This is a genomic window from Microvirga arsenatis (assembly GCF_009910705.1).
In the GTDB taxonomy this organism is placed as follows: domain Bacteria; phylum Pseudomonadota; class Alphaproteobacteria; order Rhizobiales; family Beijerinckiaceae; genus Microvirga; species Microvirga arsenatis.
Genome location: NZ_JAAAXJ010000009.1, coordinates 1 through 112,443 on the forward strand (window position 1 = coordinate 1; position 112,443 = coordinate 112,443).

The 112,443-nt window shown below is 66.1% G+C and carries 108 protein-coding genes and 4 tRNA genes (1 of these 112 only partly in view); 42 read left to right on the forward strand and 70 right to left on the reverse strand.

The features are described 5' to 3' along the window. Positions 1–49 precede the first annotated feature (49 nt). From GR303_RS16205 to rimO, 3 genes are all read left to right on the forward strand, one after another. Positions 50–126: transfer RNA gene (locus GR303_RS16205), tRNA-Met, on the forward strand. Between the two features lie 231 nt (positions 127–357). After that, a complete protein-coding gene (locus GR303_RS16210) occupies positions 358–624 on the forward strand; it encodes a hypothetical protein (protein ID WP_161723868.1) in 267 nt (88 codons plus the stop codon). Positions 625–945: 321 nt separating this feature from the next. Beyond that, on the forward strand, positions 946–2,262 hold the full coding sequence (gene rimO / locus GR303_RS16215; protein ID WP_161723866.1) for a 30S ribosomal protein S12 methylthiotransferase RimO: 1,317 nt from the start codon (positions 946–948) through the stop codon (positions 2,260–2,262). Between the two features lie 130 nt (positions 2,263–2,392). Here the strand turns inward: rimO and GR303_RS16220 are convergent, their stop codons facing one another. The 5 genes from GR303_RS16220 to GR303_RS16240 form a co-directional block, all read right to left on the reverse strand. Further along, entirely contained in the window at positions 2,393–3,043 is a 651-nt protein-coding gene (locus tag GR303_RS16220; protein WP_161723864.1) for a nicotinamidase, read from the reverse strand. A 95-nt stretch (positions 3,044–3,138) separates the two neighbouring features. Further along, positions 3,139–4,221 (reverse strand): BMP family ABC transporter substrate-binding protein, encoded by a 1,083-nt coding sequence (locus GR303_RS16225; protein WP_161723862.1) that lies wholly within the window; start codon positions 4,219–4,221, stop codon positions 3,139–3,141. A gap of 103 nt (positions 4,222–4,324) precedes the next feature. Further along, positions 4,325–5,242: an ABC transporter permease gene (locus GR303_RS16230; protein ID WP_161723860.1), complete on the reverse strand. Its 918-nt coding sequence runs from the start codon at positions 5,240–5,242 to the stop codon at positions 4,325–4,327. Continuing rightward, positions 5,239–6,315: an ABC transporter permease gene (locus GR303_RS16235; protein ID WP_161723858.1), complete on the reverse strand. Its 1,077-nt coding sequence runs from the start codon at positions 6,313–6,315 to the stop codon at positions 5,239–5,241. Before GR303_RS16235 ends, GR303_RS16230 begins: the two co-directional genes overlap by 4 nt. Beyond that, a complete protein-coding gene (locus GR303_RS16240) occupies positions 6,305–7,852 on the reverse strand; it encodes an ATP-binding cassette domain-containing protein (protein ID WP_161723856.1) in 1,548 nt (515 codons plus the stop codon). Before GR303_RS16240 ends, GR303_RS16235 begins: the two co-directional genes overlap by 11 nt. A gap of 203 nt (positions 7,853–8,055) precedes the next feature. Between GR303_RS16240 and GR303_RS16245 the strand changes: the two genes are divergently transcribed. Beyond that, on the forward strand, positions 8,056–9,264 hold the full coding sequence (locus GR303_RS16245; protein WP_161723854.1) for a UbiH/UbiF family hydroxylase: 1,209 nt from the start codon (positions 8,056–8,058) through the stop codon (positions 9,262–9,264). On the opposite strand, the gene GR303_RS16250 is transcribed toward GR303_RS16245, so the two are convergent. Then, the gene (locus tag GR303_RS16250) at positions 9,261–10,232 is read right to left on the reverse strand and encodes an AEC family transporter (protein ID WP_161723852.1); all 972 of its coding nucleotides are present in this window, start codon (positions 10,230–10,232) and stop codon (positions 9,261–9,263) included. The genes GR303_RS16245 and GR303_RS16250 overlap by 4 nt on opposite strands. 207 nt (positions 10,233–10,439) lie before the next feature. On the opposite strand from GR303_RS16250, the gene hspQ reads away from it, so the two are divergent. Then, positions 10,440–10,769 (forward strand): heat shock protein HspQ, encoded by a 330-nt coding sequence (hspQ, locus tag GR303_RS16255; RefSeq protein WP_161723850.1) that lies wholly within the window; start codon positions 10,440–10,442, stop codon positions 10,767–10,769. 93 nt (positions 10,770–10,862) lie between these two features. On the opposite strand, the gene GR303_RS16260 is transcribed toward hspQ, so the two are convergent. Beyond that, positions 10,863–11,675, reverse strand: coding sequence for an invasion associated locus B family protein (locus tag GR303_RS16260; RefSeq protein WP_161723848.1), 813 nt, complete (start codon positions 11,673–11,675; stop codon positions 10,863–10,865). Positions 11,676–11,998: 323 nt separating this feature from the next. On the opposite strand from GR303_RS16260, the gene GR303_RS16265 reads away from it, so the two are divergent. Further along, entirely contained in the window at positions 11,999–13,705 is a 1,707-nt protein-coding gene (locus tag GR303_RS16265; protein WP_246205652.1) for an extracellular solute-binding protein, read from the forward strand. 128 nt (positions 13,706–13,833) lie between these two features. Continuing rightward, the gene (locus tag GR303_RS16270; protein WP_161723844.1) at positions 13,834–14,178 is read left to right on the forward strand and encodes a hypothetical protein; all 345 of its coding nucleotides are present in this window, start codon (positions 13,834–13,836) and stop codon (positions 14,176–14,178) included. Here the strand turns inward: GR303_RS16270 and GR303_RS16275 are convergent. The 3 genes from GR303_RS16275 to GR303_RS16285 form a co-directional block, all read right to left on the reverse strand. Further along, positions 14,175–15,044, reverse strand: a complete 870-nt coding sequence (locus tag GR303_RS16275) for a serine hydrolase domain-containing protein (RefSeq protein WP_161723842.1) — start codon at positions 15,042–15,044, stop codon at positions 14,175–14,177. The two genes, GR303_RS16270 and GR303_RS16275, sit on opposite strands and share 4 nt — an antisense overlap. Then, entirely contained in the window at positions 15,044–18,565 is a 3,522-nt protein-coding gene (gene mfd / locus GR303_RS16280) for a transcription-repair coupling factor (protein WP_161723840.1), read from the reverse strand. Before mfd ends, GR303_RS16275 begins: the two co-directional genes overlap by 1 nt. Positions 18,566–18,681: 116 nt before the next feature. Then, on the reverse strand, positions 18,682–18,978 hold the full coding sequence (locus GR303_RS16285; RefSeq protein WP_161723838.1) for an FAD assembly factor SdhE: 297 nt from the start codon (positions 18,976–18,978) through the stop codon (positions 18,682–18,684). Positions 18,979–19,066: 88 nt separating this feature from the next. Between GR303_RS16285 and recG the strand changes: the two genes are divergently transcribed. After that, positions 19,067–21,184, forward strand: coding sequence for an ATP-dependent DNA helicase RecG (gene recG, locus GR303_RS16290; RefSeq protein WP_161723837.1), 2,118 nt, complete (start codon positions 19,067–19,069; stop codon positions 21,182–21,184). A 52-nt stretch (positions 21,185–21,236) separates the two neighbouring features. Here recG and GR303_RS16295 read toward each other — a convergent pair whose 3' ends face one another. From GR303_RS16295 to glmU, 3 genes are all read right to left on the reverse strand, one after another. Then, complete coding sequence (locus tag GR303_RS16295) at positions 21,237–21,662, reverse strand: GNAT family N-acetyltransferase (protein WP_161723835.1); 426 nt, start codon at positions 21,660–21,662, stop codon at positions 21,237–21,239. A 252-nt stretch (positions 21,663–21,914) separates the two neighbouring features. After that, entirely contained in the window at positions 21,915–23,741 is a 1,827-nt protein-coding gene (glmS, locus tag GR303_RS16300) for a glutamine--fructose-6-phosphate transaminase (isomerizing) (protein ID WP_161723833.1), read from the reverse strand. 109 nt (positions 23,742–23,850) lie between these two features. After that, positions 23,851–25,224: a bifunctional UDP-N-acetylglucosamine diphosphorylase/glucosamine-1-phosphate N-acetyltransferase GlmU gene (gene glmU / locus GR303_RS16305; RefSeq protein ID WP_161723830.1), complete on the reverse strand. Its 1,374-nt coding sequence runs from the start codon at positions 25,222–25,224 to the stop codon at positions 23,851–23,853. A gap of 234 nt (positions 25,225–25,458) precedes the next feature. Between glmU and GR303_RS16310 the strand changes: the two genes are divergently transcribed. Beyond that, entirely contained in the window at positions 25,459–26,979 is a 1,521-nt protein-coding gene (locus GR303_RS16310) for an OpgD/OpgG family glucan biosynthesis protein (protein WP_246205651.1), read from the forward strand. After that, positions 26,955–29,150 (forward strand): glucans biosynthesis glucosyltransferase MdoH, encoded by a 2,196-nt coding sequence (mdoH, locus tag GR303_RS16315; protein WP_161723828.1) that lies wholly within the window; start codon positions 26,955–26,957, stop codon positions 29,148–29,150. Before GR303_RS16310 ends, mdoH begins: the two co-directional genes overlap by 25 nt. Positions 29,151–29,171: 21 nt before the next feature. Here the strand turns inward: mdoH and gcvA are convergent, their stop codons facing one another. Beyond that, positions 29,172–30,107, reverse strand: coding sequence for a transcriptional regulator GcvA (gcvA, locus tag GR303_RS16320; protein WP_161723826.1), 936 nt, complete (start codon positions 30,105–30,107; stop codon positions 29,172–29,174). A 118-nt stretch (positions 30,108–30,225) separates the two neighbouring features. Between gcvA and GR303_RS16325 the strand changes: the two genes are divergently transcribed. After that, positions 30,226–30,441 (forward strand): hypothetical protein, encoded by a 216-nt coding sequence (locus tag GR303_RS16325; protein WP_161723824.1) that lies wholly within the window; start codon positions 30,226–30,228, stop codon positions 30,439–30,441. A gap of 3 nt (positions 30,442–30,444) precedes the next feature. Here the strand turns inward: GR303_RS16325 and GR303_RS16330 are convergent, their stop codons facing one another. Beyond that, positions 30,445–32,088, reverse strand: coding sequence for a Na/Pi cotransporter family protein (locus GR303_RS16330; RefSeq protein ID WP_161723822.1), 1,644 nt, complete (start codon positions 32,086–32,088; stop codon positions 30,445–30,447). Positions 32,089–32,580: 492 nt separating this feature from the next. Here GR303_RS16330 and GR303_RS16335 point away from each other — a divergent pair, with 492 nt between their 5' ends. Both GR303_RS16335 and GR303_RS16340 read left to right on the forward strand, forming a co-directional pair. Further along, a complete protein-coding gene (locus GR303_RS16335) occupies positions 32,581–32,880 on the forward strand; it encodes a hypothetical protein (protein ID WP_210254032.1) in 300 nt (99 codons plus the stop codon). A 224-nt stretch (positions 32,881–33,104) separates the two neighbouring features. Then, entirely contained in the window at positions 33,105–35,942 is a 2,838-nt protein-coding gene (locus tag GR303_RS16340; protein WP_161723819.1) for an SdrD B-like domain-containing protein, read from the forward strand. 77 nt (positions 35,943–36,019) lie between these two features. Here GR303_RS16340 and GR303_RS16345 read toward each other — a convergent pair whose 3' ends face one another. Then, positions 36,020–36,166, reverse strand: a complete 147-nt coding sequence (locus tag GR303_RS16345) for a hypothetical protein (protein ID WP_161723817.1) — start codon at positions 36,164–36,166, stop codon at positions 36,020–36,022. Positions 36,167–36,409: 243 nt separating this feature from the next. Here GR303_RS16345 and GR303_RS16350 point away from each other — a divergent pair, with 243 nt between their 5' ends. Further along, entirely contained in the window at positions 36,410–37,963 is a 1,554-nt protein-coding gene (locus GR303_RS16350; protein WP_343232015.1) for a peptide ligase PGM1-related protein, read from the forward strand. 6 nt (positions 37,964–37,969) lie between these two features. Here the strand turns inward: GR303_RS16350 and purT are convergent, their stop codons facing one another. Next, positions 37,970–39,142 (reverse strand): formate-dependent phosphoribosylglycinamide formyltransferase, encoded by a 1,173-nt coding sequence (purT, locus tag GR303_RS16355; protein ID WP_161723813.1) that lies wholly within the window; start codon positions 39,140–39,142, stop codon positions 37,970–37,972. 323 nt (positions 39,143–39,465) lie between these two features. Here purT and GR303_RS16360 point away from each other — a divergent pair, with 323 nt between their 5' ends. From GR303_RS16360 to GR303_RS16385, 6 genes are all read left to right on the forward strand, one after another. Beyond that, complete coding sequence (locus tag GR303_RS16360; protein WP_246205650.1) at positions 39,466–39,774, forward strand: hypothetical protein; 309 nt, start codon at positions 39,466–39,468, stop codon at positions 39,772–39,774. A 90-nt stretch (positions 39,775–39,864) separates the two neighbouring features. Beyond that, positions 39,865–40,782: a DMT family transporter gene (locus tag GR303_RS16365; RefSeq protein ID WP_161723811.1), complete on the forward strand. Its 918-nt coding sequence runs from the start codon at positions 39,865–39,867 to the stop codon at positions 40,780–40,782. A 107-nt stretch (positions 40,783–40,889) separates the two neighbouring features. Beyond that, positions 40,890–41,987 (forward strand): type III polyketide synthase, encoded by a 1,098-nt coding sequence (locus tag GR303_RS16370; protein WP_201752098.1) that lies wholly within the window; start codon positions 40,890–40,892, stop codon positions 41,985–41,987. 7 nt (positions 41,988–41,994) lie between these two features. Further along, positions 41,995–42,708 carry a methyltransferase domain-containing protein gene (locus tag GR303_RS16375; RefSeq protein WP_161723809.1) on the forward strand — a complete coding sequence of 238 codons (714 nt, stop codon included), beginning with the start codon at positions 41,995–41,997 and terminating at the stop codon, positions 42,706–42,708. Continuing rightward, positions 42,705–43,859, forward strand: a complete 1,155-nt coding sequence (locus GR303_RS16380) for an NAD(P)/FAD-dependent oxidoreductase (protein WP_161723807.1) — start codon at positions 42,705–42,707, stop codon at positions 43,857–43,859. The genes GR303_RS16375 and GR303_RS16380 overlap by 4 nt, the downstream gene beginning before the upstream one ends. Next, positions 43,844–44,731, forward strand: coding sequence for an SAM-dependent methyltransferase (locus GR303_RS16385; RefSeq protein WP_246205648.1), 888 nt, complete (start codon positions 43,844–43,846; stop codon positions 44,729–44,731). Before GR303_RS16380 ends, GR303_RS16385 begins: the two co-directional genes overlap by 16 nt. Here GR303_RS16385 and GR303_RS16390 read toward each other — a convergent pair. Next, the gene (locus GR303_RS16390; protein ID WP_161723806.1) at positions 44,718–45,641 is read right to left on the reverse strand and encodes a nucleoside hydrolase; all 924 of its coding nucleotides are present in this window, start codon (positions 45,639–45,641) and stop codon (positions 44,718–44,720) included. The genes GR303_RS16385 and GR303_RS16390 overlap by 14 nt on opposite strands. A gap of 80 nt (positions 45,642–45,721) precedes the next feature. Between GR303_RS16390 and GR303_RS16395 the strand changes: the two genes are divergently transcribed. After that, positions 45,722–47,596, forward strand: a complete 1,875-nt coding sequence (locus tag GR303_RS16395; protein ID WP_161723804.1) for an adenine deaminase C-terminal domain-containing protein — start codon at positions 45,722–45,724, stop codon at positions 47,594–47,596. Between the two features lie 3 nt (positions 47,597–47,599). Here the strand turns inward: GR303_RS16395 and GR303_RS16400 are convergent, their stop codons facing one another. From GR303_RS16400 to GR303_RS16425, 6 genes are all read right to left on the reverse strand, one after another. Then, positions 47,600–48,925, reverse strand: a complete 1,326-nt coding sequence (locus GR303_RS16400; protein ID WP_161723802.1) for an amidohydrolase family protein — start codon at positions 48,923–48,925, stop codon at positions 47,600–47,602. Next, the gene (locus GR303_RS16405; RefSeq protein WP_161723800.1) at positions 48,925–49,992 is read right to left on the reverse strand and encodes an ATP-binding cassette domain-containing protein; all 1,068 of its coding nucleotides are present in this window, start codon (positions 49,990–49,992) and stop codon (positions 48,925–48,927) included. The genes GR303_RS16400 and GR303_RS16405 overlap by 1 nt, the downstream gene beginning before the upstream one ends. A 5-nt stretch (positions 49,993–49,997) precedes the next feature. After that, a complete protein-coding gene (locus tag GR303_RS16410) occupies positions 49,998–50,789 on the reverse strand; it encodes an ABC transporter permease (RefSeq protein ID WP_161723883.1) in 792 nt (263 codons plus the stop codon). Continuing rightward, complete coding sequence (locus GR303_RS16415) at positions 50,786–51,634, reverse strand: ABC transporter permease (RefSeq protein WP_161723798.1); 849 nt, start codon at positions 51,632–51,634, stop codon at positions 50,786–50,788. The genes GR303_RS16410 and GR303_RS16415 overlap by 4 nt, the downstream gene beginning before the upstream one ends. Before the next feature lie 10 nt (positions 51,635–51,644). Continuing rightward, complete coding sequence (locus tag GR303_RS16420; protein ID WP_161723796.1) at positions 51,645–52,685, reverse strand: ABC transporter substrate-binding protein; 1,041 nt, start codon at positions 52,683–52,685, stop codon at positions 51,645–51,647. A gap of 161 nt (positions 52,686–52,846) precedes the next feature. Continuing rightward, on the reverse strand, positions 52,847–53,533 hold the full coding sequence (locus GR303_RS16425) for a phosphoribosyltransferase (RefSeq protein WP_161723795.1): 687 nt from the start codon (positions 53,531–53,533) through the stop codon (positions 52,847–52,849). Between the two features lie 99 nt (positions 53,534–53,632). Between GR303_RS16425 and GR303_RS16430 the strand changes: the two genes are divergently transcribed. After that, a complete protein-coding gene (locus tag GR303_RS16430) occupies positions 53,633–54,802 on the forward strand; it encodes a M20 aminoacylase family protein (RefSeq protein WP_201752099.1) in 1,170 nt (389 codons plus the stop codon). 3 nt (positions 54,803–54,805) lie between these two features. On the opposite strand, the gene GR303_RS16435 is transcribed toward GR303_RS16430, so the two are convergent. Beyond that, positions 54,806–57,235, reverse strand: coding sequence for a helicase-related protein (locus GR303_RS16435; protein WP_161723791.1), 2,430 nt, complete (start codon positions 57,233–57,235; stop codon positions 54,806–54,808). 314 nt (positions 57,236–57,549) lie between these two features. Beyond that, on the reverse strand, positions 57,550–59,595 hold the full coding sequence (locus GR303_RS16440) for a prolyl oligopeptidase family serine peptidase (RefSeq protein WP_161723789.1): 2,046 nt from the start codon (positions 59,593–59,595) through the stop codon (positions 57,550–57,552). Positions 59,596–59,742: 147 nt separating this feature from the next. Between GR303_RS16440 and GR303_RS16445 the strand changes: the two genes are divergently transcribed. Further along, on the forward strand, positions 59,743–60,117 hold the full coding sequence (locus tag GR303_RS16445) for a hypothetical protein (protein WP_161723787.1): 375 nt from the start codon (positions 59,743–59,745) through the stop codon (positions 60,115–60,117). Here GR303_RS16445 and GR303_RS16450 read toward each other — a convergent pair. Continuing rightward, entirely contained in the window at positions 60,114–60,911 is a 798-nt protein-coding gene (locus tag GR303_RS16450) for a DUF2243 domain-containing protein (protein ID WP_161723785.1), read from the reverse strand. The two genes, GR303_RS16445 and GR303_RS16450, sit on opposite strands and share 4 nt — an antisense overlap. 281 nt (positions 60,912–61,192) lie before the next feature. Between GR303_RS16450 and GR303_RS16455 the strand changes: the two genes are divergently transcribed. Continuing rightward, complete coding sequence (locus tag GR303_RS16455) at positions 61,193–61,390, forward strand: hypothetical protein (RefSeq protein WP_161723783.1); 198 nt, start codon at positions 61,193–61,195, stop codon at positions 61,388–61,390. Between the two features lie 65 nt (positions 61,391–61,455). On the opposite strand, the gene GR303_RS16460 is transcribed toward GR303_RS16455, so the two are convergent. The 5 genes from GR303_RS16460 to GR303_RS16480 form a co-directional block, all read right to left on the reverse strand. Further along, positions 61,456–62,529 carry a spore photoproduct lyase family protein gene (locus tag GR303_RS16460; protein WP_161723881.1) on the reverse strand — a complete coding sequence of 358 codons (1,074 nt, stop codon included), beginning with the start codon at positions 62,527–62,529 and terminating at the stop codon, positions 61,456–61,458. A gap of 128 nt (positions 62,530–62,657) precedes the next feature. After that, on the reverse strand, positions 62,658–63,407 hold the full coding sequence (locus GR303_RS16465) for an SDR family NAD(P)-dependent oxidoreductase (RefSeq protein WP_161723781.1): 750 nt from the start codon (positions 63,405–63,407) through the stop codon (positions 62,658–62,660). A 10-nt stretch (positions 63,408–63,417) separates the two neighbouring features. Further along, positions 63,418–64,653 carry an NAD(P)/FAD-dependent oxidoreductase gene (locus GR303_RS16470; protein WP_161723779.1) on the reverse strand — a complete coding sequence of 412 codons (1,236 nt, stop codon included), beginning with the start codon at positions 64,651–64,653 and terminating at the stop codon, positions 63,418–63,420. Positions 64,654–64,673: 20 nt separating this feature from the next. After that, the gene (locus GR303_RS16475; RefSeq protein WP_161723777.1) at positions 64,674–65,696 is read right to left on the reverse strand and encodes a 4-hydroxyproline epimerase; all 1,023 of its coding nucleotides are present in this window, start codon (positions 65,694–65,696) and stop codon (positions 64,674–64,676) included. A gap of 69 nt (positions 65,697–65,765) precedes the next feature. Continuing rightward, a complete protein-coding gene (locus tag GR303_RS16480) occupies positions 65,766–66,695 on the reverse strand; it encodes a dihydrodipicolinate synthase family protein (protein WP_161723775.1) in 930 nt (309 codons plus the stop codon). Between the two features lie 96 nt (positions 66,696–66,791). Between GR303_RS16480 and GR303_RS16485 the strand changes: the two genes are divergently transcribed. Next, a complete protein-coding gene (locus GR303_RS16485; RefSeq protein WP_161723773.1) occupies positions 66,792–67,511 on the forward strand; it encodes a GntR family transcriptional regulator in 720 nt (239 codons plus the stop codon). Here GR303_RS16485 and GR303_RS16490 read toward each other — a convergent pair whose 3' ends face one another. The 8 genes from GR303_RS16490 to GR303_RS16525 all read right to left on the reverse strand — a co-directional run bounded on the left by GR303_RS16490 (position 67,512) and on the right by GR303_RS16525 (position 71,820). Next, on the reverse strand, positions 67,512–68,216 hold the full coding sequence (locus tag GR303_RS16490; RefSeq protein ID WP_161723771.1) for a TVP38/TMEM64 family protein: 705 nt from the start codon (positions 68,214–68,216) through the stop codon (positions 67,512–67,514). An 86-nt stretch (positions 68,217–68,302) separates the two neighbouring features. Further along, positions 68,303–68,379 (reverse strand) — tRNA-Arg (locus GR303_RS16495). A gap of 18 nt (positions 68,380–68,397) precedes the next feature. Beyond that, positions 68,398–68,703: an ETC complex I subunit gene (locus tag GR303_RS16500; protein WP_161723769.1), complete on the reverse strand. Its 306-nt coding sequence runs from the start codon at positions 68,701–68,703 to the stop codon at positions 68,398–68,400. 37 nt (positions 68,704–68,740) lie between these two features. Then, positions 68,741–68,817 (reverse strand) — tRNA-Pro (locus tag GR303_RS16505). A 641-nt stretch (positions 68,818–69,458) separates the two neighbouring features. Then, positions 69,459–69,878 carry a hypothetical protein gene (locus tag GR303_RS16510; RefSeq protein ID WP_161723767.1) on the reverse strand — a complete coding sequence of 140 codons (420 nt, stop codon included), beginning with the start codon at positions 69,876–69,878 and terminating at the stop codon, positions 69,459–69,461. A gap of 10 nt (positions 69,879–69,888) precedes the next feature. Continuing rightward, complete coding sequence (locus GR303_RS16515) at positions 69,889–70,356, reverse strand: DUF192 domain-containing protein (RefSeq protein ID WP_161723765.1); 468 nt, start codon at positions 70,354–70,356, stop codon at positions 69,889–69,891. Beyond that, on the reverse strand, positions 70,356–70,979 hold the full coding sequence (locus GR303_RS16520; protein ID WP_246205647.1) for a cold-shock protein: 624 nt from the start codon (positions 70,977–70,979) through the stop codon (positions 70,356–70,358). The genes GR303_RS16515 and GR303_RS16520 overlap by 1 nt, the downstream gene beginning before the upstream one ends. Positions 70,980–71,106: 127 nt before the next feature. Further along, the gene (locus tag GR303_RS16525) at positions 71,107–71,820 is read right to left on the reverse strand and encodes an SIR2 family NAD-dependent protein deacylase (RefSeq protein WP_161723763.1); all 714 of its coding nucleotides are present in this window, start codon (positions 71,818–71,820) and stop codon (positions 71,107–71,109) included. A 111-nt stretch (positions 71,821–71,931) separates the two neighbouring features. Between GR303_RS16525 and GR303_RS16530 the strand changes: the two genes are divergently transcribed. Then, positions 71,932–72,897 (forward strand): DUF1624 domain-containing protein, encoded by a 966-nt coding sequence (locus GR303_RS16530; RefSeq protein WP_161723762.1) that lies wholly within the window; start codon positions 71,932–71,934, stop codon positions 72,895–72,897. A gap of 42 nt (positions 72,898–72,939) precedes the next feature. Here the strand turns inward: GR303_RS16530 and GR303_RS16535 are convergent, their stop codons facing one another. Then, a complete protein-coding gene (locus tag GR303_RS16535; protein WP_161723760.1) occupies positions 72,940–73,452 on the reverse strand; it encodes an Lrp/AsnC family transcriptional regulator in 513 nt (170 codons plus the stop codon). On the opposite strand from GR303_RS16535, the gene GR303_RS16540 reads away from it, so the two are divergent. The 4 genes from GR303_RS16540 to GR303_RS16555 all read left to right on the forward strand — a co-directional run bounded on the left by GR303_RS16540 (position 73,451) and on the right by GR303_RS16555 (position 75,051). Beyond that, positions 73,451–73,630, forward strand: coding sequence for a hypothetical protein (locus GR303_RS16540; protein ID WP_161723758.1), 180 nt, complete (start codon positions 73,451–73,453; stop codon positions 73,628–73,630). The genes GR303_RS16535 and GR303_RS16540 overlap by 2 nt on opposite strands. Before the next feature lie 75 nt (positions 73,631–73,705). Beyond that, entirely contained in the window at positions 73,706–73,987 is a 282-nt protein-coding gene (locus tag GR303_RS16545) for a hypothetical protein (RefSeq protein WP_161723756.1), read from the forward strand. Positions 73,988–74,059: 72 nt separating this feature from the next. Next, positions 74,060–74,704 (forward strand): 2-dehydro-3-deoxy-6-phosphogalactonate aldolase, encoded by a 645-nt coding sequence (locus GR303_RS16550; protein WP_201752101.1) that lies wholly within the window; start codon positions 74,060–74,062, stop codon positions 74,702–74,704. Positions 74,705–74,796: 92 nt separating this feature from the next. Then, positions 74,797–75,051: a hypothetical protein gene (locus tag GR303_RS16555; protein WP_161723754.1), complete on the forward strand. Its 255-nt coding sequence runs from the start codon at positions 74,797–74,799 to the stop codon at positions 75,049–75,051. A gap of 49 nt (positions 75,052–75,100) precedes the next feature. Here GR303_RS16555 and GR303_RS16560 read toward each other — a convergent pair whose 3' ends face one another. After that, positions 75,101–75,334: a DUF6894 family protein gene (locus tag GR303_RS16560; protein ID WP_161723752.1), complete on the reverse strand. Its 234-nt coding sequence runs from the start codon at positions 75,332–75,334 to the stop codon at positions 75,101–75,103. 79 nt (positions 75,335–75,413) lie between these two features. Further along, positions 75,414–76,193 (reverse strand): GGDEF domain-containing protein, encoded by a 780-nt coding sequence (locus tag GR303_RS16565; RefSeq protein ID WP_161723750.1) that lies wholly within the window; start codon positions 76,191–76,193, stop codon positions 75,414–75,416. Positions 76,194–76,395: 202 nt separating this feature from the next. On the opposite strand from GR303_RS16565, the gene GR303_RS16570 reads away from it, so the two are divergent. Continuing rightward, on the forward strand, positions 76,396–76,698 hold the full coding sequence (locus GR303_RS16570; RefSeq protein WP_161723748.1) for a hypothetical protein: 303 nt from the start codon (positions 76,396–76,398) through the stop codon (positions 76,696–76,698). Between the two features lie 91 nt (positions 76,699–76,789). On the opposite strand, the gene GR303_RS16575 is transcribed toward GR303_RS16570, so the two are convergent. The 7 genes from GR303_RS16575 to GR303_RS16605 all read right to left on the reverse strand — a co-directional run bounded on the left by GR303_RS16575 (position 76,790) and on the right by GR303_RS16605 (position 84,153). Next, a tRNA-Glu gene (locus GR303_RS16575) sits at positions 76,790–76,864 on the reverse strand. Positions 76,865–76,943: 79 nt separating this feature from the next. After that, positions 76,944–78,755, reverse strand: coding sequence for a single-stranded-DNA-specific exonuclease RecJ (recJ, locus tag GR303_RS16580; protein ID WP_161723746.1), 1,812 nt, complete (start codon positions 78,753–78,755; stop codon positions 76,944–76,946). 579 nt (positions 78,756–79,334) lie between these two features. After that, positions 79,335–79,778: a GNAT family N-acetyltransferase gene (locus GR303_RS16585; RefSeq protein ID WP_161723744.1), complete on the reverse strand. Its 444-nt coding sequence runs from the start codon at positions 79,776–79,778 to the stop codon at positions 79,335–79,337. 211 nt (positions 79,779–79,989) lie between these two features. Further along, positions 79,990–80,988: a class II fructose-bisphosphatase gene (glpX, locus tag GR303_RS16590; RefSeq protein ID WP_161723742.1), complete on the reverse strand. Its 999-nt coding sequence runs from the start codon at positions 80,986–80,988 to the stop codon at positions 79,990–79,992. A 53-nt stretch (positions 80,989–81,041) separates the two neighbouring features. Beyond that, complete coding sequence (locus GR303_RS16595) at positions 81,042–82,364, reverse strand: homoserine dehydrogenase (protein WP_161723876.1); 1,323 nt, start codon at positions 82,362–82,364, stop codon at positions 81,042–81,044. A 111-nt stretch (positions 82,365–82,475) separates the two neighbouring features. Next, on the reverse strand, positions 82,476–83,696 hold the full coding sequence (locus tag GR303_RS16600; RefSeq protein ID WP_161723740.1) for an LL-diaminopimelate aminotransferase: 1,221 nt from the start codon (positions 83,694–83,696) through the stop codon (positions 82,476–82,478). Between the two features lie 43 nt (positions 83,697–83,739). Further along, positions 83,740–84,153: a hypothetical protein gene (locus GR303_RS16605; protein WP_201752103.1), complete on the reverse strand. Its 414-nt coding sequence runs from the start codon at positions 84,151–84,153 to the stop codon at positions 83,740–83,742. Between the two features lie 111 nt (positions 84,154–84,264). Between GR303_RS16605 and GR303_RS16610 the strand changes: the two genes are divergently transcribed. Continuing rightward, on the forward strand, positions 84,265–86,070 hold the full coding sequence (locus GR303_RS16610) for a PHA/PHB synthase family protein (protein WP_161723738.1): 1,806 nt from the start codon (positions 84,265–84,267) through the stop codon (positions 86,068–86,070). A gap of 78 nt (positions 86,071–86,148) precedes the next feature. On the opposite strand, the gene GR303_RS16615 is transcribed toward GR303_RS16610, so the two are convergent. After that, a complete protein-coding gene (locus GR303_RS16615) occupies positions 86,149–87,444 on the reverse strand; it encodes an OmpP1/FadL family transporter (RefSeq protein ID WP_161723736.1) in 1,296 nt (431 codons plus the stop codon). Positions 87,445–87,827: 383 nt separating this feature from the next. Between GR303_RS16615 and GR303_RS16620 the strand changes: the two genes are divergently transcribed. Next, positions 87,828–88,712 (forward strand): fumarylacetoacetate hydrolase family protein, encoded by an 885-nt coding sequence (locus GR303_RS16620; RefSeq protein ID WP_161723734.1) that lies wholly within the window; start codon positions 87,828–87,830, stop codon positions 88,710–88,712. A gap of 341 nt (positions 88,713–89,053) precedes the next feature. Here the strand turns inward: GR303_RS16620 and argC are convergent, their stop codons facing one another. From argC to rplM, 3 genes are all read right to left on the reverse strand, one after another. Then, on the reverse strand, positions 89,054–90,022 hold the full coding sequence (gene argC, locus GR303_RS16625; RefSeq protein WP_246205646.1) for an N-acetyl-gamma-glutamyl-phosphate reductase: 969 nt from the start codon (positions 90,020–90,022) through the stop codon (positions 89,054–89,056). A 293-nt stretch (positions 90,023–90,315) separates the two neighbouring features. After that, the gene (gene rpsI / locus GR303_RS16630) at positions 90,316–90,792 is read right to left on the reverse strand and encodes a 30S ribosomal protein S9 (protein ID WP_161723732.1); all 477 of its coding nucleotides are present in this window, start codon (positions 90,790–90,792) and stop codon (positions 90,316–90,318) included. Between the two features lie 3 nt (positions 90,793–90,795). Continuing rightward, positions 90,796–91,260, reverse strand: a complete 465-nt coding sequence (rplM, locus tag GR303_RS16635; protein ID WP_161723730.1) for a 50S ribosomal protein L13 — start codon at positions 91,258–91,260, stop codon at positions 90,796–90,798. A gap of 295 nt (positions 91,261–91,555) precedes the next feature. Between rplM and GR303_RS16640 the strand changes: the two genes are divergently transcribed. Beyond that, positions 91,556–92,182, forward strand: coding sequence for a glutathione S-transferase family protein (locus GR303_RS16640; RefSeq protein WP_161723728.1), 627 nt, complete (start codon positions 91,556–91,558; stop codon positions 92,180–92,182). Here the strand turns inward: GR303_RS16640 and GR303_RS16645 are convergent. Together GR303_RS16645 and GR303_RS16650 are read right to left on the reverse strand one after the other, a co-directional pair. After that, positions 92,179–92,667 (reverse strand): GNAT family N-acetyltransferase, encoded by a 489-nt coding sequence (locus GR303_RS16645; RefSeq protein ID WP_161723726.1) that lies wholly within the window; start codon positions 92,665–92,667, stop codon positions 92,179–92,181. The two genes, GR303_RS16640 and GR303_RS16645, sit on opposite strands and share 4 nt — an antisense overlap. Then, positions 92,664–93,101 carry a PaaI family thioesterase gene (locus tag GR303_RS16650; protein ID WP_201752104.1) on the reverse strand — a complete coding sequence of 146 codons (438 nt, stop codon included), beginning with the start codon at positions 93,099–93,101 and terminating at the stop codon, positions 92,664–92,666. The genes GR303_RS16645 and GR303_RS16650 overlap by 4 nt, the downstream gene beginning before the upstream one ends. A gap of 51 nt (positions 93,102–93,152) precedes the next feature. Here GR303_RS16650 and GR303_RS16655 point away from each other — a divergent pair, with 51 nt between their 5' ends. Continuing rightward, positions 93,153–93,677, forward strand: a complete 525-nt coding sequence (locus tag GR303_RS16655; protein ID WP_161723724.1) for a CoA-binding protein — start codon at positions 93,153–93,155, stop codon at positions 93,675–93,677. 97 nt (positions 93,678–93,774) lie between these two features. Next, on the forward strand, positions 93,775–95,058 hold the full coding sequence (locus GR303_RS16660) for an O-acetylhomoserine aminocarboxypropyltransferase (protein WP_161723722.1): 1,284 nt from the start codon (positions 93,775–93,777) through the stop codon (positions 95,056–95,058). Positions 95,059–95,138: 80 nt separating this feature from the next. Here the strand turns inward: GR303_RS16660 and GR303_RS16665 are convergent, their stop codons facing one another. Continuing rightward, positions 95,139–95,813, reverse strand: coding sequence for a ParA family protein (locus tag GR303_RS16665; protein WP_161723720.1), 675 nt, complete (start codon positions 95,811–95,813; stop codon positions 95,139–95,141). A 210-nt stretch (positions 95,814–96,023) separates the two neighbouring features. Here GR303_RS16665 and GR303_RS16670 point away from each other — a divergent pair, with 210 nt between their 5' ends. Continuing rightward, positions 96,024–96,431: a DUF1236 domain-containing protein gene (locus GR303_RS16670; RefSeq protein WP_161723718.1), complete on the forward strand. Its 408-nt coding sequence runs from the start codon at positions 96,024–96,026 to the stop codon at positions 96,429–96,431. 48 nt (positions 96,432–96,479) lie between these two features. Here GR303_RS16670 and GR303_RS16675 read toward each other — a convergent pair whose 3' ends face one another. Beyond that, positions 96,480–97,526, reverse strand: coding sequence for a COX15/CtaA family protein (locus tag GR303_RS16675; RefSeq protein WP_246205654.1), 1,047 nt, complete (start codon positions 97,524–97,526; stop codon positions 96,480–96,482). Positions 97,527–97,683: 157 nt separating this feature from the next. Between GR303_RS16675 and GR303_RS16680 the strand changes: the two genes are divergently transcribed. Beyond that, positions 97,684–97,893 carry a DUF2842 domain-containing protein gene (locus GR303_RS16680; RefSeq protein ID WP_161723715.1) on the forward strand — a complete coding sequence of 70 codons (210 nt, stop codon included), beginning with the start codon at positions 97,684–97,686 and terminating at the stop codon, positions 97,891–97,893. On the opposite strand, the gene GR303_RS16685 is transcribed toward GR303_RS16680, so the two are convergent. The 5 genes from GR303_RS16685 to GR303_RS16705 form a co-directional block, all read right to left on the reverse strand. Further along, on the reverse strand, positions 97,890–98,084 hold the full coding sequence (locus GR303_RS16685; protein WP_161723713.1) for a hypothetical protein: 195 nt from the start codon (positions 98,082–98,084) through the stop codon (positions 97,890–97,892). The two genes, GR303_RS16680 and GR303_RS16685, sit on opposite strands and share 4 nt — an antisense overlap. A gap of 104 nt (positions 98,085–98,188) precedes the next feature. After that, positions 98,189–98,551, reverse strand: coding sequence for a hypothetical protein (locus GR303_RS16690; protein ID WP_161723711.1), 363 nt, complete (start codon positions 98,549–98,551; stop codon positions 98,189–98,191). Positions 98,552–98,718: 167 nt separating this feature from the next. Next, positions 98,719–99,765 carry a response regulator gene (locus tag GR303_RS16695; RefSeq protein ID WP_161723709.1) on the reverse strand — a complete coding sequence of 349 codons (1,047 nt, stop codon included), beginning with the start codon at positions 99,763–99,765 and terminating at the stop codon, positions 98,719–98,721. 14 nt (positions 99,766–99,779) lie between these two features. Continuing rightward, positions 99,780–101,924 (reverse strand): sensor histidine kinase, encoded by a 2,145-nt coding sequence (locus tag GR303_RS16700; protein ID WP_161723707.1) that lies wholly within the window; start codon positions 101,922–101,924, stop codon positions 99,780–99,782. Positions 101,925–101,926: 2 nt separating this feature from the next. Beyond that, the gene (locus GR303_RS16705) at positions 101,927–102,436 is read right to left on the reverse strand and encodes a putative pterin-binding protein (RefSeq protein WP_161723705.1); all 510 of its coding nucleotides are present in this window, start codon (positions 102,434–102,436) and stop codon (positions 101,927–101,929) included. A gap of 374 nt (positions 102,437–102,810) precedes the next feature. Here GR303_RS16705 and GR303_RS16710 point away from each other — a divergent pair, with 374 nt between their 5' ends. Together GR303_RS16710 and GR303_RS16715 are read left to right on the forward strand one after the other, a co-directional pair. Continuing rightward, positions 102,811–103,230 (forward strand): BA14K family protein, encoded by a 420-nt coding sequence (locus GR303_RS16710; RefSeq protein WP_161723703.1) that lies wholly within the window; start codon positions 102,811–102,813, stop codon positions 103,228–103,230. 176 nt (positions 103,231–103,406) lie between these two features. Continuing rightward, a complete protein-coding gene (locus tag GR303_RS16715; RefSeq protein WP_161723701.1) occupies positions 103,407–103,682 on the forward strand; it encodes a hypothetical protein in 276 nt (91 codons plus the stop codon). Between the two features lie 18 nt (positions 103,683–103,700). Here the strand turns inward: GR303_RS16715 and GR303_RS16720 are convergent, their stop codons facing one another. Both GR303_RS16720 and GR303_RS16725 read right to left on the reverse strand, forming a co-directional pair. Further along, positions 103,701–104,690 carry a L,D-transpeptidase family protein gene (locus tag GR303_RS16720; protein WP_161723699.1) on the reverse strand — a complete coding sequence of 330 codons (990 nt, stop codon included), beginning with the start codon at positions 104,688–104,690 and terminating at the stop codon, positions 103,701–103,703. Positions 104,691–104,753: 63 nt separating this feature from the next. After that, positions 104,754–105,467: an extensin-like domain-containing protein gene (locus GR303_RS16725; RefSeq protein ID WP_246205645.1), complete on the reverse strand. Its 714-nt coding sequence runs from the start codon at positions 105,465–105,467 to the stop codon at positions 104,754–104,756. A gap of 160 nt (positions 105,468–105,627) precedes the next feature. Between GR303_RS16725 and GR303_RS16730 the strand changes: the two genes are divergently transcribed. Beyond that, positions 105,628–106,143 carry a hypothetical protein gene (locus tag GR303_RS16730; protein ID WP_161723694.1) on the forward strand — a complete coding sequence of 172 codons (516 nt, stop codon included), beginning with the start codon at positions 105,628–105,630 and terminating at the stop codon, positions 106,141–106,143. A 240-nt stretch (positions 106,144–106,383) separates the two neighbouring features. Next, a complete protein-coding gene (locus GR303_RS16735) occupies positions 106,384–108,660 on the forward strand; it encodes a CDC48 family AAA ATPase (RefSeq protein ID WP_161723692.1) in 2,277 nt (758 codons plus the stop codon). 102 nt (positions 108,661–108,762) lie between these two features. On the opposite strand, the gene GR303_RS16740 is transcribed toward GR303_RS16735, so the two are convergent. The 5 genes from GR303_RS16740 to GR303_RS16760 form a co-directional block, all read right to left on the reverse strand. Next, positions 108,763–109,197: a hypothetical protein gene (locus GR303_RS16740; RefSeq protein WP_161723690.1), complete on the reverse strand. Its 435-nt coding sequence runs from the start codon at positions 109,195–109,197 to the stop codon at positions 108,763–108,765. A 227-nt stretch (positions 109,198–109,424) separates the two neighbouring features. After that, entirely contained in the window at positions 109,425–110,312 is an 888-nt protein-coding gene (locus GR303_RS16745) for a DMT family transporter (RefSeq protein WP_343038462.1), read from the reverse strand. After that, on the reverse strand, positions 110,309–111,238 hold the full coding sequence (locus tag GR303_RS16750; protein WP_425487118.1) for a bifunctional helix-turn-helix transcriptional regulator/GNAT family N-acetyltransferase: 930 nt from the start codon (positions 111,236–111,238) through the stop codon (positions 110,309–110,311). Before GR303_RS16750 ends, GR303_RS16745 begins: the two co-directional genes overlap by 4 nt. 73 nt (positions 111,239–111,311) lie before the next feature. Next, positions 111,312–112,316, reverse strand: coding sequence for an oligopeptide/dipeptide ABC transporter ATP-binding protein (locus tag GR303_RS16755; protein ID WP_161723685.1), 1,005 nt, complete (start codon positions 112,314–112,316; stop codon positions 111,312–111,314). Then, positions 112,313–112,443 carry the 3' portion of an ABC transporter ATP-binding protein gene (locus GR303_RS16760; RefSeq protein ID WP_161723683.1) on the reverse strand. 862 nt of this gene lie beyond the right edge of the window, so only the last 131 of its 993 coding nucleotides appear in the window; the start codon falls outside the window, past its right edge — the gene reads right to left on this strand; its stop codon occupies positions 112,313–112,315. Before GR303_RS16760 ends, GR303_RS16755 begins: the two co-directional genes overlap by 4 nt.

Consider the following 112,443-nt stretch of genomic DNA (forward strand, 5'->3'; position numbering starts at 1 on the left):
CAGGTGCCGGAGATCGCCTTTGAAGCCCCGCTTCAAAGGCCATGCATGGCGCGGGGTGGAGCAGCCCGGTAGCTCGTCAGGCTCATAACCTGAAGGTCACAGGTTCAAATCCTGTCCCCGCAACCAAACACACAAAAGCCCCCAACGGTCAAAACCAAAAGGGGGCTTTCGCGCGCCCAAACCCCAACGAAGCCCCGCCAGAACCACAAAACCCGGTCTTGCATCCTTCCCGAGTTCCGCCCACATTAGCGTAGCCTTGGGGTCCGGGCCCCTCTGGCGAGCGGGTCGCCGCTCGCGATGTCGGACGCCTCTCTTGCTCCCGCGCCCACGAGCGCTCCCGCAACCGGAGGATCCATCATGGAATATGCGGCATTCAGGATCGGCAGCTCAAGCTCCCGCCAGGCAGGAGGGTTACTGCCGCAGCTCGTCAGGGCGCTCGCGGTGATCGCAGCCGGAATCGCCCTGCTGGCCGTGGTCGTCGTCGGATTGTTCCTCGTGCTTCCCCTGATGCTCGCGGGCGGCATCGGGCTGTACGTCTTCCTCCGGCGGCGCATGCGCCAGGCCCGACGGCGCTCGAGGGACGACGTCATCGAGGCGGAATACACGATCATCGAGCATCGATGAGCGAACCTGGGAAGGCCCCGTCCTGAAGGTCAGGTCCGAAATGACGAGCCTCGTGCGACAACCCCGGATATTGTAAACGCCCGTCCGGTGTTGTAAGGGCACTGGCGTGCCTCCGGTCGCGCGTTCTGCCTCTTAAGAGCGCCTCGGCGAGGCGCTGGATCGATCCAGGGAACGGTTCGAGCGAACCCGAGCACCACATGGCGCCGGGCTTGCAGGATTTCCCTGCCTCCGATTAAGGGTTCACCGCCATGATCTCGCGCCGATGCGGCCTTGGGCGGGCACCTTCCGGATGTCAGTCTCGATGGAAGATGGATTTGGCGGATGAATGCTCCCGCGCCTAAAGTCTCGTTCGTATCCCTGGGCTGCCCGAAGGCCCTGGTCGATTCCGAGCGCATCATTACACAGCTTCGCGCTCAGGGTTACCAGCTGACCAAGGAGCATGACGGGGCCGACGTGGTGATCGTCAACACCTGCGGCTTCCTCGACAGCGCCAAGGCCGAATCCCTCGAAGCCATCGGCGAGGCCATGGCCGAGAACGGCAAGGTCATCGTGACCGGCTGCATGGGCGCCGAGCCGGAGCAGATCCGGGAGCATTTCCCGAACGTGCTCGCCATCACCGGACCCCAAGCCTATGAATCGGTCGTCTCTGCGGTGCATCAGGCTGCGCCGCCGGCTCACGACCCGTTCATCGATCTCGTTCCGCCGCAGGGCGTGAAGCTGACGCCTCGGCACTATGCCTACCTGAAGATCTCCGAGGGCTGCAACAACCGGTGCTCCTTCTGCATCATCCCGAAGCTGCGCGGCGACCTCGTCAGCCGCCCGATCGCCGAGGTGTTGCGCGAGGCCGAAAAGCTCGCCAGAGCCGGGGTCAAGGAACTCCTGGTGATCTCGCAGGACACCAGCGCCTATGGCCTCGACATCAGGTATCAACCCAGCATGTGGAAGGACCGGGAGGTCCGCACCCGCTTCTTCGAGCTCGCCAGGGAGCTGGGCGAGCTCGGCATGTGGGTGCGCATGCACTACGTCTATCCCTACCCTCACGTGGACGAGGTCATCCCGCTGATGGCCGAGGGCAAGATCCTTCCCTATCTCGACATCCCCTTCCAGCACGCCTCCCCCAAGGTTCTGAAGGCCATGCGCCGGCCCGGCAACCAGGAGAAGACCCTGGAGCGCATCAAGAAGTGGCGCGAGATCTGCCCGGACCTCGCCATCCGCTCGACCTTCATCGTGGGCTTCCCCGGCGAGACCGAGGAGGATGTGGACTTCCTGATGCAGTGGCTGAAGGAGGCGAGGATCGATCGCGCCGGTTGCTTCCAGTACGAGCCGGTCCAGGGCGCGCCTGCCAACGATCTCGCCGATCCGGTTCCGCCGGAGGTGAAGGAGGCGCGCTGGCACCGCTTCATGCAGACCCAGCAGAAGGTCAGCGCCAGGATCCTGAAAGCCAAGGTCGGCAGGACGCTGCCTGTCATCATCGATGAACAGGGCGCCACGGTCGCCACCGGGCGCACGAAATACGATGCTCCCGAGATCGACGGCGTCGTGTATGTGGCCTCCAAGAAGCCGCTGAAGCCCGGCGAGATCGTCAACGTCACGATCGAGAGCTCCGACGAGTACGACCTGCACGGGACGGTGGCTTAAGCCCCGCAGGCGCTGTGGGATACCGTGCAGGTCATCGCCGTCCCGGTGCGGGTGATTCCGATGATGTGAAGCCCCTCGCCTCTCCGATCGGGATGGCCGGCACAAGGCCGGCCATGACTATGATGGGTGTTCAAGTGCCCACGATCCGATCGCTCGTGATCGTCCGAACGCCGGCCGCTTCCAGGTCCCGCCGCGCTTTTTCGAGCGAGCCGTTCGTGTCGATGGCGCGGGAGGCGTCCTCGATCACATAGGTTTCGAAGCCGGCAGCAGCCGCGTCAAGCGCCGTCCAGGCGACGCAGAAATCGAGGGCCAGCCCCACGCAGAAGACCTGCCGAAAGCCGCACTCCTTCAGGTAGCCCTCCAACCCCGTCGAAGTCCGCCGGTCGGCCTCCTTGAAGCCGGAATAGCTGTCGATGCCCGCATTGTAGCCTTTGCGGATCACGAGCTGCGCATGCGGAATGTCGAGCGCCTGCGAAATCTCGGCGCCGGGTGTGCCCTGCACGCAATGGTCGGGCCAGAGCACCTGAGGGCCGTAGGGCAGATCGACCATGTCGAAGGGGTGCTTGCCGGGATGGCTTGAAGCAAAGGAGGCATGGCCTCCCGGGTGCCAGTCCTGGGTCAGCACCACATGGCGGAAGGCCCTGGCGAGCTGGTTGATCGGTGCGATCACGGCGTCGCCGTCGGGCACGGCGAGCGCGCCGCCCGGCAGAAAGTCGCACTGAACGTCCACCACGATGAGGACATCCCCTCCATCCGGCGTGATCTTCACCCTCGCGCCCATTCGGCTATCCTCCCTGACATCGCTTGATCTAGAAGCCGCAAAGAAAAAGGCAGCCGGCTTGCCGGCTGCCTTCATTTCTCGATAGCCCGCCAGCGCTATTGCGGGATCTTGTCCTCGATGCCCTTCACGTAGAAGTTCATGCCGAGCACCTGCTCGTCGGACAGAGCGCCCTGGCCCTTGCACTCGATCTCCTTGCCGTCCTGGCCGACGACCGGGCACTTGAAGGGGTTGAGCTTGCCGGAACGGATGGCGGCCTCGGTCTCCTGGGCCATCTTCTTCACGTCGTCGGGCATGTTCTTGTAGGGCGTCATCACCACCATGTTGGAGGCCAGGCCGCCCCAGGTGTCCTCGGACTTCCAGGTGCCGTCGAGAACGGCCTTGGCCCGAGAGACATAGTAGTCGGACCAATTGTCGACGATGGCGGTCAGCTGAGCCTTCGGAGCGAAGCGCTCCATGTCGGAGGCCTGGCCGAAGCCGACCTTGCCCCGCGCCTCGGCCGCCTGGATCGGCGCCGGGCTGTCCGTATGCTGGGCGAGCACGTCGACGCCCTGGTCGAGGAGCGCCTTGGCGGCGTCGCCTTCCTTCGCGGGATCATACCAGGTGTTGGCGAAGACGATCTTGATCTTGACGTTCGGGTTCACCGATTGGGCGCCGAGGTAATAGGCGTTGATGCCGGCGATGACCTCCGGGATCGGGAAGGCGCCCACATAGCCGATCGTGTTCGTCTTCGTCATCTTGCCGGCGATGATCCCGGTGATGTAGCGGCCCTCGTGGAACTTCGCCGCATAGGTCGAAAGGTTCGGGGCGCGCTTGAAGCCGGTGGCGTGCTCGAACTTGATGTTCGGGTACTTCCTGGCGACCTTCAGGGTCGGCTCCATGAAGCCGAAGGAGGTCGTGAAGATCAGGTCATGGCCGGTGCGGGCCAGCTGCTCGATGGCGCGCTCGGAATCGGCCTCGGGCACGCTCTCCACGAAGGTGGTCGTGACCTTGCCCGGAAATGCCTTCTCGATCGCCTGGCGGCCCTGGTCGTGCTGGTAGCTCCAGCCGTGGTCGCCGACGGGACCCACATAGATGAAGCCGATCTTGATCTTGTCCTTCGGCTGAGCGACCGCACCGGTGGCCGCCGCGGCCAGAACCGCGGCCCCCGCCAAGGCTCCAAAGACTTTCCCTGAAAACATGCTCGTTCCCTCGAGGTTAGGTTTCCAACATTCCGTCGCAGGTCTGTAGCGTCCTGGCAAGATTTCCTGTTCCTGCGTGGCGCCCACATTAACACCAGTTTGCCTATCGGTCAGGCACGAATGGAACCCCCAAGGATCCGGGCGTCCCGATGGCCCTGCCGTGGCGCAGGGAGAGGAGCAGAAGGGCGAGGATGGTCGCCAGGTAGGGCACCGCCGAAAGCAGCTGCGAGGGCACCCCGAACTGGGCTGCCTGGGCGTGGAGCTGCAGCACCGTGGCGGCGCCGAAGATGTAGGCTCCGACCAGCACCCAGCCTGGGCGCCAGGCTGCGAAGACAACCAGCGCCAGGGCGATCCACCCTCGCCCGGCCGTCATTCCCGGCGACCAGAACCGGGTGTAGACGAGGGCGAGATAGGCGCCGGCCAAGCCTGCGCAGGCGCCGCCGAACAGGATGGCCCGGAAGCGCGTGGACAGCACCGGCAGGCCGAGGGCGTTGGCGGAGGTGTGGTTCTCGCCGATGGAGCGGAGCATCAGGCCCGAGCGGGTCCGGCCGAGATAGAGGGCTACCAGCACCGTCAGCGCGATGGACGCATAGACGAAGAGGTCCTGCTCGAAGAGGAGCCGGCCGACCACGGGGATATCGCTGAGCCCGGGAATGTCGACGGGCGCGATCGGGTCCCGTCTTGCGCCGACGAACGGCGCCCCGATCAGGCCGGAAAGGCCAAGGCCGAGAATCGTGAGCGCAAGGCCCGACCCGGTCTGGTTGGCGGCAAAGCCGAGGACCAGCAGCGCGAAAAGGGCCGCCATCAAGGCTCCGGCCACGATGCCCGCCGCGACGCCGAGCAGAGTGGAATCGAACGTCACGGCGGCGGCGAAGCTGCAGGCGGCCCCCATCGCCATCATGCCCTCGACACCGAGATTGAGGACGCCTGAGCGCTCGGTGACGAGTTCGCCCATGGCCGCGATCAGGAGGGGCGTGGAGGCTGTGACGATGGTCAGGAGAATGGCCTCGAAAGTGGTCATTTGCCCCCTCCCCGGTTCACGAGACGAACGCGATAGCTGACCAGGGCATCCGCCGCGAGCACGCACATGAGCAGGATGCCCTGGAAGGCCTGGGTGAGATCGAGCGGCAATTTCAGCAGGATCTGCGCGCTCTCGCCGCCGATGAAGGTGAGCGCGACGACAAGGGAGGCCACCAGGATGCCGATGGGATTCAGCCGCCCGAGGAAGGCCACGGTGATCGCCGTGAAGCCGTAGCCGGGAGAGATCGAGGGCTGGAGCTGCCCGATCTGGCCGGAGACCTCGGAGATGCCGGCCAGACCCGCCAAGCCGCCGGAGATCGCGAAGACCGCCATCGTGGTCGCCTTGGAGCTGAAGCCTGCAAACCGCGCCGCCCGGGGCGCGTCGCCCGTGAGCTTCAGGCGATAGCCGAACAGGGTCCGCCCCAGCACGACGGCGGTCACGAGGATCGCGACCAGGGCGAACACGGCGCCGTAATGGACGCGACCCGCCTCGAAGACCGGCGGCAGCGTTGCAGCCGGGTCGAAGGTCACGGATTGAGGAAAGTTGAAGCCTTTGGGATCGCGCCAGGGACCGCGAACCAGGTAATCGAGCGTGAGCTGGGCCACGTAGACCAGCATCAGGCTGGTCAGGATTTCGTTGACGCCGAAGCGGGTCTTCAGGAAAGCGGGGATGAGGCCGTAGAAGGCGCCGCCGAGGATGCCGAGGAGCAGCATGAGCGGCAGAACCCAAGCGCCGGCTTCCGTGCCATGGGTCCTGAGCGCGATCCAGCTGCCGAGAACCGCACCGATGACGTACTGGCCCTCAGCCCCGATGTTCCAGAGATTGGCTCGAAAGCAGTAGGAAAGGCCGATGGCGATGAGCGCCATCGGCGTCGCCTTGACCACGAGTTCCTGCAGGGACCAGGGATCGGCCAGAGGCTGGAGCACATAGACGTCAAAGGCCGCGATGGGCGAGCGGCCCATGAGCCAGATGACGAAGCCGGCAATCAGGAAGGACGTGATGAAGGCCGCGATCGACGCGGCGATGCGCATCGCCGAGTTCACGTTGGTGCGGGGCGTCAGCTCAAACCGCATGGGTCGCTCCCGGAGCCTGCGCCACCCCCAGCATTTCGAGGCCGACGGCTTCCCTCGTCCATTCGCCGATGGGCCTGAGAGGACTCAAGCTCCCCTGGTGGATGACAGCCATGCGGTCCGCCACCTCGAACAGTTCGTCGAGGTCCTGGCTCACCACCACGACGGCGCTGCCGTCGCGGGCCAGATCGACGAGGGCCTGGCGGATGAGGCGGGCTGCGCCCGCATCCACGCCCCAGGTGGGCTGATCGACGATGAGGAGCTTCGGCCTGCGGATGATCTCGCGGCCGATGACGAACTTCTGGAGGTTGCCCCCTGAGAGCTTGCGCGCCTGCGGGTCGCCTTCCGGCGTGCGAACGTCGAAGCCCTGAACGATCGAGCGAGCCACCCTCTTGGCGGCGTTCAGCAGGATGAAGCCGGAGCGGCTCACCTCGGAGGCCGCGTGGGAAATCAGGGTGTTCTCGCTCAGGCGGTGGGTCGGCGCAGCCGCGTGCCCGAGGCGCTCCTCCGGCACGAAGGCGGCGCCCAGGCGCCGGCGCGCGTCGATGCCGAGCGTGCCCGAAGGCTTGCCGGCAATCACGATGGCATCCGCCCTATCGGCCAACCTCTCGCCCGACAGGGCGGCGAACAATTCGCTCTGGCCGTTGCCTGCCACGCCCGCAATGCCCACGACCTCGCCGGCCCGGGCCACGAGGTCGATGTTGCGAAGCGCCTGCCCGTGCAGTCCGGCCGGCGGCAGCGACAGGTTGGCGACCCGGAGCATCTCGCCCTGGATGCGCTGGGGCGCGTCGGTGCGGACCTCGCCGACCTCGTTCCCGACCATCAGCGCCGCGATCTCCCGAGCGCTGCTGGCCCTTGGGTCGATGGTGGCGACGACCCGCCCCGCCCGCAGGATCGTCGCGCGGCGGCAGAGGCGGCGCACCTCTTCGAGCTTGTGCGAGATGTAGAGGATCGAGCAGCCCTCGGCCGAGAGCCGCTCCAGGGTTCCGAACAGGTGCTCGGCCTCCTGCGGCGTGAGGACGGAGGTCGGCTCGTCCAGGATGAGCAGCCTCGGCTTCTGCAACAGGCAGCGGACGATCTCGATGCGCTGGCGCTCGCCGGCGGACAGGGTCCAGACGGCCCGGTCCGCATCCAGGGCGAGACCATAGGTCCGGCTGATCTCGCCGAGCTTGGCGCGGACGGTGGACAGGCTCCAATCGCCGGACAGGGCGACGGCGATGTTCTCGGCCACGGTCAATTCGTCGAAGAGCGAGAAATGCTGGAAGACCATGCCAAGGCCGAGCGCCCGGGCTTCGACGGGGGAGCCGATGGAGACCGGGCGCCCCTCCCAGCGGATTTCGCCGGCGCTCGGCTCGATCACCCCGTAGAGGATCTTGACCAGGGTGGACTTGCCCGCACCGTTCTCGCCAAGAAGCGCGTGGATCTCGCCCGGCTCGATGGACAGACCGATCCCATCGTTTGCGAGAAGGTCGCCGTAGCGTTTGCTGATCCCTTTAAGCTCGACGAGGGGCGGCCCCGAGGATGATACGTCTGCGTTCACACAAGCGTCTCTGACTTAAAGGTTGAAGCCGGGGCGGATATTGCACATGAATGACGGCCCATACGGAACCTGGCAAGGGCCGTACCGGATCGTCACGCCTTTGTCAGCCGATCATAGGGATGCGGCGCGCCGGTCGGCAATGGCGAATCCATGGTTTATTGTGAGTCCGCCAGCCGTCCACAGAATGGTGCAGAGGCCCGATCTTGACCGAGAGCACGTATAACATTGCCGTCGTCGGCGCCGGAGCCGTCGGGCTGAGCGCAGCGATGGCCTTCGCCCGCGACGGCTTCAGGACAGTCCTGGTCGGAGCCCTGGACGTGCGCCGGGACGGTCGTACCGTCGCCCTGCTGAACGGCTCGGTCCGCTTCCTGGAAGCCCTCGGCGTGTGGCCTGCGCTCGCGCGGGAGGCGGCGCCGCTCGAGACGATGCGCATCATCGACGATACGGGCAGCCTGTTCCGCCCTCCGCCGGCCTCCTTCCGGGCCGGCGAGATCGGCCTCGACGCGTTCGGCTGGAACATCGAGAACGTCACCCTCGTCGAGAGGCTCGCCGAGGCGGCAAAGGCTTGCGAGAACCTGACCCTCGTTCCGGAGTTCGCCGCAGGCTTCGAAACGGATCAAACGGAGGCCCTCCTGACGCTCGCGGATGGCAGGACGATCAGGGCAGGCCTCGTGGTTGCGGCGGACGGGCGCAACTCCCGGCTGCGGCAAGCTGCCGGCATCGCGACGCAGACCTGGTCCTACCCGCAATCGGCGGTCACGGCGATCCTCGCCCACGACCGCGACCACCGGGAAACCTCCACCGAGTTCCATACCCGCCACGGACCCTTCACCCTCGTGCCCCTGCCCGGAAGGCGGTCGAGCCTCGTCTGGGTCGCCAGCAAGGCCGAGGCCGAGCGCCTGTCGGCGCTCGACGATGCAGCCCTGGCTCTCGTCATCGAGAGGCAGGCGCAGTCCCATCTCGGCCCGATGCGGATCGACGGCCCGCGCGGCCTGGTGCCCATGACGGGCCTGTCGGTCAGCCGCTACTGGGCACCGCACCTGGCCCTCGTCGGCGAGGCCGCCCATGTCTTCCCGCCCATCGGGGCGCAGGGGCTCAACCTCGGCTTCCGCGACGTGGCCTCCTTGAGGGATGCGGTGGTGGACGGGCAGGACGACGGCCATGGCCCTGGATCGGATGCGAGCCTCAGCCTGTACCAGCGCAGCCGCGACCTCGACGTCCGCCTGCGCACGGCGGCCGTGGACGGGCTCAACCGCACGCTCCTGACCGGCATGATCCCTACCGACTTCCTGCGCGGGGCCGGACTCCTGGCGCTGAGCAATATCGGTCCCCTGCGCCGGATGGTGATGCGCGAGGGCGTGCTCCCGCGCATCGGCGTGCCCCGGCTGATGCAGGGCGCCTCCCCCGTTTAGGGGAAGAGGTCGTAAGGCAGGGTGCCGGTCTTGGTCGTGAGATAGAGGATGCCCGTGAGCGTCAGCATCGAGACCAGCGTGCCGATGAGGACGCAGGCCGAGGCGCGCTCCACGCCCACGTTGTACTGGGTCGAGATGACGAAGATGTTGAGGGCTGGCGGCAGGGCCGCCATGATCACCGCCGCATAGGTCCAGGCCTGCCCGAAATCGCCGAGCGCCGACAGCACCACCCATACCAGGAGCGGGTGCAGGATCAGCTTGATCAGCACCAGCGCCGGAACCTCGCCGGGCATCTGCCTCAAGGGCCGCAGGGCCACCGTCACGCCCAGGATGAACAGGGCGCACGGCGCGGCCGCGCCGGAGAGCCACGTGACGATCTGGTTCACCGGCTGCGGCAGCTGGAGATGCAGGTAGCTTGCCGCCACGCCGATGGCGGTCGCCACGTTGAACGGGTGCGTCGCCACCCGCCAGACGATGCGGCGGATCGTGGCCCCGAGGCTGAGCTTTTCCACGCCTGCCAGCGACATGAGCAGCGGCACCACGGAAAACAGGAACAGGTTGTCGAACACGAAGATCAGCACCACCGGCGCGCTGGCGGCCGTGCCGATGGCGGCAAGGATCAGGGGCGGCCCCATATAGCCGATATTCGAGTAGGAGCCGGCGACCCCCTGCATCACCGACTGCGCCAAATCCCTCGTGTAGCGCCAGCCGGCGGCGAAGGAGAGCGCGAAGGCGCAGAAGGTCGAGAAGGTGGTGGCCATGATGAACGGCCAGTTCGCCAGTTCGTCCAGGGGCTTGTCGGCGATGAGTCGGTAGAAGAGGCAGGGCAGCGCCACGTAGATGAGGAAGAACTGCATCCAGGCGAGGCCGGCCTCCGGCTGCCTGACGACCTTGCCGCAGAAGAAGCCGAGCCCGATGAGGCCGAAGAAGGGGGCAAGCAGGTTGAAGAGCCCGATCAGATCGGACATCGGCGGCTCCGGCGGAAGGAAAGGCAAGCGGGGCGAGACGCTCCTTCTGGCAAGGTTCCAAATTTGCGGCAATCCCACCTTTCGGAAGGCCGCCAGTCCCGCGATGCAGACCTCGAGCCGGGCGGCTTCCCGCTCTCCGCATTGTGAGGGAGGCCCGTTTGGAGATTCGGCCCGGGATCTTTATATGTGGATCAAGGAGTTAAGACCATGAAAGCGAGTTCAGCCAAATTCGCGATCGGCCAGGTGGTCCGGCACCGGGTTTTTGACTTCAGGGGGCTGATTTTCGATGTCGACCCTGAATTCGACAACACGGAAGAATGGTGGCTGTCGATCCCCGAGGACGTGCGTCCCCGCAAGGACCAGCCCTTCTACCACCTCTTCGCCGAGAACGCGGAAACCGAGTACATCGCCTACGTCTCCGAGCAGAACCTTCTGCCCGACGAGACGGGCGAGCCCCTGCGCAACCCGATGATCGCGGAACTGTTCACGCAGGAGAAGAACGGCAGCTACAAGGCCAAGCCGATTCTCGCCAACTGACGGGTCGGCCAGGCCCCTTCCATCGACAAGGCACCAAAAGCAAAACGCCGGGCTCCTCGCCCGGCGTTTTGCTGTGTCTGAGAAACTCCAAGCTCAGGGCTTGGGAGCAGCCTGCGCGCTCGGGGCGGCAGCGCCGGGCGCGGGCGCGCCAGCGCCGCTGTTGAGCATCTTCTGGCGCATCTCTTCGCTCTTCTTCTGCAGTTCTTCCTGCAGCTTCTTCTGCTGCTCCTCGAGCACCTTCGGATCGATCGGAGGACCGTCGAAGGCCTTTCCGAAGCCGGCGGCGGGCACCGCGAAGGTGATCTCGCGGCCCATCTGGTTCTGGACGCTGACGTTCAGGTTGTTGCCCTTCTTGATGGCAGCCACGAAGTCGTCCTTCACCTGAGCCTCGGCGAAGCAGCCGTTGGGCAGGCACATGACGTAGCGGCCGGCGATCGCCTGGCCCTGATCGACCGTGAAACGCAGGCCCGGCTGCAGGAGCAGGCCGAGGGGCATCACGAAGCGGACGATCTTCTGAGCCTGCGGGCCCTTCACGTCATAGACCGCGAGGGCGAGAACCGGCTGACCCTGATCCGAGACGAAGTCGCGGGTGGTGTAGCAGATCTCGGTGTTGGTGTTCTGGTCCTTGCCGCAGACCTTGGTCCATTCCGGCTGAGAGGGCTCGGCCTTCACCTGGACGATCGTCGGGCCGGCATTCTGCTGCGGCTGGGCCTGGGCAGGCTGCTGGGCGGGAGCCGGCTGCTGGGCAGGCGCGGCGGGACGGGCAGGCTGCGCGGCCGGAGCCGCGGGCTTCGGAGCCGTGGCCGGAGCGGTCTGAGCCAGAACGGGTGCGCTCACAATAAGAGCCAGGGCTGTCGCCAGGCCGCGGGTCCCCCCCAGGCTCGCGAAGCGTGTCGCGATAGACATGTTGTTAGATCCTCTTCAGTCGAAAGGTCGGCTGTCGAATAGGCCGTTGATCCGGCGCGTTCTTAAACCTGCAATGGCGTGGTCAAATCCTTGCCGAATGTGGCGAAGACAAGACGTGTGGGGCTCCTTTAACCTTTCACGTGCTAGGTTTCCAGTCACCCGGGGCAATTTTCTGTACAACATTGCCCCACATGCCGCGTCGAACCGGGAGCGCCATGGGCCGCTGGCTTATACGGAATCTGGTCTTTTGCGCCGTCCTCGTCTTGTCGAGCTTCAGCCCTGTCCTTTCGGAAAACGGGACCGCGCTGCGGCATGGGATCGCGATGCACGGGGAGCCGGCCCTTCCGCTCGGCTTCGAGCATCTCCCTTACGTCAATCCCAAGGCGCCGAAGGGTGGGCGAATCACGCTTGCCCTTCAGGGCACCTTCGACAGCCTCAATCCCCTGATCGTCCTCGGCGTCGCGCCTGACGTGGTTCCGCGCTATGTCCTTCAGCCGCTCATGCTGCGGTCCGCCGACGAGCCGTTCACGATCTACGGTCTCGTCGCCCGCGCCGTGGAGATGCCCGACGACCGGAGCGTCGTCACCTTCCACCTCGATCCCCGCGCCCGCTTCTCCGACGGCCGTCCCCTCACCGCCGAGGATGTGCGCTTCTCCTTCGAGATGCTGAAGAAGTACGGCAAGCCGTTCCATCGGTCGAGTTTCGGTCAGGTCAAGGCGGTCGAGATCCTGGATCCGCACCGCATCCGCTTCGATCTGACGGGTTCCAACGACCGGGAGCTGCCGCTGCTGATCGGCACCACCATGCCGATCTTCGCCGCGCATGCGACCGATCCGGAGAGGTTCGACAAGACCACCCTCACCCCGCCCATCGGCTCCGGTCCCTACGCCCTCAGCGAGGTCAGGCCAGGGGAGCGGCTCGTGCTGACCCGGCGCAGGGACTACTGGGGCGAGGATCTCCCCGTCACCCGCGGCCTCTACAACTTCGACGAGATCCGCTACGACTTCTACCGTGACGCCAACAGCCTCTTCGAGGCGTTCAAGGCCGGGCTCTACGACTTCCGGATCGAGGGCGACCCGGGCCAGTGGGCGACGGGCTACGACATTCCCGCCGTCCGGAGCGGCCGCATCGTCCGGGAAACCGTCCCAACCCGGCTGCCGAAGGGGATGAACGGCTTCGTATTCAACACCCGGCGCCCGCTCTTTGCCGATGCGAGGGTACGGGAGGCCCTGAGTCACCTGTTCGACTTCGACTGGGTGAACCGCAACCTCTTCTTCGGCCAGCTCACCCGCTCCAACAGCTATTTCTCAGGCTCGGACCTCGCCTCCTCCGGACGGCCTGCCGATTCCCGGGAACGGGCGCTGCTGGCCCCCTTCCCGGGCGCCGTTCGGGAGGACATCCTGGAAGGCCGCTGGCAGCCGCCGGCCGGCGACGGCTCCGGGCGCGACCGGGACATGGCGCGCCGGGCGCTGGCGCTCCTCGCGGAGGCCGGCTGGACGCTCGAGAACGACGTCCTGCGCAGGAAAGGAAGCGGCGAGGCCTTCGCGTTCGAGATGCTGGTCAATTCCCGTCAGCAGGAGCGGCTCGCCCTCAACTTTTCCCAGTCCCTGAGCCGGATCGGCGTGCAGGCCCAGGTGCGGCTCGTCGACGACGTGCAGTACTGGCGCCGCCTCGCCCGGTTCGATTTCGACATGGTCCAGTGGCTCTGGCCCGCCTCCCTGTCGCCCGGAAACGAGCAGCGCAACCGCTGGAGCTCGGCCGCGGCCCAGCGCAGCGGCTCCCATAACCATGCCGGGGTCGCCTCCCCTGCGGTGGACCGCCTCATGGACGCGCTGCTGGAAGCAAGAAGCCGAGAGGATTTCGTCTCCGCCGTGCGGGCCCTCGACCGCGCCCTCCTGTCCGGCTTCTACGTCGTTCCGCTGTTTTATCTGAAAGATCAGTGGCTTGCGTATAGCAGCGACCTCAGGCGGCCCGGATCGGTACCGCTCATGGGAACCAGCATCGATACCTGGTGGCGGCAGCCGCAGTGATCCCGGCTCTACCGGAGCTGAACCTATTGTTGAGCTTCCATTCATGTAGAAGATGAAACAAAAGCCCTGCTTGGTCGTTAAGTGAGTGCCTCCTGTCTCACTGTCGCGTCTTACTGCAGGGTATCGTCATGAACGCAATGCCGAAGGTCCTCGTCGTCGATAACGGCGAGCGCGCTCCCGACAGCGCCCTGTCAGCGGAACTTGCCGGCATGGGCTACGCGAGCGTGACCGCGCCTTTTGAGGCGGCCGACGACGTCCTCGCCCTGATCCCCAGCCCGGCCGCCGTGGTGCTGCAGATGCCCCGTCATGCCGATTGGGCCGAGCGCAAGCGCTTCCTCGATCTCGCCCGCCGTCTGCGCAAGAACCTGGGCGAGAGCGGCACCCCCGTCATCGTCACGGGAGGCGTGAACGGAGCGGCCACGATGCTCCAGAACGAGCTCAGCGTCCGCGTCGCCGCCGCACCGGAGCTTTAATCCGCCAGAAGCCTGAAAGCGCCCTCTTCGGTCCGCGCCTCGTCCTCGCTCGTCCTGAAGAAGGCGGCGGTGCGGGTGCCGTTCAAGTTTCGATAGACCGCAATCGTGCTGCCAGGCCCGCCGCCTGTGTGCCCGGCCACCCGGACGCCCGATGAGGTTTCTCCCGTCATGATGCCGAGCCCGTAGCCGGGCACGATCCAAGGCCGCTCCGGCACGGGGCCCGGAAGCACGAACGGGGTGAGCATCTCCTGCAACAGGTTCGACAACAGCAGGTTGTCGGCCAGCAGACGGTCCAGCAGGAGCGCGGCGTCCGAGACACTTCCCACCAGCAGTCCATGGTACACCCAGCCCGGGTGATAGCCTTCGGCGGTGCCCATCGCGACGCGGGCAAGATTGGCCCGCTCCCGCACGATGCGGGCATTCTCGACCCCAAGCGGCTTCAGCACGAGACGCTGCAAGGCTTCATCGAGCCTGGAGCCCGTGACGGTCTCGATCAATTGGCCCACCACCCAATAGCCGATGTTGGAATAGTCCCATCCCTCGCCCGCCGGATAGCGCAGCCGGTCCGCCTCGAGACGGTCGAGGAGTTCAGAAATGGGCCAGGGATCGTCGCCGCGCTCGACGGCCGCGTGGTAAGGGCGGAATCCGCCGTAGTTCACCATTCCTGAGCGGTGCTGCAGCAGGTGCCGGAGAGTGTAGGACTTGCCCTCGACGGGTTCATCGAGGCTAACGAGTCCATCGCGGACGAGAACCATGGCCGCAGCCGCGAGAACGGTCTTGGTGAAGCTCCACCAGGGCACGAGCCGGCCGGCATCGTGGCCTTCCACCATCACGCCATCCTCGACGAGAGCCCAGGCCTCGACCATCAGGCGGCCTTCTTCTCCGCGATCCGGGCCAGGCTCCGCAGGATCGAGGTGGCTGCCTTGATGCGCTCGTCCGGGGTTTCCGTGTCACGGATGAAGACGATCTTCATGTCGGGCCGGACCTTCGCGAAGGATGCCTGTTCCGTGACATAGGAAATGAGCCCTGCCGGATTGGCGAAGGCGTTGTCGCGGAAGGAGATGATGAGGCCCTTCGGCCCGCCATCGACCTTTTCCACGTTGGCCCGGCGGCACAGCACCTTGATCGCCATGATCTTGAGGAGCTGGTCGACCTCGGACGGCACGGGGCCGAACCGGTCCACCAGCTCCGCCCGGAAGGCATCGATCTCCTGGTCGGTCTCGAACGTCGAGAGACGGCGGTAGAGGCCCAGCCGCAGCTGCAGGTCGGCCACGTAGCTCTCCGGGATCATCACCGGCGCGCCGACCGCGATGGTGGGCGACCATTGATCCTCCGCCGGCTCCTCGATGCCTGCTTTCAGCTGCGCCACCGCCTCTTCCAGCATCTGCTGGTAGAGCTCGTAGCCCACCTCCTTGATATGGCCGGACTGCTCCTCGCCCAGAAGATTGCCCGCGCCACGGATATCCAGGTCGTGGGAGGCGAGCTGGAAGCCTGCCCCCAGGGTATCGAGGGTCTGCAGCACCTTGAGGCGCCGCTCGGCCTGCACGGTCATCGGCTTGTTGGCGGGAACGGTGAACAGGGCATAGGCGCGGGTCTTGGACCGGCCGACGCGGCCGCGCAGCTGGTAGAGCTGCGACAGGCCGAACATGTCCGCGCGATGCACGATCAGCGTGTTGGCGGTGGGGATGTCGAGGCCCGATTCCACGATCGTGGTGGACAGCAGGATGTCGTACTTGCCCTCGTAGAAGGCGGTCATGACATCCTCGAGCTGGCCCGCCGCCATCTGGCCGTGCGCCACCGCCACCTTCGCCTCGGGCACCTCCTTGTCGAGGAAGGCCTTGACCTCGCCGAGATCGTCCAGGCGCGGCACCACGTAGAAGGCCTGCCCCCCGCGGTAGCGCTCGCGCAGCAATGCCTCGCGGACGAGGAGCGGATCGAAGGGCGTGATGAAGGTGCGCACCGCCAGCCGGTCGACCGGCGGCGTGGTGATGAGGGACAGCTCGCGCACCCCGGTGAGCGCCAGCTGCAGGGTGCGCGGGATCGGCGTCGCGGAGAGGGTCAGCACATGAACCTCGGCGCGCAGCTCCTTCAGGCGCTCCTTGTGGGTCACGCCGAAATGCTGCTCCTCGTCGATGACGATGAGGCCGAGATCCTTGAACTTGATGGACTTGCCGAGAAGCGCGTGGGTGCCGATGACGATGTCGACCGACCCATCGGCCAGGCCCTCCTTCGTCTTCTTCATCTCGGCGGCCGGCACGAAGCGCGAGGCCTGCGCCACGTTGAGCGGCAGGCCGCGGAAGCGGTCGCAGAAGGTCTTGTAGTGCTGGCGCGCCAGCAGGGTCGTCGGCACCACCACGGCCACCTGCTTGCCGCTCATGGCCGCCACGAAGGCGGCGCGCAGCGCCACCTCCGTCTTGCCGAAGCCCACATCGCCGCAGACGAGGCGGTCCATGGGGCGACCGGAGGCCATGTCGTCCAACACCGCCTCGATGGCGTTGAGCTGGTCCTCGGTCTCGTCATAGGGGAAGCGGGCAGCGAACTCGTCGTAGAGGCCCTCCGGCGGCGTCAGTCGGGGCGCCTCCTTGAGGATGCGGGCGGCGGCGATCTTCATGAGCGCCCCCGCCATCTCTCGAATGCGCTGCTTCATCCGCGCCTTGCGGGCCTGCCAGGCTCCGCCGCCGAGCTTGTCGAGCTGAACCTCCGTCTCCTCCGAGCCGTAGCGGGTCAGAAGCTCGATGTTCTCCACGGGCAGGAAGAGGCGGTCGCCGCCGGCGTAATGCAGCTCCAGGCAGTCATGCGGAGCGCCCGCCGCCTCGATGGTCTTGAGGCCCTCGAAGCGGCCGATGCCGTGGTCCACGTGAACGACGAGGTCGCCCGGCGTCAGGGCCGCCACCTCGGTGAGGAAATCCTGCGGCCGCCGGGCCTTGCGCTTCTGGCGAACGAGACGGTCGCCGAGGATGTCCTGCTCGCTGATGACGGCAAGGTCCGCCGTCTCGAACCCGGATTCCAGGGGCCAGATGCCGACCGGAACCTCGTTGCGCGGATAGGCCAGCGCATCGGAGAACCGGGCGATCGGCTTGGTCTGGCGCAGATCGTGGTCCTGCAGCACATGGCAAAGACGCTCGCGCGATCCCTCCGACCAGGCACCCAGCATCACGCGCTTCCTGGCAGCCTGCAGGTCGCGGATGTGGCGGATCACCGCCTCGAACACGTTGGCGTTCTCGTCCGCGCGCTCGGCGATGAAGTTGCGGCCCTGCCGGGCCTCGCAATCGATGACGAGGCGTCCGGAGGCTTCCGGAAGGGCGAAGGGGGTAAGCCGCGCCAGCGGCAGAGCGGCCGTGCGCTCCGACCACTCCTCGGGCTTGAAGTAGAGGGCGTCCGGCGGCAGCGGGCGGTATGGCGCCACGCCCGGCTGGTTCTGCCCCATGCCCTCCCGTCGGGCATCGTAATAATCCTTCACCTGGGACAGGCGCTCGGCAGCCGCGTCGTCCGCCAGCGCATCGAACACGACCGGAATGCCGGGCAGGTAGTCGAAGAGCGTATCCAGATGGTCGTGGAAGAGTGGCATCCAGTGCTCGAGGCCCGGGTAGCGCCGCCCCTCGCTGATGGCCTCGTAGAGCCGGTCGTCGCGGGTGGGTGCGCCGAAGGCCGCCACATAGGCCTGCCGAAAGCGGCGGATGCTTTCGGTGGTGAGCTGCACCTCGCTCATGGGCACGAGGTCCAGGGCACGCAGGGTGCCCACCGTGCGCTGGCTCTCCGGATCGAAGGCGCGGATGGATTCCAGCGCATCGCCGAAGAAGTCGAGGCGCACCGGATTGGGCAGGCCTGCCGGGAAGAGGTCGATGATGCCGCCGCGGACCGCGTATTCGCCCGTGTCGCGCACCGTGCCGGTGCGCAGGAAGCCGTTGGTCTCCAGCCAGTTCACCAGCTGGGTGGTGTCCACCACGTTGCCCGGTGCCGCCGAGAAGGTCTCCGCCGCGATGCGGGCCCTGGGCGGTACGCGCTGGACGAGGGCGTTCACCGTGGTCGAGAGGATGCGCGGCTTGTCCTCGGAGGTTTTGGAGCGGGCGAGCCGCGCCAGGGTCGTCATGCGCTGCGCCGTGATCGCCGCATTGGGCGACACCCGGTCATAGGGCTGGCAGTCCCAGGCGGGGAAGGTCAGCACCTCGATCTCGGGCGCGATGAAGCCGAGGCCCTGGGCGAAGTTCTGCTGCCGCTGCCCGTCGCGGGCCACGTGCACCAGGACGGCAGGCCCCTCCACCCGACCCGAGAGGCCGCGCGCGAGATCGGCGACCGCCAGCGCGTCGAAGCCGTCGGGCACCCCGGACAGAGTCAGACTTTGGCCTTTCTGAAGGGCTTCGAGGGCGCGGGTCAAGGCTGGCTTCATGGTGGGTCGTCTGTCAGCGATCAAAGGGAACGCGGGCGATTCCGCCCGGTTCGGTGGACGAGTGAAAGGTTTTCGCTCGTCATTCCCGCGGCCTCAGGGCCTGGGATGACGATGCGTCAGCCGTGGATGGGCGAGGTGTGCGTATGAAACGCCTTGAGGCGCCGGAACAGGGGGGTGTCGTAGTTGGAGGGAGTCTCGATCTCCCCGGTGATCCAGCCGAGCAGGTCCCGGTCGGTGACCTCGATGAGCCGCTCGAAATCGATGAGGTCCTCCTCCGAAAGCTCCCCGATCTCCGCATCGGCGAAGCGGCCCATGATCAGGTCCATCTCCCGCATGCCCCTATGCCAGGCGCGGTAGAGGATCTGCCTGCGGCGGGGGTCGAGGCCGGCGCTGCTGCGGGTCGTGCCGCTCATGACAATGCTCCGATCTGATAAGATTGCGTCGCCTCCGGGCGGCTTGGCCGCTATATAACCATCTCCCCTCGACATGCTACCCATTTGAATGTCTTTGCGTCCTTCCATTCTCGATCCGCTCTTCGCTCCTGCCAGCACCCTGCCGGGCGTCGGCCCGAAGATCGCGCCCCTGCTCGACCGGCTCCTCGGGGAGCCGGGCAAGCCTGCGCGCGTGGCGGATCTGCTGTTCCACGTGCCGACCAGCGGCGTCTCGCGGGAGATGAAGGGCTCCATCGCCGATGCGCCCGTGGGCGAGCCGGTCACCCTCTCCGTCACCGTCGTCGCCCACCGGCCGCCCCCGCCCGGCCGCCGCGCTCCCTATCGCATCCTCGTGGAGGACGAGACGGGCGACGTGAGCCTAGTGTTCTTCAACGGCCATAGGGCCCGCCTGGAAAAGCTCCTCCCCGTGGGCGAGCGCCGCTACGTCTCCGGCAAGATCGAACTGTGGGACGGACGGCGCCAGATGGTCCATCCGGACCGGATTCTCGACGAGCGCGGCATCGAGAACCTGCCGGCCGTCGAGGCGATCTACGGCCTCACCGAGGGGCTCTCCTCGCGCATGGTCGGCCGCTACATCGCCGCCGCCCTGGACAAGATCCCATCCCTGCCCGAATGGCAGGACCCGGCCTGGATGGACCGCAACGCCCTGCCGGATTTCCGGCAGGCCCTGTTCGCCCTCCACCGGCCCGACAGCGCGGCGCAGCTCTCGGAGGACGCGCTGACGAAATCCGCCCCGCGCCGGCGCCTCGCCTATGACGAGCTGCTGGCCTCGCAGCTCGCGCTCGCCCTCGTGCGAAGCCGCATGCGGCGCCTGCCCGGGCGGGTGAATGCGGGGGACGGACATCTGATCGAGCGCCTGAAGGCTGCCCTGCCCTTCGGGCTGACCGCCTCGCAGGAGAAAGCCATCCAGGACATCCGGCGGGACCTCGTCTCGGACAAGAAGATGCTGCGCCTCCTCCAGGGCGACGTGGGCTCCGGCAAGACGGTGGTTGGCCTCCTCACCATGGCGAGCGCCATCGAGGCGGGCCGCCAGGCCGCCATGATGGCGCCCACCGAAATCCTCGCCCGCCAGCACTACGAGCGTCTCGCACCCATGGCCGAGCAGGCGGGGCTCACCATCGCCCTCCTGACCGGACGCGAGAAAGGCGTCGCGCGCAGAACCATTCTTGCCGGCCTCGCAGACGGCAGCATCCAGATCGTGGTGGGGACGCATGCCCTGTTCCAGGAGGGCGTCGCGTTCCAGGACCTCGGCGTCGCCGTGGTGGACGAGCAGCACCGCTTCGGCGTGCACCAGCGCCTGGCGCTCGGCTCCAAGGGCGAGGCGGTGGACATCCTCGTGATGACGGCGACCCCGATCCCGCGCACCCTGGCGCTGACCTATTTCGGCGACATGGACGTCTCGGTGCTGAGCGAGAAGCCGGCCGGCCGCAAGCCCATCGCGACGAAGCTGATCTCCATCGACCGGCTCGACGAGGTGATCGGCGGCATCGGGCGCGCCATTGCCAACGGCGATCAGGTCTATTGGGTCTGCCCTCTCGTGGGCGAATCCGAATCCATCGATCTCGCCGCCGCCGAAGAGCGCTTCGAGATGCTCAAGGGCTTCTTCGGGGACCGGGTGGGCCTCGTTCACGGCAAGATGGCCGGCAAGGACAAGGATGCCGCCATGGAGCGGTTCTCGACCGGCGAGACCAAGGTCCTCGTCTCAACAACGGTGATCGAGGTCGGCGTCGACGTGCCGAACGCCACCATCATGGTGATCGAGCATGCCGAGCGCTTCGGGCTCGCCCAGCTCCACCAGCTCCGGGGGCGCATCGGACGCGGCTCGAAGCCCTCCACCTGCCTTCTGGTCTACAAGGGGCCGCTGGGCCAGGTCGCCCAGGCCCGGATCGAGATGATGCGCCAGACGGAGGACGGCTTCCGGATCGCCGAGGAGGATCTGCGCCTGCGCGGCGAAGGCGAGGTGCTGGGCACCCGCCAGTCGGGCACCCCCGGCTTCAAGCTCGCCCGGCTGGAGGTGGACGGCGATCTGCTCGGCGCCGCGCGGGACGATGCCCGCCTCATCGTCGACCGGGACCCGGATCTCGTCAGCGAGCGCGGGCAGGCTCTGCGGGTGCTGCTCTATCTGTTCGAGCGCGATTCCGCGATCCGGCTGCTGCGGGCAGGCTGAATAGCTCTTTAGCGACTCTCAGGCAAAAGTCCTTAAGGGGTGGAGGTCAGAGCTAAAGCTGCTTGGTCATAAAAATTCTGCTGGTTCCCGGCGGCTCGCACGCAATTTCGCCAAACCGTCGCCAGCCATGCCGCTCATAAAAGCCAGGTGCTTGAAAGCTTATGGTGTAGAGAACCCCCGCCACACAGCCCCGGCGCGTGCCTTCTTCCTCGAACGCTTGCAGTACCGACGTGCCGATGCCCGAACCTCGAAGAGCTTTCGGCAGGTAAAAGAGCTCCAGGAACAGCAGACCGAGAGAAGAGCGCCCCGTCGCGCCCCCTAACACTTGACCCGTTGCCGGATCTTTGACGAGGACGGCAAGAGGTTGCCTGTCAGCGTATCCTGTGATGTGGTCATTGTAGGCGTTAAGACCACCGCCAATGGTCTCATCGATCAGTTCGTCAATGACATCCGTCACCGCGATTTCGTAACTGGACATGCGACTTCCCCTGTTGAGGACAGTCTATAAGTGAAACGCTAGAACAAAGCAAGAACTGACTTTCTCAATAGGCTGTTGTGAACCTAGCAGAAGGAGGATCCCGGCCAGACTTACGGTCAAGCGCGGTGCCTCCAGGCAAGACCCATGGCGGTTCAGGGATGAAGGCTTTCAGGACCAGGTAGCCCCCGGGGCGAAGAAGCCGTGGCTGACAGGGTGTGATCTCTCCAGACAGGAGCGGATATCAAGCACCGTTCACTCCACCGTCACGGACTTGGCAAGGTTGCGGGGCTGGTCCACGTCCTTCCCCATGAAGACGGCCGTGTGATAGGCCAGCAACTGGATCGGGACCGCATTGATGATCGGCGCCACGATGGGGTGCACCGACGGCATCACGATGGTGGCCATGGTGTCGAGGCCGGCTTCCAGGGCGCCCCGCTCGTCCGTGATCAGGATGATGCGCCCGCCGCGGGCGGCGACTTCCTGCATGTTCGAGACGGTCTTCTCGAAGATGTTGTCATGGGGAGCGATGACGATGACGGGCATCGTCTCGTCGATGAGCGCGATGGGGCCGTGCTTCAGCTCGCCCGCCGCATAGCCCTCCGCATGAATGTAGGAGATCTCCTTGAGCTTCAGGGCTCCCTCCATGGCGAGCGGATAGGAGGTGCCGCGGCCGAGATAGAGCACGTCCTTCGCCTTGGAGAGCTCGCGTGAGAGAACCTCGATCTGGTGCTCGCGCTTCATCGCCTCGCTCATCTGGCCCGGCACGGCGATCAACGCGTTCACCAGCTCCTTCTCCTCCTCGGTGCTCAGCGTCCCCCGCGCCCGGCCGGCCGCGATGGCGAGCGAGAGGAGCACCGTGAGCTGGCAGGTGAAGGCCTTGGTCGAAGCCACGCCGACCTCGACGCCGGCCAGCGTCTGCGCGACCACGCTGCTCTCGCGCGCCATGGTAGAGGTCGGCACATTCACCACGGAGAGCGTATGCTGCTTCTCCGCCGTCGCGTAACGCAGAGAGGCCAGCGTGTCCGCCGTCTCGCCCGACTGGGACACGAACAGCGCGAGCCCGCCGGGCTCCAGGGGAGCCTCCCGGTAACGGAACTCGGAAGCGACATCGATCTCGACCGGGATGCGCGCCAGGCGCTCGAACCAGTATTTCGAGATGAGGCCCGCCAGATAGGCCGTGCCGCAGGCCGAGATCGAGATGCGCTTCAGATCGCGAAAGTCGAACGGCAAATCGAATGGGAGATCAACGCGTTCGCCAGCGAAGTTCACGTAATGGGCAAGGGTTCGCCCGACGACTTCTGCCTGCTCGTGGATCTCCTTGGCCATGAAGTGGCGGTAATTGCCCTTGTCGGCCATGAAGGATCCGGCCGGAATCTTGTGGCGGGGCCGCTTCACGGGGAGACCGGATTCATCCCTGATGTCCGCACCTCTGCGGCTCAGGATCGCCCAATCCCCATCCTCAAGGTAGGCGACATCGTCGGTGAACGGAGCCAAAGCCAGCGCATCGGAGCCCAGGTACATCTCGCCGTCGCCGTAGCCGATCGCGAGAGGAGCGCCATGGCGCGCGCCGATCAGGATATCCTCCTCGCCCGAGAACAGGAAGCCCAGAGCGAATGCCCCCCGCAGGCGCGGCAAGGTCACGGCCACAGCCTCGACGGGTCCCCGCCCCTGATGCATCTCATAGGTGACGAGCTGGGCCACCACTTCGGTATCCGTCTCGGTCTCGAACCGGACCCCCTTGGCCTCGAGGCCGGTCTTCAGCTCGCGGAAATTCTCGATGATGCCGTTGTGAACCACCGCCAGCTTATCCGTGGCGTGGGGGTGGGCATTGGTCTCGTTGGGTTTGCCGTGGGTCGCCCAGCGCGTATGGCCGATCCCGATGACGCCGGACAGGGGCGCCTCGGACAGCCTCGTCTCCAGGTTGCGCAGCTTCCCCTCGGCGCGCCGTCGGGCGAGCCGGCCCTCTTCGAGGGTTGCCACGCCGGCAGAATCGTAACCCCGGTATTCAAGCCGCTTGAGCGCCTCCACGATCTGGGGCGCAACCGGCGTTTTCCCAATGATCCCGACAATCCCGCACATACCGACGAATTTCCTTCTCAAATGAGTTCAACGCCACGCTCGAGGCTCTCTTACAAAGGAAGGCCTCAAGGGCGGAATCAACTTGCGTAACCTAATGTGACAGCCGTGCTTACTTCCGCTTGGCGGCCTGGGCCTTCTCCCGAAACGCGACGGCCCAGCCCTCCTTGACGATCTGGCGGCCGCGGCCCAGGCCCAGGGCATCCTCCGGAATGCTCTCGGTGATCACCGAGCCCGAGCCGACGAAGGCACCCTTGCCGATGGTAACGGGAGCCACCAGCGATGAATTCGACCCGATGAAGGCCCCCTCGCCGATCTCCGTCCGGTACTTGCCGAAGCCGTCGTAGTTGCAGGTGATGGTGCCCGCGCCGATATTGGCCTCGGCTCCCACGCTGGCGTCGCCGAGATAGGTCAGGTGGCTGACCTTCGCCCCGGCTCCGAGATCGGTGTTCTTGATCTCGACGAAGTTGCCGACCTTGGCCTTCGGACCGATGGAAGCGCCGGGACGCAGGCGGGCGAAGGGGCCGACGCCCGCTCCCGAGGCGACCCGCGCGCCCTCCAGATGGCTGAAGCTGTGGATGACGGCACCGTCCTCCACCACGACGCCGGGGCCGAAGACCACGTGCGGCTCCACCACCACGTCCTGCCCCAGGCGGGTATCGTAGCTGAGGAACACCGTCTCGGGAGCGACGAGGGTGACGCCCGACGCCATGGCCACGTGGCGCAGTCGGTCCTGAATCATACGTTCCGCGGCCGCGAGTTGGGCCCGGTCGTTGACCCCGTGCACCTCTTCCTCCGGAACGACGGCAATGGCGGTCCGGTGGCCCAGGCTGCGGGCGATCTCGACGATGTCCGTCAGGTAGTACTCGCCCTTGGCGTTGTCGTTCCGCACTCGGTCGAGCAGGGCCAGGGCGAGGTCGCCGCGGATCGCCATGAGCCCGCCGTTGCACAGGGTGATCGCGCGCTCGGCCTCGCTGGCATCCCGGTGCTCCCGGATGGCCAGAAGCTCGTCGCCGGAGGTGATGAAGCGGCCATAGCCCGTCGGGTCCTTCGCATGGAAGCCCATGGCGACGACGGCTGCGCCTTCCCCCAGCGGCGCCCGTAGCCGCGCGAAGGTCTCCGGCAGGATCAGGGGCGTGTCGCCGAAGGCGACGATCACGTCGTCGGGGGCCTGCCCGAGCGCCTCCCGGGCGCTGAGGACCGCATGGGCGGTTCCGAGCCGGTCGCGCTGCACGAAGACCTGGGCATCGGGGGCGGCCCGGCTCACCTCCTTCGCCACATCCTCCCGGTCGGGCCCGATGACCACCGCCATGCGCGTGGCGCCGGCCTGCGCGAGAACCGCCAGAACGTGCCCGAGCATAGAACGGTTGGCGACCTGATGCAGGACCTTCGGCTTCCCGGACTTCATCCGGGTGCCCTCGCCCGCCGCCAGCACGATGGCCAGGCAGCTCCGGGACGGCTGTGGGGAGTGGTGAATCGAGGTCATACAGTTTCAATCCGATATGGCGTTTCGCAGCAGCTAAATCAGAAGGGGCAATTGGGCAATCGTTTCATGGGTAATCGGAGGGTTTCGCCTCCGGCGTCGTTTACTTCGCGCACACGATTGACGATATGTGTAGGAGAATCCAATTGTCTGGCTGAAGAGCCACATTCACACAAGAGTATCGCTGTGCCGGTTACGCCCAGGGGCCCGTCCCCCCTCCACCCCCGCCGGCGCGACATGCTGGCCTATATCGGCGTTTCCGTCGCAGGCCTCGCATACGCGCCTGCCGTTCGGGCCCAAACCCCTCAAGCCACCATTTCCGCCCGCATGGGGGACAATCAACGGTTCGACCCGGCCGTTGTGATCGACATCGCGCGTCAGCTCGCCAAGAAACCCTTTGCGCCGCTGCCGACCGACCTGCCCGACGTCTTCGCGAACCTGAACCAGGAGCAGTATGCGGCGATCCGCTACACCCAGCCGCCGGTCTGGAGCTCCGAGGCGCGGGGCATCGCGGTCGAGCCGCTCCATCGCGGTTTCGTTTTCCGGGATGCGGTCGATCTCTATCTTGTGGAGGATGGCGCCGTCCGGCGGATCGGGTACAGCCCCTCCCAGTTCGAGTTCGGCCGGATCAACCCGCCGAACAACCTCGCGGATATCGGCTTTTCCGGCTTCAGGCTGCTGGCGCAGAACGGGAATGGGCGACCGTTCGACTTCGCGGTGGTCCAGGGCGGCACCTTCTTCAGGGCCATCGCCCGTGGCCAGAACTACGGCGCCATCGCCCGCGCGCTCACCCTGCGCCCGGCCGAGGCGCGGGGCGAGGAGTTTCCCGTCTTCAGGGCTTTCTGGCTCGAGCGTCCCGCGGTGGGCAGCAACGGCATCACGGTCCATGGGGTGATGGATTCGGAGTCCACCGCCGGCGCGGTTCGGATGACGTTCCGCCCCGGCGACATGACCATCGTGGATGTGGAGACAACCCTCTTCCCTCGCGTCAATCTGGAACATGTGGGCCTGGGAGGCATCGCCTCGACCTATCTTTACGGAGCGAACGACCTGCTCAATACCAACGACATCCGGCCGGCGGTGCACGAATCGTCAGGGCTGCAGATGCTGAACGGGTCGGGGGAATGGCTCTGGCGGCCCCTGCACAACCCGGAGACGCTCCAGATCTCCGCCTTTGTGGACAACTCCCCCAAGGGCTTCGGCCTGCTGCAGCGCGACCGCGCCTACGAGTCGTTCCAGGATGACGAGCAGCGTTTCGAGCGCCGCCCGAGCGTCTGGGTCGAGCCCCTGGGCGACTGGGGCCAAGGCAGCGTCCAGCTGCTCGAGATTCCCACCGATGCCGAGATCAACGACAACATCCTGGCCTATTGGCGTCCCAAGGCGGCCATGGCCGCGGGGTCCGAGGTTCCCTTGGCTTACCGTCAATACTGGGGCTGGACCTCTCCGGAGCGCCCGCCGCTCGCGACGGTGACGCAGACGCGGTCGGGTCGGGGCGGCGGCGGCCGCAGGCGGCGCTTCGCGGTCGATTTTTCCGGCGACAACCTGGGTGAAAATCTGCCGACGGACCTTAAATCCGTCTTAACGGTCGGTCCTGGAACGTTCCAGAACCTCAAACTTTTGCCATATCCGGAGCGAAAGACGGTACGCGTTGCGTTCGAGCTTGACCCGGGCAATGAAAACGCGTGTGAGATGCGCCTGATCCTCGAAGCAGGCGGGAAACCGATTAGCGAGACATGGCTTTATCGTTGGACACCGTAGGTCCCGACTCGAACCCGAACGTAGCCGCCCTCGAGCGGCATGCAGCCGCTATGCCCCCCGAAAAGCACCTCGACATGCCGACCCAGTCGCTGCGGCGGTGGTCGGCATCCGAGGAACGCAAGCCCCTGATCCAGCATCCTCGGCTGGGGACCTGGCTGGCCCGCCTCTTCGTCTTCGGCGGCGGATTGCTGCTCACCGCCTATGGCACCTACGAGATGTACCAGGTGGTGTCGGTCAGCCGCACCACGGCTCTCCAGTGGGTGCTCGTCGCTCTCTTCACGATCAACTTCTCGTGGATCGCGGTGGCATTCACGAGCGCGCTCCTCGGCTTCTTCGCCCTGCTCCGCCGCCCGGGGCACCGCGGCCCCCTGCCCGCATCCCTGCAGCACAAGACCGCCATCGTCATGCCGGTCTACAACGAGCGGACAGATCGCACCTTCGCGGCGCTCGAGGCGATCTACGAATCCGTTCAGGCGACGGGCCTCGGCGAGTACTTCGATTATTTCATTCTCTCCGACACGACCAATCCGGATGCCTGGATTGCGGAGGAACGGGCTTTCTTGGCGCTGAGGGAACGCCTCGGCCCCGGCGCGCGGGTCTATTACCGTCACCGGCAGAAGAATCATCACCGCAAGGCCGGCAACATCGCCGATTTCGTCTCCCGCTGGGGCGGGCACTACGAGCACATGCTCGTGCTCGACGCCGACAGCCTGATGACCGGCGAATGCATCGTGCGCCTCGCCGCCGCCATGGAGGCGGACCCGGATGCGGGCATCATCCAGTCGCTGCCGCTCATCATCAACCGCAACACCTTGTTTGCCCGCCTCCAGCAATATGCCGCCCGCGTCACCGGGCCTGTGATCGCCATGGGCCTTGCGGTCTGGATGGGGCGGGACGGCAATTACTGGGGCCACAACGCGATCATCCGCACCAAGGCCTTCGCCGCCCATGGCGGCCTGCCCGACCTGAAGGGCAAGCCCCCCTTCGGCGGCCACATCCTCAGCCACGACTTCGTCGAGGCGGCGCTTCTGCGCCGCGCCGGCTGGTCGGTCTACATGCTCGCGGACCTTCCGGGATCCTACGAGGAGAGCCCGCCCTCCCTCATCGACCTGTCGGCCCGCGACCGGCGCTGGTGCCAGGGCAACCTCCAGCACATGCGGGTGATCGGGGCGAAGGGCCTGAAGCTGCCGACGCGCCAGCATTTCGCGACGGGCATCATGTCCTATCTCGCGTCGCCCTTCTGGCTGTTCCAGCTCATCGTCGGTATCGCCCTCGTCCTGCAGACCACCTACATCCGGCCGGAATATTTCGCCCGCGACTTCCGCCTCTACCCGATCTGGCCCCGGTTCGACCCCGAGCGAGCCCTGGCGCTCTTCGCGCTGACCATGGGCATTCTGCTCGCGCCGAAGCTGTTTGGGCTGATCCTGATGCTGATCCGCAGCGAGGACCGCCGCGCCTCGGGCGGGGGCTTCCGCCTGATCGTCTCCTCCACCATCGAGGTCGTTCTCTCCGCGCTCCTTGCGCCGATCCTGATGCTGATCCAGTCGGGATCCGTGTTCCAGATCCTGCTCGGACGCGATACGGGCTGGCAGCCGCAGCGCCGCGACGACGGCTCCATTCCCTTCAGGGACATCGTCCGTCGTCACCGCGCCCATACGGTTCTCGGCCTGCTGGCCGGCGTTTCCGCCTTCATGATCGCCACGTCCCTGTTCCTGTGGATGTCGCCGACAATCATCGGCCTGCTGCTGGCGATCCCCCTCTCTTGGCTCAGCGGCCAGCTGGGGGCCGGCCTGGCCCTCAAGCGGCTCGGGCTCCTCATGACACCCGAGGAGCATCGCCCGCCGCCGATCGCCCTGCGCGCGAACGAGCTGCAGGCCCGGAACGCCGCATTCGGCTTCGACGACGCCGACAGTCTGAGAGCGATCTACGAGGACGCCACCCTGCGGGAGCGGCACATGGAGATGCTGCCCCCCGCGGCGCCGCGCAAGCGGGGCGTGATCGAAACGGAACGCGCCCTTGCGGAGGCCAAGCTCGTCGATGCCGAGACCATTGAGGACGCGGTGAGCTGGCTCCACAATAAGGAGCGAATGGTCGTGCTCCACGACCGCGCGCTGATCGGGATGCTCATGCACCTGAAGCCGAAGCCCGCCGAGGCGCAGGCTGCGGAGTAGCGCCTCGGCGCAGCCGGGGCTTCAAGCCCCGGCTTTCACGCCCATGAGCGCAGAGGTGCGCTCGGCATCCCCCGCGACCTCGCTGAGGATCCAGTCCCGAAAGGCCTCGATCTTCGCGGAACGCCGGCGGGCCTTCGGATAGACCAGCCAGTAGCCCCGCTCCGAGGTGGCGAGAAGGTCGAACGGCTGGACGAGCCGTCCGGCGGCGAGATCCGCCGGGAAGAAGTAGGGATTGATCAGCGCAAAGCCCTGCCCCGCCATCGCCGCCATGCCCTCGAACTGCTGGATACCGAGGGAATTGTCGGGGCGGTGCGAGAGATCGACGTTCTCGATTCCGGCTGCCGCGAACCAATCCTGCCACCACGGGTCGCCGGGAGAGATGATCGGGAACTTGAGGATGTCCGCCGGTTCCCGCAGCTCGACGCCCCGGATCAGGTCAGGGCTGCACACGGGCGTGAAGAGGTTCGGGAACAGCAGATGGGCCTCAAGCCCCGGCCATTGGCCGTTGCCGCTCCTGATCGCCAGGTCGAATTCGCTCTGGGCGAATTCCGCCACCTGCCCCGAGACATTGATCTGGACGGCGATGTTCGGGTGAAGCTGCTGGAATCGGCCCAGTCGGGGCACAAGCCAGTTCGCTGCGAAGGTCGTCAGCGTGGTGATCGACAGGACGGATTGCACCGCCTCCTCCACGCCCGCGAAGGCCGCACGCAGCGCGTCGAAGGCCTCCGTGACGGCGGGGGCGAGCTGGCGGCCCTTTGCTGTCAGGGTGACCTGGCGCGGCATGCGCACGAACAGGGGCGCTCCGACCCGATCCTCAAGGATCTTGATCTGGTAGCTCACGGCGGCCTGGGTCATCCCCAGCTCCTCCGCCGCACGGGTGAAGCTCTGGTGGCGAGCAGCCGCCTCGAACACCCTGACGGCGCTCATCGGAGGAAGTCTGGAAGGCAGTTTGGGCATAGGCGATCCATAAGGCTGCCTTATGCCAGCCCTTTGGCTTTCGCTTTGTCAAGCTCCCGTAACAGGCGCACCTTACACGGGCTCGACGAGGGCGATGGAGGCCCTCCGGAACCAATCGGTGAACGCCATGAGATACCAGGAAAGCCGCCGCTCGCGCGGCATCGAGAACGCTTGGCTGCGCCTGAGGCTGTGGCTCCAGCCTGCCGCGCTGCGGGCGGGCCTTCGCTTGGCCGACCTCTCCCACCTGTCCGATCATGAGCGGCGCGACATCGGCCTGCCCGAGCCGGCCCGCTACATGGACTGGCGGTCCCTGCGGGAGGGCCGGCTTTTCTGAGCCTCAGGAAATCAGGCGACTCGGCTTCAGCTCGCCGCTCTGTTCGAGAAGCGAGTGACCGGTGGAGGCGATGTGAGCCTCGATTCGCTTGAGGTCTCGTACGATGTCGAGTTGGAGCGCGCTCGTGTCGCCGGTGCTGCGGCCGGACCGCAGCTGTTCCAGATGCTTCTGGGCCACGGCCCGCTCGAGGTCACGGAACCGCTCCTTCTCGGCGACGAGCCTGCGGGCGGAGCCGAGGTCCTGGAACATAAGGACGGAGGCGGCGAGCTGGAGATGCTCCAGCAGCTTGGCATGCATGCTGGTGATGTCGTCCAGGCTGTCCTTGGGCAGGCGGAGATGATTCTTGATGCGCTTGGCCGCAAGCTCCATCAGGTTCTTGTCGATGATGTCGCCCACATGCTCCAGGTTGATGGCGAAGGCGAGAATGTCAGACAGGCGCTTCGCCTCCGCCTCGCTCAAGGCCTCATGGTTGATGGAACTCAGATAGCGCCGGATGGCGCTGAACAGCCTGTCCAGCACGTCATCGGTGCGGCTGACCTGATCGACCCGGCTGATATCGTCCTCCCGGAAGAGATCCTGAGAGCTGCGCAGCATGGCTTCGACCGTATCCACCATGCGCAGCACCTCGCGGGCCGCATTCGACAGGGCGACCGAGGGGGTATCGAGCGCATCCTTGTCGAGATATTGCGGCATTCCGGGATCGGAAGCCTGGAGCTTCTCCGGAAAGATCCTCACGAGAAGCCGCGCGATCCACGGCAGCGGCAGGATGAAGACGGCGGCGACCACCACGTTGAAGATCGTGTGGAAATTCGCCGCGAGCCGGGCGGGGTTCGGGTCGAAGGCCGACATGCCGGAAAGAATCGGATCGATCAGCGGCAGCGCGACGGCGCAACCGATCACCCGCGTGGCCAGGTTGCCGACCGGCACGCGGATCTTCGCCGGATCGCCGCCCATCGCCTCCAGGAACGGGTTGAGCGCGCTCCCGAGATTGGCGCCGAGCACCATCACCAAGGCCGCGGGCGCGCCGATGACGCCGGCGGAGGCCAGGGACATGATCAGCAGCATCGCCGCGACGCTGGAATGGGCGAGCCAGGCGAAGAACGCGGAGAGAAACACCAGGATCAGCGGGTCGGAGGCGATCGAGGCCAGGAGGTCCTTGAGAACGCTCGACCGTTCGACCAGGTGGATCGTCTCGCTCAGGAGATGGAGCGAGAGCAGCATCAGGCCGAGGCCGATCGCCACGCGTCCCACATCCTTGGTCCGGCTCGTCTTGCCGCGCCGGAAGGCCATGAACCCGCCGAAGATCAGCACCGGGAAGATCAGGGTGACGTCGAAGGAGAGAACCTGCACGATCAGCGTCGTGCCCACATTGGCACCGAGCATGACGGCGAGCGCGGGAACGATGTCGACCGCTCCTCCGGCCGTGAAGGAGGACACCATCAGAGCCGTGGCCGTGCTGCTCTGCAGGACCGTGGTGACGCCGATTCCCGCGAGGAACGCCTGGAAGCGCGTGCGCAGCGCCATTCCCAGGATCCATCGCAGGTCGCTGCCGAACGCGCGCTGAACCCCGCTGTTGACCATGGTGATGCCCCAGAGAAGCAGGGCGATCTCACCGAACAGATGGATCAGGACGGATGTGGCGGACATTCAGCTCTCACATTTCACGTAACGCAGCACAATCGTCTTGCTTAGCCGTCAATGGGGGCTGCGGCAATAAGGTTGCCGGCTAATGATGGCTATCGTCCGGGAGAAACTTTGAAAATGTGTGTCCATCCTAGGCCGGACGGAGCTTTTGCGCCGCGCCTAGCACATGGTTCGAGGCACCTGCGGCGCTTGAGGCCGGCCGAGGACCAGGAGGGCCGAGAGCCCGGCCCCCGAGGGATGCCGAAGGCCCCCGAAAAGGCAAACTGCCTTGATGGGGAGCAATTTGGCTACTCCTTACGCATGCCTCCATCCCCTTAAGGAACTCTGCTCTTTTTGCTGTTTAGCCGGTACGCATGGAGTCAGCGCAAGGCTAAGTTCCAGGTGGTTGCAACCTTGACAGACAGTATCTCATTAGTTGGTGTGCGAGGGCGAGAGATGGGTTTGGACGATCCATTTCCAATCGAGAAATGTTCGGGACGGGTTCGAGGCGCCATTTTGGCCGAGTTTCAGGGCCGGTGCCCCACCATTCGCGAAGTGGCCAGCATTTCCGATGCGCAATGGCTGACCGTTCCCAATATCGGTCCAACCACCCTGGAAGAGTTGCGCAGCATGATCAGTCCTCTTTCAGACGGGGAAAGCCGCCCTTCCACCACCGGGATTCCGGATGGAGAGCTGCTCTCCCGCCTCAACCGCCTGCAACGTGAGCTGAACATCCTGGTCGGTGAGATCAGGGCGCGCTTGAGTGCAGGATCCCACAAGAAGAACGGCCGCGGCGGCCCGCACCACCACACCTGACATGAGTCCTGTTCCGGCTCATTTCCTCCATAAGGCCGCCAACAAGATCGTTTGCCGCAGGATCTGCTCGAAGCCTTGTTGGTCGTGTAATATAGTTTCTTCAAGTTAAGCAACTTCCAATATAAAGTCGACCTGCGGCAAATACATTAGCGGTGTTCTATTGACTTTAGGGAGCTTAGGGCGTTGGTAGTTTGAATACTGGGCAGCCCGTCACATGACGCCCGATGACGCTGGCCGACCCGGACTGGGGGCAGTTTATGGCTAGCGTCGTGCGGACGATCGATTTCATCATCGATCAGAACGAGCGCATCGGGAACACCGGCGCGGTGTATGAGATCGGGACGCCCGCGGTGAAGTTCGTCATCGATCAGCTCGATGACGGAACCCTGAGGATCACCGCCTCCGTCTTCGACAACCGCAACGACGGCAAGACCGACACCGCGGACATCCGCGGCATCTTCTTCCACATGGCCGGCATCGACGACAATGCGACGGACGATGCCTGGGTCCAGAAGCTGACCGTCACAGGCGTGGGCGCCAGCGCCACCCTCGTCAACGGCGTCTCTCTTGACGGCGACGACGTCAAGGACGTCCCCGAGGGCAGCAACAGCGACAACATGAACGGCCGCCCCCTCACGCCCTATGACGTGGGGATCGGCGTCGGCACGTCGGGCATGTCGAACGACGACGTGAAATCGGTCACCTTCATCCTGGACCATGCCACGGACAACCTGACCCTCGAGCACCTAGCCCAGCAGGGCTTCGGCGCTCGCCTCACCAGCGTGGGCGTCCAGGGCGGAAGCCGGGGCGACAGCCTGAAGCTCTGGGGCATGGCTCCGAGCGCACCTTCCATCCTGCCACCCGCTCCGGCCTCCCTGAGCGACCGGGTGTGGGAAGATACCGACGGCGACGGCATCCAAGATCCAGGCGAAGCCGGCCTTGCCGGGGTGACCGTCACCCTGCTCGACGCCAGCGGCGCGACCATCGCCACACGGGTAACCGACAGCAACGGCCTCTACAGCTTCACCGGTCTCGTCCCGGGCCAGTACAGCGTCGCCTTCGCAGGGCCTTCGGGCTACGCGCTGACCGGGCGCGACAAGGGAAGCGATGACGCCGCCGACAGCGACGCCGATGCAGCCACCGGCCGGACGGGCCTTTACACCCTGACGGCAGGCATGAACGAGGCTTCGGTCGATGCGGGCTTCTACAAGCCGGCTGAGATCGGCGATCTCGTCTGGGAAGACACCAACAAGAACGGCATCCAGGATGCCGGCGAGGCAGGTCTCGGCGGGGTCACTGTCAGGCTCCTGAGCGAGAGCGGAACGGTGGTGGCTACCACCACGACGGCATCCAGCGGCGCCTACGGCTTCAGCGGCGTTGCGCCCGGCAAGTACGCCGTCGAGTTCGTAGCGCCCTCAGGCTACGTGTTCACGCTGGTGGATCGGGGCAGCAGCGACGGCGCGGACAGCGATGCCGGCGCCTCCGGCCGCACGGGCAGCTTCACCGTCACGTCAGGCACCGCCAATCTCACCCTCGATGCCGGAGTGCATAAGGCCGAGGTCACGGATCCTGAAACGCCGAGCCCGCAGCAGCCTCCCGTCGTCGGCAACGACGATCTGATCGAGGCGGGGGATGACAACGACTTCATCCACGGCGGCAGCGGCAACGACGAGATGCAGGGCGAGGGTGGCGACGACACCATCTATGGCGGCACGGACCGCGGCGAGCTCGCCTGGGCTCCGGGCAACGGTAAGCTCAACAAGGTGCTGATCGGCGACAACCTCTATGGCAACGACGGGCGGGACACCTACCGCTATGCCAAGGGCGACGGCGTCGACATGATCTGGGATTACCGTCCCGGCGACGATGTGATCGAGCTGTCCGGCTACTCGCTTTCCGACATCAGGGCCACCTGGGTCGGCAAAGTCGCCAACTGGATCGGCACGCCCAAGCACAACAAGCTCGCTCTCGTGTTCAGCGATGGCGGCGGCATCGTCTTCAACGACTATTCGGGCCTCGACACGAGCACCGCCGCGGCCCTGAGGCTCGGCGACGGCACGGTGGTGAGCTTCGCGCAGCTGATCGCGATGGCCGGGCCGAAGCCTGCCAACGAACAGTCCAACGACGACCGGGACGTGGCGGCGCGCAGCTATGCGTGGCGTGACCTCGGAAAGGGCCTGAGCCTCTACGGCGGCAACGAAAAGGACAAGCTGATCGGCGCCACGAACGACGACAACCTCTACGGCAACGAGGGCGTCAACGGACTCAGCGGCAAGGACGGCAACGACCAGCTCTACGGCGGCAACACCCGCGACGCCATGCTCGGCGGTACGGGCGACGACATCGGCTACGGCAACGGCGGCGACGACCTCATCGTCGGCGGAGCAGGTTCGGACCGACTCTACGGCACGGGCGGCGTCGACTACATCTTCGGCGACGAAATGCCGGAGGGCATCACGCTGCCCTCGACCTTCGCAGCCGATCTCCGGTGGCTGCAGGACGAGCAGACCGTGGTCACGTCCGGCACAACCACGCTCTCGGACGACGCCACCAACGTTGCGGCCACCGGCAACGCCCCGATCAGCCTCACCGGCAACGGCCGCGACAACGTGATGTCCGGCAACTCGGCCAAGAACACCATCAAGGCCGGCCTGGGCAACGACCAGGTGTCCGGCGGCTACGGCAACGACCTGCTCTACGGCGAGTCCGGTCGCGACGCCTTTGTGTTCGACACGGCGCTGGGAAGCTCGACAACCGACCGTCAGGTGAACTTCGACAGGATCGCCGATTTCGACGTCCGGAACGACCGCATCTATCTCGACAATGCCGTGTTCAAGAAACTCGGCAGCGGCGGCAGCATGGATAAGCCGCTTCAGCTGAAGAGCGGGTTCTTCACCGTCGGCACCCAGGCCAAGGACAAGAACGACTACATCGTCTACAACAAGAAGACGGGCGTGCTCTCCTACGATGCCGACGGCACCGGCTCGAAGTACAAACTCGTCGAGTTCGCTCAGGTCAAGGCGGGCCTGGACCTGAAATACACTCACTTCTTCGTCATCTAGACGGTGGGCTCCGCTCCCCGATGCGAAAGGCGCGCCGTCGAGGCGCGCCTTTTCGTTGATGGCCCCTACCGGGCGGCCTAGCGGACCTCTAAGGGAAGGACAGCCCACGTTCCGGCATGCTGCGGGTCGAACTCGATGAAGGATTGCAGATTCGCGGCCATGGCCCGGATGATCTTCGTGCCGAGGCGGCTGCCCTGCACCTCCCCCGTCCCGTTCCAGCCCACTCCGTCGTCCTCGACGACGAGGATCGCCCGCCCCTCGGCAGCGGAATGGCGTATTCGATACGTTCGATGCTGGACGGAACACCAGCCCCTTTGAGATCGCCCTGACCGAGCTTGCCCGTATCCAGGCGCTGATCCGACGAGTGCCATAGGCCCGGCCCATGCTTGCGTCAGTGTGACCGATCGGAAAGGTCCAGGAACGCAACCAAACCTTGACCGGAGGCGTTCCGATGCAGGGCTAAACCCGTGAGCTTTCAGAGGGACGACAGGTCGATGCTGGCTGACAATGCGAATCCGCAGCCTGCCCGCACCCTGCAGGCCTTCGCGGATCTCCAGGCCCGCCTGGCGGGAATGTTCCGGAGCTTTTCCGAACCGGACGCACCCCGGACGGTCCTGATCGTCCCCAGCCTCAGCATGGACCGGGAGGTCCTGGCCGGCATTTCGGGCGTTCACCACTATGAGGAGCGCATGCTGTGCTACCTCATGCTCCTGCGGATGCCGCGCACCCAGGTGATCTACGTCACGAGCTATCCGATCCCGGAACCCATCATCGACTATTATCTGCACCTGCTCCCCGGCATTCCGGCCCAGCATGCCCGCAAGCGCCTGACCATCCTCTCGTGCCATGACGGCTCGCAGCAGTCCCTGACCCGGAAGGTTCTCGAGCGGCCGCGGCTGCAGCAGCGGATTCGGGAGGCCATCGACGATCCGTCCTGCGCCTACATGATCTGCTTCAACGTCACGGAGCTGGAGCGAGACCTCGCCCTGCGCCTCGATCTGCCCATCTACGGCTGCGACCCCGATCTGCTGTCCCTCGGCTCCAAGAGCGGCTCACGCAGAATCTTTCGGGAAGCCGGCATCGCGATGCCGGAGGGTTTCGAGGACCTTTCGACAACCGATGAAATCGTCGAGGCGCTTGTGGAGCTGAGGGCACGCCGGCCCGGAATCCGCCGCGCCGTCGTGAAGCTCAACGAAGGTTTCTCCGGCGAGGGCAACGCCGTGTTTTCCTACGATGGCGCGCCCGAAGGCGGCGGCCTGGCGAGGTGGGTCCGGGAGCGCCTGCCGCGGCTCGCCTTCGAAGCCAAGGACATGACGTGGGAGCTTTTCGAGGAGAAGCTCTCGGAGATGGGCGGCATCGTCGAGGAATTCATCGAGGGCGAGGTCAAGCGCTCTCCCTCGGCGCAGTTCCGGATCGACCCGCTCGGGCAGCTGGAGCCCGTCTCCACACATGACCAGGTTCTGGGAGGCGAAAGCGGACAGGTCTTCCTCGGCTGCACCTTTCCGGCCGACGAGCATTACCGCCTGGACATCCAGGAGGACGGCCTCAAGGCCGCGCGGGCCTTGGCCTCCAAGGGCGTCTGCGGCCGCTTCGCCATCGACTTCCTGTCGGTGAGGGAGGCGGCCGGCACCTGGAGCCACTATGCCATCGAGATCAATCTCAGGCGTGGGGGAACGACGCACCCCTTCATGATGCTCGAGTTCCTGACGGATGGCTGCTACGAACCGGCGACGGGACGGTTTCTCACTCCGGCCGGGCATCCCCGCTGCTACTATGCGTCGGACAACGTGGAGTCCCCGCGCTATCGCGGCCTCACCCCGGCAGACCTGGTCGACATCGCGGCCCTCAACAGGCTCCACTTCGACGGAGCCTGCCAGAAGGGCGTGGTGTTCCACCTCATCGGCGCCCTGTCCGAGTTCGGCAAGCTCGGCGTCCTGTGCATCGCCCCCTCCCATGAGGAGGCGGAAGCGCTCTACCGTCGGACGACGGAGGTGCTCGACCGCGAAAGCGGCGCGGCGTAACCGCTCCTACCCTTCGTACTTGATCTGCACCCGCGCCGCCGCCTGCCTGGCCCTCTCGCGGGCCTCCTCGACCGTCCGGCCGGATGCCAGGGCAACCCCCATCCGCCGGTGCTTGCGGGTGGTCGGCTTGCCGAACAGGCGCACCTCCACCTCCGCATCCTGCGAGCCGAGCTCCAGCGCCTCGCGCAGCCCCTCGATGGTGAAGCGCTCGGCTTCGCGGTCGGCGAGGATGACGGCCGACGCAGTTGGGCCGTTGAGGCGGACCTCCGGGATCGGCAGGCCGAGGACGGCGCGGGCGTGGAGGTCGAATTCCGACAGGTTTTGGGACAGGAGGGTGACGAGTCCGGTGTCATGCGGACGCGGCGAGAGCTCGGAGAAGATCACCTCGTTCCTGGTGACGAAGAACTCGACGCCGAAGATCCCGTATCCTCCCAGGTTGTCGACAACCTTGCGGGCCATCTCCTTGGCGTCGCTCAGGAGCTTCTCTGTCATGGGGGTGGGCTGCCAGGATTCCTGGTAATCGCCCCTCTCCTGCCGGTGGCCGATGGGTTCGCAGAAGGACACGCCGTCCCGGGAGCGGATCGTCAGCAGTGTGATCTCGTACTCGAAGTCGATGAACTCCTCGACGATCACCTTCCGGCGGTCGCCGCGCATGTTCGCCACCGCATAATTCCACGCCTGCTCCAGTTCCCCGGAGCTGCGCACCGTGCTCTGGCCCTTGCCCGAGGAGGACATCACGGGCTTGATCACGCAGGGCAGGCCCGTGTGCTCCGCGCCGGTCCTCACCTCCTCCAGGCTCTCCGCATAGCGGTATCTGGACGTGCGCAGGCCGAGTTCGACGGCGGCAAGCTCCCGGATCCGGTCGCGGTTCATGGTCAGCGAGGCGGCGCGGGCGGAGGGCACCACCGTGAAGCCCCTGTCCTCGAACTCCTGCAGCACCTCCGTGCGGATCGCCTCGATCTCGGGAACGATGAAGTCGGGCCGGTGCTTCTCGATGGCGTGCCTCAGAGCCTCCGCGTCGAGCATGGAGAAAACCTCGGATGCGTCCGCCACCTGCATGGCAGGGGCGTTCGGATAGCTGTCGCACGCCACCACATGGCATCCGTAGCGCTTCGCCGAGATGACGAACTCCTTGCCGAGTTCGCCCGATCCGAGGAGGAGAAGTCTGGCTGTGAACACGGGAGCGCCTTTCATGAATCGCCGGCACGGCGCCGGGTTGAGAGGATTCGCGACGGCTTTTCATGGCCTATCGGAGGAGTGCGGTCGAGTCGCCCAGGTCCAGAAAGGAGCCTTCCCGGGACTCCTCGGGGACCGCTTTCAAAAAATGCTCGAATCCGGGAGTTTTTAAGGGCTCCTCAGGGATCCCGTTACCTTCCCTTGCGTTCAAAGGCATCGCGGGGTGTTTTTGGCCTCGCTTGCGCTGAATGCAGACCTGCCGCCTCAATCGCGCATGACGCTGTCGGAGGCATCGTAGGTTAAGGGACTGCGCAGGAGTACGCCTCATGATGTCAGCACAGAAGAAGCCGTCCGCGAATGCCGGACGCCGCGTCACCCGGATCGACCCTCCTGCTCTCGAGGAAGCCATCGAAGCGGCCCAGGGGCTCACGGACGACGTCGACAGCCAGGTCGAGATCGCCGCGCAGCTCATGGGCATGCCGGAGGACGAGGTCAGGCCCGCGGTCCTGAAGGCGTCGGTCACAGCCCGTCCCCTCGGGCGTCCGGCACCGCGCTTCATGGCGCATGATCGGCACGATGGTCCCAAGGTGGTCGTGGTGGAGCGCAAGCGCCCGCGCATGGTCATGCCCCGGTAGGCCTGCTATCCCTTTCTCCCGCCGGTTGCGCCGGTTCCGACGACCGGCGCCCTCGCACCCTCCCTGCCGCGCCCGCGGGATCCGCCTGTCATGGTCAAAGGTATCGTCCTTGCTTTCCTCGCCTTTGCGGTCTTCGCCTGGGGCGACGCCATCGTGAAGGCGATCGGGCACGGCCTCGATCCCTTCGAGGTCACCTTCTTCGGCTACTTGTTCCCGCTGCTCCTGTCTCCGGCTTTCATGAAGCCCGGCGACAGGATCCTCGACATGGTGCGCTGGAACAGGCCCTGGCTGATGGGGCTCAGGATTTTCCTGATCGGATCCACGACGCCCCTGAGCGTCATCGCCTTCCGCAACCTGCCTTTTGCGGAAGCCTTCGCCCTTCTGTTCCTCATGCCGAGCCTGGCGACAATCCTGTCCATCTTCATCCTGAAGGAGCAGGTGCGCTGGCGGCGCGGCCTGGCGGTCTGCGCGGCCTTTCTCGGAGTGCTGGTGATCGTGCGCCCCGGATTCAGGGAATTCCAGGTGGGCCACCTGGCGGCCCTGACCGCGGCCCTGTTCGCGGCAGGCGGCGTGATCGCCGGGCGGATGATCGGCCGGACGGAAAAGCGCTTCACCCTGATCGGCACCGTCTTCCTGGCGACCACCGCAATCGCGGGGGTACTGATGATCCCGGGCTTCGCCTGGCCCTCGGCCGAGCAGTGGATCCTGCTGCTCGCCTTCGCGGCCACGGCCTTCGTGGCCCAGGCCCTCTTCATCGTGGCCACGATCTACGCGCCGGCCGACCGGCTGGGCGCAACCCAGTACAGCCAGATCCTCTGGGCTCTGGCGATCGGCGCCCTCTTCTTCGACGAATGGCCCGATGCGCTCGCGCTCATGGGAATCGCCATCGTCGTGGGCGCGGGCCTCTTCATCTTCGCCCGGGAGCAGACCCTCAAGCGGGAAATGCCGGAGGATGCTGCGCCGGCCGGGATGGTCGAGCCCTCGCCCGCGGCATGTCCCCGGCCGTGAGCCGAACCGCCGGCTGCGACTTCTGGACCTTCCCGCGTTCCCTCGCCTGCCGGCCGCTCTATCTTCCCGTTCGTCAACTCCCTGACTGAAACGGCAGGGGTTCGGACTTGCAGGGTGCTCTTGTGGCAGGCGCGTATATCAACCGGATCGGGACGGCCGTGCCGGAGCACGACGTCCACCAGACCTTCATCGGCTTCATGGATGGCTTCCTGCCGGAGAGAAAGGACAAGCTTCTCTTCAGACGCATGGTCCAGCGCTCCGGGATCGAGCACCGCTACTCGACCCTGGCGCCAAGCGAGAACCTGGACGTGAGTGCCGACCGGGAAGGATTCTTTCAGACGGGGCAGTTCGCGGGAACCGCCACCCGCATGCAGCGGTTCGAGTCGCACGCCGTCGATCTCGCGGAGCAGGCGATCGAAGCCCTCGGCATGGAGGAGGACCTGCCCACCATCACCCATATGGTCGTGGCCTCCTGCACCGGCTTCACCGCGCCCGGCCTCGATCAGCAGATCATGGAGCGGCTTGCGCTGAACCCCTCCATCGAGCGCACCATGGTGGGCTTCATGGGATGCGCCGCCGCCGTCAACGCGCTCAAGGTCGCCCATCACATCGTGCGCTCCGAACCCTCCGCCAGGGTCCTCGTGGTCAACCTGGAGCTCTGCACGCTTCACCTTCAGGAGACCTCCGATCTGGAGGTCATCCTCAGCGCCCTGCTCTTCGGCGACGGATGCGCGGCAAGCCTCGTCTCGGCCGAGCCCCGGGGCATCGCCCTCAAGGATTTCCGCGTCGTGACCATACCCGGGACCCGGGACCTCATCACTTGGCGCATCGGGGATGCGGGCTTCGAGATGAGCCTGTCCGGCGAGGTGCCGCAGCAGATCGCGAAGGCGCTCCGCCACGAGGCCATGCGCAACGACGACGGCGGCATCCTGCGCGGGCAGCACAAGGACGATGTCGATCTCTGGGCCGTCCATGCCGGCGGCCGCACGATCCTGGACGCCGTGGAACAGGGATTGGAGCTTGCTCCCGATGCCTTGAACTGGTCCCGAGGCGTGCTCCGGGATTTCGGCAACATGTCCTCCGCCACGCTGATGTTCGTGCTCAGCAGGATCATGCAGGGCGCCCGGCCCTCCTCCAGCGGCCTCGGCATGGCCTTCGGGCCGGGACTGGTGGCCGAAACCTTCCGGTTCAACCTCGCGGGGTGACGCCTTCATGGGCAGGAGCTTCGCCCAGCGCAGCCATGAAACGGAGCTGATGGATACGGAAGCCGTCAGCCTGGACGACTACCGCGCGTGCCTGAAGGACCTCGCCACCGTCAATGCCCTGACTCTCACCCACGGCCCCATCCTGAGGTGGCTGGACCAAACGACGCGGAGCCTGGAGCCCGGCGAGCGCGTGACGGTTCTCGACGTCGGCTACGGCTACGGCGACCTGCTGCGCCGGATTCATGCCTGGAGCCGGCGCAGGCGGCGCACCGTCAGCCTGATCGGCGTCGACCTGAACCCCATGAGCGAACCCATCGCGCGGGAGGCAACGCCCGCAGGCGTGCCCATCGAGTACCGGACGGGCAACGTGTTCGACTACCAGCCCGAGCAGCCCGTCGATTTCATCATCAGTTCCCAGACCACGCACCATATGTCGGACCAGGAGCTTGCAGCCTTCGTCCGCTGGATGGAGCAGGTCGCCGCAAGAGGCTGGTTCATCGCCGACCTCCACCGCCATGCCATCCCCTTCCATGTGTTCCGCGTGCTGTCCCGGGCAGCGCGCTGGCACCGCTTCATCCAGCATGACGGCCCGGTCTCCATCGCGCGCAGCTTCCGGCGTCAGGATTGGGAGCAGATTCTGGATGCCGCCGGTCTGGCGCCCGACGCAGCCCGGATCCGCTGGCACGTTCCGTTCCGCCTCTGCGTGAGCCGGCTGAAATGAGCCATCGCCGCACCGAGCCCATCGTGATCGTCGGCGGCGGTCTCGCCGGTGCATCGGCAGCCTGCAACCTCTCACGGGCAGGCCGTTCGGCCGTGCTGATCGAGCGAGAACCCGAGCCGCGGCACAAGGTCTGCGGGGAGTTCCTGAGCGTCGAGGCGCAGGCCTGTCTCACCCGCCTCGGCCTCGATCTCGATCGGTTCGGCGCTAGCCGGATCGCGCATCTGCGCCTGGTTCTCGGGGCAGACATGGTCGAGGTGAAGCTTCCCTTCCTGGCGCGGGGCCTCTCGCGCCTCGTTCTCGACGAGGCCTTGCTGCAGCAGGCTTCGTCTCATGGTATCCGGATCGAGCGAGGGATTGCCGTGCGGTCCATCGCGCCGGATGGAATGGGACTGCGCATCGATTGCGGCTCCTCCGGAGACATCGACGCGGAGACCCTTTTTCTCGCGACCGGAAAGCACGATGTCAGAGGCCTGAAGCGCCTGCCCACGGGCACCATCGGCGACCTGATCGGCTTCAAGATGCACTATCGCCTCTCCCCCGAGGAGCGCCGGGGGCTTGACGGCGCCGTCGAGGTCGCCCTGTTCCCCGGCGGCTATGCAGGCCTGCAGATGATCGAGAACGGAACGGCCAATCTCTGCCTCGTCGTGTCGCGCCGGCACTTCGAGCAGGCGGGCAGGAGCTGGGCGGCCCTCCTCGACCGGATCGCCGGAGAATGCCCGCACCTGGAGCGTCGCCTCGAGAGCGCAGCGCCGTCATTCGAGCGGCCCCTGTCGATCTTCCAGATTCCGTACGGCTTTCTCCACAGCCCGCAGGCAGGCGAGCCTCCGGGGCTGTTTCGCCTCGGGGATCAGGCCGGCGTGATCCCCTCCTTCACGGGAGAGGGCATGGCGATGGCGCTTCACAGCGGATGCCTCGCGGCCGCAATGTTCCTTCGCCGGGGACAGGCGGGCGCCGCCTTTCACCGGCAGCTCTCCGGCGACATCCGGCACCAGATCCGCCTCGCCTTCGTTCTCAACAAGGCCGCCCGCCAGGAGCTCGGCCAAAGGTCCATCTTCCACCTGTGCCGAACCTGGCCCTCGCTGATGCGTCACATCGCGTCCCTGACCCGTCTCCGCGATGCCGCGATGCAGGCAGCATGGGTCGTGCCATGATCGTCCCGCGGGAGGTCCAGACCTCGTCCGCCGTGGCGGAGCATTACGACGAGCTGGACCCGTTCTACCGGGAGATCTGGGGCGAGCATGTCCATCACGGTCTCTGGACCACAGGCCTGGAAGCTCCGGATCAGGCCGTGGAGGCGCTGGTTGCGCACTTGGCCGAAACGCTCGTTCTGCAGCCCGGGCAGCACGTCTGCGATGTCGGCTGCGGCTATGGAGCGACGGCGGAGTGGCTGTCGCGCCGGCATGGGGTGCATGTCACCGGCGTCACGATCTCCTCCGCGCAGTTCAAGCGGGCACAATCCCGAGAAGCCGCCTCACCCCTCCTGCGCTTCATGCGGCAGGACTGGCTCCGCAACTCCTTCGCGGAGGGCGCCTTCGACCATGTCATCGCCATCGAGAGTTCCGAGCACATGCCGGACAAGCAGCGCTTCTTCGACGAGGCGTTCCGGACCCTTCGCCCCGGTGGGAAGCTTGCCATCTACGCCTGGCTCGCTCGCGATGCGGCTGCGCCGTGGGAGCAGCGCTTCCTGCTTGAGCCTATCTGCCGCGAAGGCCGCCTGCCGGGGATGGGGAGCGAAGCGGAATATCGCGCGTGGGCGGCGCAAGCCGGCTTCGTGGTCGACGGGTGCGAGGATCTCAGCGCCAGGGTCCGCCGCACATGGGCGCACTGCACGGCAAGGCTTGCTAAGAAGCTTCTGACGAACCGGGAGTACCGGCGCTACCTCCGCGATGCCCGCTCCCGAAATCGCATCTTCGCCCTCAGCGTACCGCGCATCTGGAGCGCCTATCTGACGGGCTCAATGCGCTACGGCCTTCTGACGGCCAGCAAGCCGCTGAAGGCCGACGTCCCGCCTAGTTCCGCATGAGGCGGCGGGCGAGAAGATCGAGGGCGGCGGGCCCGTCGACGCCGAGCGCCACATGGACCGGGCTTCCGCTCCCGTCGATCGTCAGCGCTCCGGCATCGTCCCCTGCCCCGGTGTCGACGGTGAGGCGAAGCTCCTCGATGCGGAAAAGTTCGGGCGCGAGCGCGCAAAGCATCACGCAGGGATCGTGGAGCGGACGGCTCTCCCGGTTCGTCTCGGATTCGAAGTAGGATTGGATGAGCCTGGCCACCATCGCAGCGAGAGGCCCGCCGCTGGCCGACAGCGCTTCCACGAACTCCCGCGTCGCACGGACCCGCCGCGTCACATCCAGGGGAATGAGCGCGAGGGGCACATCGGAAGCCACGACGGCCGCCGCAGCTTCAGGATCGGCCCAGAGATTGAACTCCGCCCGCGGACCGACATTGCCGCGCTCGTGGATCGCGCCGCCCATGGCGATGATCCGGCCGATGCGCTTTGCCGCGTCGGGCCGCTCCAGAACGAGCCGAGCGAGGTTCGTCAGAGGTCCGAGGGCGAGCACCTCGACGCTTCCCTCAGGCCGTGCGAGCAGGAACTCGGCCAACCATTCTAATGCATGCCGGCTCTCCCGCCCCCGCGTCGGGGCAGGCAGCGCAACGCCGCCGATGCCGTCCTCGCCATGGAGGTTCAGCGGCTCCGGTCCCGGCCGCGAGAGGGGCGCGGCGGCGCCCTGGAACACCGGAATGTCCCCGCGCCCTGCGAAGGCGAGAAGCCGGCCGGCGTTGAGCGTGGTGGTCTCGATGCCGATATTGCCCGCGACGGTGGTGATTCCGGCAATGTCGAACTCGGGCGAGGCGAGCGCGAGCAGGATGCCGATGGCGTCGTCGATGCCGGGATCGGTATCGATGACGATCAGGCGGGGTTTTGCGTGGGGCATGATGCGGGTAGAACCATTGTGAATCCGTGCCGCCCGTTATCCGACAGCACTCCGCTTTTGACCATAGCCGCAGGTGCCCCGTGAGCCGTCCCGCCCCGCTTCCCGACGATCTTCTGGTGAACGCCGCGGACGAGGTCGCCATCCGCCAGGATCTCGTCCTCGTGGCGCTGGGCAAGCGGCCGGCAGACCTGCTCCTGCGCGTCGGGCGCCTGCTCGACGTTCACACCCGCACCTGGCTGGAGGATCAGGAGATCGCCATCCGCGGCCGCCGGATCGCGTGGACGGGACCTGCCGGAAGCTTTCCCGGCACGGCGCTGAGGTGGGAGGAGCGCTCGACGCTCTCCGCCGTTCCCGGCTTCGGCGAAGTGCACAAGCACGTCGAAAGCTCGCATCTCACGCCGGAATACGAGGCGGCCCTCGTCCTGCCGCGGGGCAACACCTGGACCTGCGAGGCGAGCCACGAGTTCTCGAATGTCGACGGCGCTCACAATCTCGAGTTCTGGCTGACTGCGCGCCGGCACGGCTCGCCCATGAAGATCTTTCCGCTGCCGGGATCGGCCGTTCCGCCGACGGCTTATGAATGGGGCGGCGGCTACTACGGCTACGAGGAGCAGGTGGATTTCCTTGAGCGGAGCCTCATGGTCGCCGGCCTCGACGAGGTCATGGACTGGCCTGCGGTCTGGAATCCGGACAATCCTTCGCACAAGCGCCTCTGGGGCATGATCCAGGCCACCTTCGAGAAACGGGGCGTGGTGGAGGGCCATGGCGCAGGCCTTCGCGACCTGCCCTCCATCAATGCCTTCGCCGCGGCGGGCCTCGCCTCCGACCACGAGGGCTGGACCGCCCAGGAGGTGTGGGACAAGCTGCGCCACGGGATCTTCATCGAAATCCGGCCGCACTCCATGCCGGAGATCATCGCGGGGCTTGTCGAGCGCGGCCTCTCCGACTGGTCGCAGGTGGCCTTTGCCACCGATGACCGCAGCGCCTCGGACACGCTGCGGTTGGGCGCGACGGACCATAATGTCCGCCTCGCCATCCAGTCCGGTCTATCGCCGGAGATCGCGATACAATGCGTGACGCTCAACCCGGCGCGCCACATGCGCCTGACGCCCTGGGTCGGCAGTCTCGCGCCGGGGCGCTTTGCCGACATCGTTCTGCTCGACGACGTCGAAACGATCTCCATCCGCGAGGTTTGGGCCGACGGACAGCCCGTCTCCAAGGGTCGGGAATATTGCGGTCCCCTGCCCTGCATCGAATGGCCGGACTGGGCCTCCAGGACCATCAACATCAAGCGTCGGATCGAGCCTAAGGATTTCGCGATCCGGGCAGAGCCCGGCCGCCGCACGATGCAAGCGGCCCTGCTGCGGCCTTTCCATTGGCACGATGACTTTATCACCATGGAACTGCCGGTCGAAAACGGCGAGGTCCAGCGCGATCCGGCCCGGAACGTCACCAAGTTCGCCATCGTCGACCGTTTCTCGGGCGAAGGAAAGATCTCGCGCATGTTCTGGCTCGGCTGCGGACCGAAGACGCCCGACACGGCAGTGGGCTGCACGGTGGCTCACGACAAGCACAACCTGTGGATCGTCGGCTCCTCGGACGAGGCCATGGCGATGGTGGCGAACCGCGTGGCGGAAATCGGCGGCGGCTGGGTTCTCGTCAGCGGCGGCAAGGTTCTGGCGGAGGTGCGCTACGAGATCGGCGGCCTGATGACCCGGCGCCCGGCGGTAGAGCTCGATGCGGAGATGCAGCATCTTTATGAGCAGGCTGCAGGAATCGAATGGCTCTACGAGCCCACCTTCTCCCCGCGCTGGTATCCGGGCTTCCCGGAGCGGCTGCAGTTCGCGACGCTGACCTGTGCCCCATGGCGCTGGGTTCTGGTCGCGCCCTGCGAAGCCGCTCCGCAGGGCTTCGTCAATGTGGCGACCGGGCAGACGCACCCGGTCGTCTGGTGAGCGTCAGCCGGCCGCATCGATGCGGGCCATCTCGGCCTTGAACGCAGCGGCGATCTGGCCCGCATCGCGCAGGATCTTCTTGCGCTCCAGGCTTTTCACCTCGCGCGCTCGCATGATCCAGCGGCCGCCGACCATCACGTCCTGCACGTCTACCGGCATCGCCGAGAAGACGAGCGTCGCGTAGATGTCGTAGACCGGCTGCAGGCGCGGCGCGGAGAGGTCGATGCGGATGAGATCGGCCTGCTTGCCGGGCTCGAGCGAGCCGATGCGGCTGTCGAGGCCGAGCACCTGCGCGCCTTCCAGCGTGGCCATGCGGATCACCTGGGCCGCCGGCATGGGCTTGCGGCTGTGGCCCAGGAGCTTCTGGAACATGGAGACCGGCCCGAACTGGCTGAACAGGTCCAGGGTGTTGCCGCTCATCGGGCCGTCGGTGGCGATTCCGACCTTGATGCCGGCCGCACGCATCGCCTCGATGGGCGCGATGCCGCGCCCGGCCTTGGCGTTCGAGCGCGCGTTGTGGGCGACGCGCACATCGGCTTTCGCCATGCGCTCGATCTCGAACGGATCGATGTGCAGGCAGTGGGCGGCGATCAGGCCGGGCAGCAAGAGCCCGGCCTTCTCGACGACGGCGACCGGCCGCAGGCCGTGGTTCTTGCGGCACCATTCCATTTCGCTGTCCATCTCGGCGAGATGGATCTGCACCGGCACGCCGGGATGCTCATGAGCCCAGCGGGCAACCCGGGCCATCACCTCGATATCGGTCGAGTAAGGAGCATGGGGTGCGATGGAGGGAACGATCCGGTCATGCCCGGAGAACTCGGAGACGAGTTCCTCCACCAGGGCGAAGCCCTCGTCGATGCTCTTGTGATCCGGCGGATCGAAGGTCGCCAGCGTCTGGCCGACCACGCCGCGCAGACCCGCCTGGTCCAGCGCCCGCCCGACCTCCGTCTCGTAATAGTACATGTCGGCGATGGTGGTGACGCCGGCCTCGATGGATTCGAGCGCGCCGAGAAGCGTGCCTACGCGCACCATCTCCGGCGTGACGAACTTGCGCTCCATGGGCAGCACGTAGCGGAACAGCCGGTCGTCCACATCCTCGCCGAGGCCGCGGAACAGGGTCATCGCCAGATGGGCGTGCGGATTGACCATGCCGGGCATGATCACGTCGCCGTCCGCATCGACGATCTCGGCTCCGTCCATGGGCGGTGGCTCGCCCGAGCCGAGCGCCCGGATCGTGCTGTCCTGGATATGGATCCACCCGCCCTCGATGACGCTCATGGCCTCGTCGATCGGCAGAATGCAGGCATTCCTGATGATGATCGAGGCCATCAATGCGCTCCCTCGGCGGGAAGGATGGTGCATTGCTCCGGCACCGGCACGAGCTTCACACGGGTGCCGGCCTCCAGCGGCGTCGTGAGGCTGCCGTTCGCGACGACGCGCCCGGCCGGGGTCTCGCATTGATACTGATAGGCGCGGCCGAGATAGGTCCGCAATCCGAGCTGCGCCGGCAAGCCCTCGGCGTCGGGATCGGTGGAGACCGCCAGCCCGTCGGGCCGCGTCGCCAGCAGAAAGGAGTCCGGGATCGAGCCGAAACCGGCCTGCGACAGATGCAGGGTCATTCCCGCCGTCTCGGCGGCAACCGCCGCGCCGTCTCGCGCCGTCACCTTGAACGGAATGATGTTCTCGAACCCGACGAACCGGGCCACGAAGGTGTTGGCGGGGCGGCGGTAGAGCACCTCCGGCCGGTCGAACTGCATGAGGCGTCCGGCATTCATGATGGCGACGCGGTCAGAGATCGAGAAAGCCTCCTCCTGGTCGTGGGTGACATAGACCGAGGTGGTGCCGTTCGCCCGCTGCAACTGGCGGATTTCCACGCGCATGTCGACCCTGAGCTTGGCATCGAGATTCGAGAGCGGCTCGTCGAACATGAGCAGCGGAGGCTCGATGACGAGGGCTCGCGCCAGGGCCACGCGCTGCTTCTGGCCGCCCGACAGCGCTCCGGGAGAACGGTCTGCCAGGGGCGTAAGGCCGACGCGCTCCAGCATGCCCATGGCACGCTTGCGTCGCTCCGTTGAGCCGAGGCCCCGCTGCTTGAGGCCGAAGGCGACGTTGTCGAGGACGGAGAGGTGCGGGAACAGGGCGTAGTTCTGGAAGACGAGGCCGATATCGCGCTTGTGGGGCGGCAGTCGCGTCAGGTCGCGTCCGCCGAGGGTGATAGAGCCGGTGGTTGGCGACAGAAATCCGGCGATGAGGCGCAAGGTGGTGGTCTTGCCGCAGCCGCTGGCGCCGAGAAGCGAGACGAGTTCGCCCGCCTGGACCGAAAGCGAGAGGTCTTCGAGAACCTTGGTCGTCCCGTAATGGGCGGAGATCGATTGGAGATCGAGGGGCTGGGTCACGGAACCTACTTCGCGAGAAAGGTGAGGCCGAGGGTTCGCTCCACCACGGCCATGACGGCCACGGTGAGGAACATCAGGAGGACGGAAACCGACGCCACGGTGGGATCGAAGAACTGCTCCACGTGGGCCAGGATCTGAATGGGCAGGGTGCTGATGCCGGGTCCCGTCAGGAAGAGCGACACCGACACGTCGTTGAGCGAGGTGATGAAGGCGAGGATGAAGGCCGCGATCACCCCGGCCCGCACATTCGGCAGCACGATGGTGAAGAACGTCTTGACCGGGGCGCTGCCTAAACTGATCGCCGCCTCCTCGATGGAGAAGTCGAATGAGGCCAGGCTCGCGCTGATGACCCGGACCACGTATGGGAGCACCAGAAGCGTGTGGCCGATCAGAAGGGCTGCAAAGATCGGCACGCCCGCCCCGGCGGTGAGCGACTTCAGCAACGCGAAGCCGAACACGATCTCCGGCACGAGGATCGGCAGCACGAACAACGTCCCGAGCCAGTTCGGAAGCTCCACGCGGAAGCGGTTGAGGGCGTAAGCTGCCGGAATGCCGATCAGGAGTGCGATGAGCGTGCCCAGGAAGGCGATCTGCAGGCTCGTCACGATGGTCCGCCGGAACGCGCTGATCTCGAAGATGTTTTCGAACCAGCGCAGAGAGAGGCCTTTCGGCGGGAACGTCAGATAGGTGGTGTCGCTGAGCGCCGCGCCGACCACGATCACCAGCGGAACCATCAGGAACAGATAGACCAGCGCCGCAACGCCGACGAGAATGGGATGAGGTCTGTCGGACATCAGGTCGCCATGGGATTGATGCGACGGGCGATATGGCTCATCGCGAGAACGATGGTGATGGTGATCACCGTCATGATGGCCGCAATCGTCGAAGCGCCGACCCAGTCGAAGGCCACCATCGCCCGCTGGTGCAGCAGGGTCGCGAGAACCGTCTGGCGCTCACCGCCAAGGAGTTGAGGCGTGGCGTAGGCCGTGAAGCTGCCGGTGAAGACGAGCACGGCCCCCACGATCAGGCCGGGCACCGCCAGGGGCAGCAGCACCTGCCAGAAGGTGGCAAGCGGCGAGGCCCCGAGCGACGAGGAGGCCTGCAGCACGTCCCTGGGAATGTTCTCGAGCACGCCGACCAGGGAGAGAACCATGAGAGGCACGAAGAGATAGACCATGCCGACGATCACCGCGCCCTGCGTGTAGAGCATCTCGAGAGGCTCGCTGGTGACGCCGAGCGCGAGAAGCGTCTGGTTCAGGATCCCGTTGCGACCGAGGATGATGAGCCAAGCGAAGGCGCGCACCACGACGCCGGTGAGCAGCGGGAACACGGCGGCGACGATGAGCAGGCTCTTCAGCCTCCCCGGCGCGCGCGCGACCACATAGGCGGTCATGAAGCCGAAGATCAGCGAGATGATCGTCGTCAGCGCCGCGATCTGCAGCGTCCGGAACAGGACAGTCGTGCGGAAGCCGCTGTTGAAGTAGGAGAGATAGGGAGCGAAGATCCCGCGCGGATCCATGAAGGTGCCGGCGATCACGGCTCCGATCGGCACGACGAGGAAGCCGATGACGGCGAGGGTGGCGGGCGCCGAAAGCGCCCACCCCGTTGCGCCGTCGCGGCGCCGGAAGCGTCTCGAGATCATGATGGCAGGGCTACTTGCCGAAGACCTCGCTCCAGGCATCGAGCCAGTCGCTCTTCGCCGCGTTGAGCTTCTCGTAGTCGAGGCGCTTGAGCGACGACACCATCTTGGCCCCATAGGTCCAGCGGGCGGCCTCCTCCGGCTTCAGCTGCACCGCGGTGGCAACGGGCGCGTCCACCCCGCGCTCGGCCAGGGTCTGCTGGATCTTGGGATCGAGGATGAAGTTGATGAACTGGTGCGCCAGCTCGGGATTCGCCGCGCCCTTGGCGATGTTCACCGTGTTGAGGGTGGCGTAATCCCCCTCCTTCAGCTCCGCCCAGCGCGCGGTCGGCACGGCGGCCTGGATCTGGGCCAGGGTGAAGTCCTGCGCCATGGCGACGGAAACCTCGCCGGTAGAGAACAGGTTCACGAGCTCCGAGCCGGTGTTATAGTTCTTCACCACATTGGGCTTGAGCTGCTCGAGCGCCTTGAAGGCCGCCTTCTCGTCCTTGTAGGGATCGACCCCTGCCTTGCTGGCGGCGACCAGAACCGTCATGGGGCCGGCCGTGGTGGTGATGCCCGGCAGGGAGACGCGGCGCTTGAGGTCCTCGCGCCACAGGTCGTTCCAGGAGGTGATCGGGCTCGTCACCTTGGCGCTGTCATAGATGATGCCGATACGGCCGATGGTGTAGGCCGGGCCGTACTGGCCCTGGGGCGCACGGGCGAGCTCGTAGATGCCATTGAGGTTGGGGATCTTCGAACGGTCGATCGCCCGGAACAGGCCTTCCTGGATGCCGATCTGGGAGAAGCTGTCGGTCAGGTAGACCACGTCGACGCCGCTGCCGCCGCGAATCTTGATCTTGTTCAGGCGGTCGGCATTGTTGCCGGTCTCGAAGACGAGGTCGCAGCCGCATTGGGCGCGGAACGGCTTGAGGACGATCTCTTCCAGCTTGTCGCCGTTGAAGCCCCACCAGGAGATCGTGAGCGTCTTGTTCTGGGCCGTGGCGGGAGCCGCGGACAGTGCCGCCAAGACGAAGGCCATGCTCGCAACGGATTTGTACCAACGCGCTACCATCTCAGGATCTCCCAGGTTCCAGTATTCCAGTGACAAGGGCGCCGCCTGCCCTTCCGCCAACACGCATTAACACAAGCGTGGCCTTGAGAAAGCCCCGCTGTCCATGAGGCCCGACCACCTTTCCGCCATTCTGCCCATAAAAGCTGCAAACAGGAACCAGCTTATTCAGCCGCCCAGCCCCCGGCGCTCATCCGCCTGAGACGCGGGGTTTTGAGCACCCCGACAACGCGATCCGGCCATTCCGGAGCGATGGCCGCGAGCTTTTCGCGCCAGGCATCCGTCTGAAGCATGGCGGCGCCGATGGCGACGGGCCTGATCCCGCATGCGGCGAGGAGTTCGAGCGCGGCGGCGATGGAGCGACCGCTGCTGATCACGTCGTCCACGAGCAGGACCCGGCGGTTCTCGATCAAAGGCAGCACGCGCGGATCGAGGTAGAGGCGCTTGACCTGTTCCGGACTGGTGATCGAGGTCATGGACACCGAAAGCTCGTCCCGGTACCAGAACTTGCGCGATGTCCCGAGAGGCACGTAACGGGTCAAGCCCAGCTTCTTCGCCGTGCCGCTGGCCAGCGTGAGCCCCAGCGTCGGCAGCCCGACCACCACCTCAGGGTCGAAGGCGCGGACCTTCTCGGCCAGCGCCGTGCAGAGCGCATCCTCGACGTCAAAGCTGGCCTGGTTGACGATGAGGGATGCCAGGGCGTGCTCCCCATCGGCCAGCTCGCGGATCGGCAGGCGCAGCTGCCGCCCGTCCTCGAATTCCGCAGGATAGAAAACGCGATGCCCTTCCTTGGGCTGCCGCTCGAAGGTCGCAGGCGGATGGATCTCCTGCCAGAAATCGTGAGGCTGCATCGCTCGTCCCTGTCTGCCCGCACCGAGAAGGATGATTGTGGCCCGCCTGCCCTCGCGCTATCGACAATGCCCGGCCGGCATATTCAGGACGACAGCACGATGCCCCTTAAGGACCTCATCCAGGCGGACCTACCATTCCTGCGCAGCCTCCGCCAGGACCTCCACGCCCATCCGGAGCTGGGCTTCGAGGAGGAGAGGACGAGCGGAATCGTCGCGTCTCTGCTCGAAGAGGCGGGCCTGCGCGTCCATCGCGGCCTGGGAAAGACGGGCGTGGTCGGCACCCTGCAGGCAGGCAACGGCACGCGCACCATCGGCCTTCGGGCCGACATGGACGCGCTCGCCATGCCGGAGCAGGCGGAGCGGCCCTACAAGTCCACCATCCCGGGCAAGATGCACGCCTGCGGGCATGACGGGCACACGACCCTCCTGCTCGGAGCGGCCCGTCATCTGGCCAGGACGCGCAACTTCTCAGGGACCGTGCATTTCATCTTCCAACCGGCGGAGGAAGGCCGGGGCGGCGCCAGAAGGATGCTGGAGGAGGGATTGTTCGAGCTCTTCCCCTGCGATGCGGTCTACGGCCTGCACAACATGCCGGGCCTCGCCACCGACGAGATGGCCGTGACCGCAGGCCCTCAGCTCGCCTCGTCCGACAGCTGGCTCGTGACCTTCAAGGGTGTCGGCACCCATGGCGCGAAGCCGCATCTCGGCAAGGATCCGATCACTGCGAGCGGCCACTTCCTTGCCGCTCTGCAGACCATCGTGGGACGGGTGGTGAATCCGCTGCAGCCCGCCGTGGTCAGCGCCTGCTCCGTGCAGGCGGGCGACCCGCGGGCGCTCAACGTGATTCCGGACATCGTGGAGATCGGCGGAACGGCACGAGCCTATTCCGCCGATGTGAGAAACCAGCTCGAGACCGAGATCGGGCGCCTGGCGGGCGGCGTCGCCGCCATGTTCGGGATCGAGGCGTCCTACGAGTTCCGCAGGCGCATTCCGCCGGTGGTCAACCATCCCGATGCCACCGCCCGCGCCCTCAAGGCCGCCCAAACCGTGTGCGGCGCGAAGGTGGTGACGGACTTCGAGCCCTCGACGGCCGGCGACGACTTTGCCTTCTTCAGCGAGGCCGCTCCCGGAGCCTATGTCTGGCTCGGGAACGGCCCCGCCATCGACGGGGCCCTCCACCACAACACGGCCTACGACTTCAACGACGAGGCCATTCCGACCGGCGTCGCGTTCTGGGTGGCGCTCGTGGAGCAGGAGCTTGCCGTTTAAGGCTCAGCGCCTTCTGGCGCGATAGGGCTCCGTCTCGGCGGAATCCGCGTCGGACCGGGGGCGCCGGTTGCTTCTCTGCCGCCCGGCCTTTCCGCCCCTCTCGCGCCGCGCCTTCTCGTCGGGCTTGCGGCGGTGCGAGACGGAGGTCGCCACGAGCTTTTCCTCGATCTTGTCGTTGAGGGCGGCGCGCAGCTCCACCACCGCCTCCGGATCCTCGTACACGTCCGGGTAGCGCTGGGCGAGCCAGAGCCAGGTCGTGGCGATCTTCACCCGGGCCTCCAGCTTCAGGAGATCCGTGTTCACGCCGAAGTTCGGCGGCTGGACGCGCCCGTTCGCGGCATGCTGCCGGGCCCAGTCGAGGAGCAGCTCCACAGCCATCCGCTCGCGTCCGTCGACTGGCGCCATGGAATAGGACAGGCGGTCGAGGATGGGCATGTCCACGGTGTCGAGGAGCGTCGCCAGCTCGATCATCTCCTCCATGTCGGCCATACGCAGGTCAGGATGGCCGGCCACCAGCGTATCGTTCAGGTGCCGGAGCACGCGGCCGAGGCGGTCGGTCTGCAGCACCTCGCTCGCCGAGAGCACCGTTTCCTGGTTGGGGCGCACATAGGCCTTGCCCCTGAGCTTCGTCGCCTCGCCGTTCAGCGCGTTGCCGATGATCTTCTCCACCTGCGCATAGGCGCCCACCTCCGGCAGGGCTGTCACGAGGCCCTCGTCGTGGTGGCCGAAGCGCCCTGCCCGGCCGGCGATCTGCTTGATCTCCATGGCGGTGAGCTGGCGCTCCCGCACGCCGTCGAACTTGCGCAGGGTCGAGAACACGACCCGCCGCAGCGGCCCGATGTTCAGGCCCATGCCGATGGCATCCGTCGCCACGAGGATCTCGGCCTCCCCGTTGCGGAAGCGTGCCGCCTCCGCGCGCCGGACCTCGGGGCCGAGCGCGCCATAGACGGTGGCAACCGTGCGGCCGGCCTGGACGAGGCGCGTGCGCAGGTCATGCACGTCGCGGCGGGTGAAGGCCACGACCGCGTCGCCGCGGGTGAGCTTGTTCAGGTTGGCCGGAACGCCCTCCACCCGCAGCTTGCCCTTGCGCCTGAGGATCTTCACCTCCAGCGTTTCGCCGGTCATGGCAAGGAGATGCTCGACGAGGGGGATCGCCTCGGGGGCGCCGGTGAGAACAACGAGCCGGGCGGGAGCCCCGATCATCGCCTGGGTCCAAGCCCAGCCGCGGCTGGGATCCCCCAGCATCTGCACCTCGTCGATGACGCACACGTCGACCACGCGGTGCAGATCGAGCGTCTCGATGGTCCTGGCGATATGGGTAGCGCCCTCCGGCAGCACCCGCTCCTCGCCCGTCACCATGCCGGCGGCAAGCCCTTCCTCGCTCATGCGCTCGTAATGCTCGAGAGCCAGGAGACGCAGGGGCGAGAGGATCTCGGCCGTCTCCGCCTCTCGCGCCAGCTTCAGCGCCTCGTAGGTCTTGCCCGAGTTGGTAGGTCCCGCCAGGAACAGGAAGCGGCGGTTCAGGGAGCGGGCGACCGGGAAGATCGCGGCGTAGCGCTCGTAGCCGGAGGCCTCGCGGATCTGCGCCTCGCGCAGGTGCCGGAGTCTGCGGGCGGCCGCCTTCGAGCGGTACTCGTCGAGCTTCTGGCGCAGCTTGCGCGCGGCGCCCGCCGGGCCGCCCTTGTCCGAGGCATGGATGCGATCGAGCCTGTCGAGAGCAGTCCGGATGCCGCCGACGATGGCCTGGCGTTCATGCTCGTCCTCGAAGGCGTCGAGATAGGTCTCGAGTTCGTCGCGCCAGGTCGCCAACTCCTGCTCGCAGGCTGCGAAGGTGGCGTCACGCAGCTCCAGGAGCTTGGCTTCGAGGGCCTCTGACGCCGAGGCGAGCTCCGCGCGCTCTACCCTGGCGGGCGCCAGCACGACGGCGGCGACCTCGAGAGGTTCGGCGAAGGCGAACTCGACCGCGATGTCGATGGGAGCGCCGTCCGGAAGGACGTGCATGGGTTGGCCGAACACTGCCCGATAGCCCGCAAAGACGCGCTCGGGCCTGCCTCGGCCGCCTTCGATCCGGCGGATGTCCTCGGCGATGTAGATGCCGGTGTTCCGGCGAACGGGCGCGAGGACGCTCTGGCGGCGCCGGTGAGCGGCATCGTCATGGGCCCGGTCCCCGTCGTCGCGCCGAGCACGGGAGCGATGCTCTTTCCCCTCGTCCCCGCCTTGCGCCCGCCAGGCAGGAACCTCGGGGGCGAGCTGAGCGACAGCCTCGGGATCGAACATCGGCTCCTCGACGCTGCGCCCGCGCCTCTGCACGGTCCGGCGCTCCGCGATTGGGATCAGCCCGGCCTCGATCCAGTGCTCGCATTCGGCCTGGCTCGCCAGCAGGATGCCGGGCAGGTGGTTGAGGCTGACGAGGTTCTTCGACTTCTTGGACATTCAGTTTTCCAGGAGGCGGATCGCGCAGGGGGCGTCCAGCCTCGTTCATGGGACAGCCTCAGGACACGGCACGCGTTGCGTGCGGGGTCAACTCCGGAAGGCTGCAGATGTTTTCGGGAAGCGCCGGTGGGCTTTGCTGCAGGCCGCACCCCGGCTGTTCTCCAGGCTGAGCGGGTGCAAGGCTAACGTCTTGAGGTGCCGCGATTTTCCTCTGTTCTCATGTGATGTCGGCAGAGTGCAATATCAAGGGAGCCGCTGGCTATGGATCGCTCCCGCTCCGGTGAGCTTATCCCCTGCGGAATGGACCCGGGAGGTCAGGTTTTCGCCCCTCCTCCCAGCGTCCTTCTCAGAAACGAGAGCCCGAGCGCGGACAGGAACGCTGCCTGCTCCTTGTTCGCCGCCCCATGGCCGCCATCGTCCGGCTCGTAGAAGAACACCGGCTTCTTCATGGCCTCCAGCTTGGCCGCCATCTTGCGGGCATGGCCGGGATGGACGCGGTCGTCCCGTCGAGACGTGACGAGCAGCACCGGTGGATAAGAGCGGCCCTCTTCCAGGTTCTGGTAGGCGGAGAAGCCGGCCATGTAAGCCCAATCCTCGGGCCTGTCCGGATCGCCGTACTCGGCGACCCAGCTTGGGCCGGCGAGGAGCCGGGTGTAGCGCTGCATGTCGAGGAGCGGCACGGTGCACCAGATCGCCCCGAACCGTTCTGGGTAGCGGGTCAGCATGTTGCCGACGAGAAGGCCGCCGTTGGAGCCGCCATAGGCCGCGAGCTGTCTCGGGGTGGTCACGCCGCGTGCGACGAGATCCTTGGCGATGGCTGCGAAGTCGTCATGGGACAGGCGCTTGCCCTCGCGCATGCCGGCCTTGTGCCAGGCGGCGCCGAATTCGCCGCCGCCTCGGATATTGGCCACGACCCAGACATTGCCCCGCTCCAGCCATGTCTTGCCGATGCCGCCGAGATAGCCCGGCGTCATGGAGACGGAGAAGCCGCCATAGCCGTAGAGCACCGTCGGCCGCGGGCCATCCTGCCCCTTCGGCCCGATCTGGTAGTAGGGAATCCGCTCGCCGTCCACGGAGACGGCCTCGTGCCGCGTCACCTGGAGGCCCGAGGCGTCGAACGCGGCGGGGCTTTCCTTCAGAACCTCGATGCGTCGGTCCTCGGTCACCAGGGCGAGCTTGGTCGGCTCGACATAGCTTGAAATGGTAAGGAGAAACTCGTCGGTGCGGTCGAGCTGGCCTGCATCGAGCGACATGGCGTGGATCGAGGCGTTGTCCGGGAGCCCCTCCAGCCTCTCCAGGCGCCACGGCGAGCCCGGGGTCGCCAGCCAGATCTGGCTCGCCAGGTTGTCGAGCACCGTAAGCACCAGCAGGGACCTGGTCCACCAGAAGCCGGAGAGCACCCGCCTCGGTCCCGGCTCGAACAGCACCTCGAAATTCCTGTCTCCGGCCATGAAGCGCTCGAAGCCGATCGCCAGCAGGGAATCGGCCGGGTATGTGCGCCCGGGCAGAGCCCAGTCGCTTTTCAGCTTCACGACGAGCCAGTCCTTCTCCACGTCGAAGCGGGCATCGAGGGGAAGATCGATCAGGAGGGGCTCGCCGTTCTCCTGCGCCAGGTAGCTGATCCCCTCCTCGAAGGTGATCTGCCGCCGGTAGAAGATGCGCTCGAAGCCCGGTTCCCGATCAACGGACGCGGAGATGTAGATGTCGCTCGCCTTGCCCTCGAAGAGGATGGGCGCCTGCATGAAATCCGAGCCGCGGCGCCACAGCCGCACCGTGCGCGGGTAGCCGGAAGCCGTTGCCGCTTTCTCGCCGAGGGTGGTCGAGACGAGAACCGTGTCCCGGTCGAGCCAGGCCGCGCCTCCCTTGGCCTCCGGCAGGGCAAAGCCGTCCTCCACGAAGCGCTTTTCGACGAGGTCGAATTCACGCACCACGACCGCATCGGCACCGCCGCGGGAGAGGCTCACGAGCCCATAGCGCTGCTCCGGCTGGAGGGTGCCGCAGCCCTTCCAGACCCAGTCCTCGCCTTCCATGGCTGCCAGCGCGTCGATGTCGAGAACGGTCTCCCAGGCGGGTTCGCGCCCACGGTAGCTCTCCATGCTGGTGCGTCGCCAGAGCCCGCGCACATGGGTGGCATCCTGCCAGAAATTGTAGAGCAGGCCGCGGCGGCGCGTGATGAAGGGGATGTTGTCGGGCCGCGTCGAGATCTCGTAGAGCATCGCCTTGTCGGCTTCGAAAGCCACGTCGCACAAGGCCGCCTTGGTGGCTTCGTTGTGGGTCCGCACCCAGGAGAGCGCTTCCCTGCCCTCCACCTCCTCCAGCCAGAGATAGGGATCGCGAGGCTCGTGCTGCTGGTCGGTCATGCGCGTGGATTCCGTTCAGGGTGGCGGCTGGCGGATGCAAGTCGATGTCAAGGATTATTGGTCAGCTTGAATCTTCGACAACACTTCTCCTGAACCGGTCGGATTGGAAGCCGTTAGCATTAAAACCATTCCGAAAGGGGCTTTTCGATGGATCCGTTCGTTACTGCTCTCGAGGAACTCGCCGAAGCCCTGCTCGCCGGCGAGGATCCGGAGGAAGCCCTGCAGGACATCGCCCAGGAGCACGAGCTCCCGCCGCAGGCCCTCCGCAACCGGGCGCTGCGCGCGCTCGGACCGTTGGAAACCTATCGGGAACGGCAGGCGGAGCTGAAGAGGGAGCGCGAGCAGACGGCGCGCCGGCGCGATCCGGTGCTCGCCGGCGCCTCGTTCCTGGCTGCCGTCGCAAGCCTGAGCCCGAAGCTCACCCCCGACGAGCGCCGGGCCGAGATCAAGCGACTGGCCGCGGAGTACGACGTGGATCCCGCCGCGCATCGCGAGGCCATCGAGCGTCTGCGCCGGCGCTAGATCGTGACAGGTCCGCCCTTGAGGGAGTTGAAGCATCCTGCGGGCAGGCCGGATCCCGTGACAAGGATCGCGCCCTTGCCGTACAGGCTCCATCCCTGCTGCTCTTTACCCAGCCGCACCACTGCGAGGCCTCCGCCCGGATCCGCCCAGACCAGCTCTGCATCGACCTCCGCAAGCGCACGCATGACATGGCGCTCCCCCAGTCCCGGCGCGAAGAGAACGGTTGTGAACTCGCCGCCCCGGAGCGGCCAGATCCCCAGGGCTCCTGCTCCTATGACCATGAGGGTCGCCGTGGCTCCGGCGGAGTTGGAGGAGCGGGACGACGGCGGCTGCCCGCCGTCGCTCTTCCATCCGATCAGGCCTCCGAGGATGAGGGGCGTCAGACCGAAGAGGCCGAGCCAGAGCAGATCCCACACCAGGGGATGGGGGCTGTCCATGCGGATGCGGTGAATGCCGAGCAGCCAGTGCGACAGCACGGCATCGACCGCATGCCAGATGCCGAAGCCGATCAGGATGGCAGCGAGCAGCAGGCGCCCCGAGGCCCGGCCGGCTCCCCGCTCCGACGTCCAGAGCATCCAGAGGCCGACGGCTGCAACCCCGTACATCAGCGCATGGAAATAACCGTCGGCGGCCACCTGGAAGCGGAGGTCGTCCCCGTCGATTGCGCTGAGGAGATGGTGCCACTGGAGAATCTGATGGAGCAGGATCCCATCGAAGAACCCGCCCAGGGCGAAGCCCAGGACATGGCCCGCCCAGGGGCGGCGCCTCTTGGTTGCGGTGCGTGGCTGGTTCATTCCCGATCTCGGCGCGGGTGCTCGTGACAGCTAAAGCCGCGAGGACGGCCCTCGGTTTCCCGGCATGAGCGTCAGCCACTGCCGAGCCTGCGGCAAATCGGCAAAGGTTAACAAAACCTTTGCCTGTGTCGGCTTCCTGACAGACGGCCCCTTCCGCTCCGGTATGATTCGAATCAACAAGCAACGACGAGTCTCAGTGGGGGCACAACCATGGCCATCCGCAAGCCGGCCCTCTCCGTCGCAGGAACAGGCTGGCTGCGCCTCGGACCATGAGGTGCAAGATGAAGAACAGGAAGAGAAAACCGATCTCCCAATGGCAGCGGCGTGCGGGCAAGCTCGAGCGTAAGCTCAAGGCCGTCGAGGCTCAGATCGCCCTGCTGGAAAAGGATACGAAGCTGGATCTCGCCAAGCAGGACCATTTCGTCCTGTGGCGGCGCCCCAGCCTCTTCGCTCCCCTGCCGACCGGGCTTCAGCACTAGGCCGCAGAGAACGAGTTTCCGCAGGAGCTCACACCTATCGTCGGCATGGTGCACGCCTGGAGCATCTAGGTCCAATACAGGATGCGAGCAGACGGGAGGACATCTCCGAGCGCTTCCTCGAAGAAGGCGCGCATCTCCTTCATGACGTCGGGAGTATAGACGTACTTGACCGAGTTGAACTTGGTCGTCTTGCGCGCCCGTGTCTGTTCGTTCATGTCAAGACTCGAGCCGGGATACCAGCCGTTCAGAACCCCTTTGGACCCCGGTGTGAAGCGGTGGGTGATGAGTTCCACGGATAGATCCGGGTCCGTCACGTCCCGAAGAGCATGAGCGGCATCCATGAGAAGCGCGCCATAGGCCTCGCGCCAGTTCTCCAGGGGCATGATCGGAGCGATGGTGAGCCCCACCCGGTAGCCGGCGAGCGCGGCCCTGCGCATGGCGTTCAGCCTTGCCGCGACGGGAGCCGTGCCGCCCTCGAAACGTGCGGCGGGCTTGGCGTTGACGGAAAAGCGGATGCGGGTTTTCCGGGCATGGTCGACGGGAAGCAGGGGCTCGACCGCATCGTACTTGGTGGTGAAGCGCAGCTGCACCGGCGCATCCCAGGCGCCGAACTGCGCGATGGTCGCGGCAAGCGATCCCGTGAGATGCTCGATGCCCAGGGGATCCGTGTAGCAGGACGCCTCGAAGGTGGTGCCCTCGTGCATCCTGTCCGCAGAGCGGGAGGTGACGGCGCCCCTCCCGACATAATCCGGCAGAACGTCAAGGATCTCGGGCAGGTTGGCATAGGCGCGTGTCACGGGCGGGCCGGCGAGCGAGCCGGCCAGGTAGCAATACTGGCAATGGGCGGGGCAGCCCTCCGCCAGATCCACGCGCCAGTCGGCGCTGGGCGGAATCGGCTGCAGGCGGCGCTTGCCGGGCGGCGCCACGACGACGGCGAGGGTCGTCTTGGCGTTGACATAGGTCTGGCGCTCGTCGTCTCCCGTGAGGCCGGTGAGGCGGTTGCTCTTCAGCTCGACGATCTCGGAGCCGAAGGAGGCGGCGCGCTCGAGAATGGCGCGTCCATGCTCCCATTCGAGCGCGGCCGGCGTCACGAGCACGCGCTTCGGCCGCCAGAGCCTCGGTGCGGCCCGTTCATTCATCCTGTCCAGGGCCGGTGTGGCGGCGTTCAACGCGGCATCTCCTTCAGCGGAGGAACGCGAGCCCGGTTTGCGGGATCCTGCCGGCGGGCAATCTGCCACAGCAGCGGGTGCGGTGGAGAATGCGTGCGTCAGAACGGGATCTTCTGCCCGTCCCAGGCGAAGAACCCGCCACTATCTGCTGCGGTCAGGCCATCCATGACAGCCAGCAGGCGCTGCGCCGCGTAATCAGGTGAGAACAATTTTCCGCTCTCGACTCCTGCCCGGAAAGGCTGGCTCAGGTTCGTATCCACCGTACCGGGATGAAGCGCCACGCAGACTGCATCGGGCTTCTGCCGCCGCAGCTCGATGGCGAGCGTACGCAAGAGCTGGTTCAGCGCCGCCTTCGACGCGCGGTAGCCGTACCAGCCGCCGAGGCGGTTGTCCTCGATGCTGCCGACGCGGGCGGAGATCACGGCAAAGACGCTCTTGCCGTCTCTCGGCAGCAGCGGCAGCACGTGCTTGGCCACGAGGGCAGGGCCGATGGCATTGACCGCAAAGCTCCTGGCGAGCTGATCGGGATCAAGGCTGCGATAGGTCTTCTCGGGCTGAAGGCTGGCATCGTGGAGCAACCCAGTTGCCACCAGCACGAGGCGAAGCGGGGCGCCGACGCGAAGCGCCTCTGCGGCGGCGGCGATGCTGCTCTCCTGCTCGATATCGATGCGGCCCGGATGCACGGCGGGGTTGCCGCTTTCGCGGCCTTTCCGCGAGAGGGCATGAACCGTCTCGAAGCCCTCCTGCGCGAGCAGATCCGTAACAGCGGCGCCGATCCCGCCCGAAGCGCCGACCACGGCAGCGCGGGCGGGCCTTTCGAACGACGTGAGACGTTGCGGTGAGATCATGGAGGCTGCTTCAGAAACGCTGCGCGGAGAAAGGCTCCGTGGCGACGGGGCCGGGACGATCCTCGACCAATCCGGCCACCATCTGCGCCGTGACCGCGGCCTGGGTCAGGCCGTAATGTCCGTGGCCGAAGGCATAGACGACTCGGCGGTCGCGCCGGGCGCGTCCGATGACGGGAAGCGAATCCGGAATGGAGGGGCGAAAGCCCATCCACCGCCGGGCGGGCGGCTCGGACTCGAGATGGGGCAGGAAGCGCGTCAGGCGCTGCACCATGGCGTCCGTCCGGCGGTGGTTGGGCGCGGCCTCGAGCCCCGCGAACTCCACCGCCCCGCCGACCCTGTCTCCGGTGTCGAGCGGCGTGGTCACGAAGCCCTCACCCTCGAACATGATGGGCCGTCCGATGCCGAAGGAGCCTTGCGGATAGGTGGCGTTGTAGCCCCGCTCCGTGTCGAGCGGGATCCTGTCGCCCAGTTGGGCGGCGAGCGACCTCGACCAGATGCCGGCCGATACCACGGCGCGGTCCGCAGCCACCTCGGCTCCCGCGCCGTCCGTACGAACATGGATGCCGCCATCCCTCGGGTCGATCCCGAGAGCCTGCGCGGCCACGTGGACGGCGCCCCGTTCCAAGGCCAGCCGCAGGAGATCGGCGGCGAGCCATGCGGGATCGGAGACATGGCAGGCATCCGGGTACAGAACCGCCGCCTCGACGTTGCGGAGGACGGGTTCCATCTCGGCAAGCGCTGCGGGGCTCAGGGCCTGCGCCTCGATCCCGAAGCGGCGCTGGCGCTCGATCATTTCCTGCGCCCGGAGGAAGTCGTCCCGGTGCCGCCAGACCGACAGGATGCCTTTCTCCCTCAGATGGGAGCTCAGGTTGAGCGACGACAGAAGGCTCTTCCAGGCCGGCAGCGCCTCCCCATTGATGGAGCGGATCGCCCCGATGCTGGCCTTGATGCGGGAAGGCGACGAGGCGAGGAGGAAGCGCAGGAGCCAGGGCGTCAGCTGCGGCAGGTAGGCGGGGCGGATGGTGAGCGGCCCGAGCGGGTCCATGAGCCAGCGCGGCAGGTTCCGCCAAGCCTTGGGAGAAGTGAGCGGCATGATGTCCGTATGCGCGATCCAGCCCGCATTGCCGTCCGTCGGCCGGCCCTGCTTTCCGCCAGGCTCGACGAGAACGACCTGGTGCCCCCTGTCGAGCAGGGCATGGGCGGTGGCGAGACCCACGATGCCCGCGCCGATGATCGCAATCCGCATCCCACCTCTCCCGCGCAGGCTCAGGCCGTGCGGCTCTGGTCGACCACCTGGAAGCCGTGGGCGAAGGGATCCCGGCTGTCGATGAAGATGGTGTTGAAGCCCGTTACCCGCGCCCAGCCCTCGATGGACGGAATGATCGCATCCCGGTCCCCCACCTTCGCGCGCCCCTCGATGCGGCCGGTGAAGGTCGAGCCGATGATGCTCTCGTGGACGAAGGCATCGCCCTCCTTCAGCGCCCCGCGGGCGGCGAGATGCGCCATGCGGGCGGAGGTTCCGGTGCCGCAGGGCGAGCGGTCGATGGCCTTGTCGCCGTAGAACACGGCATTGCGCGCCGTACCGCCTGGCGTCTGCGCCTTGCCGGTCCACAGCACGTGAGTCAGACGATCGATGGCCGGGTTCTCGGGATGGGCGATCCGGTAGCGCGCGTTGAACGCCTCGCGCAGCTTCGGACTCCAGCGCAGGATGTCGGACGGATTGACCTCGGCGAGATCGGAGTAGAGCCGCTGCGGCTCCACGATGGCGTAGAAATTGCCGCCATAGGCCACGTCGACGGTGAGATGGCCGAGGCCCTCTACTTCCACCTCGTAGCCCGTGCCGTAGAGAAAGGACGGAATGTTGGTGATGCGCACCCGTTCCACGAAGGGACCATTCTGCTCGTAGCGCGCCTCGACGACGCCGGCGGGCGTGTCGAGCCGCAGCAGGCCCGGAATCCTCGGGTGGATGAGACCGTTCTCGAGCGCGATGGTCACCGTGCCGATGGTGCCGTGACCGCACATGGGCAGGCAGCCCGAGGTCTCGATGAACAGGATGCCCACGTCGCAATCCGGCCGCGTCGGCGGATAGAGGATCGAGCCCGACATCATGTCGTGCCCGCGCGGCTCGAACATGAGGCCGGTGCGGATCCAGTCGTACTCCGCCAGGAAGTGCTGGCGGCGCTCGAACATGGTCTCGCCCTTGAGCTGGGGGATGCTGCCGCCGCCCACCACGCGAACCGGATTGCCGCAGGTATGGCCGTCGATGCAGAAGAAGGTGTGGCGCGCCATGGCCTCACTCGCTCCGGAAATGAAGATCGCGAAGAAAAGGCGGGACCCATCGGCCCCGCCATGGTTGTATCAGGCTGCTGGCTTCAGACCCACGTCCGGCAGCTTCGGTCGGTTCTTCAGGGCCTTGTCCATGATTGCCTCGACCTCGGCCTTCTCCGCCCCTTCGAGGGGCAGGCGCGGCGGGCGGGTGAGCGCGGAGCCGCGCCCCATGATGTGCTCGCACAGCTTGATGCACTGCACGAGGTCCGGGCGGGCATCGAGGTGCAGCAGCGGCATGAACCACTCGTAGAGCGCCCTCGCCTCCTCGTAGCGTCCGGCCTTCGCCAGGCGGAACAGGGTCTCGCCCTCCTGCGGAAAGGCGTTGGACATGCCGGATATCCACCCCTCGGCTCCCAGCATCACGCTTTCGACCACGACATCGTCGAGGCCTGCGAACAGCACGAACCGGTCCCCCACCATGTTCCTGGTGTCGATGAAGCGGCGCGTGTCGCCGGAGGAATCCTTGAAGCAGACGATGGTCTCGCAATCCGCGAGCGAGGCGAGGATGTCGGGCGTGACGTCGTTCTTGTAGATCGGCGGGTTGTTGTAGACCATCACCGGCAGGCTGGTGGCCTTGGCGACGCCGCGGAAATGGGCGGCGGTCTCGTGCGGCTTGGAGGAATAGACCAGCGCCGGCATGACCATGACGCCATCGACGCCCACGCGCTCGGCCTCCTTGGCGACCTCGGAGGCGAACTGCGTCGTGAACTCGGCCACGCCGGCGATTACCGGCACCCGCCCGCGGGCAACGCCTTTGGCCGCCTCCATCACGGCCACCTTTTCGGAGCGGCTGAGCGACGTGTTCTCGCCCACGGTGCCGCAGACGACGAGCCCCGACACCCCGTCGCGGATCAGCCCGTCCATCACCCTGGCGGTGGCCTCGATGTCGAGCTCGAAATTGGGCTTGAACTGGGTCGTCACCGCGGGAAAGACGCCTTCCCAGCCGATCTTTTTCGCCATTGTGGTCCTGCTCCCGATAGCAATTGAATTTCTTTATTGTAGATTGTATAAAATCTGCACTGTCAAGCGGGGCCCTGCCTGCCCTTTCGGATTCCCATGTCGACAAGAACCGCATCCCAGTCCCAGCCTCTCCGGAAGCCCCTTCAGCACCGAACCGTCTCCGCCTCCGTGGCGGAGGAACTGCGCCGGCGCATCGTGGACGGAGAGTTCGAAGCGGGCTTCCAGCTGCGCCAGGAGGCGCTGGCGGTGGAGTTCGGCGTGAGCCGGATCCCGGTGCGTGAGGCCCTGGTGCAGCTCGAGGCGGAGGGCTTGGTGAAGATCCATCCCCATCGCGGGGCCATCGTCTCGGCCCTCTCGCCTGCGGAAGTGGAAGAGCTGTTCGAGCTGCGGGCGCTCCTCGAGCCGCGTCTGCTCAAGGCCTCGGCCCCGCACCTGACGGAGAGCGATTATGGAAGGCTGCGGGGCATCCTGCAGGAATACAGCTCCGAGCTTCATGCCATGCATGTGAGCCGCTGGGGCGAGCTGAACCGGGAGTTCCACCTGGTCCTGTACCAGCATGCAGGCCAGCCCCGGTCGCTGTCCATCGTCGCGAAGCTCCTGCAGGAATGCGACCGGCACACGAGGCTCCAGCTCGCCCTCACCGACGGCCGTGCGCGCGCCGAGGCCGAGCACGACGAATTGCTCCGCATGTGCATCGGGGGACAGTTCGGCGCGGCCTGCAAGCTCCTGAAGAGCCATATCGAAGGTGCGGGACGATCGCTGCTCAAATACCTTCAGGAGCACCAGAAGGACACGCCCGCTCGCCAGGATGGATGATCAGCCCTGCAGGGCGGGCTCGGCCTGCTGCTTCATCCTGAGCTTCGCCTGCTTCGTCATCCAGACGGTCAGGACGACGGTTGCGCCGAGGCCGATGATCAGCAGGATCCAGTTCATCGCGCCGGCGCCGCCCTCCGCCGCCGTGCGGCCGATCACGCCGATCCAGACGTTCTGGACCGTCCCGGGAATGATTCCGACTGCCGTTGCCACCAGGAAGGGAACCAAGCGAACGCCCGTCACGCCGAAGGCATAGTTCTCGACGGCGAACGGAGTCACCGGCGTCAGCCGCGACAGAAGGATGGTCTTGAACGATTCCTCGTAGGTGACCGTGTCGATAGCTTTCAGGGTCGGGTAGCGGTCGAGGAAACGCTTGACCCTGTCCCTGGCGAGATAACGGCCGATCAGGAAGGAGATCAGGGCCGCCGTCATGCCGCCGAAGAAGCAGATCGCCAGCGCCCACCAGCCATAGGCGACGGCGACCGCGAGCGTCAGCGCCACGCCGGGAACCAGAAGGATCGTGCAGATCACATAGGCGATGCTGACCAGCACAATTCCCACGGTGCCGAGGCCCTGCGCCCATCGGCTGAAATGCTGCAGCCACTCGTCCATGGGCAGCAGGAACCAGGCGGCGATGAGCGCGACGAAGCCGATGACGGACGGGACAGCGAGCCAGAGGAAGTTTCGGTGGTCAGGTGATGATGGCAAAGGCGTGACTTCTCCGATTGAGGAAGCCAAACGCACCATGGGGTTCGCCGTTCCGGCGGCACAAACCCAGCGAATGCCGAAGGAAATGGCGACTCCGGTAGGGCTCGAACCTACGACCTGCCGCTTAGAAGGCGGCTGCTCTATCCAGCTGAGCTACGGAGCCGTCCGGTGGGCCTTGACCTCAGTGGGTCCAGGGACCGACGCGGTTGAACTTGAAGTTGTCGGAATAGGAGATCGTCCGCCGCTTGACCTCATGGGGTTCCTCGACCCGGTAGGCGATGCCCTCGCGCTCGGCATAGGCGATGGCGTCCTCCTTGGTGTCGAACCACAGGCGGATCTGCTGGCGCGTGTCGCCCGAGCTGGTCCAGCCCATGAGCGGCTCGATCTCGCGGGGTTTGTCCTGCTCGAAGACGAGAAGCCACTGCTTCGTCCGGGCCAGGCCGGACTGGGTTGCGGACTTGGCGGGCTTGTAGATCCGTGCAGGCATCGGTTTTGAGCTCTCTCCACGACTCGTCCGTCGAGGATGGTCGGGGCGGCAGGATTTGAACCCGCGACCCTCTGCTCCCAAAGCAGATGCGCTACCAGGCTGCGCTACACCCCGAGATCCTCAACAGATTGGTTTCTCTATCGTTCTGGAAACCGATGCGCAAGGGGTGGGGTTCCCGCCAAAGGCACCCGGGATGCCCTGGGGCCACCCTCCGGCGCGGCCCTTGTGCGGCCATGCTTGGAACGAGGAAGCCGATCACCTCCCTCGGGAACAAAAGCCCTATGTAAACCAAGGCTTAACCCTGCGACGATTTTTGGCTGGCAACTTGCCGCAACGTCATGAACTTCATGCGTCGATCGATGCCGGGCGGGCCCTCATGATGAGCGGCCGGCGCATCGCAGGATCGACTGCAGGAGGCTCATGATGAGCAACTACAGCGGGCACGACCGCCCTTTTCCCACCTGGTTCCCCTATGCCCTCGGCGGCACTTTGTTCGGCGCTGCCATGCTCGCCGGCCTCTGGAGATTCATCTAAAGCCTCCGGCCTTCGGACAGGCGGCGCCAGCGCATGTCGTGTGCTGGAACACAGCGCGCGAGGCTCCACGCGAACGATGGCTGAGCCTGGCCGTTGCCGGAGGGCGGACGCTGTGTCCGCCCTGGAAGCAGCGCAGGCCCTCGATGACGATCCTCGATCCGATCTCAGGAAACCAGGTGACGATCAACACTTCGAGACGCCCTGCCGCTCGAACGGCCCGTTCAGAACCTGGTGAGGGTGCATTGCTGGTCCTTGGCGGCCAGATCGTCGGTGATCACCATGTGAACGATCTTCCCGCTCGGATCGATCTCGAGGATCATCTCAAGCACCGAGTTCTCGGCATAAACCCCGAAGAAGCCGAAGTTTCTGGCTCCCCATGACGGAATGCTGAAGCGGTCGATGTCGTGCGTCAGACCCCGGCAGCGAGCCAGGGTCAGGCGAAGATCCTCGATGGCGTATTTCGCCTGCAGGGCGGGTGCCAGAAGCTCATGCAGCGCGACTGCGTCGCTGCGGTTATAGGCGCGCAGCAGGCTGTCGGAGACATCGTTCAGGGTATGCGGACCGACCTCCGCCTGCGCGGGCCCGGACAGGAGCGTGCCGGCCAGGACGAGAGCCCTGCACCATTGTCCGTCGCGCCTCAAGCCTTCGAACTCAGCGCTTGAAGATCGGGTGTTCCACCCGGTCGCCGGCCTTGATCCCGAGCTTGGCCGCCGTGCCTGCATTCAATTCCAGGACGGCGAGCACGGGTTCGCCCGACGGGATCGTGCGGGTCGACAGGGGCTCGGTATTCGCCGCGATCCGGGCGATGGTGCCGTCCGCGCGGATGAACAGCATGTCGAGCGACAGGTAGGTGTTCTGCATCCACATGGAGACAGGCTCGACCCGGCCGAAATCGAACAGCATGCCCTGATCGGCGGGCATGGAGCGGCGGAACATCAGGCCCTGCGCCCGATCGGCGTCGTTGCGGGCAACCTCGACCCTGAAGCTCTGGCGCTGTCCGCCCTGAGTGGCGATGGACAAGGTCTCGAGAGCCTGGGCATAGGCTGCGCCGGTGACGAGAACGAGAGCCGACAGGGCCGGAAGAACGGGCCTGAGCGTCGACAGCACGGATGCAGCCATCAATGCGAGTGCGGCAGGGCCATGTCGGCCAGGCGGACCTCGGCGGCCATGAGACCCTTCGAGCCGTCGCCGAAGCGGACGAACACGCGCTCGCCCGGCTTCAGCTCGGCAATGCCGTAGCGGCGGAGGGTCTCCATGTGGACGAAGATGTCCGGCTTGCCCTCACCCTGGGTGAGAAATCCGAAGCCGCGCAGCCGGTTGAACCACTTGACGACGGCAGGCTCCAGGCCGCTCGTCGGCACCACCTGAACATGGGTGCGGGGCAGCGGCAGCTCCGAGGGATGCAGGGCGGTCGACTCGTCCAGGGAGAGGATGCGGAAGGCCTGCAGACCGCGCGGGCGCTGCACCGCCTCGACGACGATCCGGGCGCCTTCGTTGGCGGCCTGGTAGCCGTCGCGGCGCAGGCACGTCACATGCAGGAGCACATCGGGCATGCCATTGTCGGGCACGATGAAGCCGAAGCCCTTGGCCACATCGAACCACTTGATACGGCCGCTGACCTGGATCAGCTCGAGAGCGCCCTCCTCGGTCGGAGCCGGCTGGGCCACCTCGCGGCGGCCTTGATCCAAGGAGGCATTATCCTCTCGGAGGCTAAAAGAATTGGAGCCGTAATCGCCAGTCATGAAATAACCCAAACTCGAATCATGAACCCGATTCTTAAAAAGAGGATAACATCGTCCTGAATCAGGGGAAGCCAGAAACGCGCCTCGATGGGCGATGAATTTTTCGGCAGCCTCCATGCTCTTGAAGTTACGTCGGAAATTCTGAGAAGACCTCGCCGATTTCCGCATGAACGACCAGGTCCGCGACGTCGTCGAGGGGCGTAGGCTCCCGGTTGACGATGACCAGGCGCGCGCCGTTTTCCTTGGCGAAGGCCGGGAAAGCGGCAGCCGGATAGACCACCAGGGACGAGCCTGCGACCAGGAACAGGTCGCAGGCGGCCGAAAGCTTCTGCGCCCGCCGCATCGGTTCCTCCGGCATGGCCTGCCCGAAGGAAATGGTCGCGGATTTCAGGATGCCGCCGCAGGCCATGCACTCCGGCGGCTCCCCATTGCGGTCGAAATGGTATCTCACCCAGTCGAGCTCGTGCCGGCGCCCGCAGGAGAGGCACTTGGCGTAGGTGCCGTTGCCGTGCAGCTCGATCACCTGATCGTCTCCCAGGCCGGATTCCTGATGGAGCCCGTCGATGTTCTGGGTGATCACGGCCGGCATCCGCCCCGACGCGACGAGGGCGGCAAGGGCGCGATGGCCGGTGCTGGGTCGGGCGCCCCGATAGAGATCGTCCATGGCGAACTTGCGCCGCCACGCCTCCCGCCGCGCCTTCGCGCTCCGGAGGAAGAGTTCGTACGCAATGGGCTTGTTGCGCAGCCACGGACTGTTGGGCGAGCGGAAGTCCGGGATGCCGCTCTCGGTCGAGATGCCGGCCCCCGTGAAGCCCGCAACGATGCGGGCCTCTTGAATCATATCCTTCAATGTGGCGATTGACGCGGCGAGGCTCTCGGTCATGTGCTTGAGATAAGAGCGAGCGGCCGCGAGGGAATGCCCTGAACCATGCGACAAGCGGATTTGAACACCATGCCTTCAGGGCTTCATGCCGCCGCACAGCGTTGGGATGCGCTCGACGTGGCCCGCGGCGTCGCCATCGCGGCGATGATCGTCTATCACTTCAGCTGGGACCTGAGCTTTCTGCAGCTGATCGAAACGAACATCCTGCAGGTTCCGGCATGGCGCTGGTTCGCGCGCGCCATCGCAGGCTCGTTCCTGACGCTGGCAGGCTTCGGGCTCGTGCTCGCCCATGCAAGGGGCTTCAAGCCTAGGCCCTTCCTGACGCGTCTGGCGAAGATCGGCGGCGCGGCGCTGGCCGTCACCCTCGCAACCTTCTTCGCGTTTCCGCAGAGCTTCATCTTCTTCGGCATCCTCCACTGCATCGCAGCCTCGAGCGTTCTCGCCCTGCCCTTCTTGCGGCTGCATCCTGGGGCGACTCTGGCCGCGGCCGTGTTCTGCCTGGCGGCCCCGCAGATCTTCACCAGCCCCTCCCTGGATGCACCCTGGCTCGACTGGCTGGGGCTCGGCTCCTCCGATCCCGTCACCAACGATTATGTGCCGATCTTCCCCTGGTTCGGCTTCGTTCTGATCGGCGTGGCCGCAGGCCGCATCCTCCTCGCACGGCAGGAAACCATGGGCCTCGCCCGCTGGCGCGTGCAGAATCCGCTTGCGAGGTCGCTCGCCTGGGCCGGCCGCAAGAGCCTGCCGATTTATCTCACCCATCAGATCGTCCTGCTTGGCGCTCTCTATGGGGTGCTGCAGGTCGTCGGCCCGAACCCTGCGGCGGAGGCACGGCCGTTCATGATCCAATGCGAGGCCACCTGCCTGCAGAATGCGCAGCCGCAGACCTGTCGTGCGCTCTGCTCCTGCACCGTGGACGCCCTGCGCGGGAGCGACCTGTGGCGGAAGGTGCTGACCAACGCCACCACCCCCGAGGACCAGACGCGCATCTCCCGCGCTGCGCAGCAATGCCTGCGCCAGAGCCCGCCATCCTGAGGCAGGGTCGCAACAGATCCACGGACGTCGAAGCGGAACGGCTCAAGCCCCGGCGGCCACCGGATAGCCGTCGAACGGCTTGAGGGTTTTCAAAACGAAGGTGGTGTGGATCCGCCCGACCCCGTAGCCCGGATCGGAGAGATAGGCCTCCGTCATCGCTTCGTAGGCCGCCAGCGTCGGCGCCACGATCCTCGCGACGTAGTCGTATTCCCCATTGACCACCTGGATCTCAACGACGGCCGGGCTGGCGGTCAGCGCCCGTTCGAGACGCTGCCGCGCGGCGGCGGAAGGGTCCCTCATGCTGATCCCCGCAAGCGCAATGATGTCGTGGCCGAGGGCGGACGGCTCGGCCAGGGCGGTGTAGCCTCGAATGACCCCTCTCTGCTCGAGGCGCCTGACCCTCTCCAGGCACGGCCGGGCCGAAAGGCCCACCTGCTCCGACAGGGCCTGGTATGTGATGCGCCCGTTGGCGCGCAGCGCGTCGAGGATCAGCAGATCGATCCGGTCGAGGGCAGGTTTGACGCTGCGGTTCAGCAGCTTCGCGGGCGGCTTCATGGCTCTCCTCGAACACGGCCCCGGCAACGGCGCGGCCGACGGAAGATCGCCGGTCTCTATCCTACCGAACCCGGTTCTTGCAATTGCGCAGATCGGCAGCGGCCCGGGTGCTTCCTGGTGCCTGCCGGAAGCCGAACTGCATCGAAAAACCGGGCTCAACGGCCGTATTTTCCTTTGAACGGCATCGTTTCGTCATTGATCGAACGATTTTTCCCCGTATGACTCAATGCCAGTCACATTGGGGGCAAGAACAGTGACATTTCCCTTGGAGGCGGACATCGCCCAGCGCGTGCTGGCGCTGTGCCAGTCGCTTCATTCCCGCGACACCGCCATCACCCTCGACATGTCGCTGGCTCACGGCCTGCATTTCGACTCGCTCAAGCTCATGGATTTCTTCGCCGGCATCGAGCAGCTCTTTCCCGGAATCGGGCTTGAGGATTGGTTCATCGAGCACAGCAGCGACGGGCGCGACACCCTGCGCAATGCCGTCGCCTATCTGACGCGGTTTCTCGACGGGACCGCGGCGAACGGTTGAAACCGGCCCCTTTCCTTTCCAGTTAGTAACGCCTGACCTGCCGACGAAGCCGCCAGGCTTCCGGAATGGCCCATGATTGGAGGTGCTGTCGTGCTGCGGGACTATCTCACCGAGCTTCCCCTGATTGCGATCCTGCGGGGCCTCAAGCCCGACAGCGCGGAAGCCGTCGGCTTTGCCCTCGTAGAGGCGGGTTTTCGGATCATCGAGGTGCCGCTCAACTCGCCCGAGCCGTTCCGCAGCATCGAAATCCTTGCCAAGGCCATGCCCGACACGGTCCTCGTCGGCGCCGGCACCGTCCTCGACCCGGACCAGGTCAATGGCATCCGCGATGCGGGCGGCAGGCTGATCGTCATGCCCCATGCGGACCTTGCCGTGGTCCGGCGGGCCAAGGAACAGGGGCTCGTGTGCACGCCCGGCGTCGCCACGCCGACCGAGGCCTTCGCCGCCCTGAAGGCCGGCGCCGACGCCATCAAGATCTTTCCGGCTGAGGCGATCCCTCCGGCCGTGGTGAAGGCCTGGCGCGCCGTGCTGCCGAAGGATGCTCTCGTGGTGCCGGTCGGCGGCATCAAGCCGGACAATATGAAGCCTTACGTGGATGCCGGCGCCAACGGCTTCGGGCTGGGATCGGCCCTGTTCACGCCCGCCATGACGGTCGAGGAGATCGGCCGCAACGCCCGCGCTTTCGCCTCCGCATGGCAGGACCTGCGCCAAGGCTGAGCCTGCGCCTCCGCATCGCGAAACGAAGGGGCGCAGGAACCCTCAGGAAGGAAGGCCGTTCTCAGGGAAAGGCTTAACCTTGGAGGTTTACGATGAAGAAGACGGTACTGATCCTTGCGGCCTCGCTTCTGAGCACCGCTGCCTTCGCTCAGGACACCACCACGACCATCAAGAAGGAAGAGGGTGTTCTGGGCAGCACAACCACCATCGAGCGCAAGACCGAGCCGAGCACGACGTCCTCCACCACCGTGACGACCTCGTCCGGAGCCGTCGGCTGCACCACCGAGACCAAGCAGAAGACCGACGCGTTCGGTGACACGACGACCAAGAAGACGACCGAGTGCTGATTTCGCTCGGCGGTTTCTTCGGCAGAGCCCGGCCTTGAGGCCGGGCTTTTCATCGCCGCCTGCCGCCCTGCCTCCCGCGGAAGAACGGCACCGTCAGCAGGCGCCTTCCCGTTTCGTCGGTGATCTCGAGCTCGATGTTGTCGGCACCGGCAAGCTCGTCCCGCAGTTCCTCCACGGTGGCCAGAGCCTCGGCGCGGGCCGCTTCGAGATCGGGGAGGTCGATGCCCTCCTCGTCCTCGTCGACCTCATAGCCGTCCCGGATGTTGAAGAAGTAGCGCGGCATGGGCGTCAGCTCTGTCAGATATTGGCGGGGAAAACGCGAAGGAGCGCTGCGGGTTCGACCCCTGGCTCCGTCTCATGTCTCAATGTGCGAGGATGCGGCTCATCCGCTCCGCAGCCTGCCCCGAGAGAGCAGCCTCCCGGGCATGTTCCGACAGCCTGAGCTGGCTCGTGCCGCTCCGCTTTGCCGCCTGCAGGGCCTCCTCCGCATCCGTGTAGAACTTTTCGAAGGGATCTCCCGGTCGGCGAACGGCCATGCCGGCCGACATCGTCACCTGTATGGACCCTTGGGGAGTGTCGATCGGGGTGCGCTCGACGGCGCGCAGCATGTCGACGACGGCGTTGACGATCTGCTCCACGGGCACCTTGGTCGAGATCAGGGCGAACTCCTCGCCGCGCATGTGGCCGACGAGACCGAAATCGGAGAGGTGAGCCTCGATCTTGCGCCCGAGCGCCTGGAGAAGAAGGTCGCCGGTCCGGTAGCCGTGGTCGTCATTGATGGCGTTGAACCGGTCCACATCGGTGACGACCATCACCATCGCCTCCGGAGACGGCTGGCTCGCGGCTTCGATCAGGGCGCGGCGGTTCGGCAGGCCTGTCAGAGGGTCCGTCCGGCTGATCGCCTCCAGGCGCCGCTTGGCCTCCTGCAAGTCCCTCTGGGCGCGGCCGAAGATCCAGGATACCGGCACCGCGATGCCCGCAGCCGTGAGGGTCGTGATGACGGCGGTCCGCAGCACCGCCGTCCAGGACGTGAAGAAGAGAAACTGCTGGGTGAGGTCGACCGTCAGGGAAACGACAAGCGCGAAGGCGGTCACCGTCACGACATATCTCACGAGATCCTCTCGGCTCGTGATCGACGGCATCGTCAGTTTCCGCACAAGGTTACGTAAAGTCCACATAGTAAAGGGCATCGCGCTAAAGACACTATATAGCAGAGCCGTTATCCTAGATCGCGGCGCTTGGATAGCCCGTATTTCTGCGGAGCCGGACGGAGCTTTTCTCCGGGTCCATGCGTTGACTGCCACGCCAAGGGAATTTGCGGGCCAACCGTTTCAGGGACGTGCCATGAACCGTTGCTCCCTTGCGCTTCTTTCGGCGGCCGCAGCCCTCGGCCTCCTCGCCCCTGCCCCGGCAGAGGCCCAAGCCGCCTGCGGCCCGCGCGAACAGCTCGTGAAGCTTCTCTCCGACCAGTACAAGGAAGACCCGGTGGGGATCGGCCTCGCCCAGCCGGGACAGGTGCTCGAGGTCTTCGCCTCGTCCAACGGCTCCTGGACGATGGTCATGACGATGCCGGACGGCAAGGCCTGCATGATCGCCGCCGGGGACAACTGGGAGATGGTGACGCGGGTGAAGGGCAGCCCGATCTAGCTGGCCCTGGGCCTCGAACCTGCGACCGGCGGTGCAAGCGCCGCCCGCGCATGCGGTCTGTCGGGATGGCGATTTTACGGAGGGTGGAGAGTGGCGCGCCCTAGGGGAGTCGAACCCCTCTTTCCTGCGTGAAAGGCAGATGTCCTAACCGATAGACGAAGGGCGCGCGGAGCTTCGGGGCGGTGCCGCCGAAGTGGGCGAACCTATAGATGGCTTCGTGACGCATCGCAAGCGTCAGATGTGAATTATTCGGGCCGTGCCGCATCCTGAATGCGAAGCTCGACCTTCTCTCCCCCACCCCACCGATCGATGGACAGCGTGCCCGCCACATGGAGCGGGTTGCCGATGGCCTGGGACAGGGCCTGACCGAGCGGCTGGCCGGCTGCCCGGAAGGCAACGCCGCCGATGAAGCTGCCATCGCCGCCGCGCAGCTTGACCCGCACATGCCCGCCGCTGCCGACCTCCCGCGCCTCGATCACCCGGTGCTGGGGAAAGACGAAAACCGGCTCCGGCTGTCCCTGGCCGAAGGGTCCCGCCCTCTCCAGAGCCGCAACCAGGGCCGGCTGGGCGCCCGCAGCCGTCAGGGTGGCGTCGATGGGGAAATTGTCCCGCAGGCGCGTGGCGCTCACGGGTTCGGAGAGCTTCTCGGTGATGAAGGCGAGGAAGCGTTCGAGATCCGCCGCGAGGATCGTCACCCCGGCGGCCATGGTATGGCCGCCGCCCTTGATGGCGATCCCTGCTTCGACCGCCGCCCGCACGGCATATCCCAGATCCACCCCCGGCACGGAGCGCCCCGAACCGGTGGCCGTTCCGTCCGGATTGAGGGTGAAGGCGAAGGCGGGGCGCCGGAACCGCTCCTTGGTGCGGGCGGAAACCAGGCCCACCACGCCGGGGTGCCATCCGGGCGAGGCCGTGACGAGTACGGGCAGGTCCGGATTGCGGTCGAGGGCCAGCATCGCCTGAGCCTCGGCCTCGGCGACCGCAACCACCTCGATGGCCTGCCGCTCGCGGTTGAGCCGGTCGAGCTCGGCCGCAAGCCGGCCGGCCTGAACCGGGTCTTCGGTGAGGAGGAGCTTGGAGCCGAGAGCGGCATCGCCGATGCGCCCGCCGGCATTGATGCGCGGCCCGACGAGATAGCCGAGGTGCCAGCACTCCGGCGCCCCGGCCAGCCCAGCGGCGTCGAGAAGCGCGGCCAGGCCGATCCGGCGCCGGCTCCGCATGATGGCGAGCCCCTGGCGCACGAAGGCGCGGTTCAGGCCCAGAAGCGGCACCACATCCGCGACGGTCGCCAGGGCCACCAGGTCGAGGCTCCCCATCAGGTCCGGCTCCGGACGGCCCTGGAAGAAGTTTCGGCTGCGCAAGGCCCGGTTGAGGGCGACGAGGAAGAGGAACACCACGCCCGCGGCGCAGAGATGGCCGAGGCCCGACAGGTCGTCCTGACGGTTGGGGTTCACGATGGCAAGCGCCTCCGGCAGCCGCTCGGGCGCCTGATGGTGGTCGAGGACGACCGGATCGAGCCCGAGCCGCTTCGCCTCGGCCAGGGGCTCGATGCTGGCGGTGCCGCAATCCACGGTCACCAGGACGTCCGCCCCCTGCTGCTTCAGCGCGCGGATCGCATCCACGTTGGGGCCGTAGCCTTCCGTGATCCGGTCGGGAATATGAATCGCGTAGCTCACGCCGCAGGCGCGCAGGTATTCGGCGAGCAGCGCGGCGCTGCAGGCGCCGTCCACGTCGTAATCGCCGAAGATCGCCACTTTCTCGACCCGCATCACCGCGTCGGCGAGCCTGGAGGCCGCAGCCTCCATGTCGGTCAGCACATGGGGATCGGGCATGAGGTCCCGCAGGCGCGGGTTCAGGAAGCCTTCGGTGTCGTGGATGCCCACGCCCCGGCCCGCCAGCACCCGGGAGAGAACGTCCGGAAGCCCGTGCGTCTGCGCGATGGCGAGCGCGATCGCGCTCTGGGCGGCGTCGCAGCGCTCGACCCAGGTGCGCCCGAGGGCGGAATTGGTGATGCCGAGAAAGGGCTTCGGCAGGACAAGGGGGGATGATTCGGTCACAGGGCGAGTCTTAAACCCGAATTGTGGTCAAAGCACCCGACGATCTCGGGTAAGCACCGTCGCGTTGCATCCGGCGGGCCACCGGCGACACGCCGGGCGTTCGAGCATCGACTGTCAAAGGGCAAGCACCTTCGGGCCCGCAGCGGGAGCTGCGAGCCGTCAGGGTTGCTCGAGGGTGGCGTGCAGGGCAGCCCGGCTCGATGGGTGATGGTGGTGAGTGTGAGAGCCGAACTGCCCGTCACGCGCGGTTCTTTTCAGGCGGACCTCCTGCGGCAGAGCCCCAGGGTCGGCCTCCCGCGACCACAGGCGTGCGAGGCCTGCGGCGGGACCGCGCCCCGTCCCGCATCTGCGACGCCTCGCGAGCGCGCCCCTCACCGGACGAGGATGTACAACGATATAGCCGAGCTTGCAGCCGAAGTCAAGAACAAAGTAAGAACATTTCACCCGCACCTCGCCCTCTCCTGCACCCGATCCCGGATCGCCTGCGGCGTCCGGGATGACGCCGGGGCTCTCCTACGACGGCGGATCAGCGGTCGGGCAGCGTCGGCGCAGGAAACGGAAATCCGCCCTTGTGCTCATTCACCCCAGCAGGTGCCGGTACTGGATGAAGCCGCTGCGGGAGGCGACCTTCTCATAAAGCGCCTGGGCGGCCGTGTTGGTCTCGTGGGTGAGCCAGTACACCCGGCTCGCGCCGTCCGCCCTGGCCCTGTCATAGACGGCCTCGATCAGCGCCCGCCCGACGCCGCGCCCCCTCGCCGCCTCCGCCGCGAAGAGGTCCTGGAGGTAGCAGTAGTCGCCAATCGTCCAGGTGGAGCGGTGGTAGATGTAGTGGACGATGCCGACGACGGAGCCATCGAGGACGGCGGCAAGCCCGTGCATCGGCTCGTTCGGGTCGTTGAGCCGACGCCACGTCTCCTCCGTCACCTCTGCGGCTAAGGAGGATTTGTAGAAGGCGAGATAGCCCTGCCAGAGAGGCTCCCAGGCGTCGCGGTCATTCGGTGCGAAGGGGCGGATGTGAATCATTCTATTCCTGATCCTACTGAGCAATGTCCTCATCCTGAGGAGGTCGCTTGAGCGGCCGTCTCGAAGGAGCCTCCGGAGAGCACTGGATCCTCCTTCGAAACGCAGACTGCGTCTGCTCCTCAGGATGAGGTGAGAGAGGGGCGAAACGCAAATGGCCGGGACGAGCCCGGCCATGGCACAGCATTGGCTATGGTCCGCGCTGGAAGGGCGCTCAATCCAGGTGGAACTTCGACAGCTCCCGATGCTCGCCGTAGATGCGGCGGACGGTGCCGGTGGCGGAGCGGTAGACCACCGTCTCGGTGGTGATCACGTCCTTGCCGAAATGCACGCCCTTCAGGAGCCCGCCATCGGTGACGCCGGTGGCGGCCACGATCACGTCGCCGCGGGCGAGATCCGTCACATCGTATTTCTTGTTGGGATCGGTCACGCCCATCTGGAGGGCGCGGGAGCGCTTCTCCTCCGTGTCGAGGATGAGGCGGCCCTGCATCTGGCCGCCGATGCAGCGCAGCGCGCCCGCCGCCAGCACGCCCTCGGGGGCGGCGCCGATGCCGAGATAGATGTCGATGCCCGTCTCGGCGGGCTTCGTCGTGAAGATCACGCCGGCCACGTCGCCGTCGGAGATCAGGCGGATGCCCGCGCCCGTCTTGCGGATGGCGGCGATCAGATCCGCATGGCGCGGGCGGTCGAGGACCAGCGCCGTGATCTCGTTCGGCTTCACGCCCTTGGCCTTGGCGAGGTTGTGGATGTTCTCCTCCGGGGAGGCATCGAGATCGACGACGCCTGCCGGATAGCCCGGTCCGACGGCGATCTTGTGCATGTAGACGTCCGGCGCGGCGAGAAGGGTGCCCGCCTCGGCCATCGCCATCACCGCGATGGAGCCCGGCATGTCCTTGGCGCAGAGGGTGGTGCCCTCGAGCGGATCGACGGCGATGTCGACCTTCGGTCCCTGCTTGTTGCCGACCTTCTCGCCGATGAACAGCATGGGCGCCTCGTCGCGCTCGCCCTCGCCGATGACGACCGTGCCGTCGATGGGGAGCTTGTTCAGCTCACGGCGCATGGCGTCCACCGCGGCCTGATCGGCCGCCTTCTCGTTGCCGCGGCCGCGCAGCCTGGCGGAGGCCACCGCCGCGCGCTCGGTGACGCGGACGAGCTCCAGGGTCAGGATGCGCTCGATGATTTGGCCCGGTTGGACGGTAATGCCTTGCGACATGGACGTGTCGTCTCCCTTTTGAGCTGGCTCGGGCCTTTCAGGCCCGTTGCAGGTTACTCGCGTTCGATGCGGATGACTTGGGGCGGCTCGGCAATAAGACCATCCCCCGTAATTTTTTCCAAGGCCGAGCGGATCGAGGCCTCCGTCGCCGCGTAGGTGATGAGCACCAGCGGAACGGGCGCGCCGGACCGGCCGTGCGGGTCCTGGTTGGCGGCGACCTCGGAGCGCTTCTGCAGGATGCTCTCGAGCGAGATGTCGGCCTCCGCCATGCGCGTCGCAACGCCGGCGGCGACGCCCGGCCGGTCATGGACCGTGAGACGGATGTAGTAACCGCCCTCGTGGCGCTGCATGGGCGCCCGGGGCGCCCTCTCCAGGCGATCGAGGGGAACACCGAACAGCGGCTGCGCCTTGCCGGCAGCCACATCGGCGATGTCCGCCACGACCGCAGAGGCGGTGGCGTCGCCCCCTGCCCCGGGCCCGATCAAGGTCAGCTCCCGCACCGCATCGGCGTCGATGGTGATCGCGTTCGTCACCCCCATCACCTGCGCGATGGCGGAGGTGCGCGGCACCATGGTCGGGTGGACGCGCTGCTCGATCCCGGTCCTCGTGCGCTCGGCGACGCCGAGAAGCTTGATGCGGAAGCCCAGCTCCTTCGCCATGGCGAGGTCGAGCGGCGCGATGGAGGAGATGCCCTCCACATAGATCGCCTCGGCGTCGATCTCGGTGCCGAAGGCTAGGCTGGTGAGGATCGCGAGCTTGTGGGCCGTGTCGAAGCCTTCCACGTCGAAGGTGGGATCGGCCTCCGCATAGCCGAGGCGCTGGGCGTCCTTCAGGCACTCCTGGAAGGTCAGGCCCTCCAGCTCCATGCGGGAGAGGATGTAGTTGCAGGTGCCGTTGAGGATGCCGTAGAGGCGCGAAATCCGGTTGGCCGGCAGCGCCTCGCGCAGGGTCTTGATGATCGGGATGCCCCCGGCGACCGAGGCCTCGAAGGCGAGCGACGCGCCCTTCTCCTCGGCGAGCTTCGCCAGGGCGAGGCCGTGCTTGGCGAGCAGGGCCTTGTTGGCCGTCACCACGTGCCGCCCGTGGGAGAGCGCCGTGCGCACCGTCTCCAGGGCCGCCCCGTCCGCGCCGCCCACCAGTTCGACCACGCAGTCCACATCGGCGGAGGCGGCGAGGTCCGCCGGGCTGTCGAACCACGTGAAGCGGGAGAGATCGACGCCGCGATCCTTGGTCCTGTCGCGGGCCGAGACCGCAACGACCTGGACCGGCCGCCCGCCGCGCTGGGCGATGGATTCGGTCTGCCGGTCGAGAATGCGGATGACCGATGCGCCGACGGTGCCGAGGCCGGCAATGCCGACCCGTAGGGGACGAGTCACCAAGAACAGCTCCTCCGAAATGTCGGGCTGCTTTTACGACCGCCCGGGTTCCATGTCCATGCGGATGGGGCGCCCCCGGGATTGCGTCGCTCGTGGCTCCTCCTGGCAGCCTCAGACCCGGCGCACCATCGGCACCACGTTGTGGAGCGTCTGGTCCGCGTTGTCGAAGAACTTGCGGATGTTGCGGGCGGCCTGGCGGATGCGCTGCTCGTTTTCCACAAGGGCGATGCGCACGTAGTCGTCCCCGTGCTCGCCGAAGCCGATGCCGGGCGCGACCGCCACGTCCGCCTTTTCCACCAGGAGCTTGGAGAATTCCAGGCTGCCCATGCTCCGGAACCGCTCCGGGATCTGCACCCAGGCGAACATGGAGGCGGTCGGCACGGGAACGTTCCAGCCGGCCTTGGCGAAGGATTCGACCATCACGTCGCGGCGGCGCTTGTAGACGGCGCGCATCTCGCGGATGCAGTCGTCCGGCCCGTTGAGCGCCGCGGTGGCGGCCACCTGCACCGGGGTGAAGGCGCCGTAATCGAGGTAGGACTTCACCCGGGCGAGGGCCGCCAGCAGCCGCTCGTTGCCCACCGCGAAGCCGATGCGCCAGCCTGCCATGGAGAAGGTCTTGGACATGGAGGTGAACTCCACCGCCACATCGATGGCGTCGGGCACCTGAAGGATCGAGGGCGGCGGGTTGGCCTCGTCGAAATAGACTTCCGAATAGGCCAGGTCCGACAGCAGGATCAGCTCGTGCTTCTTCGCGAAGGCCACGAGGTCCCGGTAGAAGTCGAGGGAGGCCACATAGGCCGTCGGGTTCGACGGGTAGCAGACCACGAGCGCGACCGGCTTCGGAATCGAGTGCATCACGGCGCGCTCGGCGGCGACGAAGAAGTCGGGGGTCGGCTCGGCCGGCACGGAGCGGATGACGCCGCCCGCCATCAGGAAGCCGAAGGCGTGAATCGGATAGCTCGGATTCGGCACGAGGATCACGTCGCCCGGCTCGGTGATCGCCTGGGCCATGTTGGCGAAGCCTTCCTTGGAGCCCAGGGTCGCCACCACCTGGGTGTCCGGGTTGAGCTTCACGCCGAAGCGGCGCTCGTAGTACCCGGCCTGGGCGCGGCGCAGGCCGGAGATGCCTTTCGAGGCCGAGTAGCGGTCGGTGCGCGGCTTGCCCACGGTCTCGACGAGCTTGTCGATCACGTGCTGCGGGGCGGAAAGGTCCGGATTGCCCATGCCCAGATCGATGATGTCGGCGCCGTTCGCCCGGGCGGCGGCCTTGATCCGGTTGACCTGCTCGAAGACGTAAGGCGGAAGGCGCTTGATCCGGTAAAAATCAGACATGGTTCTCGTCCCCGAGCGGAATCACCTCGCTCCGGTATAGGTTCTAAGGGGTTCTCTTGGAATTCGCCTTCTGGCGCGTGGGCTGCGACGTGTTGGCCGGGAGCCGGACGGGCTCCGGCGGCGGCGTGCTGCCGAGCTCCGCCGCGGCGGCTCCGGCCGCCTCGTTGCGGGCGCGAAGGGCATCGAGCTCCGCCTCGGCGGCCTTCACCTCCTCGGCCGTGCGCGCCGGGGTCGGCCGCTCGGGAACCGGGGTGCCGATGGGCATGTAGTCCAGATTGGCCGGGCGGGAGCGGGCGACGAAATCCGGAGTGGCCGCGACCTGGGGCCCGCCGCCCAATGAGGTCGCCACATCCCGGACCGGATTGGCGCCTCCCTGGCAGCCGGCCAGGCCGGCTGCCGCAGCCAGCGTAGCGGCGATGGCCGCGGCGCGAGGGATCGAAGTGGTCTTCTGACGCATTCTGATACCTAAGGATGGCAACATGACTCTGGCAAACCCCGCTGGCCGGACGCTAAGATGTCGGAAATGCAGCCTGCGGGCAATGCTGCTGCGATAGAGGGAGATCGCCCTATGGACAAGCCATATGGTGAAGAGAAGGCTCAGGCCCCCATGCCGGACTTCGAGGAACTCTCCCGCAACATGACACGCTTCATCGAGGGAGCCGGCAAGGCGGCCGCCGCCTATCTCAAGCCCGTTCAGGAAGGCCAAGCGCCGGCCGAGCCGCCGGTCGATGCTTCGGAAGCGATCAAATCCCTGACTCGCGTGGCCGAAGCCTGGTTGACCGATCCGCAGAAGAGCCTGGAGGCGCAGTCGCGTCTCGGCACCCAGTTCCTGAGCCTGTGGGCCTCCACCCTGAAGCGCGCGCAGGGCGAGCGTGCCGAACCCGTGGCGGAGCCGGAACCGAAGGACAACCGCTTCAAGGATCCGGAATGGTCCGAGAACCCGGTCTTCGACTTCCTGAAGCAGGCCTACCTGATCTCCTCGCGCTGGGCGGAGGATCTGGTCGAGAATGCGGAGGGGCTCGACGAGCGCACGCGCCACAAGGCGCAGTTCTATCTCAAGCAGATCGCCAGCGCGCTTTCGCCCTCGAACTTCCTGCTGACGAATCCGGAACTCATCCGCGAGACCCTGCGCGAGAACGGGGCCAACCTCGTGCGCGGGGTCGAGATGCTCGCCGAGGACATCGAAGCCGGGCGCGGCGAGCTGAAGATCCGCCAGTCGGACCCGAGCAACTTCAAGGTCGGCGTGAACATCGCCACCACGCCCGGCAAGGTGATCTTCCGCAACGAGCTCATCGAGCTGATCCAGTACGCGCCAACGACCGAGAAGGTGCTCAAGCGCCCGCTGCTGATCGTGCCGCCGTGGATCAACAAGTACTACATCCTCGATCTCAACCCGGAAAAGAGCTTCATCCGGTGGGCGGTCGCGCAGGGGCTGACGGTGTTCTGCATCTCCTGGGTGAACCCGTCCGAGCAGCATGCGGAAATGGGTTTCGAGCACTACATGCGCGACGGCATCTTCGCGGCGCTCGACGCGGTCGAGCAGGCGACGGGCGAGAAGAAGGTGACGACGATCGGCTACTGCGTCGGCGGCACCCTGCTGGCCACCACCCTCGCCTACATGGCCGCCAAGCGGGACAAGCGGATCGACAGCGCCACCCTCTTCACCGCGCAGGTCGATTTCACCCATGCGGGCGATCTGAAGGTTTTTGCAGGCGAGCAGGAGGTTCGCCGCCTCGAGGCCTCCATGAGGAAGCGCGGCTACCTGGAAGGCTCGCGCATGGCCAACGCCTTCAACATGCTGCGGCCCACCGACCTGATCTGGCCCTACGTGGTCAACGTGTACATGAAGGGCAAGGCGCCGCTGCCGTTCGACCTCCTTTACTGGAACGCCGATTCCACCCGCATGCCGGCGGCCAACCACGCCTATTATCTCCGCAACTGCTATCTCGAGAACAAGCTCGTGAAGGGCGAGATGGAGCTGGCGGGCGTGAAGCTCGATCTGAAGAAGGTGAAGGTGCCCGTCTTCAACCTGGCCACGAAGGAAGACCACATCGCCCCCGCCCGCTCGGTCTTCGAGGGCTCGAAGGCCTTTGGCGGCCCCGTCGATTTCGTCCTGGCCGGATCGGGGCATATCGCCGGCGTGGTGAACCCGCCGGGAAAGCCGAAGTACCAGTTCTGGACCGGCGGGCCCGTCGAGGGCGAACTGGAGGACTGGGTCAAGCAGTCTTCGGAGACGCCCGGCTCCTGGTGGCCCTACTGGTTCGAGTGGATCAAGGCCCAGGCCCCGCGCATGGTGTCCGCGCGCGAGCCGGGCGGCGGCAAGCTGGAGCCGCTCTGCGATGCCCCCGGCACCTACGTTCTGGAGAAGGCCTGAGGCGTCGCTGTCCCACCTCGGTTCCTCACATGAAAAAGGCCGGCTTTCGCCGGCCTTTTCCGTAAGCCCGTGCGGGCTTCAGTACTTGCGGACGATCGGCGCCGCCGGGATCGCCACGGTCGGGTTGTCCCAGCGATAGCGCAGGCCCACCGACACGATGTCGACGTTCGAGTCCACGTCGGCCACGAAGGGCAGCCCTTCGTAATCCTGGTGGCCCGGCAGGATGCGGATGTCCGTCTCCTTCGCGAAGATGTGGGTGTAGGCGAGATCGAAGGTCAGCTTGTCGTTCCACTGGTAGCTGGCACCGACCGACGCCCAGATGCGGTCATTGTCGGGCAGGCGGGTGGAGCGGATGTTCGTGTCGATCGGCGACTCCTCGTAGGCCAGGCCGGCGCGCAGGGTGAGCTGGTTGGTCAGCCTGTAGTCGAAGCCGAGGGAGTAGAAGTAGCCGTCGTCGTAGTTGAGCGGCAGGTCGGTGACGACAGCGCCGCCGGGACCGGTGACGAGGGGCGTCTCGAGGATGCTCCAGTTCGTCCACTCGAAGCCGGCATGCAGGGTGAAGGCCGGCGTGAAGGCATGCGAGATGCCGATGGTGAGCTGGTCCGGGGTGCTCAGATCGGAGCTGATCGGAATGATTCGGCTGGGGGCGCCGGGAATGGCCACCGTGCCTTCGAGGTTATGCTCGATCCGCGAGCGGTAGCCGATACCGATCGTCGTGCCGGCGAACGGGGTGATGGTCACGCCGGCGGTGAAGCCGAAGCCGATGTCGTCGCCTTCGAGGATCACGCTCGGAGCGCCCGGAGCCACGCCGGCCGCGCGCTTCAGGGTGATGTCGAAGTACTGGAGCGACGGACCGATGGCGAAGGAGAACCAGTCGTTCAGCTTCACGCCCACGACCGGGTTCACGTTCAGGGAGAACACCTTGGACGAACGGGAATAGACCTGGCCGGACCAGTTGGTGCGGGGATCCGTCACGAGGCCGTAGGGCGAGGTGGTCGACAGACCGACCCAGAAGCGGTCGTTGATCTGATAGGAGTTGTAGCTCGCGGGAACGAGCGCGTCCTGGCCGATGTCGCCGGAGCCGCCGAGCGCGAATGTCGGAACCGACGGCACCGGGTTGATGTCGACCCGCGGAACGATGAGCGACAGGGCCGCCTCGGTCTGCCAGCCCGGAGCCATCGTGATGACGGCGGGGTTCCAGAACATCGAGGAGAGATAGCCCGAGCCCGAAGCGGCGCCGGCGAACGAATAACCCTGAGCCGTCACGCTCTGCTCGCGGATGCCGAAGGCCCCGGCCTGAGCGCTGCCCTGAGCGGCGACGAGGGCTGCAACCGAGACTGCAGCCAGGGTCAAAGAACGAGAGAAACGGCTCATGGAGTTTTCCTGCCCTTAATGCTTCTTGCGCGGGCGAATCCCGCTGTGGCGACAATGTGCCAATGCTTAATTTTGGCCGCAATCCGTTTATTCGCGACACCTAAACGGTTAACGCTCGGTAACGATCAAGATCATCTGGCACATATAATTAGACTTTACTTCCAGATACACAGTGGCGCATAAAGTAAAACCATATAGTTCATATGTAAACTAATGTATTGATCCCGCCGCGCCTGCCTTTTATTAACCGCGCGCGAGGCGTGGAAATCCGGCACTTTGTGGCCTCTCGTGGCAAAACAGCAACATATTTGCGCCAGGAAAGTGCATTGTAGCGGGGCGCATTCGCGCCAATTATGCTCATGCCGCAACGAGAGGAGTGCTTGATGAAGCTGGTGAGATTTGGGAGCGCGGGTCAGGAGAAGCCCGGACTGGTCGATGCCGAGGGGCAGGTCCGAGATCTGTCAGGACTCGTGCCTGACATAACGGGGGCCACGCTCTCGTCCGGGACCCTGGACCGCATCCGCCAAACCGACCCGGCCACCCTGCCCCTCGCCCCGAAGGGCCAGCGCCTGGGAGCCTGCGTCGGCCAGGTGCGCAACTTCATCGCCATCGGCCTGAACTACGCCGACCATGCCGCCGAGACGGGCGCGGCGATTCCGGCCGAGCCGATCGTCTTCAACAAGGCCCCGTCCTGCATCGTCGGGCCGAACGACGACGTGATCATCCCACGGCAGTCGCACAAGACCGACTGGGAGGTGGAGCTTGCCATCGTCATCGGCGAAAGGGCGTCCTACGTGGCGGCCAACGAGGCTCTGGAATACGTGGCCGGCTACTGCATCTGCAACGACGTCTCGGAACGCGAGTATCAGTTGGAGCGCGGCGGCACCTGGACCAAGGGCAAGGGCTGCCCGACCTTCGGCCCGCTCGGCCCCTGGCTCGTCACGAAGGACGAGATTCCCGATCCGCAGAACCTCTCCATGTGGCTCGACGTGAACGGCGAGCGCATGCAGACCGGCTCCACCAAGACCATGATCTTCAACGTGGCGCAGATCGTGTCCTACCTGTCGCACTTCATGATCCTTGAGCCCGGGGACGTGATCACCACCGGCACCCCGCCCGGCGTCGGCATGGCCATGAAGCCGCCGCGCTACCTGAAGCCCGGCGATGTGGTGTCCCTCGGCATCGAAGGTCTCGGCGAGCAGCGCCAGCGCTTCATCGCGTTCGAGGGGAAAGGGATCGATACCAGCAAGAGCTGGAAGGGGCACTGACACCCCCAGCGTCATGGCCGGGGACCTGATCCAGGATCGGCCCGACCATCCGCGCTTTCGATCCGCCCCTATACCCCTCAGCACTCATCCTGAGGAGCAGCCGTGAGGCTGCGTCTCGAAGGAGCTTCCAGAGAGCACTGGAGCCTCCTTCGAGACGGCGCTTTCGCGCCTCCTCAGGATGAGGTGAGTGTGTGAGAATGGCGGGCTCACCGGCACCGGAGCTGTTTCCATTGGCATGGAATCATCTCTTTTCTTGGCGTGCCGCATTTCTTGACGGCGAACCGGATCCACTTCGCCGAAAAATGCTCTAGGCCGGTGATGACGAGCAGAGCGAGGCTTCCTCAGGTCAGCCCCAGCATGAGCTGGATGTTCTGCACGGCCGCGCCCGAGGCGCCCTTGCCGAGATTGTCCAGGCGGGCCACCAGCACGGCATGGTTGTAGCCGTCGTGCTGGAACACGAACAGCTCCATGCGGTCCGTGTCGTTCAGGGCTTCCGGCTCGACACGCTCGACCTTCCGGCCGTCCCGCACCGTCGGCACCACGCTCACCAGACCGCCGCCCTTGTAGCGCTCCGCCAGAGCCGCCTCGAGGTCCGCCGCCTTCGGCTTGCCCGGCAGCATGTCGAGGTGGAGCGGCACGCTCACCAGCATCCCCTGCCGGAAATTGCCCACGGAAGGAATGAAGATCGGCCGCCGGGTCAGGCCGGTATATTTCTGCAGCTCGGGCACGTGCTTGTGCTCGAAGCCGAGGCCGTACAGCTCGAAGGAAGGCGCGGTGCCGGCCTCGTAGGCCTCGATCATCGACCGCCCGCCGCCGCTGTAGCCGCTCACCGCATTCACGCTGACCGGGTAATCGGCCGGGATCAGGCCCGCATCCACGAGAGGCCGGATGAGGGCGATGGCGCCGGTCGGGTAGCAGCCGGGATTGGCGACCCGCTCGGCCCCGGCAACTGCCTCCCGCTGCCCGGGATCGAGCTCCGCGAAGCCATAGACCCATCCGGGGCTCACCCGGTGCGCGGTGCTGGCATCGAGGATCTTCGGCTTCCTGCCGCTCAGGCCGTCGACGAGGCTCACGGTCTCCCGGGCCGCATCGTCATGCAGGCACAGCACCACGAGATCGACTTGCGCCAGGATCTCGCGCTTGGCGGCCGGGTCCTTGCGGCGCTCCGGATCGATGCTGCGGATCGTCACGCCGGGAACGCCTTTCAGCCGCTCGCGGATGCCGAGGCCGGTGGTGCCCGCCTCCCCGTCGATGAAGACGGTCTTCGTCTTGAGGCCGAGATCCGCCGAGTTCTGGGTCATGGTCGTCATGATCGATCCGTTTGCACCTGTGGCCGCCTGTCCTTAGGCAAAGCCGATAGCCCCGATATGGTTCTTGGAAAACAAAAAAGCCGCGCATCGGCGCGGCTTGCGGTCGGGCTCTCAGACGGCCGTCATCGCACGCGCGCCGGGGCGGCGGTCATTCGGCGTCGGACGGTGGAAAAGCCCTGGCTCATGAGGCGTGTATGAGGCCGTGAGGCCGCCCTGTCAACAAGCGCGGCCGTTCGCTCAGAAAAAAGGGCGGCCCTGGAGCCGCCCTTCCGGAACGATGTGGCTGAAGAGCCTTAGCGCTTCGAAAACTGGAAGCTGCGGCGGGCCTTCTTCTTACCGTACTTCTTGCGCTCGACCACGCGCGGATCGCGGGTCAGGAAGCCTTCCTTCTTGAGCGGGCCGCGGAGCTCCGGCTCGTAGTAGGTCAGCGCCTTGGCAAGGCCGTGGCGGACCGCGCCGGCCTGGCCGGAGAGGCCGCCGCCGTTGACGTTCACCACGATGTCGTACTGGCCCTCGCGCTGAGCGATCTGGAGCGGCTGCGCCAGGATCATGCGGAGCACGGGACGGGCGAAGTAGACCTCGACCGGACGGTCGTTGATGACGATCTTGCCGGAGCCCGGCTTGATCCAGACGCGGGCCACCGCGTCCTTGCGCTTGCCGGTGGCATAGGCGCGGCCATAGGCATCGAGCTTCTGGACGTGCTTCGGAGCTTCCGGAGCGGCGGTCTGGGCGTTCTGGCCCAGATCGGCGAGAGACTGAAGGGTCGCCATGGATTAGGCCCTCACGTTCTTGGCATTGAGGGCAGCCACGTCCAGCACCTCGGGCTGCTGAGCGACATGCGGATGCTCAGCGCCGCCATAGACGCGCAGGTTGCCCATGATCTGGCGGAAAAGCGGGCCGCGGGGGAGCATGCGCTCCACGGCCTTCTCGACGACGCGCTCCGGGAAGCGGCCTTCGAGGATGAAGCGCGCGGTGCGCTCCTTGATGCCGCCCGGATAACCGGTGTGATGGTAGTACACCTTCTGCTCGCGCTTGCGGCCGGTGAACACCACCTTGTCGGCGTTGATGACGATGACGTTATCGCCGCAGTCGACGTGGGGCGTGTAGTTCGCCTTGTGCTTGCCACGCAGGCGCATGGCAACGATCGAAGCGAGGCGGCCCACAACGAGGCCCTTCGCGTCGATCAAAACCCACTTCTTTTCGACCTCGGCGGGCTTCAGCGAAGTCGTAGTCTTCATTGCGCTGTTTCCCGTTGGAGCCGTATGGCTCAGGTTCCGAAACGACAAACCGCCGCGGGTTGCGGCGGCGAGTGACGGCTGTTTAGTGTCTTTGCATGGTGAAGTCAACATGGATCGTGCGATCCAAGAAGAGGATAAAAACTTGTAAAATCAATATATTAACTTTGTATGGTAATAAGACACCACATATAAGGTATTTCTTTACCACACGAGTGTCTGTCATGTGATGCCGAGGCTATGCTTGGCCGCGGGAGTGAGGCACAATTGCCGAGTTGGCAGAAGAAGGGGGAACTCCATGGCCGGCGAAGTGATCTTCTTCACGAACCCCATGTCGCGCGGGCGCATCGTGCGGTGGATGCTGGAGGAAACGGGCTGCCCCTACCGGGCCGAGATCCTGGGCTTCGGCCCGGACATGAAGGCGCCCGGCTACAGGGCGATCAATCCCATGGGCAAGGTGCCGGCCATCCTGCACGAGGGAACGGTGGTCACCGAAGCGGCTGCGATCTGCGCCTATCTCGCCGACGCCTTCCCCCAGGCGAAGCTCGCTCCCCCGACCGGAGATCCGCGCCGGGGCACCTATTACCGCTGGATGTTCTTCGCGGCCGGCCCGGTGGAGGCCGCCCTGAGCAACAAGGCCCTCGGCTTCGAGGTCCCGCCCGACAGGCAGGGCATGATCGGCTACGGCTCCATCGAGGATGTGCTGAACGCCCTGGAATATGCCGTCACCCAATCCGAATACATCGCCGGGGACCGCTTCACGGCCGCCGACGTCTATGTCGGCGCCCAGATCGGCTGGGGCATGAGGTTCGGGACCTTGGAGAAGCGCCCCGCCTTCGAGGCCTATTGGAACCGGATCGGCAACCGGCCGGCCGCAATCCGGGCGCGGGAACTCGACGATGCCCTCCTGCCGCCGAAGGGCTAGGCCAAATCGGTAGCATCAAGAGAGCGGACAAGCTCGATCTCGTCCCGAAGCGGGATGCCGTCCAAGCCGAGAAGGGGAATGGATGGCTTGATCTTGCGCGCCTCGTTCACGGCTCCAGGCCGTACCGACACGAGGCGAAACCCGCGGCGCTGATAGAAGCGTAAGGCGGCAAGGTTGTCGTTCGTCGTCGTGACCCGAAGAGCCTTGAAGCCCCTGCCTTGGAGGATCCGGACCAAAGCCTCGATCAGCGCGGTTCCCGTCCCGTGCCGGGGCGTCACGGAGTCGAGGGTGATCAGCTCGGCAAAGATGCCGTTCTCTTCCAGGACGTAGGTTGCCAATCCCTCGCCGTCCCCTGCGATCAGAGCCGGAAGAGCACCAGCGTCGAAGACTTCACCATGAACCGCGATCCGACGGCCGCCCCAGCGTTCGGTGAGAAGCCGGTCGATCCAGGCCTGATCCCCGCGCTCTTTCGCGCGCACTCTCACGGCCGGCTCGGAATGGAATAGGTGCCGGTCGCGTGGCAGACCATGTCGGGGCTGCCTTCCGAATAAATGGATACGTCGCCAACGGCCAGCCGCTTGCCGAGCTTCAGCAGGCGGCATTCGGCGATGAGGTCCCGCGGCTCCGGCTTTCGCAGGAAGTTGAAGTTCAGGCTCGTGGTGACCGCGAGCGCCACGGGGCCGATATGAGCCAGAATCGCCACATAGAGGGCAAGATCCGCGAGGGTCATCATGGCAGGCCCCGAGATCGTTCCTCCCGGCCGGATGTGGCGCTCGTGATAGGCCATCCGCATCCGGGCCGAGAGCGGGCCGACCTCGTCCACGAAGTAGCTGCGGCCGCCCAGGTGGATCTGGGGGAACTCCCGGTCGAGGAACGCCGTCAGCTCGTCGCGGGTCATGATGGGATGGTGGGATGCCATGAATGTGCGATGCTCATTGAACTGCCCTGCCCTATCCCATACGGTGCCGCCATGGACCACAGCAATTACCCGAACGATTACATCCGCGGCATCCTCAACGGCGTGAAGACCATCGCGCTGGTCGGCGCCTCGCAGAACCCGGCGCGCCCGAGCTGGATCGTCACCAAGTACCTGCTGGAGCGGGGCTACGACGTGATCCCGATCAATCCGGGCCTCGCGGGCGGCGAGCTGCTGGGCAAGACGGTCTATGCCTCCCTCAAGGAGGTGCCCGTGCCCATCGACATGGTCGAGATCTTCCGCAACTCCGAAGCGGCCGGCCCGATCACGGACGAGGCGCTTGCCCTCGACCCGCTTCCGAAGGTGATCTGGATGCAGCTCTCGGTCCGCAACGACGAGGCCGCCGCCAAGGCCGAAGCCAGGGGCGTGAAGGTGGTGATGGACCGCTGCCCGAAGATCGAGTTCGGCCGCCTCTCCGGCGAGATTTCCTGGCAGGGCGTGAACTCGCGCGTGCTGAGCGCGAAGAAGCCGGTTCTCTCCGGCAAGGGCTTCCAGAAGCTCAGCCTCAATCGGCCCTAAGTCTTAGGGAGCCGCCCTCGCAGCCTCCTTGACCGGAAGAACGTTTCGTTCTTTATAGAGAACAAAACATCGTCCCGAGAGGAGAAGGGCTCCCGCCATGACCGACCGTCTGCCAGGCTTCAACACGCTCGCCATCCATGCTGGAGCGGCCCCCGATGCCGCGACCGGCGCCCGGGCGACGCCGATCTACCAGACAACGTCCTTCGTCTTCGACGACGTCGATCACGCCGCCTCGCTCTTCGGCCTGCAGGCCTTCGGCAACATCTATTCGCGCATCGGCAACCCGACCTGCTCCGTGCTCGAGGAGCGCGTCGCCGCGCTCGAAGGCGGCACGGCTGCCCTCGCCGTCGCCTCGGGTCACGCCGCGGAGTTCCTGGTGTTCCACACCCTGCTCCAGCCGGGCGACGAGTTCATTGCGGCCAAGAAGCTCTACGGCGGCTCGATCAACCAGTTCAACCATGCCTACAAGAACTTCGGGTGGAACGTGGTCTGGGCGGATTCCGACGATCCGTCGTCCTTCGAGGCCGCCATCACGCCGCGCACCAAAGCGATCTTCGTGGAATCCATCGCCAACCCGGGCGGCGTGATCGTTGACCTGAAGGCGATCGCTGCCATCGCCAAGAAGCATCGCATCCCGTTCATCGTGGACAACACGATGGCGTCCCCCTACCTGATCCGCCCCTTCGAGCACGGCGCGGACATCATCGTCCATTCGGCCACCAAGTTCCTCGGCGGCCACGGCAACTCGGTGGGCGGCCTCATCGTGGACGGAGGCTCGTTCAACTTCGCGGGGGACGACCGCTACCCGATGCTCTCCAAGCCGCGCCCGGAATATGGCGGCATGGTGCTCGGCGAGACCTTCGGCAATTTCGGCTTTGCCATCGCCTGCCGCGTGCTCGGCCTGCGCGATCTCGGACCTGCGCTCTCCCCCTTCAACGCCTTCCTGATCCTCAACGGCATCGAGACCCTGCCGCTGCGCATGCAGCGCCACTCCGACAATGCGCTCGCGGTGGCCGAGCACCTGGCGGGCCACGGCAAGGTGTCCTGGGTGAGCTATCCGGGCCTTCGCACGGACCGCTACCATAACCTCGCCAAGCAGTACTGCCCCAAGGGCGCGGGCGCCGTGTTCACCTTCGGCCTCAAGGGTGGCTACGAGGCCGGCGTGAAGCTCGTATCGAACCTCAAGCTGTTCTCGCACCTGGCCAATATCGGCGATACCCGCTCGCTGGTGATCCACCCGGCCTCCACCACCCACCGCCAGCTCACGGACGAGCAGAAGACCCAGGCCGGAGCAGGCCCGGAGGTGGTGCGCCTGTCCATCGGCCTTGAGGACACGGAGGATCTGATCGACGACCTCAACCAGGCCCTCGACGCGGCTTGAGCCGCAACCGGCGCAGGTTGAACCGAACACCAAAAGGGCGGCCCTGGAGCCGCCCTTTTCGATGCCGTGAGGCCGCCGGCTCAGGCGGCGCGGGACGAGCCCGCTTTCCGGTAGGTGTTCTGGATGGCGTTGAGCGAACGCTCGAGGGCCGTCCACAGGCGCCCGATCTCGTCGGCTCCCTGGGAATCCGCATCGTACTCCTTCGCGCCCTCGCCGGTGGCAAGGGACAGGGTCAGCTCGGGACGATGGGTGATCTGGCCGGCCCAGACCGGAACCTGAAGCGCGTTCAGCGCGCCGCGGGCATCGGCCACCACGGCCGCCTCCGTATCGCCGCGCTTGGGCGGCGCGGCATTGATCACGGCCGCGTAAGGCTTGCGGTGCTCCCGGGCGATGGCGACCGTATCCTGCAGGGCCGCGATGTCGAACAGGCTCGCCCGCGTGGGGATGATCACCAGCGTCGCTTGCCTGATGGCTTCGGCCACGATGGAGGACTTGTTCGGGGGCGTGTCGACCAGCACCCATTCATAGCCCTCGCGCTTGGCCTCCTTGAGGGCCTCGCCGATGTCGCGCACGTTGTGCTTCAGGCCCAGATGCTCCTGGTTGCGGATCTTGTGCCACAAGGACAGGGAGCCCTGGGGATCGTTGTCGATCAGCAATGTGGGGCGTGAAGGGTTGGCGATGTAACTCGCGAGATGCGCGGCCAGCGTGCTCTTTCCCGAGCCGCCCTTCCGCGAAGCAAAGACCAGCACATTCATGCCTGACTCCTTATCAGCCTGTTCCTGCAGCACTGCGCCTGAGGGTTAACGCCATCTTAATATTGTTCACCTGCAGCAGAGCAAGACCTGATTTCCCCGTTCCGGCATGAATCCCACTGTGAATTGCAGTTTTACCGTCCTTCTTTTCCGCGGAACTCCCCCTGCCCTGAGCCGTTAAGCTCCAGACTTCACAAGTTGAGGAGCTGACACATGTCGAAGAAGATCTTGCTTGCAGGCGCCGTTCTCTTTGCCCTTGCCCCCGCGAGCGCGTTCGCTCAGTCGGGCGGCGCTGCGGCCGGCGCGACCACGGGTGCCGTGGGCGGCGCCATCGTCGGCGGTCCGGTCGGCGCGGCCATCGGCGGCGTGACGGGCGCCATCGTCGGCGGCCTCGCCGACCAGCAGCAGCCGAGGTTCCGCCAGTACGTGGTGACCCAGGGCGTGCCGTCCTACCGGGTCCAGGAAGAGATCCGCGTGGGCGCGACCCTGCCGGCCTCCGGCGTGCAGTATTATGAGGTTCCCGCCGAGTACGGCGTCACCAACTATCGCTACACGGTCGTCAACGACGTTCCGGTTCTGGTCGAGCCCGGCACCCGCCGCATCGTCCAGGTCATCCGCTAACCTGTAGCGAAGCTTTCAAGCCGAGGGCGGCCTTCCGGCCGCCCTTTTTCATGCCCGAACGGTGCTGACCCGGGCATGGACCACGGCCATCGCCAGAACCGCCATCGCAAGGACCTGATGGGCCAGACCGGCCCAGAGGGGCACGACCAGCAGGAGGGTCACGACCCCCAGAACCATCTGGGCGAGGGCCAGACCGGCCACGGCCCTGGCCCGTGCGGCGGCCCCGGAGCCCGGCGCCCGGCGCTGCAGAGCCCAGGCATGCCACAGGGCGAACCCCACCAGAAGATAGGCGACGAGGCGATGGTTGAACTGCACCAGAACCACGTTGTCGACGAAGTTCTCGATCCAGGGCTTCACCGCGAACAGGGCCGAAGCCGGCGGCACGAGCGCCCCGTCCATGAGGGGCCAGGTGTTGTAGGTCAGGCCTGCCTTCGAGCCCGCCACGAGCCCGCCCAGGGCGATCTGGAACAGGACCAGGCCGACGAGGATGCGCGGCGCGGCGCCTGCAGGCGCTTCGGGACCTGCCGCGGAGCGGTCCTTGAGCCCGGCCGCCACCCAGACGAGGCAGGCCAGGATGATGCTGGCGACGGTCAGGTGCAGGGTGAGCTTGATGGGCGCCACGGCGGTCATGCCGGGCTCCAGGCCCGACGCCACCATGATCCAGCCGATGGCACCCTGCAGCCCCCCGAGGGCGCCGATACCGAGGAGCGTCAGGGCAAGCCTGCCCTTGATCGCCCCCCTCGCCCAGAACCAGACCAGCGGCAGGAAGAACACGAGACCGATGAGGCGGCCGAGCTGCCGGTGGCCCCATTCCCAGGCATAGATGAACTTGAACTCGGAGAGCGTCATCCCCTTGTTGACGAGCTCGTACTGCGAGATCTGCTTGTACTTCTCGAACTCGACAAGCCAGGCTTGCTCGCTGAGCGGCGGGATGGCGCCCGTGACGGGCCGCCATTCGGTGATGGAAAGGCCCGAGCCGGTCAGCCGCGTGGCGCCGCCCACGGCGACCATCAGCACCACGAGGGCTGCCAGGGCGTAGATCCAGATCCGGACGGCATTCAGGGATTGAACCTGGGGCACGCGCGCCAGCGGCATGCCCTCGGTGGAGGCTGCGACAGCCATGCTCACTCTCACGAACGATTAGGGCTTGAACCCGGGATACGGAGGTCACATAGAGGCTGTGCTTCGTCGAGACAATTCATGCCGGTGACGCACCGCTCCGGCGGGCGTCAGTCAGTGAGGTAGGGCCGTCATGGGCATTCGGATGCGCAAGCTGATCGGAACGGTGGCGATGGTGGCCTTCATCATCTTCTATGCGCTGTTCGCCATGGCGGTCGCGGAAGGCCGAATCACGCAGGCGCCGAAGCTCGTCCAGACGCTGGCCTATGTGGTTCTCGGGCTGATCTGGATCGTGCCGCTGATGCCCCTGATCCGCTGGATGGCCAAGCCGGACAAGTCCTAGGCTCCGCCGACTCCTTCGATGATGGTGCCCGTCCCGCCGCAGGTCTGGCACGCGGCGGCGCCCACGCGGCCGCTGCCCTTGCACTCCGGGCAGACGTTTTCGCCCGTTCCGGGGGTTCCAGGCTCGGCCTGATCGCCGGGATTGAGCTTGGTCTGGTCGGAGGCGGCCTGATCTTTCGGTGTGCTGGTCATGGCTCAGCTCGCATGAGGTTGCATGCGGTCAACGCAACAGCGGAATCCCGGTTTCTTCCCGCGGCCAAAAGAAAAGGCCCGCTCGTGGCGGGCCCTTGTGACGCTTAGCTGCAGACCCTGCGGGTGCGGTGCTCCCAGCCCCAGCCGGGAACCCATTCGCGATATCGCTCGGTCACGCAGCGCTCCACGTAGACGCGCTCCCGGACGGGGCGCTCGTAATAGACCGGCACCCGCTCCTCGACATAGACCGGCGGGGGCGGCGGAGGAGCCCGGTAGACCACGGGGGGCTGAGGCTGGGCAATGGCCGAACCGACGGCAGCGCCCACGGCAAGACCTCCCAGGGCACCCAGAGCCACTGCGGCACCGGGCGACAGGCGATCACGCGCTTCAGCCGGCTGGGCGGCAGCCAGACCGGTGACCAGCGCCAGGGCTGCCGCGGTACCGGAAGCAAGACGGAAGATCTTCATGGATCATCACCTCGACGGAAGGGAGGCTCCGTGTCTCCCTCTTCATGCCATGAGATATACTGTTCAAAACCTCTCTGAAAGCTGAACAGATTGTGGCAAAGCTTGGGCTTGAGCCGTTTGTGCCGGAATGGTCACCGATCGATTAACGGGCAGGACCGCTCGAGGGATCAGTCCTCCCCGGCGCTTCGGAGCGGTACGGACAGGAGCACGCGGACCAGATCCGCCTGACGGTTGGTGTCCGTCTTGCGGAAGAGGTTTTTCAGGTGGAAGACCACGGTGGTCTGGGCGACCTCCAGCTCCTCTGCGATCTGGTCGAGCCTCTTGCCGTCGATCAGCATCAGGGCGACCCGGGTCTCTGACGGCGTGAGATTGTAGAGCCGGACCAGCGTCTCGCCCGAGACCTTCGCGCGCTGCTCGGTGTCGATGACGAGCAGGACCACGGCCTCCGGCCTCTCCTGAGGAGAGAAGCGCTGCCCCGGGATGAGCACGAGATAGGGGCGCCCGCCCGAGTTGCGCGGGAAGGAGACGATCTCGTCCAGGGATTCCTCCTCGAACGCCTTTTCGATGGCCGTGTAGAGCTTGGCATTCTGCTTGGCGACGCTTCCCTTCAGCACGCCCTGGGCGACGCTCAGGCCGTCATCCTCGGCGAGGATCCGTTGCGCCTCCTTGTTCGTGACGCGAACGTTGCCGTTCTCGTCCACGATCACGACGCCGACCAGGAAGCGGTCGAAGGCGAAGGTCGCCTTGTAGAGAGCCTCCACCGTGCGGCCCTTGGAAGCCTTGAGGATCTCCTGCCAGGATTCCTCCGCCCGGTGCACGGCGCTTTCCTGCACCCGGGCCACCTGGTTGAGCCGCGCCGCGATGGTGGCGAGCAGGATCTCGTAATCGATCGGCTTGACGAGGTAGTCGTCCGCCCCCGCCTGCTTGCCGGTGAGCACGTCGTTGCGCTCCGCCAGCGCGGTGAGGAAGATGAACGGCACGTCCGCCATCGTCCCCTGCTCGCGCAGAGCCTTGAGCACGTCGTAGCCCCCGAGGCCGGGCATGGTGATGTCGCACAGGACCAGATCCGGGCGATGCTTCTCGAGAAGGCTGAGGGCCTCGCTGCCGTTCGCAGCCTGGAGAACGCGGTAGTTGGCCGCCTCCAGCTCCTCGGCGATGTCGTTCCTCAGGTCGTCCTCGTCCTCAACGCAAAGAATTGTTTTTGTTGCATTCATTTTGTGTCAGCCACTCATGCTGCCTGTTGCGCCTGTTCGGCATTCGCCATGGGCAGGTCGAACGTGAAGAGGGACCCTGCCGCCTCGTAGCTTTCGACCTGAATCTCACCCCCGTGCAGATGCATGATCCGCTGCGCGAAGTTCAGGCCGATTCCGGTGCCCGCGATGCCGGTGGCGGTGCGGGCCCGATAGAAACGGTCAAAGATCTTCGAAAGCTCATCCGCGGGAATTCCGATGCCCCAGTCCCTGACAGAGCAGAAAGCCCGGGAGCCGTCCATCCAAATCTTGATTTCCACAACCGGTGTATTGCCGGAATACTTGATGGCATTGGACAAAAGGTTGACGACCACCTGCTCGATCAGCATGCCGTCGCAGAAGACCCGAACGGGAACATCCGGAACGTCGAAGCGGATCTCGGCCTGGGAGCTGACCTCCCGCTGCCGATCGCAGATGTCCTTGACCAGTTCCACGAGATCGTATTGGGCCGGGTTGAGCTCGATGGTGCCGGCGTCGAGCTTGGCTGCGTTGAGCACGCTGTCCACGAGCCGCGTCAGCCGGGTTCCGGCATTGCGGATCTTCTGCACGCGGGTGACGAGTTCTTCGTGGGTGAGATCGGCCCCGCGGCGCAGGATGCGTTGCGCGCTCGAATCCAGGATGGCCAGCGGGGTGCGGAACTGGTGCGAGACCATGGACACGAAGCTGCGATAGGCGTTCGTGGTCTCGCGCTCGCGCTCGAGGGCCGATTCCAGCGCCCGGGCCACCTGCTTGTACCCGCTGATATCCGTCAGGCGCACGAAGATCGTGGCGCCATCGGCCTTCGTCACCGACAGGCGGTTCCAGGTATCCTTCCGCACCAGAAGATCGAGCTCCATCTCCTCGAAGGGAGGCTGGGCGTCGAGGAGCCTGCCGTCGGCTCCCTCGCACATGGCGAAGCACCGAAGGAAGACCGGGAGGCTCATGTCCTCGCTGCACCACAGCGAGACGGGAGCCGAGGCCCAGATCTGGTCGTTGGCGAAGAGCAGCTTTCCGGTCCAGTCGAAGGCCGCGAAGCCCTCCGACGCGGAGTTGATCGCAGCGATCAGGCGCCGCTCGGCCTGGCGGAGGGCCGCGGTCCTCTGCAGGACCTTGATCTCCAGGTCGTAGTTCTGCCGCTCCGCCTGCTTGCGGGCGAGCCACTGCTCCGTGATGTCGCGGATGAAGGCGATGCCGAGCTTGCGCTCCGCCATGTAGACTGGAAAGCAGTGGATCTCGAGGCAGCGCTCGTGCCCCTCCACGCTGACCGCCTCGTCCTCCAGGATCGAGCTCGTCCCCTCCGTCGCCAGCCTGAGCGCCCGGGTGATCTCGGGCTTCTCGAACAGGCGATCCAGATCCGTCATTCGCTGGCCCACGGCCCGGTCGGGCCTGACGTTCAGCAGGTCCACCATGCCCGGGTTCCAGAGCAGGCAGCGCAGCTGGCCGTCGAACATGACGATGCCCTGGTTGCTGATGTTGCTGATCACGAGATCGGAAAGCTCCTGCTCCTGCTTGAGCAGCTGCTTGGCCTGGCTGGCCTCCTGCACCCCCTTGAAGAGGCGCAGGAGCAGGAAGGCCGCGCTCAGGACGAGACCGGTGAGGAAGGCGAAGCTTTCGAAGACTGCCCTGAGATACTCGTCGCGCTTGACACCTGCGCGTTCCCGCCCGAGCACGACGATCTTGTTGGCCGCTTCACGAAGCTTGTAGGCGAGATCGTGCATCTGCCCGCGCAGGAGCGCGGCGCTTTCGGGGGTTATGTCTCCATACAGATCAGGCTCCGCGAGGGTCAGCTGGAGATAGGATCGCTTCATGTCCCCCAGAACTCCGATATCATCGAGGATATCCGCCCGCTCCCCCTCCAGCAGCACGGCGAGCCGGCTCATGAGGATGCCGGCCCGGAAGCCCGGCTCTTCGCTCTCCGAGGCAAAGCTTTCACTGGCCGCCTTCCGGGCCAAGCTCTCCGCGAACACCGCAGCCTCGAACTGAGCCTGGCTGACGAACCAGATGTTGCTGTACATGCCATCGGTCCGCAGTTCCCGCTCCACCTCGAAGAGGCGCACGACCGTGAACACGAGGCAGACGACCAGGCTCGCGATCGCTATCAGGGTGATCAGGGCTGCTTTGTACCCGTTGAGGCTCCCCTTCATGGCTATTCCACGTGAAGCCTGTTCAACTGCCAGACCGACCGTGCGTAATACCGCACGTCGCGCAGGACCTCGTGGGCGTCCCTGGGATAGACGATCCAGAGCGGCCCCTTGTCACGCATGGTCAGAACCCGCCCGTCAACGCTCATGGCCAGGATGGGTTCGAAGCGCAGATCCTCCAACGGAATGGAAACCTCGTAATCGTTCAGGGCCGAGGCTCTGATGGACCGGCCTCGTGCTCCCACGCGGTCGAGAACAGCGCGCAGGGGCACCCCCTCGAACAGCTGGGGCGTCTCCGACACCTCGCTTCCCGTTACGAAGGAAGCTTTGCCGAGGGACTGGAGCATCTCACGATCGAAGCGGGCCTGCCCTGGCGCGTTCGTCTGCTCGATCTGACCGGATATGGTCAGGATCACGCCTCCTCTCGGCTGCGGCAGCGGCTCGGCTGCCCGCGAGAGGCTCGCCGGCCCCATCAGGGCGATCAACAGGAACGGCGCGAGGAGCCGGAGCATCATTTCCTACAACGAGACAGATTATAATAGAACGCAGCCATCTTGGTTGAACTCCGTCGAAAAATCCAGCCCGGACCTACAGAAAAGGTGGCAATGGTTCCCATGAGGCAATGAGCGAGTGTTCTGTAGTTCGCCCCTCGAAAACTGCTGCCCTGAGCTTTCCCTTCGTCTTCATCGATCATGAGGAGGATTTTTGGGCTCGTCATCGCCAACATTCCGTAGAGGAGATGGCAGCAAAACCGCAGAAACATTGGGTTTTCATTCAATCGTTGCAGCGGCGGGGCTTCACGATTTTGCAAGCTGGGCCGTTGAGGCTATAGTCCCTCCGGAGCAGGACGCGGGCGGGAGCCCCCAATTCTGCAAACGAGGAACTCACCATGCGCAAATTGCTCACCACCCTGATCGGCGCGGCGATGCTGGTCTCCGCCCTGCCCGCCGCCGCAAGCCCCTTCCAGACCCGGCCGCTGCCGCAGGTCGACCGGGCTTACCCGAATGAGGGCTACACCCAATATTATTACGAGCGCCGCGTCTATCATCACCGCCCCTATTACCGGCATCGGTACTACCGGAACGACGGGGCTGCGGTCGCCGCCGGAGTGGCCGGCCTTGCCGCAGGCGCCCTGATCGCCGGCGCGATCGCAAGCCAGGCTCAGGCGCAGCCCGCCGCTCCCCCGCCGCCCGGGGTGGTCGATCCGCAGGTGGCCGCCTACTGCGCCCGCAAGTACCGCTCCTACGACCCGGCGACAGGCACGTTCCTCGCCGGCAACGGCATGCGCTACGTCTGCACCTATCCGTAACCGTCATCGGATCCAGCCGAGAGCCCTGCCGCATCCCCTGCGGCAGGGTTTTTCCATCCGCGCGCCGACGCGGCGCCTCCCTTTATCTTGCGGGACCGCGCCTTAGATCGAACAAGCAGGCGGCTCTTGCAGATTTCATGCCCTGGAGCGGCACACGAAAGGTTCGGGAACAGCTCATGGCTCAAGACACGACGGGTACCGGGACGATGATCCCGCCCACCGAAGCCGCCCTCTTCACGTCCGGCAACATGACGGAACTCGAACTGGTCCTCCCGGACATGGGCGACAGCGACCTGCCGGAAATCGCGATCTTCCTCGTGGCCTGCGCCATGCGCTTCCACAGCGATCCCGATTTCGTTCAGGAGCAGCTCGAATGGCTCGTGCGGGCCCATGACGAGGAAGTGGACGAGGGCCTCAGGCCCGACCAGCTGAACTCCGCCAACGACGATTGATCGTCCGAGGTCCCGGACCTAGTCCAGAAACTCGACGGGCGTCCCCTTCTCCACCATCCCGGCGAGTTCCGCCACGTCCCAGTTCGTCAGCCGGACGCAGCCCTGCGAATAGGCCTTGCCGACCTTCTCGGGCTCGGGCGTGCCGTGAATGCCGAAGGACTCCACGGACAGATCGATCCAGGTGCTTCCCACCGGATTGTTCGGGCCCGGCTTGATCTCGAACTTCTCCTTCGCCCTCACGCCCTTGAAGGCATAATCCGGATTGTAGGTGTAGTTCGGGTTGCGGGCGACGGCCCGGACCGTGTGCGAGCCGCTCGGCGCCGGCTTCTCCTCGCTGCCGATGGAGGCGGGATAGACTGCGATAATCGTGCCGTCCTTACCCAGCGCGCGCAGAACATGCTCGCTTTTCACCACCTCGATCTTCGCAGCCTTCCCCCGATCCTTGCGGGCCTCGGCGCTCGCCGCAACGTTCGCGACGGTGATCGCGGTGCCGGCCTTGTCGAGGGGCTTGCCGGGGTTGAGAGCCTTGAGCAGGTCGACATCCATGTGAAACTTCTCGGCCAGGAGCTCCTCCGGACCGGAATAGGCAAGCCGATCGAGCTTGGCCTGATCTTCCAGCTTGTCCGGGATCTCGGCGAAGGGGCCTTTCACGTCCTCCTCGGTGATCGTGTATTCCGTCAGGACGGGCTCGGCCGAGGTCTCCTTGAGCTTCGACCAGACCTCCTGGTCGAGGGCTCCGTCCACCTTGACGCCGCGGGCCTTCTCGAAAGCCTTGATCGCGTTCTGCAGGTTCTCGCCATTGTGGCCGTCGATGACGCCAGGCGAGAAGCGGGCGCGGTCGAGCAGCACCTGCGCCTTGACCAGGACGGGATCGAGCTCCTTCCCCTTGCCGCTCCCGGCCGACCACTCGGCCGCGTTCACCTTGTCGGGCTCCAGCTTCTGGGACGCAGCCAGAACGGAGCTCGAGAGGAGCAAAAGCCCTAAAGCTGCGGATGCGACGGTCTTCATGGGAACTCCACGGAACATGCTGCTGAATCGACAAAGCCGTGGCGGGCAGCCTGTTCCCGGCGCCTATTGGCAGATCCGGTAGTCGCCCTTGCGCTGGCGCAGGTCGAGATGGAGGTGATCGCCATGGGCGGCATCGGAGCCCGGCCCCAGCACGGTGGTGAAGATCGGGCAGGCCGCTTTCCGGACGGATTCCTGAAAAGCCGCCTCCGGTGAATTCTCGGGATGGGAGTCGATCGACAGGGGAGCCCTCTTGGCGAACTCGAAGCCCATGACGTCGACACCGTTGCCGAAGGCGTGCTCGCTCAGCTTCTCCCCGTTGCGCTGGTCCCGGCATTGATAGGAGGTCCCGATGAGAAGCTTCGTGGGGGCGCTCTGGAACTGACGCTCGGCCTCCGGTGCGACCGCCTCCTTCATCCATTTGGAAAGCTGCTCCGCCACCGGGCAGGCCATGAGCGAGGGGGGCGCCACCTGGACGTCGTCGGCGAGCGCGGACAGAAGAACCGGGTTCTCGATGCTGCAGCTCTTCTCCTGCACCGGCGGACGGCTCTCGAACTTCAGCCCGAGTTCGGCAAGGCGCGCGAGGCAGGCGGCTTCGGGATCGTCCGCATCCGGAGCCTTGGCTTCGGCAGGAGCCTCGCCCGGTGCAGGCTTCTCGGACCGCGCCTCGTCGGTTTGGACCGGCGGGCGATCGGGCCGGGGCGGCGGCAGAGGCGGCGTGGGGGCTTGCGCTGCAGCGGAAAGCGCCAGCAGCAGCGCCAGGGCGGAAGCGCCGCCCATCCGCCATGTCATCCGGCGCCCGCAAGCCATGCCACCTCCGATCATACAGTCCCCTGCTCTATAACCCTCATGCGCCGTGCATGAGTTCCCGATCAGGCTTCCGCGCGACTTGTTCTCCCGGCCGGATGCACCAAAATTCATGGAACGATGGAGGATCCCGATGGGGGCGTTCCCGGAGGTAGAGAGCGGTTCCAACAAGAGCCTGACGCTGGCCTCGCACCTCAGCCCGACGCGTGAAGCCTCCTGCACGAAGCGCGTCGCGGAGCTTGAGGCCCGGATCGCCCGCCTGCGGAGCGAGCTCGAGGAGGCCGAGGCGGAACTGGAGCGGGAAAGGCTGCGGCTGCCCGCACCCGGCGATTTCGTCCGCTGTCCGATGACCAACTTCTACGGACGCGTGACCAAGGTGACGCCCCGCCCGCACGGTCGCCCCTGGGTCGAGATCGTTCCCTACCTGGGTCCGGACCTGCCGGGCCATTCGGCCATGGATCTCTTCGACAGCTGGGAGCTGATCGACCCGCCCGCAGCAGCGGACCCGGGCGACGGCTCCCCGAGACTGCCCACGATTGCGCCCTTCATGACGATGAAGTTCCCCTCCACGGAGCAGGCACAGGACGGTGACGATCTCGAGGATTCCCTCAAGCGCCTGCTCAGGCCGTCCGCCGGGGCGCCGTTCTAGCGCGTCAGCCGGAAGCGATTGCGCGACTCGGGCGCTGCCTCGCAGGAGCGGCAAGCCTTGCTTGCGCGTGACACGGCCTGCGCCTGCAACATTTCCAGGTATGTGGCGTTTGCCCTGCGGTTCCGGGGCTCACCACCCTGCGAACCTCCGATGCGCGGCACCCGGAAGCTCTCGAGGCTCAACAGTCCCTTCTGCACCTGCCAGCGCATGCACGAATGCTGGACCGATAGGATGGACGCCATGGCAGACGACGGGCAAGGTGTACGGCTCCAGGTGGCGAATGCCCGACCCGCCGATTCCGGCCGAGGCATCGCCCGCATGAGCCGACAGGCCCTGGCCGAGATCGGCGTTCAGGAGGGGCAGCCCGTCGAGATCATCGGCAAGCGCCATACCACCGCCATCGCCGTCACGCCCTATCCGGAGGATGAGGGCCTCGCCATCGTCCGCCTCGACGGCCTTCAGCGCGTCAATGCCGGCGTGGGCAGCGGCGATCATGTGGAGGTGAGGCGGGCGGAGGTTCGCCCGGCGACGCGCGTGGTTCTCGCCCCAGCCCAGAAGGGCTTGCGCCTGCAGGGATCGGGCGATGCCCTGAAGCGCACGTTCTCCCAACGCCCACTCATGGCCGGAGACGTGATCTCCACCTCCGTGTACTCGCCGCGCGCGGCGGATCCGCGGCTGCCCGACGAGCTGCGCGGCCTGCTGAACATCCCGGCCTATGGCCTTCAGGAAATCCGCCTCGTCGTGGTCGCGACCCAGCCGCGCGGCATCGTTCATGTGACGGCGGAGACCGAGATCGAGCTGCGCCCGCAATTCGAGGAGCCGCGCGAGGCCCGGCGCGCCGACGTGACCTATGACGATATCGGCGGCCTCGGCAGCACGGTCGATCAGCTGCGCGAGATGGTGGAGCTGCCGCTGCGCCATCCCGAGCTGTTCCAGCGCCTCGGCATCGACCCGCCGAAAGGCGTGCTGCTCTACGGCCCTCCCGGCACGGGCAAGACCCGCCTCGCGCGGGCGGTCGCCAACGAGACGGAGGCGCAATTCTACCATATCGCGGGCCCCGAAATCATGGGCCGGCATTACGGCGAGTCCGAGCAGCGCCTGCGCCAGGTGTTCCAGGAGGCGCAGCAGAATGTGCCGGCCATCATCTTCATCGACGAGATCGACAGCATCGCGCCCAAGCGCGGGGAGGTCACGGGCGAGGTGGAGCGGCGCATCGTGGCCCAGCTCCTCACCCTCATGGACGGGCTGGAGCCGCGCCAGAACATCGTGGTGATCGGCGCCACGAACCGGCGCGAGGCCATCGACGAGGCTCTGCGCCGGCCGGGACGCTTCGACCGCGAGATCGTGATCGGCGTGCCGGACGAGGTCGGCCGCCGGGAGATCTTAGGGATTCATACCCGCGGCATGCCCCTGGCCCAGGATGTCGATCTCGATGAGGTCGCCCGCACGACCTACGGCTTCGTCGGCGCGGATCTCGCCGCCCTCTCCCGCGAGGCCGCCATGGATTCGCTGCGGCGGATCCTGCCGGGGGTCAACCTGCGGGACGGGATCCCGATGAACGTTCTGGAAAGCCTGCAGGTCACGCGTCAGGATTTCCAGAACGCCATGAAGCGCGTGCAGCCTTCGGCCCTGCGCGAGATCATGATCCAGGTGCCCACCGTCACCTGGGACGACATCGGCGGGGTCGATGAGGCACGCACGCGCCTGCGCGAGGGCGTGGAGCTTCCGCTCAGGAGTCCGGAATCCTTCCGTCGCCTCGGGATCAGGCCTGCCAAAGGCTTCCTGCTCTTCGGCCCGCCCGGGACCGGCAAGACCCTGCTGGCCAAGGCGGTCGCCCGCGAGGCTCAGGCCAATTTCGTGGCGACGAAATCGTCGGACCTGCTGTCCAAGTGGTACGGTGAGTCCGAGCAGCAGATCTCGCGGCTCTTCGCCCGCGCCCGACAGGTCGCGCCGACGGTGATCTTCATCGACGAGATCGATTCTCTGGCTCCCGTACGTGGCGGCGGCCTCGGCGAGCATGCAGTCACCGAGCGGGTGGTCAATACGATCTTGGCCGAGATGGATGGTCTCGAGGAGCTGCAGGGTGTCGTGGTGATGGCGGCGACGAACAGGCCTAACCTCATCGACCCTGCCCTGATGCGGCCGGGCCGTCTCGACGAGCTGATTTACGTGCCCGTTCCCGATGCCAAAGGCCGCCGGCACATCCTCGGCATTCACACCAAGGCCATGCCGCTGGGACCCGATGTGGATCTGGACACCATCGCCGAACGGACCGACAGATTTACCGGCGCGGATCTCGAGGATCTGACGCGCCGGGCCGGTCTCCTCGCCTTGCGGGAATCGCTGCAGGCCCAGACCGTGACGATGGCCCATTTCGAGCAGGCCCTGCGCGAAACCCGCCCCTCCGTGACGCCGGAGATGGAGCGGGAATATGAGGAACTGGTCGGCACCCTCAAGCAGGTCGGCCCCCAGCGCCAGTCCATCGGCTTCCTGCCCCTCAGGCAGGCGGCCGAGTGAGCCGATAACACGGTGCATGATCGCGCACCGCCGCCAGACCTTTCCGCACACCAAAAAGGCGTGGGCTCATAGCCCACGCCTTTTTCTGCAGCGACGCAGGGTTTACTGCGCGCAGGCCACCGGGATACGCGTGTCCCGGTCGTTCGGCTCGAGCACCGTGCGGCACGGCACGCCGTTCACGTAGCGGATCTCATGCGGAGCGGCATAGGGGAACGGGGACACGGGCGTTCCGGAGGCAGGAGCGCCCATCATGCCGCCCGTCGGCGCGGGAGCGATGCTGCCGGTCGCAACCACATCGCCCGTCATCGGAACCGCAACGCCAGCGACGGGACCCGCGCAGGCGACCGGAATACGCGTATTGCGGTCGTTGGGATCGAGCACGGTGCGGCACGGCACCCCGTTGATCCAGCGGATCTCATGCGGAGCCGCAAAGGGGAAGGGAGAATTGGGCGTGCCGGAGGCGGGCTGGGCCAGGGCCGAGCCGATGCCGCCCAGGGCCATGAATCCGGCGCCGGCGAGAATAGCCAATTTCTTCATCGTTCATCTCCTCTGTTTTGCTTGGCGATAGGCATTTGCCATCAATGACAGAGACTAAAACGCATTCGCCTCGGATGGTTTCCGAGAGGATTTGCAATGCACGACGTTGTGATCGTCGCACCAGCAGGCCCATAACACTTTCATTGCGAAGTTTGATCTCAGGAACTGCAAAGCCTGTTTGCCACTCGACTGAAACTTGACAGCAGGTGACCAGAGATAGTCTGCCGCTATTCTAAACTATGGCTCGGTCTCGTCGCCAGCCAAAGCCCGCCGGCAACGCCGATCAGTCCCACAAGGATGCCGGGTGTGAACGGCTCGCTCAGGATCAGCGCTCCGAGCACGGCCGCCGTGATCGGGCTCAGGGACAGGAAGACGGTGACCCTTGTCGGCGTCGTGTTCTTGAGCGCCCAGAGCCACAGGACGTAGCCGATGCCGCTCGACAGCCCGATGAAGATCACCGCCAGAATGCCCTGCATCGTAAGGTCAGAAGGCTGCGTGTAGAGCCCCTCCATCCCCGCCGGCACGGACAGGAATGCGACGGAGGCCAGCATGGCCCATGCGCCGACGGGCAGAGTCGGGTAGCGGGCGAGATAGGGCCGGTAGAGCACCGAGCAGACGGCTCCGCTGAACGCGGCGGCGAGCACGAGCAGCGCGCCGATCCACTCGCCCGCCGCAGTTCCGGCGAACAGCGGCTCGCCCAAGGCAATTCCGACGCCCACGATTGTCAGGACGACACCGGCCGCTTTCGCGCTGGTCAGGCGCTCGCGCCCGAGCAAGGCGGCGATGATCATGGTCATGAGCGGAAAGGTCGCGAAAAGAAGGGCGGCCCGGGTCGACGAAATGAACTGCAGGCCGAGATTGAGCAGCGCGATGAGAATGCCGAATTGCACGATGCCGAGGGTCATCACGGCGATGAGGTCGCGGGGTGCGATCCGCGCCCGCTCCGCGATCAGCAGCAGCGGGACGAGGCAGAGAACGGCGATGCAATAGCGCAGGAAAGCCAGGGAGGCCGGTCCGATCTCGTGAATGACGAAGCGGCTCGCCACGAGGGCGGCGCCGACCTGCACGCCCGTCGCCGCCGCGGCCAGAAGGGCCAGCGTCTCGCGATGTCTCACAGGGTGAGGTCCCAGGTCTGGCCGACGAGATCCTTGCCGAAGGAGCGATGCGCCTCCTCCTTCACCAAGCGGAACCCTGCAGCCTGATAGATCCTGCGCGCCGAGACGAGCACGTCGTTGGTCCAGAGCGTCAGGGTCCTGTAGCCCTTGGCCTTCGCAAATCCGATGCACTCGTCCACGAGGCGGCGCCCGATGCCGAGTCCTCTTGCGGACGGCTCGACGTATAGCAGCCGGAGCTTTGCGACTTCCGGCGAGTGACGCACGAGGAACACGCTGCCGACGACCTCGCCCTCCCGCTCCGCGATCCAGCAGCGTTCCCATATCGGGTCATAGGCTTTGACGAAGGCGGCGGCAATCTCCGCCACCAGAGCCTCGAAGGACTCGTCCCAGCCGTATTCCTGCGCGTAGAGCACGCCCTGCCTGTGAACGATCCAGCCGATGTCGCCGACTTGGAGCGAGCGCAGAATGTACGGCTCTTCGGGTTTCCGGATCGGGTCGAGGAGACGCTCGATGGTGCTCACGGCCTGTAAAAGGCTTTCCCGCTCGCTTGCCGAGAGCCCGGACAGCATGGCTGCCACCTGGGCGGCCGATGCGCGGTCGAGGGGCTGGAACGTGGTCCGGCCCGCATCGGTGAGCGAAACGAGAACCTGTCGCCGATCCTCCGCCGAGCGCGACCGGTCGATCAGGCCGCGGCCCTCGAACCGTCGCAGGATCCGGCTGAGATAGCCGGCATCGAGCCCGAGATCTTGGCCGAGCGCAGCCGCCGTCAGGGGGCCGCGGTAGGCCAGTTCGTAGAGAACGCGCACCTCGGTCAGCGAGTACTCGCTGTCGAGCAGCCCCTCGTTCAGGAGCCCGATCTGGCGCGTGTAGAAGCGGTTGAAGCGTCGGATCCGGTCGACCTGGTGATCCGCCGGCGGCGTCGGCATGCGAGACATGGGTGCCTCCCCTGCCGGACAGGATCGAACAGATAGTTGACTGAGTCAACTATCTTCGGCTTTCTCAGGCAGCGGCCCCGATGGCGAGCCTTCCCTCGTGCACCGCATGGCACGCCACCCCCTGCAGAAGCGGAGGGATCTCGGCCCGGCAGCGCTCATTGGCGAAGGGGCAGCGCGGGTTGAAGGTGCAGCCCGTGGGCGGGTTGATCGGGTTCGGGATCTCGCCGCGCACGGGAATGCGCTGGCGTCCCGTCATGCCTACGTCCGGCACCGCATCGAGCAGCATGCGTGTGTAGGGATGCTTAGGCTGGGCGAAGAGCTCGCGCCCGTTGGAGATCTCCACGATGCGGCCGAGATACATCACGCCGATGCGGGAGGCCATGTGGCGCACCACGGCGAGGTTGTGGCTGATGAAGAGGTAGGTGAGACCGAGCCGGTCCTGCAGGTCCCGCATCAGATTCAGGATCTGCGCCTGCACCGACACGTCGAGGGCGGAGGTCGGCTCGTCGCAGACGATGAATTCCGCATTCGAGGCGAGCGCGCGCGCAATCGCGATGCGCTGCCGCTGGCCGCCGGAGAATTCGTGCGGGTATTTCTTGCCGTCCGCCGGATGCAGGCCGACGAGGCTCAGCAGCTCGCCGACGCGGGCCGTGATCTCCTTCTCTCCTTCGATGAGCCGGAAGGCCCGGATGGGCTCGGCGACGATGCGGTCCACCTGCCAGCGGGGGTTGAGGCTGGCATAGGGGTCCTGGAAGATCATCTGGATGCGCCGCCGCAGGCGCTGGCGCTCTGCGAAGGCTGCCTTGCTCGACATGGATACGCCGTCGATCACCACCTCGCCGTCCGTGGGCGGCAGGAGGCCCACCACCATGCGGGCGACCGTCGACTTGCCCGAACCGGACTCGCCCACCAGCGCAAAGGTCTCGCCCTTGGCGATGGAGAAGGAAACGCCGTCGACCGCCTTCAGGTACTGCTTCTCGCCGCCTTCCAGCACCCGGTTGAGCCAGGGCTTGGAGACGTCGAACACGCGGCGCAGGTCTTTGACTTCGACATAGGAACGTTCGGTCACGCGACGGCCTCCGACCGGACGGAAGATTGATCGTAGAGATGGCAGGCGACCCGGTGCTCGCTGTGCTGGATCGGCTCCGGCCGCTCGACGCGGCAGCGGTCGAACACGTAGGGGCAGCGCGGGTTGA

Coding starts and splice junctions, on each gene's coding strand:
- GR303_RS16210 (WP_161723868.1), top strand. CDS start 358: ATGGAATATGCGGCATTCAGGATCGGCAGCTCAAGCTCCCGCCAGGCA.
- rimO (WP_161723866.1), top strand. CDS start 946: ATGAATGCTCCCGCGCCTAAAGTCTCGTTCGTATCCCTGGGCTGCCCG.
- GR303_RS16220 (WP_161723864.1), bottom strand. CDS start 3,043: ATGGGCGCGAGGGTGAAGATCACGCCGGATGGAGGGGATGTCCTCATC.
- GR303_RS16225 (WP_161723862.1), bottom strand. CDS start 4,221: ATGTTTTCAGGGAAAGTCTTTGGAGCCTTGGCGGGGGCCGCGGTTCTG.
- GR303_RS16230 (WP_161723860.1), bottom strand. CDS start 5,242: ATGACCACTTTCGAGGCCATTCTCCTGACCATCGTCACAGCCTCCACG.
- GR303_RS16235 (WP_161723858.1), bottom strand. CDS start 6,315: ATGCGGTTTGAGCTGACGCCCCGCACCAACGTGAACTCGGCGATGCGC.
- GR303_RS16250 (WP_161723852.1), bottom strand. CDS start 10,232: ATGTCCGATCTGATCGGGCTCTTCAACCTGCTTGCCCCCTTCTTCGGC.
- hspQ (WP_161723850.1), top strand. CDS start 10,440: ATGAAAGCGAGTTCAGCCAAATTCGCGATCGGCCAGGTGGTCCGGCAC.
- GR303_RS16260 (WP_161723848.1), bottom strand. CDS start 11,675: ATGTCTATCGCGACACGCTTCGCGAGCCTGGGGGGGACCCGCGGCCTG.
- GR303_RS16265 (WP_246205652.1), top strand. CDS start 11,999: ATGCACGGGGAGCCGGCCCTTCCGCTCGGCTTCGAGCATCTCCCTTAC.
- GR303_RS16270 (WP_161723844.1), top strand. CDS start 13,834: ATGAACGCAATGCCGAAGGTCCTCGTCGTCGATAACGGCGAGCGCGCT.
- GR303_RS16275 (WP_161723842.1), bottom strand. CDS start 15,044: ATGGTCGAGGCCTGGGCTCTCGTCGAGGATGGCGTGATGGTGGAAGGC.
- mfd (WP_161723840.1), bottom strand. CDS start 18,565: ATGAAGCCAGCCTTGACCCGCGCCCTCGAAGCCCTTCAGAAAGGCCAA.
- GR303_RS16285 (WP_161723838.1), bottom strand. CDS start 18,978: ATGAGCGGCACGACCCGCAGCAGCGCCGGCCTCGACCCCCGCCGCAGG.
- recG (WP_161723837.1), top strand. CDS start 19,067: ATGTCTTTGCGTCCTTCCATTCTCGATCCGCTCTTCGCTCCTGCCAGC.
- GR303_RS16295 (WP_161723835.1), bottom strand. CDS start 21,662: ATGTCCAGTTACGAAATCGCGGTGACGGATGTCATTGACGAACTGATC.
- glmS (WP_161723833.1), bottom strand. CDS start 23,741: ATGTGCGGGATTGTCGGGATCATTGGGAAAACGCCGGTTGCGCCCCAG.
- glmU (WP_161723830.1), bottom strand. CDS start 25,224: ATGACCTCGATTCACCACTCCCCACAGCCGTCCCGGAGCTGCCTGGCC.
- GR303_RS16310 (WP_246205651.1), top strand. CDS start 25,459: ATGCTGGCCTATATCGGCGTTTCCGTCGCAGGCCTCGCATACGCGCCT.
- mdoH (WP_161723828.1), top strand. CDS start 26,955: ATGGCTTTATCGTTGGACACCGTAGGTCCCGACTCGAACCCGAACGTA.
- gcvA (WP_161723826.1), bottom strand. CDS start 30,107: ATGCCCAAACTGCCTTCCAGACTTCCTCCGATGAGCGCCGTCAGGGTG.
- GR303_RS16330 (WP_161723822.1), bottom strand. CDS start 32,088: ATGTCCGCCACATCCGTCCTGATCCATCTGTTCGGTGAGATCGCCCTG.
- GR303_RS16340 (WP_161723819.1), top strand. CDS start 33,105: ATGACGCTGGCCGACCCGGACTGGGGGCAGTTTATGGCTAGCGTCGTG.
- GR303_RS16360 (WP_246205650.1), top strand. CDS start 39,466: ATGATGTCAGCACAGAAGAAGCCGTCCGCGAATGCCGGACGCCGCGTC.
- GR303_RS16365 (WP_161723811.1), top strand. CDS start 39,865: ATGGTCAAAGGTATCGTCCTTGCTTTCCTCGCCTTTGCGGTCTTCGCC.
- GR303_RS16375 (WP_161723809.1), top strand. CDS start 41,995: ATGGGCAGGAGCTTCGCCCAGCGCAGCCATGAAACGGAGCTGATGGAT.
- GR303_RS16380 (WP_161723807.1), top strand. CDS start 42,705: ATGAGCCATCGCCGCACCGAGCCCATCGTGATCGTCGGCGGCGGTCTC.
- GR303_RS16385 (WP_246205648.1), top strand. CDS start 43,844: ATGGGTCGTGCCATGATCGTCCCGCGGGAGGTCCAGACCTCGTCCGCC.
- GR303_RS16390 (WP_161723806.1), bottom strand. CDS start 45,641: ATGCCCCACGCAAAACCCCGCCTGATCGTCATCGATACCGATCCCGGC.
- GR303_RS16400 (WP_161723802.1), bottom strand. CDS start 48,925: ATGGCCTCGATCATCATCAGGAATGCCTGCATTCTGCCGATCGACGAG.
- GR303_RS16415 (WP_161723798.1), bottom strand. CDS start 51,634: ATGATCTCGAGACGCTTCCGGCGCCGCGACGGCGCAACGGGGTGGGCG.
- GR303_RS16420 (WP_161723796.1), bottom strand. CDS start 52,685: ATGGTAGCGCGTTGGTACAAATCCGTTGCGAGCATGGCCTTCGTCTTG.
- GR303_RS16425 (WP_161723795.1), bottom strand. CDS start 53,533: ATGCAGCCTCACGATTTCTGGCAGGAGATCCATCCGCCTGCGACCTTC.
- GR303_RS16430 (WP_201752099.1), top strand. CDS start 53,633: ATGCCCCTTAAGGACCTCATCCAGGCGGACCTACCATTCCTGCGCAGC.
- GR303_RS16435 (WP_161723791.1), bottom strand. CDS start 57,235: ATGTCCAAGAAGTCGAAGAACCTCGTCAGCCTCAACCACCTGCCCGGC.
- GR303_RS16440 (WP_161723789.1), bottom strand. CDS start 59,595: ATGACCGACCAGCAGCACGAGCCTCGCGATCCCTATCTCTGGCTGGAG.
- GR303_RS16445 (WP_161723787.1), top strand. CDS start 59,743: ATGGATCCGTTCGTTACTGCTCTCGAGGAACTCGCCGAAGCCCTGCTC.
- GR303_RS16450 (WP_161723785.1), bottom strand. CDS start 60,911: ATGAACCAGCCACGCACCGCAACCAAGAGGCGCCGCCCCTGGGCGGGC.
- GR303_RS16455 (WP_161723783.1), top strand. CDS start 61,193: ATGAAGAACAGGAAGAGAAAACCGATCTCCCAATGGCAGCGGCGTGCG.
- GR303_RS16460 (WP_161723881.1), bottom strand. CDS start 62,529: ATGAATGAACGGGCCGCACCGAGGCTCTGGCGGCCGAAGCGCGTGCTC.
- GR303_RS16465 (WP_161723781.1), bottom strand. CDS start 63,407: ATGATCTCACCGCAACGTCTCACGTCGTTCGAAAGGCCCGCCCGCGCT.
- GR303_RS16470 (WP_161723779.1), bottom strand. CDS start 64,653: ATGCGGATTGCGATCATCGGCGCGGGCATCGTGGGTCTCGCCACCGCC.
- GR303_RS16475 (WP_161723777.1), bottom strand. CDS start 65,696: ATGGCGCGCCACACCTTCTTCTGCATCGACGGCCATACCTGCGGCAAT.
- GR303_RS16480 (WP_161723775.1), bottom strand. CDS start 66,695: ATGGCGAAAAAGATCGGCTGGGAAGGCGTCTTTCCCGCGGTGACGACC.
- GR303_RS16485 (WP_161723773.1), top strand. CDS start 66,792: ATGTCGACAAGAACCGCATCCCAGTCCCAGCCTCTCCGGAAGCCCCTT.
- GR303_RS16500 (WP_161723769.1), bottom strand. CDS start 68,703: ATGCCTGCACGGATCTACAAGCCCGCCAAGTCCGCAACCCAGTCCGGC.
- GR303_RS16515 (WP_161723765.1), bottom strand. CDS start 70,356: ATGGCTGCATCCGTGCTGTCGACGCTCAGGCCCGTTCTTCCGGCCCTG.
- GR303_RS16520 (WP_246205647.1), bottom strand. CDS start 70,979: ATGACTGGCGATTACGGCTCCAATTCTTTTAGCCTCCGAGAGGATAAT.
- GR303_RS16525 (WP_161723763.1), bottom strand. CDS start 71,820: ATGATTCAAGAGGCCCGCATCGTTGCGGGCTTCACGGGGGCCGGCATC.
- GR303_RS16530 (WP_161723762.1), top strand. CDS start 71,932: ATGCCTTCAGGGCTTCATGCCGCCGCACAGCGTTGGGATGCGCTCGAC.
- GR303_RS16540 (WP_161723758.1), top strand. CDS start 73,451: ATGGCTCTCCTCGAACACGGCCCCGGCAACGGCGCGGCCGACGGAAGA.
- GR303_RS16535 (WP_161723760.1), bottom strand. CDS start 73,452: ATGAAGCCGCCCGCGAAGCTGCTGAACCGCAGCGTCAAACCTGCCCTC.
- GR303_RS16550 (WP_201752101.1), top strand. CDS start 74,060: ATGATTGGAGGTGCTGTCGTGCTGCGGGACTATCTCACCGAGCTTCCC.
- GR303_RS16555 (WP_161723754.1), top strand. CDS start 74,797: ATGAAGAAGACGGTACTGATCCTTGCGGCCTCGCTTCTGAGCACCGCT.
- GR303_RS16560 (WP_161723752.1), bottom strand. CDS start 75,334: ATGCCGCGCTACTTCTTCAACATCCGGGACGGCTATGAGGTCGACGAG.
- GR303_RS16565 (WP_161723750.1), bottom strand. CDS start 76,193: ATGCCGTCGATCACGAGCCGAGAGGATCTCGTGAGATATGTCGTGACG.
- GR303_RS16570 (WP_161723748.1), top strand. CDS start 76,396: ATGAACCGTTGCTCCCTTGCGCTTCTTTCGGCGGCCGCAGCCCTCGGC.
- GR303_RS16585 (WP_161723744.1), bottom strand. CDS start 79,778: ATGATTCACATCCGCCCCTTCGCACCGAATGACCGCGACGCCTGGGAG.
- glpX (WP_161723742.1), bottom strand. CDS start 80,988: ATGTCGCAAGGCATTACCGTCCAACCGGGCCAAATCATCGAGCGCATC.
- GR303_RS16600 (WP_161723740.1), bottom strand. CDS start 83,696: ATGTCTGATTTTTACCGGATCAAGCGCCTTCCGCCTTACGTCTTCGAG.
- GR303_RS16605 (WP_201752103.1), bottom strand. CDS start 84,153: ATGCGTCAGAAGACCACTTCGATCCCTCGCGCCGCGGCCATCGCCGCT.
- GR303_RS16610 (WP_161723738.1), top strand. CDS start 84,265: ATGGACAAGCCATATGGTGAAGAGAAGGCTCAGGCCCCCATGCCGGAC.
- GR303_RS16615 (WP_161723736.1), bottom strand. CDS start 87,444: ATGAGCCGTTTCTCTCGTTCTTTGACCCTGGCTGCAGTCTCGGTTGCA.
- GR303_RS16620 (WP_161723734.1), top strand. CDS start 87,828: ATGAAGCTGGTGAGATTTGGGAGCGCGGGTCAGGAGAAGCCCGGACTG.
- argC (WP_246205646.1), bottom strand. CDS start 90,022: ATGACGACCATGACCCAGAACTCGGCGGATCTCGGCCTCAAGACGAAG.
- rpsI (WP_161723732.1), bottom strand. CDS start 90,792: ATGGCGACCCTTCAGTCTCTCGCCGATCTGGGCCAGAACGCCCAGACC.
- rplM (WP_161723730.1), bottom strand. CDS start 91,260: ATGAAGACTACGACTTCGCTGAAGCCCGCCGAGGTCGAAAAGAAGTGG.
- GR303_RS16640 (WP_161723728.1), top strand. CDS start 91,556: ATGGCCGGCGAAGTGATCTTCTTCACGAACCCCATGTCGCGCGGGCGC.
- GR303_RS16650 (WP_201752104.1), bottom strand. CDS start 93,101: ATGGCATCCCACCATCCCATCATGACCCGCGACGAGCTGACGGCGTTC.
- GR303_RS16655 (WP_161723724.1), top strand. CDS start 93,153: ATGGACCACAGCAATTACCCGAACGATTACATCCGCGGCATCCTCAAC.
- GR303_RS16660 (WP_161723722.1), top strand. CDS start 93,775: ATGACCGACCGTCTGCCAGGCTTCAACACGCTCGCCATCCATGCTGGA.
- GR303_RS16665 (WP_161723720.1), bottom strand. CDS start 95,813: ATGAATGTGCTGGTCTTTGCTTCGCGGAAGGGCGGCTCGGGAAAGAGC.
- GR303_RS16670 (WP_161723718.1), top strand. CDS start 96,024: ATGTCGAAGAAGATCTTGCTTGCAGGCGCCGTTCTCTTTGCCCTTGCC.
- GR303_RS16675 (WP_246205654.1), bottom strand. CDS start 97,526: ATGCCGCTGGCGCGCGTGCCCCAGGTTCAATCCCTGAATGCCGTCCGG.
- GR303_RS16680 (WP_161723715.1), top strand. CDS start 97,684: ATGGGCATTCGGATGCGCAAGCTGATCGGAACGGTGGCGATGGTGGCC.
- GR303_RS16685 (WP_161723713.1), bottom strand. CDS start 98,084: ATGACCAGCACACCGAAAGATCAGGCCGCCTCCGACCAGACCAAGCTC.
- GR303_RS16690 (WP_161723711.1), bottom strand. CDS start 98,551: ATGAAGATCTTCCGTCTTGCTTCCGGTACCGCGGCAGCCCTGGCGCTG.
- GR303_RS16695 (WP_161723709.1), bottom strand. CDS start 99,765: ATGAATGCAACAAAAACAATTCTTTGCGTTGAGGACGAGGACGACCTG.
- GR303_RS16700 (WP_161723707.1), bottom strand. CDS start 101,924: ATGAAGGGGAGCCTCAACGGGTACAAAGCAGCCCTGATCACCCTGATA.
- GR303_RS16705 (WP_161723705.1), bottom strand. CDS start 102,436: ATGATGCTCCGGCTCCTCGCGCCGTTCCTGTTGATCGCCCTGATGGGG.
- GR303_RS16710 (WP_161723703.1), top strand. CDS start 102,811: ATGCGCAAATTGCTCACCACCCTGATCGGCGCGGCGATGCTGGTCTCC.
- GR303_RS16715 (WP_161723701.1), top strand. CDS start 103,407: ATGGCTCAAGACACGACGGGTACCGGGACGATGATCCCGCCCACCGAA.
- GR303_RS16720 (WP_161723699.1), bottom strand. CDS start 104,690: ATGAAGACCGTCGCATCCGCAGCTTTAGGGCTTTTGCTCCTCTCGAGC.
- GR303_RS16725 (WP_246205645.1), bottom strand. CDS start 105,467: ATGGGCGGCGCTTCCGCCCTGGCGCTGCTGCTGGCGCTTTCCGCTGCA.
- GR303_RS16730 (WP_161723694.1), top strand. CDS start 105,628: ATGGGGGCGTTCCCGGAGGTAGAGAGCGGTTCCAACAAGAGCCTGACG.
- GR303_RS16735 (WP_161723692.1), top strand. CDS start 106,384: ATGGCAGACGACGGGCAAGGTGTACGGCTCCAGGTGGCGAATGCCCGA.
- GR303_RS16740 (WP_161723690.1), bottom strand. CDS start 109,197: ATGAAGAAATTGGCTATTCTCGCCGGCGCCGGATTCATGGCCCTGGGC.
- GR303_RS16750 (WP_425487118.1), bottom strand. CDS start 111,238: ATGCCGACGCCGCCGGCGGATCACCAGGTCGACCGGATCCGACGCTTC.